This is a genomic window from Acuticoccus sp. I52.16.1 (genome assembly GCF_022865125.1).
In the GTDB taxonomy this organism is placed as follows: domain Bacteria; phylum Pseudomonadota; class Alphaproteobacteria; order Rhizobiales; family Amorphaceae; genus Acuticoccus.
The window spans coordinates 4,962,583-5,075,456 of the sequence record NZ_CP094828.1 but is presented as its reverse complement, the minus strand read 5'-3'; the positions used below and the strand labels follow the sequence as shown (position 1 = coordinate 5,075,456).

Sequence of the window (112,874 nt, the reverse complement as noted above, 5' to 3'; positions counted from 1 at the left end):
TCGGCGCGCCTACGAGGACATGCTCCTCATCCGCCGGTTCGAGGAAAAGGCCGGCCAGCTCTACGGCATGGGTCTGATCGGCGGATTCTGCCACCTCTACATCGGCCAGGAAGCCGTCGTGGTCGGTGCGCAGATGGCGATGAAGGAGGGTGATCAGGTCATCACCGGCTATCGCGATCACGGCCACATGCTCGCCACCGGGATGGATCCGAAGGGCGTCATGGCCGAGCTGACCGGCCGCGCCTCGGGCTACTCCAAGGGCAAGGGCGGCTCGATGCACATGTTCTCCGTGGAAAAGAATTTCTACGGCGGCCACGGCATCGTCGGCGCGCAGGTCTCGCTCGGCACCGGTATCGGGTTCGCCAACCGCTACCGCGAGAACGGCGCCGTCTGCCTCACCTACTTTGGTGACGGCGCGGCCAACCAGGGCCAGGTCTACGAGAGCTTCAACATGGCCAAGCTCTGGTCGATCCCGGTCGTCTACATGATCGAGAACAACAAGTACGGCATGGGCACCTCGATCGAGCGCGCCTCGTCGACCACCGACCTCTCCCAGCGCGGCCGTTCGTTCGACATTCCCGGCGAGCAGGTCGACGGCATGCATGTCGAAACCGTTCGCGCCGCCGTCGCCAAGGCGCTCGACCATGCGCGCACCGGCAAAGGCCCCTACATTCTCGAGATGCTCACCTACCGCTACCGCGGCCACTCGATGTCGGACCCCGCGAAGTACCGGTCGCGCGACGAGGTCAACGAGTACCGCCAGAAGCGCGACCCGATCGAGCACGTGCGCGACATCCTCATCAAGGACAACGGCGTCCCCGAGGAGGACATCAAGGCGATCGACAAGCGTGTGCGCGACGAGGTCAACACGGCCGCCGAGTTCGCCCAGAGCGAGCCCGAGCCCGACGTCTCCGAGCTCTGGACGGACATCGTCCGGTGACGCACCTGACGCTGGATCGCCTTTCGCCCAACGACAACCACGATACGCATCACGCGCGGCGAGCGCGCCGGGGCTGCGAGATCGTAGAGAAACCGCGCGGACACTGAGAAATGCCCACCGAAATCCTGATGCCCGCCCTCAGCCCCACGATGGAGGAGGGCAAGCTCGCCAAATGGCTGAAGTCGGTAGGCGACACCGTATCCGCCGGCGACGTCATCGCCGAGATCGAGACCGACAAGGCGACCATGGAGGTCGAGGCGGTCGACGAAGGCACGCTCGGCAAGATCCTCGTCGAGGAGGGGACCGAGAACGTGCCGGTGAACGCGCCGATCGCCGTGCTCCTCGCCGAGGGTGAGAGCGAGAGCGACATCGGCGAGACCTCGTCCGCCGGCGCCGCCGCCAGCCCCGAGCCCGCCGCCGCGGAGGCATCCGCCGCCGCCGCGGGATCGGGCGACGTCGCCCCCACCGCGCTCGCCCGGAAGGGCCCCGGCCCGACGGGCAGCCTCGATGCCGACGCCGCCCGTCCGCCGGCCGCGCCGCGCTCCGGCCCCGGTCCGGCCGAGATGCCGGACGACCAACCGGAAGAGCCGGACGTGCCCCCCGGCACCGAGATGCGCCAGATCACCGTCCGCGAAGCGCTGCGCGACGCGATGGCCGAAGAGATGCGCAACGACGGTGACGTCTTCCTGATGGGCGAGGAGGTCGCCGAATATCAGGGCGCCTACAAGATCAGCCAGGGCCTGCTCGACGAGTTCGGCGCCCGGCGCGTGATCGACACGCCGATCACCGAGCACGGCTTCACCGGCCTCGGCGTGGGTGCGGCGATGGCCGGGCTGAAGCCGATCGTCGAGTTCATGACGTTCAACTTCGCCATGCAGGCGATCGATCAGATCATCAACTCCGCCGCCAAGACGCACTACATGTCCGGCGGGTTCATCAAGTCGCAGATCGTCTTCCGCGGGCCCAACGGGGCGGCCGCCCGCGTCGCCGCCCAGCACAGCCAGGACTATGCCGCCTGGTACGCGCACGTCCCCGGCCACCGCGTGATCCAGCCCTATTCGGCGATGGACGCCAAGGGCCTCCTGAAGGCGGCGATCCGCGATCCCAACCCGGTGATCTTCCTGGAGAACGAGATCCTCTACGGTCAGACCTTCGAGGTCCCGGCCGACATGGATTTCGTGCTGCCGATCGGCAAGGCGAAGGTCGAGAAGAAGGGCAAGGACGTCACCATCGTCTCCTTCGGCATCGGCATGACCTACGCCATGAAGGCCGCCGCCGAGCTCGCCGGCATGGGGATCGACGCGGAGGTCATCAACCTGCGCACGATCCGCCCGCTCGACATCGAGACGGTCATCAAGTCGGTGCAGAAGACCAACCGCTGCGTCACGGTCGAAGAGGCGTTCCCGACCTGCTCGATCTCCTCGGAAATCGGCTACCAGCTGATGGAGAAGGCGTTCGACTTCCTCGACGCGCCGGTCCTGCGCGTCACCGGCAAGGACGTGCCCATGCCCTACGCGGCCAATCTGGAGAAGCTGGCGCTGCCGTCGGTCGCCGAGGTGATCGACGCGGTGAAGGCGGTGACGTACACGAACTGATCCCGCACCCGCACCCTTGCGAGACGCGAAGACGCCCGCCTCACCGGCGGGCGTTTTTGTGTCCGCCGCCTGCCGGTGGAGAGGGGCGGCGGGTCGCCCCGATCAGGTGGAGTGCGAGGCCGGCAGCAGCGTGGGGGCGGACTTCGGCAGGAGCAGCGGCAGCATCGAGACGAGTTGCACGGCGATGAGCGCGATGAAGGCGACCGCGAAGCCTTCCGCGGTCGGGGCGCCGGTGGCGTCGCGCCAACCGTCCAGGATCAGGCCGAACCCCCACTGCGCCAGGAACGCCACCAGGAAGACCACGAAGTTGAGCGCCGTATTGACCCGACCGGCCATCTCCACCGGGAACTGAGCGGAGATGATGTTGTAGCTGTGGACGGCGACCGAACCGATGGTCGCGTAGAGGATCCACATCGGCGGCGTGGCCGCGGGCGGCATGAAGATGAAGGCCAGCGGCATCAGCATCACCACCACCGTGCCGGCGATGAAGAGGTGCATCGTCAGGCCGAGCCGCTCCGCCCGCGCGAAGAGGACGCCGTAGCCGAGGAAGCCGGCGATCAGGCCGATGGAATTGGCCGACAGCCAGAACGCCGCCTCGCTCGCCGGCAGGTCGACCACCTGGCGCAGCCAGGGGCCCGCCCACAGGCTCACCACCGAGAGCATGCCGATCTGGATCGCCGCCGACATCGGCGCGATGCGCCACAGCGTGCGGCTGGAAAGGACGACCAGAAGCTCGCGCACGAGGACCCGTGTCTCGGTCGGCCGGCGCGGCTCGTGTCGCCGCGGGACCACGAAGAGGATGGCGAGCGCCGCGCCGATGGCCGCCACCGCGAGGACGCCGAACACCGGGCGCCACCCGATCGCGGCGATGGCCAGCTCGGTCGGCCCGCCGCCCAGCGCGCTGCCGATGCCGCCGAACGCCATGTGGAGGCCCACCACCAGTGCCCGCCGCTCGGGACTGAACCAGTGACGATAGGCGGTCATCGGCCCCATCAGCGCCATCGACGCGCCGATGCCGATGAGGAGGCGGCCGAGGAAGAGCTGCTCGGTCGTCATCCCGGTGGCAAAGACCACGCATCCGACCGCTCCGGCGATCCACGCCGCAGCCTCCACCCGGCGCGGACCATAGCGGTCCATCAGGATGCCGAGGGGGAACTGCGTCACCGCGAAGCCCATGAAATAGAGGCTCGTCATGAGGCCCAGATCGGCCGGCGACAGGCCGAACTCGGCCGTCACGGGCTCCCCCGCGACCGCGTTTACGACCCGCAGGAGGTACGAGAGCAGATAGGCGAGCGCGAAGGGGACGAAGACACGAAGGGCGAGTGACATGAGGTTCGCTCTAGCGCTCCGCACCGCCTATGGATAGTGCAATTGTGATCACGCATGAGGCAGGTCGCGCAGCCGCTCGACGAACGCTCGGTCGAGCCGGTCCTTCAGCCACCACACCCAGCGCCCCTGGAGCGTCACCCCGTTGCGGGTGCCGATCGCGCGGCGTTCGCCGGTCGCCAGCAGCACCAGCGCGCGGCGTTGCAGGTGCACCGGCGCCGGCTCCGCCCCCGCCGCGATCCGCCGGAGCGCCTCGGCGAGCGGCGGCCCTGCGCGCACCGAGAAGACGCCCGCCTTGGGGCGCGGGTCGTCCAGCCGGGTCGCCGCGTCGCCCACCGCGAGGACATGCGGGTGGCTGATCGAGCGCATCGCCGCATCGACGGCGAGGAACCCGTCGACGGTCCGCCGGAACGGTGTCGCGGCGAGCCACGCGGGCGGCGCGGGACCGGTAACGGCGACCACCGTCGCTGCCGCGATCCGCTCCGCGCCCACCTTCACCGCGCTCACCCCGAGCGCGCCCGCCTCGAGCGCGCTCACCGAGACGCCGAGGCGCAGCACGACGCCCCGCCCGGCGAGGGCGCGGCGGACGGCGCTGGCAAAGCTCGGCGGATGTCCCGCGAGGAGCTGCGGCGCCCGCTCGATCAGCGTCACGGCAGCGTCTGGACGGCGCGCGGCGACGGCGAGCGCGATCTCGCAGCCCGCGACCCCGCCACCGACGACGGCGAACGACGGGGCCACGGCGAGCTGCGCCTCGAGGCCCGCCATCAGCGCCTCGAACGGCTTGGCGGGGACCACGGCGGGGTGGTCGAGCGGGGGCGGCAGGCGCGTCTCGGATCCGGCGTTGACGACGAGCGTGTCGTAGGCGATCGCGCGGCCGTCCGCCAGAAAGAGGGCGCCTGCGTCGGCCCCCGTGATCTCGCCGGAAACGAGCTGAACACCGCGCGATGCGGCGAAGGGGGCGAGGGGGATGCTCATCGCCCCGGTGGGGTAGATCCCCTCGATCCATCCCGGCACCATGCCCGAATAATGGGCACTGTCGCCGCGCGAAACGAGCGTGACCGTCGTGCCCCGCGGCGATGTGCCGAGCGCGGTGAGGGCCACCATGGTGGCGTGACCGGCGCCGGCGAGGACGATCCGGCGGGGCTCGGGCTGCGGCAAATGGCGCTCCAATTCGGTGGACGAGCAGCGCGCGGCCGCCCGCGCGGTTGACCCATATCCGAGGGCGTCACATACGTCAGAACCTTAATTTGTGAAGCGTGATCGATAGTGGCCATGGCCCAAGCCGCCATCCCATACCGTCCGCCGTTCGACTCGCCGGTCAGAAGCTTCGGCGTCGTCGTGATCCCGCTCGCCCTCATCGCGGTCGCCGGCACGTTCCTGACGCTCACCGGCATGACGCCGATCGAGCCGACGACGACGGTCATCGTCGTGGCGCTGGTGATCAACGCGGTGCTCGTCGGCCTCTTGATGGGCGGCGTGGTCTACGAGGCGGGCAAGTTGTGGCGCGCCCGCTCGGCCCAGCGCGCCGGTGCGCGGCTTCACGTGCGCATCGTGGCGCTCTTCTCGGTGATGGCGGTGCTGCCGGCGATGCTGGTGGCGCTGGTGGCGACCTTCACCCTGGCGCGCGGGCTCGACCGCTGGTTCGAGGAACGCATCCAGGTGATGGTCGTCAACTCGGTCAAGGTCGCCGACGCCTATGTCGGCGAGCACGCCCGCGGGATGACCTCGGACCTCCTGGCGATGGCGCGCGACGTGGACCGGGCGAAGAACCTCTACGATCTCGAGCCCAGCCGGTTCGACCAGTTCTTTCAGGCGCAGACGGCGCTGCGCAACCTGCCGTCCGCCTTCCTGCTGAACGGCGCCGGCGAGGTCATCACCCGCGCCGTGGTCGACCCCGACGTCGACCTCAGGATGCCGCCGCCGGACGCCATGCGCGAGGCGCTCAAGGGGCGCCCGGTGCAGATCTCGCCCGGCGATGCCGACCAGGTCGGCGGCATCATGAAGCTCGATTCCTATCACGACACCTACCTCTACATCGCCCGGCTGATGGACCCGGACGTGAACGGCTTCCTGCGCCTGACACGCGCCAATGCGGACGAATATATCCGCCTGGAGCGCTCGCGGCTCGGCGTCTCGGTGGCGTTCGGGCTGGTCTATGCGGGCGTGTGCCTGGTGCTTCTGGTGTGCGCGATCTACATCGGCTTCGGCTTCGCCAACAGCCTCGTGGCGCCGATCCGCGAGCTGATCGGCGCGTCCGACAGAGTGCGCAAGGGCGACCTCGAGACCGAGGTGCCGGTCCGCTTCTTCGACGGCGACATCGCCCACCTGGGCGAAACCTTCAACGCCATGACCGCGACGCTGAAGAGCCAGCGGGACGATCTCGTCGCCGCCAACGACCAGATGGACCGCCGGCGGCGGTTCACCGAGGCGGTGCTGGGCGGTGTCTCGGCCGGGGTCATCGGCATCGATTCGGACGGCAGGGTGACGCTCGCCAACACCTCCGCGCTGGCGATGCTGGACCTCTTCGAGAGCGACATCGTCGGCAAGGGGCTGACCGAGGTGGTGCCGGAGCTGGCGCCGATCCAGGAAGGCGAGGGCGGCCTGGCGCACCTGCGCATCAAGCCCGAGCAGATCAACCTGCAGCGCCGCGGCCGCGACCGTACCATCAGCGTGCGCGCCACCACCGACCGTGCCGATGTCACCCGGCCCGGCTACGTGCTGACCTTGGACGACATCACCGATCTCGTCACCGCGCAGCGCACCTCGGCCTGGGCGGACGTCGCCCGGCGCATCGCGCACGAGATCAAGAACCCGCTGACGCCGATCCAGCTTTCGGCCGAGCGGATCAAGCGGCGCTACGGCAAGCAGATCAAGGAAGACGACCACGAGGTGTTCGACCAGTGCGTCGACACCATCGTGCGGCAGGTCGACAGTATCGGTCACATGGTCAACGAGTTCTCCAACTTCGCGCGGATGCCCGCGCCGGCGATGGAGCGGATGGACCTGCGTAACGCGGTGCGCGAGGCGGTCTTCGTCCAGGGTATCGGCCATGATCGGGTGGAGAAGCGCACGTCGATCCCGGAGGAGGGGGTCGTCGCCAACTTCGACCACCGGCTAGTGAGCCAGGCGCTGTCCAACCTCGTCAAGAACGCGGCCGAATCGATCGAGCAGACCACCGACGCCGACCGCGGCGGCGAGCCCGGCCACATCGACGTGCGGCTCTACGTCAACGAGGCGGGAGAGCGCGTGGTGGACATCGTCGACAACGGCATCGGCTTTCCGGCGACGGGGCGGGAGCGGCTGCTGGAGCCCTACATGACCACGCGCGAGAAGGGCACCGGGCTCGGTCTCGCCATCGTGAAGAAGATCGCCGAGGAACAGGGCGGGCGGATCGAGCTGCTCGACGCGTCGGCGGTGTCGAGCAACACACGAGGTGCCTGCGTGCGCTTCGTGCTGCCGGATCCGGCCGAATGAGGGGGCGGGCGACGCGGTTGCGACCGAAGGATGCGGGGTCGTTCATCGCCGCGGTGCTTGACGATTCGGTCAAGTCGCGCGACGTAGGCCCATCCCCCCGGTCACAGGTTCGGCCCGGTTTGGGGCGAAGGGTGGAGCGCTGATGGCATCGGACATTCTTGTCGTCGACGACGAGATCGACATCCGCAACCTGATCGGCGGCATTCTGGAAGACGAGGGCTACGAGGTCCGCACCGCTGCCGACTCCGACGAGGCGCTCGCCGCGATCGGTGCACGCCGGCCGCAGCTCATCTTCCTGGATATCTGGCTGCAGGGTTCGAAGATGGACGGTCTGCAGCTCCTGGACGCGATCCGGGAGCAGCACTCGTCGATGCCGATCGTGATGATCTCGGGCCACGGCAACATCGAGACCGCGGTCTCGGCGATCAAGCGCGGCGCGTACGACTATATCGAGAAGCCGCTGAAGGCGGACCGGCTGATTCTGGCCGCCGAGCGGGCGCTGGAGAACTCGCGCCTGCGACGCGAGGTGGACCAGCTGCGCACCAAGTCGGGCGAGTTCCAGGACCTGATCGGCAACTCGGCCGTGATGAACCAGCTGCGCTCGACCATCGAGAAGGCGGCGCCGACCAACTCACGCATCATGATCATGGGTCCGTCCGGCTCCGGCAAGGAGCTGGTCGCCCGGACGATCCACAAGAAGAGCCTGCGTTCCGACGGGCGCTTCGTGGTCGTCTCGTCCGCGTCGATCACGCCGGACCGCATGGACGAGGCGCTGTTCGGCGCCGAGGCCAAGCCGGGTCAGGATCCGTCCGTCGGCGCGCTGGAAGAGGCGCACGGCGGCACGCTCTACCTCGACGAGATCGGCGACATGCCGATGGAGACGCAGGCCCGTATCCTGCGGGTGCTGGTGGCGCAGGAATTCACCCGCGTCGGCGGCACGCAGAAGGTGAGGGTCAACGTCCGCATCATCTCGTCCTCCGCCCGCGACCTGCAGGAGGAGGTGACCGAGGGCCGCGTGCGCGAGGATCTCTTCCACCGCCTGTCGGTGGTGCCGATCCGCGTGCCGGCGCTGGCGCAGCGGCGCGAGGACGTGCCGATGCTGATCGACTATTTTCTGCGTCAGACGGCCGAGAACCAGGGTCTGCCGCGCCGCATCGTCGGCGAGGACGCGATGGCGGTGCTGCAGGCGCACGATTGGCCCGGAAACGTGCGCCAGCTGAAGAACAACGTCGAGCGCCTGCTGATCCTGACGCGCGATGGCGACCCGAACGACCCGATCTCGGCCGATCTGCTGCCCAACGAGATCGGCGCCATCGTGCCGCCGCTCTCATCCCAGACGGGGGGCGAGCACATCATGGCGCTGCCGCTGCGCGACGCACGCGAGATCTTCGAGCGCGACTACCTTCGCGCGCAGATCAACCGCTTCTCAGGCAACGTGTCGCGCACCGCCGAGTTCGTCGGGATGGAGCGCTCGGCGTTGCATCGCAAGCTGAAGACGCTGGGGATCGCGTGACCGCGGCCGGCCCGGCGGGGGTCGCGTGACGGCCCCGAGGCTGCGCGCGGTCGGCGGCGACCGGGTGTTCGTGCGCGATCTGGTGCGCACCATCGGCGTCGGCATCCTCGCCAGCGAGCGAGGCGTCACCCAGCGCGTGCGCTTCACCGTGACGCTCGATCTTGGCGAGGGCATCGCCCCGGAGGGGGACGAGCCGGCCGTGAGCTACGTCGACATCGTCGAGGCGATCGACGCCGAGACCGCCGGGCACTCGCCGCTGCTGGAGCAACTCGCAGAACGTGTCGCCGGCCGGCTCCTGGCCAATTCGCGGGTGGCGCGCGCCGACGTGGTGATCGAGAAGCTCGACATCCTGAAGGGCGAGGGGATCCTCGGCGTCCACATGGTCCGCGAGCGCGCGGCGTGAAGACGATCGGCCTCATCGGCGGGCTCTCCTGGGAGTCCACCGCGCTCTACTACCAGCACCTCAATCGTCTGACGCGCGAGCGCCTCGGCGGCCTGCATTCGGCGCCGATCCTCCTGTGGTCGTTCGACTTCGCCCAGATCGAGGCGTTGCAGGCCGAGGGGGACTGGGCCGGCGCCACCGCACGCATGGTCGAGGCGGGCGAAACGCTGGCGCGCGCGGGTGCCGAGGTCCTGGTGATCTGCTCCAACACCATGCACCGGATGGCCGGCGCGGTGGAGGCGGCGGCGGGCGTGCCGCTCGTCCACATCGCCGACGCGACGGCCGAGGCGGTGCGCGCCGAGGGCTGCATGGCCCCGCTGCTGCTGGCCACGAAGTTCACCATGGAGGGCGCCTTCTACCGCGGCCACATGCGCGAGCGGCATGCGCTCGACGTGCGCGTGCCCGATGACGCGGGGCGCGCCGCGGTGCACCGCATCATCTACGAGGAGCTGTGCCGGGGCATCGTCGACGCGGGCTCCAAGGCGCGCTATCTCGAACTCGTCGACAGCGCGATCGAGGCCGGTGCGGACAGCGTCATCCTCGGCTGCACCGAGGTGACGATGCTGATCGGCCAGGACGACATCGGCGCGCCGGTCTTCGATTCGACCGCCATCCATGCCGAGGCGGCACTCGCCGCGGCACTGAAAGAGGGCTAGGATGGGCCAAGCCATGCCGGATCGCCTATATAGAGGGGGGTGGACGTCGCCTGTGAACGTCCGTTGGGAGCTGGGAGATCGTCGCGTGACCAAGGTCATGATCGCGAGCGTGGACGATGCCGTTCGCACGGCCGACGTGCCGGGCGAAACAACGCGCGCCGCATCCGCGGATAATGCCGGCTCCGCGTGCTCTTTCCTTGCGTGACGCGCGCTTGCGTCCCACTCAGCCGCTGAACGTGGCGCACAACTAGCCTATGCGCATTGTCATTTGCGGTGCAGGTCAGGTCGGATTCGGTATCGCCGAGCGGCTGGCCCACGAGGGCCACGACGTCTCCGTCATCGACCTTTCGCCCCAGCTCATCGCCAACGTCCGCGACCAGCTCGACGTGCGCGGGGTCATCGGCCATGGCGCCCACCCGCCGACGCTGGCGGCCGCCGGCGCGGAGAACGCCGATCTGCTGATCGCCGTCACCCAGTCGGACGAGGTGAACATGGTGGCGACGCAGGTCGCGCACACCATCTTCCAGGTGCCGACCAAGATCGCCCGCGTGCGCGCCCAATCCTACCTCAACCCAGTCTACTCGGTGCTCTTCGCGCGCGACAACATGCCGATCGACGTGGTGATCTCACCCGAGATCGAGGTCGGCGAGATGGTCATGCGGCGCCTGTCGCTGCCCGGCGCGGTCGAGACGGTGCGCTTCGCGGACGACAAGATCATCGTCGTCGGCATCCTGTGCCAGGAGGATTGCCCGGTCGTCGACACGCCGCTGCGGCAATTGACCGACCTCTTCCCCAACCTCGGCGCCGTGGTCACGGGGGTCTACCGCCAGGGCACGCTGATCGTGCCCAAGTCGGACGAGATGCTGCGGGTGGACGACCTCGTCTACGTCGTCGCCCCGCGCGAGCAGGTGCGCCGCACCCTGGTGATCTTCGGCCACGACGAGCCCAAGGCGAGCCGCGTGGTGATCGCCGGCGGCGGCAACATCGGCTTCTACGTCGCCCAGCAGCTCGAAAAACGCGAGCCGTCGACCAAGGTGAAGATCGTCGAGGCGAGCCGCCAGCGCGCGCTCTACATCGCCGACCAGCTGCACAAGACGGTGATCCTCAACGGCTCCGCACTCGACCAGGACGTCCTGCGCGAGGCCGACGTCGAGGATGCCGACACCATGGTCGCCCTCACCAACGACGATCAGGCCAACATCATCGCCTGCGTGATGGCCAAGACGCTGGGCTGCGCGCGCAACCTGTCGCTCATCAACAACGTCTCGTATCCCGCGCTCGCCAACGCGCTGGGGATCGACGCGTACGTCAACCCGCGTGCGGTCACCATCAGCCGCGTGCTGCGCCATGTGCGTCGCGGTCGCATCGAGAGCGTGCATTCGCTGCAGAACGGGTCGGCCGAGGTGATCGAGGCGGAGGCGCTGGAGACCTCGCTGCTGGTCGGTCGGCCGCTTCGGGCATTGGAATTGCCTGAGGGGGTGCGTGTCGGCGCCATCGTGCGGCGCGGCAAGGCGATCGAGGTCAACGGCGACACGCAGATCATGGCCCGCGACCGCGTCGTCATGTTCGCGTTGAGCGAAAAAGTGCACCAAGTGGAGCAGATGTTCCGGGTGAGCCTGGAATTCTTCTGAACGGAGAGACGATGAGCCGGATTGCCTACGTCAACGGTCGCTACCTGCCGCACGCCCAGGCGCACGTGCATGTCGAGGACCGCGGCTTCCAGTTTGCCGACGGCGTCTACGAAGTGTGCGAGATCTGGAACGGCCACATCGTCGACATGACGCGCCACCTCGACCGCCTGGGCCGCTCGCTCACCGAGTTGCAGATGGACTGGCCGCTCGAGCGCCGCGCCATGGAGACGGTGCTGCGCGAGACCGCGCGGCGCAATCGCGTGAAGAACGGTCTGGTCTACCTGCAGGTGACCCGCGGCCAGGCGCGGCGGGACTTCGCCTTTCCCAAGCTTCCCATCCCCACGACCCTGGTCGTGACGGCCCGCTCCACCAGCCCGTCCGTCGCGGTGAAGAACTCCGAGGACGGCATCGCCGTCGTCACCACCCCGGACATCCGCTGGGAGCGGGTCGACATCAAGACCGTCTCTCTGCTGCCCCAGGTGCTGGCCAAGCAGAAGGCGGTCCGTGCGGGCGCCAAGGAAGCCTGGATGTACGACAAGGAGGGCTACGTGACCGAGGGCGCGTCCTCCAATGCCTGGATCGTCGCGCAGGACGGTACGCTGATCACGCGCCCGGCCGAGAAGGGCATCCTGCGGGGCATCACCCGCGCCGCGATCATGGACTATGCGGCCACCAACGGAATCAAGGTCGAGGAGCGTCATTTCACCCTCGAGGAGGCGAAGGCCGCGCGCGAGGCGTTCATCACGTCGGCGACAATGCTGGCGACGGCGGTCGTGAAGATCGACGACGCGGTTATAGGCAACGGCCAACCCGGCTCGATCGTGTCTGCCATGCGGGCGCGCTTCCACGAAGGCGTGGAAAAACTCCCTCTGAGCGTGTATTAAGACAGCGGCGCGAAGGTCCCGCTTGAGAGGCCGCCGCGGCGAACTACCTACAGAGCTGGTGTTCGGGGTCTGGTGCCGCTCGATTGTGTGTGTCGGTAACCGCGCGAGCACCGTGTTTATCGTGATCGGGATATAACCAGTGGCTGAAAAAGCTCAAAACCTACAGGACACGTTCCTCAACCACGTCCGTAAAAGTAAAACTCCGTTAACCATCTTTTTGGTCAATGGGGTGAAGCTCCAGGGCGTGCTGACGTGGTTCGACAACTTCTGCGTTCTTTTGCGGCGCGATGGCCATTCGCAGCTTGTCTACAAGCACGCCATCTCGACCATCATGCCGAACCAGCCGGTCCAGTTGTTCGACCCCAACGACGAGAGCGGATCACGATAGCGTGAAATCGGGCGACAGCGGCACACGCGCCGACATCGGCGCGCCAACGGTTCGGGGCAGCGCGACCGCCAAGGAGGCGACCCGCGCGATCGTCCTCCTACCGGTCGTTCGCCCCACCGAAGACGAGAAGCGCGAGCCCGAAGGGCGCCTCGCCGAAGCCGTGGGCCTCGCCGACGCCATCGCGCTCGACGTCGTCGACGCGCGCGTGGTGCCGGTGCGCAATCCGCGCCCCGCGACGCTCTTCAGCACCGGACTGATGGACGACATCACCGCCGTCGCACGCGCCAGCGAGGCGGAGCTGATCGTCATCGACCATCCGCTCACCCCGGTGCAGCAGCGCAACCTCGAAAAAGCCTGGGGCGCCAAGGTGCTCGACCGCACGGCCCTGATCCTGGAGATCTTCGGCGAGCGGGCGCAGACGGCGGAGGGCGCGCTGCAGGTCGAGCATGCGCATCTGACCTACCAGCGCTCGCGCCTGGTGCGCTCCTGGACCCACCTCGAGCGCCAGCGCGGCGGCTTCGGCTTCCTCGGCGGACCGGGCGAGACCCAGATCGAGGCCGACCGCCGGCAGATCGCCGACCGGATTGCCCGCGTCGAGAGGGCCCTGGAGGACGTGCGGCGCACCCGTTCGCTCGCCCGCGAGCAGCGGCGGCGCAACAACCAGCCCGTCGTCGCCCTCGTCGGCTACACCAACGCCGGCAAGTCGACCCTCTTCAACCGCCTCGCCGGCGACCATGTCGAGAGCCGCGACCTCCTGTTCGCGACGCTCGATCCCACCTTGCGCAAGCTGGATCTGCCGCACGGCCGCACCGCGATCCTGTCCGACACGGTGGGCTTCATCTCCCACTTGCCGACCTCGCTCGTGGCCGCCTTTCGCGCCACGCTGGAGGAGGTGACGCTGGCCGATCTCATCGTCCACGTGCGCGACATCTCGCACGAAGAGACCGAGGCGCAGGCCGCCGACGTGATGGCGACCCTGGGCGAAATCGGCGTCGAGCCGGGACAGCGCGAGGTGCTGGAGGTCTGGAACAAGGCCGACCGGCTGGAGCCGGCGGTGCGCGAGCAGCGTGAGGCCGCGGCAGCCGGGCAGGGCGCCGTTCTGGTCTCGGCCGAGACCGGGGAGGGGATCGCGACGCTCCTCACCGCCATCGAGGATCGCCTCGCCCGCCGCGCCAGCGTGCGCGAGGTGACGATCGGTGCCAGTGACGGCGCGTTGCTCGCCTGGCTCTACCGCAACACCGAGGTGCTCGCCCGCACCGACGACGGCGAGGCGGTGCATCTGACGCTGCGCATCCCGGAGGCGCGCCTGGACGACACCCTCGCCAAGCTCGGCGAGCCCGTCGCCGAACCCGTCGTCAGCCACGAGCCCTACGTTCCCTGATTGCGGCGACCGGACCGCTGCGAGAACGGCGGGAGAAATCGCGGTAAGGCGCGGGTTATTTGGACGCTTCGCGTGCCGTCGGCCCGCGTTCGGCTCTATGGTGGGGGCAAAATCGGACGCTGGAGGATGCCATGAACGACGCAATCGCCGAGGGGGAAGGGACCGTCGCCCTCGACATCGAGCCGCGTGAGGGCGGGGCGGTCGCGAGGGTCGTCATCGACAACCCGGCGAAGCTGAACATCATGACGCCGGCGATGTGCGAACACTTCGTCACGCGCATGCACGAGGCGGCGACGGCCCGGGATGTCCGCGCCATCGTCCTCACCGGCGCCGGCGAGCGCGCGTTCATCGGCGGTGCCGACATCAGCGCGATGGCCGAATTCGACTGTGCCAGCGCGCGCACCTTCATCACCGCCCTGCACGCGGTCTGCGCCAGCATCCGCGAGGTGGAGGTGCCGGTGATCGCCCGGATCGACGGGTTCTGCCTGGGGGGCGGCATGGAGATCGCCGCCGCGTGCGACATGCGCGCGGCCACCGAGCGCTCGCTCTTCGGCATGCCGGAGGTGCGGGTCGGCATCCCGTCGGTGATCGAGGCGGCGTTGCTGCCGGGTCTGATCGGCTGGGGCAAGACGTGCGAGCTGCTGTTTACCGGCGCCACCGTCAAAGCCCCGGAGGCGCGCGCCATGGGCTACCTGCAGTCGCTGAGCCCGGACGTGGGCGAACTGGACGGCGCGGTAGACCGCTGGCTCTCCGGGATCATCGCGTCAGGCCCGCGCGCCGTCGCCTTGCAGAAGCAGCTCATGCGCCGCTGGGAGAAGTCGACGATGGACCAGGCCATCGCCGCCGGCATCGATTCGTTCGTTTCCGCCTACGAGACCGACGAACCCAACCGCATGATGCACGCCTTCCAGCAACGCCAGTTGGCGCGCCGCCCGAGGTAGGCCGTCGCTCCTCGCGCAGGCCCCGGCTTGGGGTGGCGCCGGTGCGAGGGGAGTTCCCCCCTCGCGCTCCCTCCGCCGCGCACCTCGAGGCCGGGGGTGGGGTGTGCTCGGCTTATGAAGTAGGGGGGGCGGCGCTGGCTTTGGCTTCGCGCCAGCGGGCCTCCAGCGCGTCGAGGTCGAGCTCGGACAGCGTGTGCCCCTCGGCGCGGACGGCGGCATCCATGTGGCGCACGCGGGCGGCGAAGCGGGCGTTGGCGCCGCGCAGCGCCGCGTCGGCGTCGATGTCGAGGTGGCGCGCGTAGTTGACCAGCGTGAAGAGGAGGTCGCCGAATTCGGCCTCCATTTCGCCCTCGTCACCCGCGCGCACGGCCGAGGCGAACTCCTCCAGCTCCTCCGACACCTTGTCGACCACGCCGTTGGCGTCCGGCCAGTCGAAGCCGACCTTCGCCATCCGCTTCTGCAGCTTCTGCGCCCGGGCGAGCGGCGGGAAGTTCACCGGCACGTCGTCCAGGATGCCGCTCGGCTTGCCGGCGCGCTCCTCGGCCTTGATGATGTCCCACATCGCCTTGATCTCGTCCGGCGTCCTGGCCGGTCCGTCGGCGAAGATATGCGGGTGGCGGCGGATCAATTTCTCGCTGATGGCGTCGCAAACGTCGTCGAAAGCGAAGTCGCCCCGCTCGGCCGCCATCTGCGCGTAGAAGACGACCTGCAAGAGGAGGTCGCCCAGCTCGTCCTTCAGGTCGTCGAGGCTGCCGCGCTCGATCGCGTCGGCCACCTCGTAGGCCTCCTCGATCGTGTACGGCGCGATCGTCTCGTAGGTCTGCGCCAGGTCCCAGGCACAGCCGCTGTCGGGGTCTCTGAGCCGCGCCATGATCCCGCGCAGCCGATCGATGGGTGCCGTCACGCTCTGCCTCCGGCGGTTTAGCGTTGAGATACGACGTCCTGGGGGGCGCCGCGAGTCCTTATCGGCGCGGTGTCCGGCGCCACGACGGCCGCCACGACGGCGCGGTCAGGAACGGCGCGGGCACCGGGTGCGTTCCCGCGTCTCCATCGGTCGTATAAGGCGGATTATGGAACGGCGATGGGGAGCGGTCACGAGGCGGGGGTGAGTTCCAGCACCATCATGTCGTAGGCCGGCTCGGCCCAGTCGGGGATCGATCGGTTCAGCATCTCGTAATCGAGGTCGTGGTGCAGGTTCGTCAGCACCGCGCGGCGGGTGCCGATGCGTTCGGACCACTCGAGCGCCTCTTCCACCGTGAAGTGGCTGGAGTGCGCGGTATGGCGCAGCGCGTCGACGATCCAGACTTCGAGGCCGCGCAGCAGCGGCAGCGATTCGGCCGGAAGGTCGTGCAGGTCGCTGGAATATGCGAGGTCGCCGATGCGAAAGCCCAGCGAGGTGATCCGCCCGTGATGCTGGGCGAACGGTGTCAGCCTCAGCGTGCCGCCCGCACCCTCGACGTCCAGCGGCTCGCCCGGCACGATGACGTGCGCGTCGAGGATCGGCGGATAGCCCTTGGCGCCGTTGAAGCAGTAGCCGAACGCCTCGCGCGCGCGTTCCAGCGTGCTTTCGTCCATGTAGACGTCGACCCGCTTGTGATGTGCCAGTGCCAGGCCGCGCAGGTCGTCGATCCCGTGCAGGTGGTCGGCGTGCGCGTGGGTATAGGCGACCGCGTCGAGATCGCCCACGTCGGCCGACAGGAGCTGCTCGCGCATGTCGGGTCCGGTGTCGATCAGGACGCGGGTGGTGCCGGCGGCGCTGATACGCTCGACCAGCAGCGCGCAGCGGCGGCGGCGGTTCTTGGGGTTGGCCGGGTCGCATGCGCCCCATTCGCCGCCGACGCGCGGCACGCCGCCGGACGAGCCGCAGCCCAGGATCGTGACGCGGATCGTCATCAGCCGGTCACCGGCGCCGGAACCTTGGTGAACAGGCGGTAGAAATTCTCCGTGGTGCGCGCGCCCAGCTCCTCGGCGGACAGGCCCAGAGTCTCGGCGAGGTGGGCCGCGGTGTCGGCCACGAAGGCCGGCTCGTTGCGCTTGCCGCGGTGCGGCGGCGGCGCGAGATACGGCGCGTCGGTCTCCACCAGCATGCGCTCGGGCGGGACCATCCGGGCGACGTCGCGGATCGTCTCGGCGGTCTTGAACGTCGCGATGCCGGAAAACGAGAGGTAGCCGCCGAGCGCCAGCCCGCGCTCGGCCAGCTCCATGCCGGACGAGAAGCAATGCAGGACGAACGGGAAGCCGCCCTTCCCCGTCTCCTCCTCCAGGATGGCGGCGATGTCCGCGTCGGCCTCGCGCGCGTGGATCACCATCGGCAGCCCGGTCTCGCGGCTGGCGGCGATGTGACGGCGGAAGCCGACCTCCTGAATGTCGCGCGTCTCGATCGTGTAGTGGTAGTCGAGGCCCGCCTCGCCGATCGCGACGACCTTCGGCTCCCGCGCGGCGGCGATGAGCGCCTCGGTCGTCACGTCCGGCTCCTCGTGGGCGTTGAGGCAGTGGACACCGACCGAGCAGTAGACGTCCTCGTGCGCGGCCACGATGCGCCGCAGCCCGTCGAACGTCTTCATGCGGGTGGAGATGGTGACGAACCGCTCGACACCGCGCGCGCGCGCCCGCTCTAGGAACGGCGGGAGGTCTTCGAAGTCGGGGAAGTCGAGGTGGCAGTGGCTGTCGACGAGCCTCACGCGGCCGGCTCTTCCAATTTGGGGACGATGGGTGTGGGCGCCGGCAGCGGCGTCCCGGCGGGGACCGCGCGCGGCAGCCACTCGATCGTGCGGGCACCCTCGGGGACGGCGAGAAGATCGAGGAGCGCGCTCGCCGTCGTCGGGACGAACGGCAGGAGCAGGATCGCGAACCAGCGCAGCGCTTCGGCCGTGACGGCGAGGACGACGGCCATGCGCGCCGGGTCGGTCTTGCGCAGCGCCCAGGGCGCCTCGCCGGCGAAGTAGCGATTCGCCTCGGACACGACCTCGAAGATCGCCGCCAGCGCCTGGTGCAGCGCCTGCTGGTCCACCGCCTTGCGGCAGATGTCGGGGAGCGCCCTCACCCGCTCGAGCAGCGCTTCGTCCTGCGGCGCCAGCGGTTCGAACGCCGGCATCGCGCCGTCGCAGTGCTTGGCGATCATCGACAGCGACCGCTGCGCCAGGTTGCCGATGTCGTTGGCGAGGTCGGCGTTGACGCGGTTGATGAAGCCCTCGACCGAGTAGTTGCCGTCCTGGCCGAACGGCACCTCGCGCAGGAGATAGTGGCGCAGCGGGTCGAGCCCGAACGCCTCGACGAGGTCGAACGGATCGAGCACGTTGCCGATCGACTTACTCATCTTCTCGCCGGCATTGTAGAGGAAGCCGTGGCCGAAGACCCGTTTGGGGAGCGCCAGCCCCGCGCTCATCAGGAAGGCCGGCCAGTAGATGGTGTGGAAGCGGATGATGTCCTTGCCGATGACGTGGAGGTCCGCCGGCCACTGGGCCGCGAAGCGCTCCGGTTCGGCGGGGAAGCCGCAGGAGGTGATGTAGTTGGTCAGCGCGTCGACCCACACGTACATCACGTGGTCCGGGTCGCCCGGCACCGGAACGCCCCAGTCCATCGTCGTGCGCGAGATGGAGAGGTCCTTGAGGCCGGATTTGACGAACGCCACCACCTCGTTGCGCCGCGTCGCGGGGGCGATGAAGTCCAGGTTCTCGTCGTAGAGCGCCAGCAGGCGGTCCTGGAAGGCGGACAGGCGGAAGAAGTAGGACGGCTCTTCCATCCATGCGACCGGAGCGCCGGTGGGGGCGAACTTCTGCCCGTCCTTCTCCGTCAGCTCGTTTTCGCCGAAGAACGCTTCGTCGCGGACCGAGTACCAGCCGCCGTAGTTGCCGAGGTAGATGTCGCCCGCGGCGACCATCTTCTCCCAGATCGCCTGGCTCGCCTCGATGTGGCGCGGCTCGCGGGTGGAGATGAAGTCGTCGTGGCTGGAGCCCAGCACCTCGGCCATCTTGCGGAAGAGGCCGGTGTTGCGGTCGGCGAGTTCGGCGACCGGGATCCCTTCCTTGGCCGCGGTCTCCACCATCTTCTGGCCGTGCTCGTCGGTGCCGGTCGAGAAATGGACGGTGTAGCCGTCGAGACGCTTGAACCGGGCGATCGCGTCGGTAGCGATCAGCTCGTAGGCGTGGCCGATGTGGGGCGCCCCGTTCGGGTACGAGATCGCCGTCGTGATGGTGAACTGCTGGCTCATGGCGCGATGCTTCTGCCCCCGTGGGCGGCAATGTCAAGTCAGACCAGCCGCCTTGTCCGCGGCCGAGAGGCGCGACAGCACGGCCAGCACCATTTCCTTGCGGTCGAGGTTGAAGACCTCGATGCGCCGGCGGTCGTCCGTCACGGAGAGGTAGAGCGCGGCGTAGGTGTCCAGCGCGGGGAGGGGCAAGCGCCCTGCCCCGTGTTTGGCGCGCCCGGCAATGGCGTCGAGCACCAGCTCCAGGACCGTCGCGAACGCGTCGTCGCGGCGCTGGGCGGCCATCTCGGCGAGCTGGTGTTGCGCCCGGATGTCCCGCACCATCGACGGCGCGAGCAGCCGCTGCGCCGAGCGCACCACGTCCGCCCCCGCGTTGGCGAGGCCGAGCGCGCGGCGAACCGAGCCCTCGCCCAGCTTGGCGGTCGACGGGTCGGCTCTGAGCGCGTTGAGGGCCCCCCTCACCTCGTCCTCGCTGAGCGGACGCATGCGGATGGCGCGGCAGCGCGAGCGGATGGTCGCCATGACCCGGCCGGAGACGTGGGCGACGAGGATGAAGAGCGTGCGCCGCGGCGGCTCCTCCAGCGCCTTGAGGAGCGCGTTGGAGGCGTTGATGTTCATGTCGTCCACCGCGTCGACGATGACGACGCGCCAGCCGCCGTCCGCCGCGGTCGATCCCAGGAACGGGACGATGCGGCGCACCTCGTCGACGGTCAGCTCGCTCTTGAATTTCTTGCCCTTCTCGTCCCAGGGCCGCGTCAGGTGGACGAGGCCGGGGTGCGTTCCGGCGGCGACCTGATGCGCCGTGCGGCTCTGCGGATCGTCCCACAGGTCGTCGGGCAGCGGCTGGCCGGGGAGCGTACTCAGGAGCGCCCGCGCCAGACGGAAGGCGAGCGTCGCCTTGCCGATCCCGCGCGGCCCTTCCAGCAGGATCGCCTGCGGCGGGGTGCCGGCGGCGAACGCCTCCATCAGCCGGCCCACCGCCTCACCGTGGCCGACGAGGGTCTGCGCCTCACGCGGTGGCGGGGCATTGTCCAGCATGTCCGGTTCGGCGGGCGCGCCTTCCATGGGCTTGGGCGCGCGGGGGGCTCTGGCCATCAGCGGGCGCGGCTCACGCGGCCTGAAGCAGGGCGAGCCGCTCGCTGGCGATGCGCCAGATGCGGTCGGCGACGATATCGGCCGGCTGCGTGGCGTCTACCACGGCGCAGCGCCCTGGTTCGCGCGCCGCGATCGCGAGGAAAGCCTGCCGGCGTCTCTCCCGGATCTGCGTCTCGGCACGGTCGAACGGGTCGGCGCCGCCGCGGCGCGCGGTGCGCACATGGCCGATGTCGGCCGGGCAGTCGAGCACGATCGTCAGGTCGGGCACGGTGTCGCCAACGACCAGCGCGCCGAGGGTGGCGAGGCGTGCCGCGGAGACCCCGGCGGCGCCCTGGTAGGCCTCGGTCGAATCGGCGAAGCGGTCGCAGATGACGACGTGGCCGGCGGCGAGCGCGGGGGCGATCAAGGTGTCCACGTGGTCGGCTCGGGCGGCGGCGAACAACAGCGCCTGCTCCGCCGGGCTCAGCTCCGCGCCATGCTCGGACAGGAGCGCCGCGCGCAGCCGCTCGGCCCACGGGGAGCCGCCGGGCTCTCGCGTCAGCGTCACGGTGCGGCCCTTGGCGCGCAGCGTGACGGCCAGACGGCGCGCCTGGGTCGACTTGCCGGCACCGTCACCGCCTTCGAAGGTTACGAACGCGCCCTTCACCAAATCCCGCCCCGAGCTCGACCGCCCGGACGTTACTCCGAGGTGCCGGCGCCCTGCAATGCGGCCGTGGTTTCGCCGCCGGCCGTGGCGGCGGCGTCACTGGGTGCGGCGCCGAACATGTCGAAGGCGCCGGTCACGCGGGACTGGCTGGCGGCGACCGTCTCCTCCGACACGGTGGCGACAGCGGCCGTGCTGGGGACGATCTCTTCCTCTTCGAGCGAGCCGACGGGCTCGTTCATGGCGATCACCGCCTCCACCGCGCCGCCGCCGCCGCTCTCCTTGCGGATCTCGGCCTGGTAGGCCTGCACGGCGCTGGGCTGGACCGAGGCGGTCAGCATCGCCGGCTTGTAGGAGCGCAGGTTCACGCCCGGCAGGTTCGAATCGTTGCTGCGCTCCGGCTGCGCGCGCAGAGGATTGTTGCGCGCGTCCTGCTCGTCCTTACCGGCGGGCTTGGCGGACGCGAGGCGAACCTCGACCTTGCCCTCTTCCTCGTCGTCGTCATCGCTGCCGAACAGGTAGTTCGCCAGGGATTTCGACGACGATTTGCCGAACTTCGATTCGGCGACCAGCGTCTCCTTGTCACCGCCGCCGACGGGCGCCTCGCCGAGATACTCGACCCGCACCTTCGCCGAGCCGGCGGCGCGGAAGCCGAGCTTCGTCGCCGCGCCCTTCGACACGTCGATGATGCGGCCGCGATGGAAGGGGCCGCGGTCGTTGACGCGCAGGACGGCGGATTTGCCGGTCTTCAGCACGGTGACGCGGACATAAGAGGGAAGCGGCAGCGTGGGGTGCGCTGCGGTCAGCGAGTCCTGGTCGAAGACCTCGCCGTTGGCGGTCGACTTGCCGTGGAACTGGGGGCCGTACCAGGAGGCCTTGCCGGTCTTGTCGTAGTCTTCGTCGTGCTTGGGCGTGTACCAGCGGCCGCCCACTTTGTAGGGCTTGCCGATCTTCTTGAAGCCGGTGACGTCCTCGTCGGAAGCGCCGTCCGCGGAGGCCGACAGGACGTCCAGCGATTCGATCCCGCCTCCGCATCCGGCCAACATCAGCGTTGCTGCACACAAGAAGGCCATCGTCGCAGCGCGACAAAACTCAGACAAGGCCATTTGTCTTTACTCCGCTCGCGAGGGCCGAGTCACCGGGCCCACCACGGCACACTACTTCCAGAGGGCTGAGGCGCCCATACCATTGGCGGCGAGACGCTAACGCTTTGCTAAGGAGTTGGCATTTTTGCCACACAATTCGTTAGGGCTTCAGTAACGATTCAGGCCCCGGATCGGGCCGGTCCGGCCCCGATCACCGCGATCGACTGGATCTCCACAGCGATGCCCGGCCAGGGAAAATTCACCACCAGTGCGGTGTTCGTCGGCCTGATGTGACCGAACGTGTCGCCCATCAGCGGACCGATCACCTCGGTGAAGGTCGTGCCGGATGCGACATAAGTCGTTAACTGTACGATATCGTCGATGCTCGACCCGGCCTCCTCCAACGCCCGCGAAATGATGCCGATGGCGTTGCGGTATTGTGCGGCGGGGTCCTCGGGCAGCGTCCCGGTGTCGGGGTCGCGGCCGATGGTGCCGGCGACGTAGACGGTGTCGCCCACCTTCACGGCGCGCGCGTAGCCGAAGGCGGTTTCGAACGGGGATCCGGAAGCGAAGGTCTGACGCATGGGGCGCTCCTGCTGTGGTCGCCCCGGATTAGCCGCTCGGCGCGGCCGGCGCCACTCGCCGGCCGCTTCGCGCACACCGGCGATCGGCCGCCGCCTACGGAGCGGCCGAGCCCGCATCCGCGACGCGTGATTCGCGGCCCTTCCCGCTCAGCGCGACAGCATTTCCTCGAGCGTCGCCGCGACGGCGGCGGTCGCCTTGCCGAGGTCGTCGATGGAGACGCTCTCGTCGCCGGTGAAGTCGACCCCCTCGCCCACGATCGGTGGGCCGACGCCGTAGAGCACCGTCGCGATGCCGGCCAGCGCATAGTGCCGTGCGCCGCTGACGACGGGCGCCGAGACGACCGGAACCTGCTGCCCCATCGCCGCGCCGGCATGCCGGGCGAGCGTCTCGGCCAGCGCCTGGGAGGGCGCGGTGGGGGCGACGGGTTCGGCCAGCAGCAGGCGCCGGCATTCCAACTCGACGCCGTGGACGGTATGCGCCGCCTCGATCGCCGCGATCAGCTCGGCCTCGACCGCATCGGCCTCCTCGTGGCTGCCGATGCGCCGGTCTACCGTGAAGCGGACCCGGTCGGGCACGACGTTGATGCCGCGCCCACCCTCGATGAGACCCACCGTCAGCGGATGCGGCAGCGACGCACGGGTGCGCATGAGCATGGAGAGGATCGGCACCGCGGCCTGCAGCGCGTCGTGCCCGTCATGGGGCCGCGAGGCGTGCGCCTGGACCCCGCGCAGCAGCACCTCGAGGTGGAGGACGCCCTCCTGTCCGGTGATCACTTGATACCCGGTCCCCGCGGCGATGACCGCGTCGGGCTTGGTGAGGTCCTGGCCCAGCAGGAAAGCGGGGCCGAGGAACCCGCCGGTCTCCTCGTCGCAGGTAATATGCAGCTCGACCGTGCCGGAGAGCCCCTCTCGCCCGTCCAGCGCGGCCAGGGCGAAGACGTATGCGGCGAGGTCGGCCTTCGAATCGCGGGCGCCGCGGCCGTGCACGAGCCCGTCTTTGATCTCGGCGCCGAAGGGGTCGCGGTGCCAGCCGGTGCCGACGGGGAGCGTGTCGAGCGGAGCGGCGAGCGCGATCGTCGGCCCCGCGCCGGAACCGAAGGTGCGGCGCACGACGACGTTGGTGATCTCGCTGCGGCCGTAGTGCCGGGCGAACGGGTTGGGGACCGGGTGGCGCTCCACTTCCCAGCCCCGCATCTCCAGCGTCGCGGCGACCCACTCCATCGCCTCGGCGGTCTCGCCCGGCGGGTTCTCGGTGGGGCGTTGGATGAGCGCTTGCAGGAAGGCGACCGCCTCGCCCTGCGCGGCGGCGACGGTGGCCTCGATACTCTGATCGGACGTGGCGGTGCTACTCACGGGATCAGCACGCTCGAGCCGGTGGTGCGCCGCCCTTCCAGCGCCCGGTGCGCCTCCGCCGCGTCCTCGAGCGCGAAGGTCTGCTCCACGGGGATCGTCACCTTGCCGCCGCGCACCATCTCGAAGACGTCCGCGGCGTTGGCGACCAGCCGCTCGCGGGTGCCGACATAGACCGCCAGCCCCGGCCGTGTCGCGAACAGCGACTTGCCGGCGAGGTCGGCGAGCTTGAAGTCGTCGACCGGGCCGGAGGATTGGCCGAAGAGGGCGTAGAGGCCCAGCGGGCGCAGGCATTTGAGCGAGCCGGGGAAGGTGTCGCGGCCGACCGAATCGTAGACCACGTCGCAGCCCTTGCCGCCGGTGATCTCCTTGACGCGGGCGACAAAGTCTTCCTCGGCGTAGTTGATGACGTGGGTGTAGCCGTGCGCCTTGGCGAGCTCGGCCTTGGCCGCCGAGCCGACGGTGCCGATCGACGTCGCGCCGATCGCCTTGGCCCATTGCCCCGCGATCGACCCGACGCCGCCGGCCGCCGCGTGGAAGAGAAGCGTCGTCGACGGGTCGACCTTGTAGGTCTCGGTCAGCAGGTAGCGCGCGGTCATGCCCTTCAGCATCATCGCCGCGGCGACCTCGTCGGTCACACCGTCGGGGATTTTGAGCGCGGAGGCGGCGGGGAGCGTGCGTCGCTCGGCATAGGCGCCGAGGGCGAAGCCGTAGGCGATCCGGTCCCCGACGGCGAAGTCGTCGACCCCCGGACCGACCGCCTCGACGACGCCGGCGGCCTCGCTGCCGACGATCAGCGGATAACCCTGTGGCGCCTTGTAGAGGCCCGTGCGAAAATAGGTGTCGAGAAAGTTGAGGCCGATGGCGGTGTGCCGCACGACGAGCTCGCCCTCCCCCGCGACGGGATCGGCGATCTGGCGCCATTGGAGAACCTCCGGCCCGCCGGGTTCGTCCAACAATATGGCGTGCGTCATCTTTCCTCTCCGAAGTCGTGCCAGGGACGTTAGATACAGCGATGCCGACGATCAAGGACATCACGTGATGGACAGCGCCCACCCCGCTCCCCAAGTCTCCGCCAGCCGAACGGTCGACGTCGCGGTCGTCGGCGCCGGGCCGGTCGGGGCACTGGCGGCGCTCGTGGTCGCCGACGCGGGGTTCTCCGTCGCGCTCGTCGCCCCCGCGCGCGGCCACGACCCGCGGACCTCGGCATTGATGATGCCCTCCGTGGCCCTGCTCGACGAGCACGGCGTGTGGGAAGGCGTCGCCGCGGAGGCCGCCCCGCTCAACACCATCCGCATGATCGACCAGACCGGCTACCTGCCCCGCGCGCCCGAGGTGGCCTTCGACGCGCACGAGCTGGGCCCGGATCCGTTCGGCTACAACATCACCAACGACGCGCTGAACGGCGCCCTCGCCGCGCGTCTGGCGGTGCGCGGCATCCGGCGCATCGACGCGCTGGCGGACCATATCGAGGGGACCGGCGGCGCCGGCGCGACGATCCACGCCGGCGGCGAGGTGGTGCGCGCGGCCCTCGTCGTCGCGGCGGACGGCGCCGATTCGTTCGTGCGCGAGGCGGCCGGCATGAGCGTGCGCCGCTGGTCCTACCGCCAGAGCGCGTTCGTCACCACCCTCGCCCACGAGCGCCCGCACGGCGACGTCTCGGTCGAGTTCCATACCCCCGCCGGTCCGTTCACGCTGGTCCCCCTGAAGGGCGAGCGCTCCTCGCTGGTATGGGTGGCGCGTCCGGAAGAGGCGGAGCGCCGGGCGGCGATGGACCCCGGCCCCCTCGCCCGCGAGATCGAGAAGCGCTGCCACGCGATCCTCGGCCGCATGGCGATCGACGGTCCGCGCGGCGTCATCGCGATGGAGGGGCACGTGGCGCCGACGATGGGGGCCGGGCGCGTCGTCCTGGTCGGCGAGGCCGGGCACCGTTTCCCGCCGATCGGCGCGCAGGGTCTCAACCTCGGCTTCCGCGATCTCGCGACGCTGCAGGCGCTGTTGCGCCAGGCGTCGGCCGACCGCGACCTCGCCGCCGTCCCCGAGCGCTACAACGCCCGCCGGCGCGGCGACGTCACGTTGCGCACCGCGAGCGTCGACCTCCTCAACCGTTCGCTGCTGACCGGCGCGTTCGTCCCCAGCACGGCGCGCGCGGTGACGCTCTCGGCCGCGCGCGGCATCGCACCGCTGCGCCGGGCGATGATGCGCTTCGGCCTCGGCACGTCCTGACCGCTCAGAGGATCCCGGAGCGGATCACGTAGAGGACGCCCGTCACCGTCAGCGCCGCCAGCGTGGTGCCGACGAGGATCGCGTTCGACGCCTCCTCCTTGCCGACCCCGTATTGGGTCGCCAGGATGAAGACGTTGGTGGCGGTCGGGAGCGCGGCCAGCAGCACCGCGCTCATCAGCCAGAGCGAGGGCGCGCCCATCGCGCTCAGCACGAGATAGGCCGCCAGCGGGTGGACGATCAGCTTGATGGCGACGAAGACCGAGATGTCCGCCACCGAGCGGCCGGACGGCATCGGCTGCAACGCCACCGTCACTCCCATGGCAAAGAGCGCGCACGGGGCGGCGGAGTTGGTGAGCATCGTCAGCAGGCGATCGATGCTGTCGGGCGGCTCGAAGCGGAAGATCGCCGCGGTCACCCCCGCGATGACCGCCAGGATGAACGGGTGGGTGAAGATCCGCGTCAGGATGCGCCCGATCTGCTGTAGCACCGTCCCCTGGGTGGATCCGGCGATCGCCATCATCACCGGCGTCATGACGAAGAACATCGTACTCTCGAACGAGAAGATGAGCGCCACCGGCACCGTCGCCGCCGCCCCGATGGCGACCAGCGCCAGGCCCGGCCCCAGGTAGCCGTTGTTGGAGTAGCCGCCGATCAACGCGAGGACGGTGGAATAGGCGAGGTCGCCGCGGGTGCGGATCATCGCCAGGGTGAAGCAGAAGATCAGCACCAGCCAGGTCGCCCCCGCCGCGGCCATGACGTAGACGACGTCCCCCAATTCATCCACCGGCATGCGCGACAGGTACTGGAAGAACAGCGACGGCAACGCGACGTAGACGATGAAGATGTTCATCCACACCAGGCCGCCGGAGGGCTTCTTGGCGATCCGTCCGACGAGGAAGCCGAGAAAGATCAGCCCGAAGAACGGGGTGGTGAGGGAGAGGACCTCGCTCAAGCGGGACTCCGGCCGGTTGGGGTGTCGTGGCAGTGGCACTTAACCGCTTGCGCGCTGCGCGACCATCCCGCCGCGCCCTATGCCGCCGTTGCGCCCTGCGCATGGCCGCCGCCCGGTGCGCCCGCGCCGGCGCCTCGGTTGTGGACAATTGCGGCGCGGGCGGGCATCCCCTTGCCAAACGGGGCGCGCTGCCCGCCGGTGTTCGGCATGTCGGCGCCCCCTCTCCGGCCCCGCCGGGATCAACGAAGGACCCAACCCGTGACCCGCGCCCTGTGATCCGCGACCATGGCGAATAAACGCGTCAAGCCGCAGCATGTGGCCGAATATGCGCTCCTGCGCGTCCTGGGCGGGATCCTGCGCAACGTGCCGGTGGACGCCGCCTCCTGGACGATGGGGCGGGTCATGGGCGCGCTGATGCCCTTGATGAGCCGCCACGAGCGGGCCAAGGAGCACATGGCGCTGGCGATGCCGGAGCTGTCCGAGCCCGAGCGCGACCGCATCGCGCGGGGCATGTGGCGCCAGCTGGGACGCGTCGCCGGCGAGGCATTTCAGATAGACACGATCCTGGCCGACGACAGCCGGATCACCCTGCCGGACGGGTTCGACGAATTGGTCGACCGTTGCCGTGACGGGTGCGTGGTGGCGACCGCGCACCTCGGCAATTGGGAGGTCGCGGGGGCGGTCGCGCATCGGGGCGGCAAGTCGCTGGCGGGGGTCTATCAGGCGCTCCACAACCCCCTTGCCGACGGGTACCTGCGACGCCTGCGCGAGCCGGTCTACCCTGCCGGCCTCTTCGGCAAAGGCGGCGATCTGGGGACCCGGCTGGTGGGCCTCGTGCGGCAGGGCGCTGCGGTCGGCATCGTCGCCGATCTGCGCGAAAAGCGCGGGATCGAAGTGGAATTCTTCGGCCAGCCAGCCTTCGCGACGCCGCTGCCGGCGATGCTGGCGCGCCTCTCCGGGAGGCCGCTGGTCGCCGGCGCGGTGGTTCGCGAAGGGGGGGTGCACTTTCGCACCGTGTGCCAGATCATCGACGTGCCGCACACCGAGGACCGCAACCGCGACGTCCAGGTGGCGACGCAGCGGCTGCACGACGCGTTCGAGACTTGGATCCGGGCAAATCCGGAGCAGTGGATGTGGACGCACCGCAAGTGGGCCCGTTCCAAGGCGCGGCCGTTGGGCGTTAAAACGCTGCTCGATGCGGATGCATCCAGTTAACCGTTTGTCCCAGCGTGCGGGGATGGCGTGACGAAACGTGAGGGAGGCGCACTTGCACGCCCCTGCCCCACCGTTTACCGGTAGTTTTCTTCGCAGCGGCGCCCTTGTCGGGTCGTGCGGAGGAATGAACGGTTAGTCGGTACGAACGTTGTTGTTTGCAACGTGTGGCGTGCTCATATCGCTTGGACGGGGATGGGGTCGACGAAACGCACCGCCGCGTGCGCTCGCACCCCGCTTCAGCGCGGCGGCCGAGCCGGCGGCTACCGGCGACGGTCCATTCGCGCTGAGGCCACTTCACCCGCATCGGGGCGACACGGGCAGCCTAGCTTGTGGACCTTACGTGGAGCTGGAACCCGCCCGCACGCGGACGGCCGAAGTGCCTGAATTAACCGCAGATTGTAGTGATGTGAGCTTGGCGATGGATAAAGTTCGGACGGCAAAGTTTCAGCTGGGTCAGGTCGTTCGCCACCGGGTGTTCTCGTTCCGGGGCGTGATCTTCGATGTCGATCCCACCTTCTCCAATACCGAGGAGTGGTGGGAGGCGATCCCCGAGGATATCCGCCCCCGTCGCGATCAGCCGTTCTACCACCTCTTCGCCGAGAACGACGACACCGAATATATCGCCTACGTCTCCGAGCAGAACCTGCTGGCCGACGACACCGGCGAGCCCGTCCGCCACCCCCAGGTGAGCGACATGTTCGACCGTCGCGACGGCAACTACTGCGCCCGCCTCGACCAGTTCCACTGACCGCCCGCGGAACCGCCGGCCCTCCGGGGCCCCGGCGGGCGCGCACCGCCCATCGAAACGACGAGAGCCGCCCGCGTCAGCGCAGGCGGCTCTCGTCGTTTTTGTGCCGCGCCTGGGCGCACGAGCGCGGGCGTCCCGGCACCGGCTGGGCGGCACTACGCGCCGCGCGCGCGAGGCGCAAGCGCCCCGCGGCGATGTGGTCCTAGTTGCCGGTGCCCGTGCCGGACAGCGCCTCACGCTGAGCGGCACGCAGGCGGGCGGCGAAATCTTCCTGGCTCTGCTCCAGCTTCTCCTGGCGCTGCTTGGTGATGTCGGCGATCTTGTCCGGTGACAGAGCCTCGCCGTCGTAGGCGGTGGTGAAGCCGGCGAGGCTCATGTCGAACGGGACCTGCTTGCCCTCGCGATTGTAGGCGGTGAGGCGCATGGTCGAGCCGTTCTTCATGCTGTCGATGAAGGCGTCGCTCACCGCCCGCTCGGCCCAGCACGCGGTCTCCAGGCAGACCTGATATTCCGCCTTCTGCGCGTCCCCACCGTCGACCTGGATCTGGACGCCCGGCTCGATCACCATGCCGGTCGGCACCGCGATCAGCAGGCTGCGGCGCTGTTCGCCGCGGAAACCGCGCACGGCGGCCGAGGCGAGCACCTGCCCGCCCCCGGTGCGCAGCTCCTGCGTGACCAGGCAGATGTCCTTCTTCACCCGGGGGTCCTGGGTGCAGACCTTCATCCAGTTCGGGTCCTCGGACGACTGCGCCTGAGCCGCGCCGGCGGGCAGCAGCGCCGCGGTCGCGAGAGCCGACACAGCGGCAAGTATAGCAAAACGCATCAAGCGATCCCCTCTCGATTGGGATTCATGCCTCAATTGTCCCGTGTCCCGCAACCGCGCCCTCGCGACCCGATTGCAGGGGCGAAACGCCGCCGGCCGGCCGGTTGCTTCACCGTCCGCCCGCCGAGCCGACCTTCGCCCGTACCGACCCGTCGTCGGGGCCGGCCATCGTCTCCATCACCATCGGGCCGGACCGCCGGTCTCACGCCGGCCGCCCGCACGCCACCGGCAATCAGTCCGCCTTCTCGACGGCGTCCTGCTGGGCCGCGAGAAGCCGGTCACGGGCCTCCTGCGCCTTCTTCTCCAGCGCGGACTGCAGGTCCGTCTGCTTCTGTTGCAGCGCCTGCGGGTCGATGCCGGCGCCGTCGTAGGCGGCGGTGAAGCCGATCAGCGTCATGTCGAAGCGGACCTGCTTGCCCTGACGGTTGATCGTGTTGACCGCCATCTTGCCGCCGCGCTTCAGCCGCGAGATGAAACCGTCGTCGATGGTCTTCTCGGCATAACAGGCGTTCGGGAAGCAGATCTGATAGGGCGCCTGTTCCGGCTGCGACCCGTCGATCTGAATCTGGACGCCGGGCTGGATCAGCATGCCCACCGGCACCGACAGCAGCAGGCTGCGGCGCGATTCGCCGTCGAACTCGCGAATCGCGGCGGAGGCGAGGAACTGGCCGTTCTGCGTGCGCAGCTCCTGCGTGATCAGGCACAGCTCCTTGTTGGCCTGCGTGTCCTTGTTGCAGATCTTGACCCAGGCATTTTCGTCCTGAGCGTCCTGTGCGCTTGCCGGAATCGCGGGGACGGCCAGCCCGATCGACAGACCCAGCGCCGCCACCAATTTTGTCAAACGCATGAAGTTTTCCCCCGTACTCAGCATGGGTCGGCCGCGGCTTTCAGCCCATTGGCCGTGAAGCGCTTTCGTGGGAAGGCTTAGACCGAGAGCATTAAAATGGCTAGAACGTGTGGCCAATCGCCCAATAAAATTGTTGCGTCTTTCTGAACCAGGGCCCCGCGCCTCGACTGTCTCACCGCAAATGCTCAAGGAAACGGCGATGGAACGACGGATTGTGCGCGCCCTCGGCCTGGTGGCCTTCGCCGCCGCGCTGGCCGCGACGCCCGCCGCCGCGGACTACGGCCTCGCCATGCACGGCGATGTGGCGCTGGAGCGGGGCGAGCCGCTCCCCTACGCCGATCCGGACGCGCCGCGCGGCGGCCGTGCGATCTTCTCCGTGCTCGGCACGTTCGACAATCTGAACGTCCTGATCCCGCGCGGGGCCTACGCGCCCGGCCTGCGGGACGCGACCTTCGGCAACCTCGTCTACGAGAGCCTGCTGGAGCGCAACGCCAGCGAGCCCTTCTCGCTCTATGGTTTCCTCGCGTCGGACGTCTCCGTCCCGCCGGACCGCAGCTCGGTCACCTTCACGATCGACGAACGCGCCGCCTTCTCGGACGGGCACCCGCTGAGCGCCGAGGACGTCGTCTTCACCTACGAGCTCCTGCGCGCCGAGGGCCGGCCCTACATGCGCCAGTACTACGGCAAGGTGGAAGCGGTGGAGACGCCGGACGCGCGGACCGTGACCTTCCACTTCCCCGCCGCGAACGACCGCGAACTGCCGCTGATCCTGGGCCTGATGCCGATCCTGCCGAAACACGCGACCGACGTTGCGGCGTTCGGCAAGACGACCTTCACCCCGCCCATCGGCACCGGGCCCTACGTGGTGGGCGCCGTCAATCCCGGCCGCGACCTGACGTTCGTGCGCGACCCGGATTATTGGGGCGAGACCCACGCGTTGAACGCCGGGCGCTACAATTTCGACGAGATCGTGTTCCGCTTCTTCCGCGACGAGACGGCGATGTTCGAGGCCTTCAAGGCCGGCGACACCGACTTCCACCAGGAAGGCGACGCCGGGCGCTGGACGACGGGCTATACCTTCCCCGCCATGAGCGACGGACGGGCGGTGCGCGAGGTGATCCCGCTCGGTATCCCGCGCGGCATGTACGCCTTCGTCTTCAACACCCGCCGCCCGCCGTTTGACGACATCGACGTGCGCGCGGCGATGAACCTCCTGTTCGACTTCCCCTGGATCAACGCCAATCTCTTCTCCGGCCAGCTCGCCCGGACCGACAGCTACTTCACCGCCTCCGAGCTCGCCGCCCCCGGCCACCCCGCCAGCCCCGGCGAACAGGCCCTCCTCGCCCCCTACCCCGGCGCCGTGCTGCCGGGCTTGATGGACGGCGGCTGGGCACCGCCGACGCTCGACGGCTCGGGCAGAGACCGCACCGCCGTGCGCGAGGCGCTGCGCTACTTCGCCGCCGCCGGCTGGGAGATCCGCGACCGGCGCCTCGTCGACGAGGCCGGCGAGCCGTTCACGTTCGAGGTGCTGGTGGCCACGCGCGACGACGAGCGTCTGGCCCTCGCCTTCCAGCGGCTGGTGCGCCCGATCGGCATCGACATGCAGGTCCGCTATGTCGATTCCACGCAGTACAACGCCCGTCTCCTGTCGTTCGATTTCGACATGATCCGCTTCTACTGGCCGGCGTCCCTCTCACCCGGCAACGAGCAGGTGAACCGCTGGTCCCGGGAGGCGGCGGGACTGGAAGGTTCGTTCAACTTCGCCGGCGCCCGGTCGGCGGCGATCGACGCGATGATCGAGGCGATGCTGGCCGCACAATCGCGTGAGGCCTTCGTCGACGCGGTGCGCGCGCTCGACCGCGTTCTGCTGTCGGGCCTATATGTCATTCCGCTCTATCATACGCCGGCGCAGTGGGTGGCCTACGCCTCGCGCCTGGGACATCCGGAGGTTCAGAGCCTCTACGGATTCGAACTCGAGACCTGGTGGGTCAACCCATGACGATACTCGATACCAGCGCCATCGAGCCCCTGCACATCGACGTCGTGTCCGACGTCATGTGCCCGTGGTGCTTCATCGGCAAGCGCCGCCTGGAAAAGGCGCTCGCCGAGATCGACGACATTACGGTGCGCGTGGTCTGGCGCCCCTATCAGCTCGATCCGACCCTCCCGTCCGACGGCAAGGACCGCCAGCAGTACCTGACCGAGAAGTTCGGCGGGCCGGAGCAGGCGGCGAAGATCTACGAGCGGATCCGCGCCGCGGGCGACGAGGAGGAGATCCCCTTCGCGTTCGAGAAGATCACCCGCTCGCCCAACACCTTGAACGCGCACCGTCTGATTCGCTGGGCGGCGATCGAGGGGCAGCAGGACGCGCTGGTGGAGCGCCTCTTCCAGCTCTATTTCGTCGAAGGTGCCAACCTGACCGACCCCGCCGTCCTGGTCGCCGCGGCGGCCGATGCCGGCCTCGATCCGGCGATGATCGAGCGGCTGCTGGCAAGCGACGCCGACCTTGCGGAGACCGAGGCCGAAATCGTCCACGCCCAGGCGATCGGCGTGCAGGGCGTGCCGTGCTTCATCCTCGAGAACAAGTATGCGGTGTCGGGCGCGCAACCGGCGGACGTGCTGGTGACGGCGATCCGCCAGGTCGCGGCCGAGAAGGCCGGAACCGCCACCCCGCCGCAGGCTTGAGGCACGAAAAAGGCGGCCGGCCCGTGGGCCGCCGCCTCGTGGATGCGCGCGTGACGGCCGCTCCGGCGTCAATAAAGGTCGAGCGTGAAGCGGTAGGTCAGGCCGATGCCGACGCTGAATTCCTGGTCGTTGCCGGCGTCGACGATGGGGCTGTCCAGCGCCTCGCCGATGAAGTGGGTGTATTTCAGGCGGCCGTGGACACGCCACTTCTCGGTCAGCGCGTAGGAGGCGGTGGCGGCGATGCCGACGTCCTTGAAGCCGCCGTTCGCCTCGTAGGGCTGGAGCACGACGGCGCTGTTGGGGACGGAGAAGTAGTAGTCCATGTACTCGCCGTTGGCGGCGGAGATGCGCGGACCGAAGGCCACTTCCAGGCGCTCCATCGGTTGCAGGATGACGTCCACCCCCGCCTCGCCGACGATGCCGTTGTGGCCCGTCACGCCGTAGCGCACGGCGCCGAAGGCCCGCAGGAAGCCGTAGCGGAAGGCCGCACCCGCACCGAGTTCGAACGCGAAGTCGGTGTCGCCGATGCCTTCGAGGTAGTTGGCGTCGTCCTCCTTGCGCTCACCGACGAAGTTGATCGACGGGAAGAGCGAGAAGGCGGCGAGCTTCTTGTCCTCCGTCACGACCTCGCCGAAATAGGGCAGGCGCAGGTACTGCAGCGCGATCAGCGGCCACCCTGTCGGCCCGTAGCGCTTGGAGGAGGGAAACACCGGCTCCATGCCGACGCCGGCGCCGATGTCGATCGTGATGTCACGATATTGGACGGAATCGGGGACCGCGACGGTTTCCGGCAGCGGATCCGCCGCCATGGCCGGGACCGCGATCAAAGCCAAAACCGCACTAATAACAGCGCGCACTCCACACCCTCCAGCTGGCATTGAGGCAACCATGACCGGCTCCCTCGCCCGATGGAAGCGTGATGCCGCCCCGCGCCATAAGCAGAGGATTGATTGGGCGGCGGCCGTGTTGAAGAGGCCACAGGGTGCGACAATCCGCACTGCCACTCGAGCCCGCCTTCGATCGTTTGGATTCACCGATGCGCAACATCTCGCCGGAGTCGCCGGCGCGCATCGCCCCTGAGTTTATGACAAAGTGAGTGGACCAATGGCTATTGATCGCGATGCGCAGGACGCGCGCCAAGGCGAGTTCGGACGGCGCACGTTCGTCGTCTTGATCGCCAGCACGACCATCGCCGCGCTGCTTGCGATCGGCGCCTACTTCTACGTCTTCGCCGAAGACGACCGTCAGCTCGACGGTCCGATGCCGTCGACCGGCTCCATCCAGGGGACTGCGGAGACGCCGCCGGCCCCGGACGCCCAGTAGCATCGCAGTCCCGGGCCCGAGCCGGGGGCGCCGTGCCGCGCCCCGCGCCTTTGGGGCCCGCGCCCGCCCCCGCGCCGGCGGCTCAGGCCGCCGGCCGGGTCACGAGAGCTGCTCGGCCGCCTCGACCAGAAGCTCACGCATCTTCAGGCGAATCTCTTCGTCCGACATCTCGACTCCGGCGGAGTTGAAGTCGCCCCGCACCTTGCGGAAGACGTCCTCGTCGCCCGGCTCGGCGAAGTCGGAGCGGACCACCTCCTTGGCATAGGCGTCGGCCGCCTCGCCGGTTCGGCCCAGCTTCTCGGCCGCCCACTTGCCCAACAGCTTGTTGCGGCGCGCCAGCGACTTGAAGCGCAGCTCCTCGTCGTGCGCGAAGCGCGCCTCGTATGCCCGTTCCCGTTCCTCGAACTGCGTCATTGTCCTCTCCTTGGCCGCGGGTCTTGGCTCTATCGGGTTAACCGCCAGTGTCAACGCCGGGATGCCATACGTCCATTGAGGCTTGGAGCGGGATGGAGTACCGTCGCGGCGCATCCGCGGTGTCGGCGTGCGCGATGCGACCACTTCGGGCGCTCGGAATGTTAACGCCTTTTCGCATAAACTTGACGTTCAGCGTACACGATGAAACCGCCCAACCCCCACCGGTACATCCCCATGAGCCGACGCCGCCGCATCTACGAAGGTAAAGCCAAAATCCTCTATGAGGGGCCGGAGCCCGGCACCCTCATCCAGCACTTCAAGGATGACGCGACCGCCTACAACGCCAAGAAACACTCCGTGATCGACGGCAAGGGGGTGCTGAACAACCGCATCTCCGAGCATATCTTCGGTCACCTCAACGACATGGGGATTCCGACGCACTTCATCCGTCGGCTCAACATGCGCGAGCAACTTATCCGCGAGGTCGAGATCATCCCGCTCGAAGTGGTGGTGCGCAACGTCGCCGCCGGCTCGCTCGCCAAGCGGCTCGGGCTGGAGGAAGGCACGCAGCTGCCCCGCTCGATCATCGAGTTCTATTACAAGAACGACGAGCTGGACGATCCGCTGGTGACCGAGGAGCACATCACCGCCTTCGGCTGGGCCACCCCCCAGGAACTCGACGATATCATGGCGCTCGCCGTGCGCGTGAACGACTTCCTCGCCGGCCTCTTCCTCGGCGTCGGCATTCGCCTGGTCGACTTCAAGATCGAGTGCGGGCGCTTGTGGGAGAACGACATGATGCGCGTCGTCGTGGCTGACGAGATCAGCCCCGATTCGTGCCGCCTGTGGGACACCAAGACCAACGAGAAGATGGACAAGGACCGCTTCCGGCGCGACCTCGGCGGCCTCCTCGAGGCCTACCAGGAAGTCGCTCAGCGTCTCGGCATCATGCCCGAGCAGGAGCGGCCGACCGTCTCGGGTCCCACACTCGTGCAGTAGACCGGGCCGGCCGTCGAGCCCCCGCGAGGGCTCGACCGCCTGCCTTGCCGGCGCCACCACCGGGTGAAAGATGGTCGAAATCGTCCCGCTCGTCAGCGTCTTCGCCGTCTTCGTCCCGGCCCTCGTCCTGCCGGGGCCGGACTTCGTCGCGGTGGTGCGCGTGGCCATGACGCGCGGCGCGCGGGCGGGGATCTTCACAGCCCTCGGCACGACGATCGGCCTCGTCACCTACGCGGCCCTGTCGATCTTCGGCCTCTCGGCGCTGCTGGCGCAGGTCGAGTGGCTGACGATCGTCGTGCGGGTGCTGGGCGGGGCCTACCTCGTCTATCTCGGCGTCAGGCTCGTCCGCACGCCACCTGACCAGCTCGACATCGGCGACGCCCCCGCCCCCGCCCCCATCGGCGCCCGCCGCGCGGTCCTCGGAGGGCTCCTGGTGAACCTCACCAATCCCAAGGCCATCGTCCTCTTCGCGTCCGTCTTTGCCACGGCGATCACGCCGCAGACTCATGCGGCGACGATGGCGCTGATGGTGGTGCTGGTCGGCGTGACGACGCTCGTCTGGTACACGCTGGTGAGCCTCTTCATGGCCTCGCCGCCGGTGATCCAGCGCTTCGCCGGCGCGCGCCACCGGATCGAGCGGATCGCCGGCGTGGCCTTCGTGGCGATCGGCGGCAAACTCATCGCCGACGCCCGCAGCCCGGTCTCCACCTGAGCGGGCCGGCTCATGTCGGCGGCGGCGCCCAGTTGCGGATCGCTCCCGGTTTTCCCAGCCCCGCGATTGAAAGCGCGGCGCGGGCGACGTAGGTGTGGCGCATAACGCCCACGCGCCCGGACACGAACACCCATGAAAGCTCGCGTCACCATCACCCTGAAGCCCGGCGTGCTCGACCCGCAGGGCAAGGCCATCGAGGGCGCGCTCTCCGGCCTCGGCTTCTCGGGCGTCCACTCCGCCCGCCAAGGCAAGGTGATCGACCTCGACCTCGCCGCGACCGACGCGACCGCCGCGCGCGAGGAGGTCGGCCGCATGTGCGAAGCTCTGCTCGCCAACACGGTGGTCGAGCGTTACGACATCGCGATCCTGTCATGAAGTCGGCGATCGTCGTCTTTCCGGGGTCCAACCGCGAGGCGGACGCCGCCCGTGCCATCCGCCTTGCCGGCGGCGAGACCCCGGTGATGGTGTGGCACGGCGACAGCGAGCTGCCCCCGGTCGACCTCGTGATGGTCCCCGGCGGCTTCGCGCATGGCGACTATCTGCGTGCCGGGGCGATCGCGGCCCGCTCGCCGGTGATGCGCGCCGTCGCCGCCCATGCCGAGCGTGGCGGCTATGTGCTGGGTGTGTGCAACGGCTTCCAGGTGCTGACCGAGGCGCGCCTCCTTCCGGGGGCGCTGATGCGCAATGCGGGCCTCACCTTCGTGTGCAGGCCGGTACGGCTGAAGGTCGAGCAGACTTGCGCCTTCACCGGCGACTACGAGCGCGGCGCGACGGTGACCTTCCCCACGGCCCACCATGACGGCAACTACCGGGCCGACGAGGAGACGATCGAGCGGCTGGAGGGCGAGGGCCGCGTCGTGCTGCGCTATGTCGACAATCCGAACGGCTCCGCCGAGGACATCGCCGGGATCCTCAACGAGCAGGGCAATGTGCTCGGCATGATGCCGCATCCGGAAAACGCGGTGGAGGCACTGCTCGGGCCGACCGACGGGCTGCCGCTCTTCACCAGCATCGTCGCCGCCGTCGCCAGCGGCGAGCCGGCGCATCCGCCGCGCCGCCCGCTACTGGACCGGCTGATTCACCGTAACGTCCCGCCGGGCGCCTGACGCCCAGCCGACCGGCCCCCGATCATGGCCGCGTTGGGAGCGCCTCGAAGTCCTGTGCGTCGGGGCCGAGGACATCCTCGATGCCCCACACGTCGCCGGCCCGCGTGAAGGCGACGACGAAGACCTCGTCCCCCGCCGCGCCGATCGGCACCATCGCCTCGCCGCCGGGCCGGTAGCGCGTGTCGCCGGTGGGGCCGGTCGCGGCGTCCACCGCCTCCGCCCGCCAGCCTGTGAAGATGTCGCGATACGTCGGATGGTCCTCGCCCCGTGCGGCGACCTTCGTCAGATACGCGCGGTTGTTGTCGTTCATCAGCGGCAAAATCGCGGCGAGGTCGCGCGCCTTGTAGGCTTCGATGAAGGCGAGCGTCATCGTTTCGGGTGTGGCGCTTCGAGTGTCCTGTGCCTGAACCATGCCGGCGAGGCCGAGCGCCAGGACGGCGCCGAGAACGAACCGCATGTCGTATCCCTCAATTCGCGATGGGAAGAGGGGTAGCGCGCGGCGCCGGCCGCGAACATCGGCCGGGCCAACACTCTTGCACACACCGGCGTGACGACGCCGCCGGCGCCGCCCGGCGACGGGGCGAGGCGATGGGGCGAGGCGCGGGGGACCGCCCTCGCCTCGCAAGGCGTCACAGGACGCCGGCGTAACCGTCCTTGCGGGTGTCGGAGCCGGCGGCGTAGAGGTCGCCGTGGCGCATGATCGCCTGTGCCCCGCCGAACCCGAACGCCACGCCCGGCGCGTCGTTCTGGATGACGTGGCCCATCGCGGCCAGCGTCTCCATCGTCGCCTCGCCGATGTGGCGCTCGATGGCGATCGAGCGGCCGGAGAGGATGCGGAAGCGCGGTGCGTCGATCGCCGCCTGCACCGGCTGGCCGAACCGCACCATGCGCGTGACGAGCTGCGCGTGCCCCTGCGCCTGGATCGGCCCGCCCATCATGCCGAACGCCATCAAGGGTCCGGCGCCCTTCGTCACGAAGCCGGGGATGATGGTGTGGAACGGCCGCTTGCCGGGCGCGACGACGTTGGGGCTCGCCGGATCCAGCGAGAAGCCCGCGCCGCGGTTCTGCATCGAGACGCCGAACTTGCCGACCACGCAGCCCGAGCCGAAGCCCATGTAGTTGGACTGGATGAAGGAGACCATCATCCCGTCCCGGTCCGCCGTCGTCAGCAAGATGGTGCCGCCGGGAAGGTGGATGCCCGGGCCGGGCTCCTGCGCCTTGTACGGGTCGATCAGCTTCACCCGCTCGTCGAGGTAGGCGGGATCGAGGAGGTCGGCGGCGCTGATCTTCATGTGCTCAAGATCGGCGACGTGGAGGGCGGTGTCGGCCATCGCCAGCTTCACCGCCTCGATCTCCAGATGCAGAGCGCGTGCGCTGTCCGGGTCGTCGCCGAGGTCCAGCCGGTCGAGCAGGCCGAGCGCGATGAGTGCGGTGATCCCCTGCCCGTTCGGCGGGATCTCCTGCGTGGTGACCCCGAAGGCGTCCATCTTGATGGGATCGACCCAGTCGGCCGTGTGGGCGGCGAGGTCGTCCATGGTCATCGCCCCGCCCTCGGCCTTGGACTGGCGGGCGATCTCCTCGGCGATGGCGCCGGTATAGAAGGCGTCGCCGCCGGTGACGGCGATCAGCTCCAGCGCGTCGGCCGCGCCGGGCATCTTGAAGAGGTCGCCGGCACGGGGCGCCGCACCGCCGGGCATGAAGGTCTCGCGCCAGGACGCGCTGTCACGGAAGCGCTCGACCTGATTCGCCCACGAGATGGCGGTGATCGGCCCGACGCCGTAGCCCTCGCGGGCGATGCGGATGGCGTCCACCAGCAGATCGCCGAACGAGAGCGCGCCGAACTTGTCCGACAGCGCCCGCCAGGCCGAGACGGCGCCCGGCACGGTGGCCGCGTTCCAGCCGTTGATGGGGACGCTGGCGGCCCCCGCGAAGTGCTGCGGCGTCCAGGCGGCGGGGGCGCGGCCGCTGGCGTTGAGGCCGTGCAGCTCGGACCCGTCCCACACCAGGGCGAAGGCGTCGGAGCCGAGGCCGTTGGATACCGGCTCGGTGACGGTGAGGACCGCGGCCGTCGCGATGGCGGCGTCGACCGCGTTGCCGCCGCGGCGCAGCACGGCGAGGCCCGCCTGGACGGCCAGCGGTTCGGAGGTCGCAACCGCCGCGTGTCCGAAGTTGGTCGAGCGTCCGGTCCGGTAGAGTTCCCGGTCTTCGAAGTTCATCGCGTATAAGCCTGCATTTTTGTTTTGATGCATTTCTGCCATGCGCGCCGAACTCGTCTCGGAGCGCAAGGGCCTGCGTATTGACATGCCATCTTTATTGTTTACCTACCATGAGCACGGCTTCCGCCGATTGACATTGGCGTCTTGTCCTGCTTTGCGCAGGCGTGACGCTCGAACCATGAGACAATTGAACCATTTCTGATCCGATGTTCAACGAACTCGGTCTCAGCCCGAAGGTGCTTTCCGCCGTCGAGGCTGCCGGGTACACCAAACCGACGCCCATCCAGGCGGCGGCGATTCCGCATGCGCTGGAGAAGAGGGACGTCCTGGGCCTGGCCCAGACCGGAACGGGCAAGACCGCCTCGTTCGTCCTTCCGATGTTGTCGCTCCTTGAAAAGGGCCGGGCCCGCGCGCGGATGCCCCGCACGCTCATCCTGGAACCAACCCGCGAGCTTGCCGCCCAGGTGGTGGAGAGCTTCGAGAAATACGGCGTCAACCACAAGCTCACCGTCGCCCTCCTCATCGGTGGTGTCTCTTTCGAAGAGCAGAACCGCAAGATCGACCGTGGCGCCGACGTCGTGATCGCCACCCCCGGCCGCCTGCTCGATCATCTGGAGCGTGGCAAGCTCCTGTTGCAGCAGGTCGAGATCCTCGTCGTCGACGAGGCGGACCGCATGCTCGACATGGGCTTCATCCCGGATATCGAGCGCGTCTGCAAGATCCTGCCGGCCAAGCGCCAGACGCTGTTCTTCTCGGCCACCATGCCGAAGGAGATCGCCAACCTGGTCGACCGCTTCCTCAATGATCCGATCCGCGTGGAGGTGTCGCCGACGTCCTCGGCCGCGGAGACCGTGACGCAGCGTTTCGTACGCTCCGGGTCGACCCCGAAGGACAAGCGCGACACGCTCCGTCGCCTCATCCGCGGCGAGAAGGAGCTGGCCAACGGCATCATCTTCTGCAACCGCAAGCGGGACATCGGCACGTTGTTCCGCTCGCTGGAGCGGCACGGCTTCTCCGTCGGCGCGCTGCATGGCGACATGGATCAGCGCACCCGCATGCTGACGCTGGAGGCCTTCAAGCAGGAGAAGATCACCCTTCTCGTCGCATCGGACGTCGCCGCCCGCGGGCTCGACATCCCGAAGGTCAGCCACGTCTTCAACTACGACGTTCCGCATAATGCGGAGGACTATGTCCACCGTATCGGCCGCACTGGCCGGGCGGGTCGCTCCGGCTCGGCCTTCACGATCTCGACGCCCGAGGACAAGAAGCTCGTCGCCGCGATCGAGTCGATGTTGAAGCGCAGCGTGGACTGGTTCGAGGACGACGCGCCCGCCAAGGCGGCCCCGACTCCTGCTCCGGCCGCTGCCGCCGCGGACGAGACGCCGCGCCCGTCCCGCGGTCGCCGTCGTGGCGAGAGACGCGCCGAGCAGGCCGCCGCCGCTCCCGCGCCGGAGACGACCGCGGCCCCGGCTTCCGCCCCTGCTTCCGCTCCCGCCCCTGCTCCCCGGGCCGAAGCGCCCGCCAGGAGCGACGGCGAGGCGACACGGTCCGAGCGCGGGTCGCGCCGCTCCAAGGGACGTCGCGGCGAAGGTCGCGAGCCGGAGGAGAACCGCGTCGTCTTCCGTGACACTCCCTACGTTCCGGCGTTCCTCTTGCGGCCGTTGACGCCGCGCAAGGTCACGCCGGCCCGCAAGTCCACCACCGAGCAGGTCGGCTGACAGCCGCCTTGTACCAGCGACCGTCGAACGGCGGTCGCGGCGCCGACCGGGGCCGCCTCTCGCCCCACCGGGTGCATGTCCAGCCCGAGATATTGCCGATTTCTTAACGTCGGGCCTGTGGATATTAGGAGTTCATTAACCACACTCCGCAATGTTTGGTGGCGACCGCACGACACGCGCGGTCCCAGAAAACATGAGGCAGAGCCGTGGTGCATGATTTCCAGGACAGCGCGTCCGACCGCCACACCAGCGCGCGCAGCGGGGCGCACTCTCTCCCATCCTACGAAGCAGAACTCGCCCGCGCCCTCGCCGACGAGCTGATCACGGCCGAGCCGGACTCCAGCGCAGCGGCGCCGGATCCGCAGGACGAGGCGCTCGGCGCGGCGGACCCGCAGGCCGATCCGCCGGCCGCAGCCGATGCGACGCCGTGCGCCGACGGCGCGCCGCCCAGCGCGCGTGCCTGTGCGGCCGAAGCGCCGTTCCGCGCCGCCCTACCCGCGCCCGAGACGCCGTCGCCCGCCGTCGCGAAGGCCGCGCCGCAGCCTGCGCCGGCGCTCGCCGACGGCGACGACGACGATGCGGCGGACGAGGTCGACGCAGCGTTCAGCCGTGTGCTCTTCACAGCCTCGCCCGCGCCCTTCCGGGCGCCCGCGGCGCCGAAAGCCGCCGCCGAGGCGGAGATGGAGAACGCGGTCACGGCGCCTGCGCCCAGCCTCGCCGCCATCGCCCTGCCCGATCTGTCCCACATCCGCCTCGATGCCGGCACCCCGTCGCGTGAACTGGTCCTCGCCGGCGCAGGGGTAGAAGCGGGGGCGGACGGGGACACGATGGTGGCCGAGCGACCTGCCGAAAGTGCCTACCGCGCCGTCGCTGTCGCCACACCGGCGACCGGTTCGGCGATCGCCCACGGTGCCGCCGGCCCCACCGCTCACCCCGCCTACGTCTCGCGCGAGCTGATGGTCTCCGGCCCGACCCTCATCGAGGAGCCGGGCCACCCGCCGGCCCGCACCGGCGGCGGTAACGGCGACACGCCCAGGCTCGACGGCACGGCGCTCCGCCCGCGCCTCGATGGTCATTCCGGCGGGCCGCCCGCGTCCGACCGCGCCGCCACCGCCGAGGCGGCGCCGTTCCAGTCGGAACGGCCGATGCTCCTGCGCGACACGCGGCGGATCTGGATGGGCGCTCCGGCGAAGCGCGCCCCGCATACGATCGCCGTCCTGTCGCTGCGCCTGCCGGAGCTCGCGCCCCGGTCGGCCGAGGCGCTGGGCGTCATGCGCCGCACCCGCCAGGCGCTGGTCGAGGCGCTCGGGGGTCTCGGAACGGTCTATGCCGTCGCCCCCTTCGCGATCGCCGTCGTCTTCCCCGACCGCGCCCTGCACCAGACCACTCGGATCGCCGAGGCGGTGAAGTCCACCGTCGACCAGCAGAACGAGAAGGCGCCCGCGACCGCGCTGATCCTGGCATGCGGCATCTCCGCCCTCCACCGCGACGACGACCCGACGAGCGCCATCTGCATCGCCGAACACTGCCTCGGCCTCGCCGAGCAGGCGCACGAATCCAAGGTCCTGAGCGAGATCTCGCCCGAGGCCCGGTTCCGCTCCAAGCAAGCCTATTGACCCCGGCGGCGCGCGCGGTCCCGCCGCGACGCGCGCTGCGGGAGCCGCGACGAGAAAAGGCCGGTCCTGGTGGGACCGGCCTTTCGCGTCGATGCTTTGCCGTGCGGGGAAGCCCGGCGTGGTGCGCTTATTCGGCCGCAGCCTTCAGCTCGACCGATTCGCCGCAACCGCAGGCGGAAACCTGGTTGGGGTTCTGGAAGGTGAAGCCGGAGCGGAACTTCGTCACCTCGTAGTCCATCCGGCAGCCGAGCAGGAAGAGCACGGCCGCCTTGTCGACGAAGACGCGGGCGCCGGACGCCTCGACGATCTCGTCCTTGGGGTCCGGGTCGGTGACCGCGTCCATGGTGTACTCCATGCCCGCGCAACCGCCTTTCTTGATCCCGACGCGTAGGCCCGCGATCGGCGGATCGGCGCGTCCCACGATTTCGCGCACGCGGTCGGCGGCATTGTCGGACATGGTCATGATGGCCGGGCGGGACATACTGGCTCCTCAACCTGACGGGTCGAATTGGAATGTAGGCATTTCGCCCGGTGGACGCCACCGGGGGCGCCCGACATTAGAACATATCGAGAGCGACGCGGGCCTCGTCCGACATCCGCGACGGGTCCCACGGCGGGTCGAACACCATGTTCACCAGCACCGCGCCGACGCCCTCCACCGTGCCGATGGCGTTCTCGACCCACCCCGGCATCTCGCCGGCGACGGGGCAGCCGGGCGCCGTCAGCGTCATGTCGACGCGGATGGAGCGGTCGTCCTCGATGTCGACGCGGTAGATGAGGCCGAGCTCGTAGATATCGACCGGGATTTCCGGGTCGTACACCGTCTTGAGCGCGGCGATGATGTCCTGCGTGATCCGGTCCAGCTCTTCCTCGGGGATCGCCGAGGTGCCGGGCTCCAAGACCTCGGTCTCGGGGAGCCCGCCGCCGACCGCCTCGGCATCGCGCGCCAGACGATCCTCGGACAGCGGGCGGTGCTCGGACGGGGCGTCCGTGGCGCGCTCCGGCGTCGTGTTGTCGGCGAACCCGGCCTTGGTGCTGTCCATCGTCACCTCCTTACACGAAGAATCTATGGGCTTTCTCGATGGCCTCGGCAAGTCGATCCACTTCGGCTCGCGTGTTGTAGAGGCCAAAAGACGCCCGGCAGGTGGCATTGATCCCGAGCGCGTCCATCAAAGGCTCGGTGCAATGCTGTCCGGCCCGCACCGCAACACCTTCGCGGTCCAGGATGGTCGACACGTCGTGGGGATGGGCCCCCTGGAGATTGAACGCGAATACGCCGCCGCGGTTCGGAGCGTCGCCGTAGAGCGAGAGCGCGTTGACGCCGCGCAGCCGCTCGCGGGCGTAGGCGGTGAGGTCGGCCTCGTGGGCGGTGATCGCGTCCCAGCCGATCGCCTCGACATACTCGACCGCGGCGCCCAGGCCGATGGCCTGCGCGATCGGCGGCGTGCCCGCCTCGAAGCGGTTGGGCAGACCCGCATAGACGACCGTGTCGCGCGAGACGGACTCGATCATCTCGCCGCCGCCCAGGAAGGGCGGCATCGCCTCCAGGAGTTCGCGGCGGCCGTAGAGGACGCCGATCCCGGTGGGGCCGTAGAGCTTGTGGCCGGTGAAGGCGAAGAAGTCACAGCCGATCGCCTGCACGTCGACGGGGCCGTGGACCGCGCTCTGCGACCCGTCGATCAGGGTCGGGATGCCCCGTTCGCGGGCGATGCGGCAGATCTCGGCAACCGGGTTCACCGTGCCCAGGACGTTCGACATGTGCACCATGGCGACCATCTTGGTTCGCTCGGTCAGCGCCGCCTCGTAGGCTTCCATGTCGAGCGAGCCGTCCTCGGTGAGGCCGATCCACTTGATGACGGCGCCCTGCCGCTCGCGCAGGAAGTGCCAGGGCACGATGTTGGAGTGATGCTCCATGACGGTGACGACGATCTCGTCGCCCTCGCCGATCCGCGTGCGCCCGAAGGTCTGTGCCACGAGGTTGATCGCCTCGGTGGAGGAGCGGGTGAAGATCACCTCCTCCGTCGACGGTGCGTTGAGGAAGCGGCGCACGGTCTCGCGCGCCCCCTCGTAGGCCTCGGTCGAGCGGTTGGCGAGCGTGTGCAGGCCGCGGTGTACGTTGGCGTAGTCGCGCGTGTAGGCCTCTATCAGCCGCTCCAGCACCGGCGTCGGCTTCTGGGCCGAGGCGGCGCTGTCGAGGTAGACCAGCGGCTTGCCGTGGATCGTCTCCTTCAGGATCGGGAAGTCCTCCCGGATCCGCGCGACGTCCAGGGTGGCGGGCGCGCTCACGACGTCCACGCCTTGCCTCCGACCGCGGAGAGCGATTCGCGGATGCGGGCCTCCAGCTTCTCCCGCAGCGCTTCGTCCGCGACGAGGTCGAACGCCTCGATGATGAACGCCTCGGTGAGGAGCCGTCGGGCCGTCGCTTCCGGAATGCCGCGGGCGCGCAGGTAGAAGATGGGTTCGTCGTCGATGTCGCCGGACGTGGCGCCGTGACCGCAGACGACGTCGTCGGCGAAGATCTCCAGCTCCGGCTTGTTCACCACCTCGCCGGTATCGTCGAGGAAGAGCGCGTTGGACATCATCTTCGAATCGGTCTTCTGCGCGTCCGGGTCGACGATGATGCGGCCCTGCACGATCGCCGTGCCACCGTCGCCGACCGCCGACTTGAAGATCTCCGAAGAGCGGGAGCCGACCGCATCGTGGCGCACCACCAGCGTGTTGTCCGCATGGCGCTTGCCGATGGCGACGGTCGCGGCGCGGAAGTTGGCCTCCGCGTCATGGCCGACGACGTGGCCGAAGATCTGGTTGCGGGCGAGGCCCTTGCCGGTCGTCACGGTCAGGTGGTCGAGCTGGGCGCGCTCGGGCACCTCGACATGATAGGAGGACAGCTCCACCGCCTCTTCCGACCGGCCCTCGACCAGGCGGATCCAGTCGACGTGGGCGCCCTCGCCGAGCGTCACCTCGGTGAGCGCGTTCTCGACCGTGCCGGCCTGGCCCAGCATCCGCTCCACCACCGACACGCGGCCCTCCGTCGCGACGGTCATCGCGACGCGGCTCATGACGAGGTTGTCGCCGGTCGCGACGTGGACGAGCTCGATCGGCCCGCCCGCCTCACCGTCGACGGACACCACCACGCCGCCCTCGAACAGGCCGACGTTGGCGAGCGTCAGCGGGTCGTCGCTGTCGGCGACCAGCGTGCCGACGCCGGACAGGTCCGCCTGCGGGTCGAGGATGGAGCGCACGGTGACGTTGGCCGGGGTCGTGGACAGCGCCTCCACGAAGCGACCGTTGGCGATGACGATGCGCGACGCGCCCTCGACCAGCGCCGGATAGCCGTCCAGCACCGCCTGGACGGCGACGGGGTCGGCCGCGGCCGGCACCGGCGGCAGGTTGCGCAGCCGGGCGCGCAGGTCGGTATATTTGTAGGCTTCGACACGGCGGTGCGGCAGGCCGCCTGCGGCGAACCGCTCGAACGCGGCGGTGCGCGCATCGGCCAGCGGGGCGTCGCGCTTGGTTTCGAAGAGAGCCGAAAGCGCCGCTTCGGCCTCGGTCGGATTGGCGTTCATGACACCCCCTTACGCGACTTCGAGGAACTCGGCGTAACCCTTCGCCTCGAGTTCCTTGGCCAGCTCCGGACCACCGGAGCGCACGATGCGCCCACCCGCCAGAACATGCACATGATCCGGCTCGATATAGTCGAGCAGCCGCTGATAGTGGGTGATGACGAGGAAGGAGCGATCCGGCGCCCGCAGCGCGTTGACGCCTTCCGAGACGATCCGCAGCGCATCGATGTCGAGGCCGGAATCGGTCTCGTCGAGGACGCAGAACTTCGGCTCCAGGAGGGCCATCTGCATGATCTCGTTGCGCTTCTTCTCACCGCCGGAGAAGCCGACATTGATCGGCCGGCGCAGCATGTCCTGGGCGATGCCGAGCTTCTCGGCCGCTCCCTTGACCGCCTTCATGAACTCCGGGGTCGAGAGGGCCTTCTCGCCGCGCGCATCGCGCTGGGCGTTCATGGCGGTCTTGAGGAAGGTCATCGTCGCCACGCCGGGCACTTCCACCGGGTACTGGAAGGCGAGGAAGATGCCGGCCGCGGCGCGCTCCTCGGGCTCCATCTCCAGGAGGTTCTCCTCCTTGTAGGTGATGGTGCCGTCGGTCACCTCGTAGCCGTCCTTGCCGGCGATGATGTGGCCCAGCGTCGACTTGCCGGCCCCGTTCGGGCCCATGATGGCGTGCACCTCGCCCGGCCAGATCTCGAGGTCGAGACCCTTCAGGATCTCGCGGCCTTCCTCGTCGTCGACCTTGGCGTGCAGATTCTCGATTGCGAGCATGTGTTGTCTTCTCAATTGGCGATGATGGCGAGCATGATCACGACGGCGGTGAACGCCACGCCCATCAGAATTCTGTCGGTCGAAGTGGCGCGCAGCCCGGTACGTTCGAGCCGGCGCCGTGCCTTCAACAGTTCGAGGCGCTTCACTTCGAGTTCGAGACGCTCGACCTCTTCGCGAAGCTGCGCGACGTCGCCGTCGCGCCCGTTGAGGGAGCGCACTACCCGACGGAACCCTCGAGGCTGACGCCGATGAGTTTCTGCGCTTCGACCGCGAACTCCATCGGGAGCTGCTGGATCACGTCGCGCACGAAGCCGTTGACGATGAGCGCCACCGCCTCCTCCTCGCCGATCCCGCGGGCGCGGCAGTAGAAGAGCTGATCGTCGGAGATCTTCGACGTGGTCGCCTCGTGCTCGAACTGGACCGAGCCGTTCTTCGATTCCACGTAAGGGATCGTGATCGCGGCGCACTTGTCGCCGATCAGCAGCGAATCGCACTGCGTGAAGTTGCGTGCGCCCTTGGCCTTGCGGTGCGCCTGAACGAGGCCGCGATAGGCGTTCAGCGATTTGCCGGCGGCGATGCCCTTGGAGATGATCCGGCTCGACGTGTTCTTGCCGAGGTGGATCATCTTCGTGCCGGAATCGATCTGCTGATAGCCGTTGGAAATGGCGATCGAGTAGAACTCGCCGCGGCTGTCGTCACCACGCAGGATGCAGCTGGGGTACTTCCAGGTGATCGCCGAGCCGGTCTCCACCTGCGTCCACGAGATCTTCGAGCGCGCGCCGCGGCAATCGCCCCGCTTGGTGACGAAGTTGTAGATGCCGCCCTTGCCCTCGGAATCGCCGGGGAACCAGTTCTGCACGGTCGAGTATTTGATCTCGGCATCATCCAGCGCCACCAGCTCGACGACCGCGGCGTGAAGCTGGTTTTCGTCGCGCTGCGGGGCGGTGCAGCCCTCCAGGTACGACACGTACGAGCCCTTGTCGGCGATGATGAGCGTGCGCTCGAACTGGCCGGTGTTCTGCTCGTTGATGCGGAAATAGGTCGACAGTTCCATCGGGCAGCGCACGCCCGGCGGAATGTAGACGAACGACCCGTCGGTGAAGACGGCCGAGTTGAGCGTCGCGTAGAAGTTGTCCGACTGCGGGACGACCGTGCCGAGGTACTTCTGGATCAGCTCCGGATGCTCGCGGATCGCCTCGGAGATCGAGCAGAAGATCACGCCCGCCTTGGCGAGTTCCTTCTTGAAGGTGGTCACCACCGAGACCGAATCGAACACCGCGTCCACGGCGACGTTGCCGCCATAGGGGTTCGCCGCGCCGCCCTCTTCCAGCTCGGACGGCTCGCCCTGCTTACGAACGCCGGCCAGAATCTCCTGCTCTTTCAGCGGGATACCCAGCTTCTCGTAGGTCCTGAGAAGCTCCGGGTCGACCTCGTCGAGCGACTTCGGCCCGTCGGTCGTCTTGGGGGCGGCGTAATAATAGAGGTCGTTGAAGTCGATCTTCGGATAGTGGACCGACGCCCAAGTCGGTTCCTCCATGGTCAGCCACCGGCGATATGCCTCAAGCCGCCACTCGAGCATCCATTTCGGCTCGTCTTTTTTGGCCGAGATGAACGCGATCACCTCTTCCGACAGGCCTTTGGGGGCTTTGTCGGACTCGATGTCGGTGATGAAACCGTACTTGTACTTGTCGACGTCGATCGCGGCGACGCGATCGATCGTCTCCTGAACTGCTGGCATCGGACCCTCCGCACGGGTTCAAAGCCCGTAGGTTGGACATTTTCTAAGAACTTAGGTCACCTTGTCATTGGCACAATGACCTCATCGAGCGCCACCAAAAAACGCTCGAACGCCCGAGCCGCCCCCATCGGACCGGCGCTGACGCGGATCGCGCACCGGGCCAGAGCGTCCGGAACGCCCATGGCGACCAGCACGTGGCTGACGGAAACCTTGCCCGACGAACAGGCCGCCCCGGATGACACGGCGACGCCGGCAAGGTCCAGCCCGATCAGCGCCAACTCGGCCGGCGCACCGAGCGCAATCAGACTGGTGTTGGGAAGACGTGGCGCCGCTCGTCCAAAGATGGTCACTTTTGGGAATTTTTCTAGAAGTGCGGTCTCAAAGTTGTCCCGCGCGGTCCGAGTTTCTTCCCAGGCGTGCGGATCGGCCGCCGGGCCGGCCAGCGCTGCGGCCAATCCGGCGATCGCCGGTACGTTTTCCGTGCCGCCGCGGGCGCCCCGCTCCTGGCCGCCGCCTTTGATGAGCGCCGGCACGCCCACACCGCGCCGTATCAGCGCACCCACTCCCGGCGGCGCGCCGAGCTTGTGACCCGACACGGTGACGAGGTCGGCCGTCAGCGTGGCGTCCTCCACCCGCCCGAAGGCCTGCACGGCGTCGGTGTGGGTCACGGCACCGGCCCCACGTGCCAGCTCGAAGAGCGCGGGATTGGTCACGACGCCCGTCTCGTTGTTGGCGGCCATCAGCGACACCAGCGCCGGGCGCGGGTCCGCGAGCGCCGCCGCCAACGCCTCCGGCGCCACGCGGCCGAGCGCGTCGACCGGGAGGATCGTCACGTCCGCGGGCGCGAATCCGCCGCCGGCGAGCACGGCGGGATGCTCCGTGGCGGCGGTGACGAGGCGTTCCACGGGTGGCCCGCCGTCCCGCGCCACGCCGGGCCGAAGCGCCATCGCGTTCGCCTCGGTGCCGCCGGACGTGAACGTCACGCCCTCGTGCGAGACCGCGAATCGGGCGCCGAGCGCACGCCGTGCCGTTTCCACGATGCCGCGGCTCGCCCGCCCCTCGGCATGGACCGAGGAGGCGTTGCCGCCGGCCAAAAGCGCGGCGATCGCGGCGTCGCGGGCCGCGGCGAGGGTCGGCGCGCTGGCGTTCCAGTCGAGATACAGTCGTTCGGCCACCGGGGCGGCATCCTATTCGCTTGATTCACGAGACCTGATTGATAGATAACCCGGCCTCACCCCAAACAACCGGGACCGTGATGCCTGAAGTCATCTTTACCGGACCCGCCGGCCGCCTCGAGGGGCGCTTGCAGGCCTCTGCGAACCGACGCGCTCCGCTCGCGATTGTTCTCCACCCCCACCCGCACTTCGGGGGGACGATGAACAACCAGATCATCTATAACCTGTTCTACATGTTCAAGGAGCGGGATTTCACCGTTCTGCGGTTCAATTTCCGCGGGGTCGGCCGCTCGCAAGGCGAGTTCGACCATGGGGCCGGCGAGCTGGCCGATGCCGCCTCGGCGCTCGACTGGCTGCAAGCCGTCCACCCCGAAGCGCAGGGCTGCTGGATCGCCGGCTTCTCCTTCGGCGCCTGGATCGGCATGCAGCTCCTGATGCGCCGGCCCGAGGTCGAAGGGTTCATGTCCATCGCCCCGCCGGCGAATCTGCACGATTTCTCGTTTCTGGCGCCGTGCCCGTCCTCCGGCCTCATCATCCACGGTGACCGCGATCGGGTGGCGATCCCCAAGGACACGCAAACCCTGGTGGACAAATTGAAGCTGCAGAAGGGGATCAAGATCACCCACTCGATCATCCCCGGCGCCAACCACTTCTTCGACGGACAGGTCGACGAGCTGGTCGGCCACTGCTCGGACTACCTCGACGTGCGCCTCGGCCGCAGGCCCGCAGAGGAGACCCCGGAAGCCCTCCCCGCCCCGACGACGGGCGAGTAGTCCACGGGCGGGCGGCTCCGGCCGCCCGGCTCGGCGCCCTCCCGGTCCCGCGTACCCGGTCTCGCGCACCCCGTCTCGCCCGCACGGTCTCGCCCACCCGTTCAGCGTTCGCCGCGCTCCGCGTCGCTGCGTGGCATCGTCAGCCGGCCGCCGGTCAGCGGCTGGGCCACGCCGGTGGTGCCGGGGAAGGTGATCGGCAGCCCCCTCAGCGATCGCACGCCGAGATAAGCGAAGGCCTCCGCCTCGATGTGGTGCGAGACGAACCGCGCGTCGTGTTCCAGCGGCACGCCGAGGGCCTGCCGCAGCCACGCCATCATCGTCACGTTGGCCGAACCGCCGCCGAACACCAGCACCGTCCTCGCCCGCTTCGGCAGGGCGTGGACGGCGCGCGCGACGCTGTCGACCGTGAAGCGGGTGAGCGTCGCGACGCGGTCCTCGTGGGCGAGGTGCGCGACCGGCGCCGCGGAGAAGGCGTTGCGATCCAGGGACTTGGGTGGCGGTCGGTCGAAGAAGGGATGCGCCGTCAGCGCCGCCAGGGCCGCCGCGTCCACGCGCCCGCGCGCGGCGGTCTCGCCGTCGGCGTCGTAGCGGGCGCCGACCTCGGCCATCGCATCGTCGATCAGCGCGCTCGCCGGGCCGGTGTCGCAGGCGATCAGCGTCTCGCCGTCGATATAGCTGATATTGGCGACTCCGCCGAGATTGAGCATCACCACCGGCTCGGCGATCCCGGTGCCGCGCACCAGCGCGCGGTGGTAGACCGGGACCAGCGGCGCCCCCTCCCCGCCGGCCAGGACGTCCGCCCGCCGAAAGTCCGACACCACCGGCACGCCGGTGCAGTCGGCGACGCGCTGCGCCAGCCCCAGCTGCATCGTCACCCGCCGCTCGGGCGCGTGCATGATCGTCTGCCCGTGCCAGGCGACGAGGTCCACCGCCTCGCCGGTCTGCTGCAACCAGTCGAGGATGGTGCCGGCGTGGAGGGTGGTCACCAGCTCTTCCGCGGCCGCGATCGCCGGTGTGCGATGGTCGATGCGGGGAGCGGCGCGCGCGTCGGGCTCGGCGGCGCGGATCACGGCGCGCGCATCCTCGCCGATCGCGCCGGAGAGCGCCGCACCCCGCTCGATGACGCCCTCGCCGTCGGTCGTCAGCAGCTTGACGTCGACCCCGTCCATCGAGGTGCCGCTCATCACACCCAGGACGCGCAGCGGGCCGGCCTCGGCGCGGGCGCGAAGGGCATTGCCTTCTGCGATTTTCGGTGTAACGGGATCGCCCATGGCACGCTCCGATTTCCTACACACGCTCCACGCCCGCGGCTTCATCCACCAGATCACGGATGAGGAGGGCCTCGATTCCCTCTGCAACGGCGCAATGGTCACCGGCTATATCGGATTCGACCTGACGGCGCCTTCCCTCCACGTCGGCCACCTGGTGCAGATCATGATGCTGCATTGGTTGCAGCAGACCGGCGGCCGGCCCATCGCCTTGATGGGCGGCGGCACCTCCAAGATCGGCGACCCCTCCGGGCGCGACACCACGCGCCAGCTGATGACCGCCGAGACGATCGCCGAGAACAAGGCCTCGATCTTCAAGGTCTTCAACCGCTTCGTGGATTTCACCGCCGATGCCATCGCCGCGGACAACGCCGAGTGGCTCGACGGGCTGGAATATGTGCCGTTCCTGCGCGACGTCGGCCGCCACTTCTCGGTCAACCGCATGCTGACGATGGATTCGGTGCGCCTGCGCCTCGATCGCGAGCAGCCGCTGACCTTCCTGGAGTTCAACTACATGGTCCTTCAGGCCTACGACTTCGTCGAGCTGAACCGCCGTTACGGCTGCGTCGTGCAGATGGGCGGGTCGGACCAGTGGGGCAACATCGTCTCGGGGATCGACCTCGGACGGCGCATCACCGGAGCGGAGCTGTACGGCGTCACCGCGCCGCTGATCACCAAGTCGGACGGCACCAAGATGGGCAAGACCGCCGGCGGCGCCGTTTGGCTCAACGCCGACATGCTGCGCCCGTACGACTACTGGCAGTTCTGGCGCAACACCGGCGACGCGGACGTGGCGCGCTTCCTCAAGCTCTTCACCACGTTGCCGCTTCATGAGATCGAGCGTCTGGCCGCGCTCCAGGGCTCGGAGATCAACGAAGCCAAGAAGGTGCTCGCCAACGAGGCGACGGCGCTGGTCCATGGCCGGGAGGCCGCCGAGGGCGCGGCCGAGACCGCCGCCACCACCTTCGAGGCCGGCGGTATCGCCGAGGGTCTGCCCACGGTGGACGTTTCGCAGGCGGAACTGGCCGAGGGCGTCGGCGTGCTGGCCGCGTTCGTGCGCAGCGGCCTGGCAGCGTCGAACTCTGAGGCGCGGCGGGCCATCCAAGGCGGCGGCGCCCGCGTCAACGACGACAAGCTGACCGACGACAAGCGGTTGCTGGGAACGGCGGACGTCGTCGACGGTGTCATCAAGCTCTCGCTGGGCAAGAAGAAGCACGCGCTGCTGCGTCCGGTCTGACGCTCCCGCCCGGCCCCCGCACTCCCATCTGCCGCCGCGACCCGAGGGCCGCGCCGGCGAGCGTCAACGGTACTCGAAGATCTTGCGGAAGATGCCCGGCGCGACCGCCGACAGCGGGTTGAGCGTGAGCTGCGGCTTCTCCAGCGGCCCGGCGAAGCGGAAGGTCACGCCGATCAGGCCGCCCTGGTCTCCGCCCCCCAGAATCTGCCCCAACACCGGAACGCGGCCGAAGAGGTTGTTTACCCCGTAGGCTGGGATCAGGGTGCCGTTGAGCCGCATCGTCTTGTTCTTCAGGTCGATCACCCCGTCCGCCGTGCCGCCGATCATCGGCCCGCGCAGCACCGCCTCGCGGATGGTGACGATGTCGCCCTCCTTCTCGAAGTCCACCGTCAGGCGGTCGAAGGTCAGCGCGTTGCCCTCCGGCACCCGCAGCGCCGCCGGCGACCCCGCGCGCCCGCCGCGATTGGCCCGCTCACGGGTGCGCTGGATGATGGATTCGAGCGTCGTCTCGTCGGTGAGGGAGAAATCGTCGATGATGAGCTGGCCGGTCATGCCGCCGCTCGGCGTCATGCGGGCGGTGAGACGCGTGCGCCCGCCGCGCATGCGCTCGTAGAGGTCGAGGCCGCCCAGCATGCGGCCGAGTTCGGTGACGTCGACCTGCAGGGTCCGCATGTCGCCGCCCGCCGGCGCCAGCCGCGCCGCGAAGGTACCCGCGTTGACCCCGTCGAGCCGCCCCGACACCGAAAGACGCTGCATCAGCCGCCCGGTGTGCTCGGCCGAAAGGGAGATGTCCGTGGCGTAGGTGTCCTCCGACAGGCGGACCCGCTCGGCCGTCGCCCTTGCCGCGACCGGGGTGGCGGATGGTTTCTTCTTCGGATCGGCCGGGTCGCCCTTGTCCGCCAGCGCGGAGTGGATCAGGGCGCGCGCGTCGAACAGCGAGGCGACGACCTCGACCGCGTAGCCCGCCCCCTCGCGGCGCACGTCGACCTTGGCCTTGTCGCCCCGGCTGAGGGCGACGTCGGTCAGCGCCGCCCGCGTCAACGCGCCGTCCGCGATCGTCAGCGAGCCTGCCAGCGAGGCGCCCGATCCGTCCATCCGCAGGTCGGTGACGGCGACGTCCGCGCCGCCGCCGGTGAGCTTGCCGCTCGCCTTCAGCCCGTCCCCCTTGGCCTTGGTGAAGCCCGGCAGATCGATCGCCGCATTGGTGAGGTCGATTGAAAACGGCTTGGCGTCCTCCTCCCCCGCTTCGACCGTGACGACCACCGGCCCGGTCAGCATGGTGCCGGTGTCGAAGCCGCGGCTGCGGCGGTCCTTGTCGGTCAGCACGAAGCGCGCGGCGCCGGACTTTCCGCCGCTGAACACCTCGGTATAGTTCACGTCGATCCGGATGCCGTCGATCGTCGCCTTGCCGCGCGCCGCGAGACGCCGCGAGTTCACCAGCACCTCCACATCGCCGTCCGTGAAGGTCTGCCCGCCGATCGGCACCGCCGTCCCCGCGTCCGTCAGCGACGCGTCGACCGACCACTGCCGGTCGTCCATGGTGACGTTGTCCTCCAGCGGGGTGCGCATCGCGAGGCGCGCGCGGACCGTGCCGTTGACGTCACCGGGCGACAGCTCCGTCCCCTGGATCTCGTTGACGCCGAGGCGCTTGGCGAGCGCCGCCACGGCCGACAGCGGCCCCTCGACGGTGGCGGTGATGCTCGCCATCGCCGGCCGCGCGGCGAGTTCCGGGATGGTGAACGCCCCCTCCAGCACCTTCAGCGAGCCGAACTCGCCGGCGCTGATCTCGCCGCCGTCGAGCCGCACCGAGAGGATCCGGTCGCGCATCCGCAGCGCGCCGTGCCCGCGCGTGATCGCGATCGGCATCTCGGGGATCGTCAGCGTCGTGTCGAGGAACTCGAGGTCGACGGAGAGCGTGCCTTCGAGCTCGGAATAGGTCAGCGGGTCGGGGTCCATCTCCAGCGGGGTGAAGGCGATGGTGATGTCGCCCCGGCGCACGACGCCGCCCTTGACCACGTCCGAGATGGCCTTGCGCGGCTTATAGGCGGCGACCGCCGGCCATGCACCCAGCAGCGCGTCGATGGACGATTGGCCAATCCGCGCCGCCAGCGAGAGCCAGGGCTTGCCCTCGAAGACGTCGAGCGAGAACACCGCGTCGGCGCTGGCGCGTGGCGACTGGGCGTGGAATGCGTCGGCGATGATCATCCCGCGCGCGAAGTCGAGCCGGCCCTGCACCGTCGCCGAGGTCAGCTCCACCGGGGTCTTGTCGATATCGTCGGAGTGGAGCTGCGCGTAAGGGGCGGTGAGATCGAAGGTCCAGGGATCGGCCGGGTTATCGCCCGCGGTCAGCGTGCCGGCGATGGTTACCGTGGCGAGCCCGGCGTTGAACCGCGACGGGAGCACCTCGATGCTGCGTCCCCCCGGCGCCAGCGCGAGGTCGATCCGCCCGCCGCCGAATTTGCGCGGCGGGTCGGTGCGGATGACCAGCGTGCCGCCCGAGATCCCGACCGTCGCGCGGGCCTGCGGCGGCCCGTCCCGCGGCAGCGCGGCGGAAAGGTTGAGCGCCAGCACGAAACCGTCCTGCACCGGCTTGATGCGCGCCAGATCCCGCGGCACCAGCCCGTCGACGACGAGGTCGATGGTGCGCCCGTCTTCGGTTCGGCCGTAGTCGAGCGACAGCGTCAGCGGGCCGCCGGCCCCGATCGCCGCCGCCTCCACCACCAGCGGACCGTCGGTCGAGACCGTCGCCGAGACGTCCTGGAAGACGCGCGCCTCGTTGATGGGGCGGCCCGGCGTGACGAGGTCGAGCCGGCTGTCGTGCACCGAGACACGCCGCACTCCCTGCTCGTCCAGCGCCCCGCGCAACCCCGCGAGCGCGTCGTCCAGCAACGCCAGCGCCGCACCGGGCGCGGGCACAGTGGCGGGGGCCGTCCCGCCCGACGGGTCGATCCGCAGCGCGCCGCCGGTGACGTCCACCGTGCGGCTGTTGAAGCCTTGCCGCATCTCGATCCGGTCGACATTGGCCGAGGCCCCGTCCGGCGTGCGCAGCCGCACGTCCTGCGCCACGATCTCCAGGTGGCCCGGCCCCAGGCGTACGCCGATTTCGCCGAGCGTGAGATCGGCGCCCATCCGCTCGCGCGCCGCGCGCTCCAGCATGCCCGTCACCGGCAGCGCGATGGGCGCCACCGTGACGCGCACCACCGCCAGCACCACCACCGCGAGGAGGACGGCGGCGATCAGCCGACCGCGAGGCATGCGTCGGCCGCGACCCCCGATCATCATCGATCGCGGGTGAATAGCGGGGACCTCGCCGGGCAACTCGGGTAGCTGCATCTACCTTTACTCGGATGGAACACTAAGACGACAGCAGGAGCGAACTGACTGGATGCCCATGACCGCGATCGACGAAGGCGCCCCCGCGCCCAATTTCACCCTTCCTGGCGATAACGGAAGCGAAATTTCGCTGACGGCTTATCGTGGCCGGCCGGTGGTCGTCTACTTCTACCCCAAGGACAATACGTCCGGGTGTACGAAGGAAGCGATCGAGTTCAACGCGCTGTCCGGGGCCTTCGAGGCCGCGGGCGTGGGCCTGATCGGCATCTCGCCGGACCCGGTCGCCAGCCACGACAAGTTCAAGGCCAAGCACGAGCTGACCTTTCCGCTCGCCGCGGACGTGGACAAGACCGTCGCCGAGGCGTTCGGCGTGTGGGTCGAAAAGTCGATGTACGGGCGGAAATATATGGGCGTCGACCGCTCGACCTTCCTGATCGACAAGGACGGCAGCGTGGCCAAGGCCTGGCGCAAGGTGAAGGTGCCGGGCCATGCCGAGGCGGTGCTGAAGGCGGCGCAGGCGCTCTGACACCGCGCCCGCTGCGGCCCGCGGCAGGCCCCGGCCGAGAGGATCGGGGCCCGCGCGGACGGGTCGCGGCCCGCCGCCGGCTCAGGTCGCCGACGCGGCCTCCGCGGCCTCTCGCTTGGCGCGGTTCTTCTCGATCCGCCGCACGCACAGGATCGAGATCTCGTAGAGCAGCAGCCCCGGCACCGCGAGGCCGATCTGGCTGACCGGGTCCGGCGGCGTCAGCACCGCGGCGAGGATGAACACCACGACGATGGCGTACTTGCGCTTCTTGCGCAGGTCGTGAGCGGAGACGAGCCCGGCCCGGCCCAGCAGCGTCAGGATCACCGGCGTCTGGAAGACGATGCCGAACGCGAAGATCAGGAGCATGATGAGCCCGAGATAGCGCGAGGTCTGCGGCAGCATCTCGATCGAGGCGGTGCCCGCCCCGCCACCGGGCTGCTCCATCGACAGGAAGAAGCTCATCGCCAGCGGCATGATGACGAAGTAGACCAGCGCCGCCCCCGCCGCGAACAGGATCGGCGTCGCGACCAGGAAGGGCCGGAAGGCGCCGCGCTCGTTGTGGTAGAGGCCGGGCGCGACGAACATGTAGATCTGCGAGGCGACCACCGGGAACGCCAGGAACAGCGCGCCGAAGAGGGCGAGCTGAAGCTGGGTGAAGAAGTACTCCTGCGGCGCGGTGTAGATCAGACGGATCTGGCGCTCGGCCCCGGCCGCCCGCTCGAACGGCCACACGAGGATGTTGAAGATGTCGTTCGCGAAGTAGAAGCAGACGACGAAGGCGATGCCGATGGCGATCACCGATTTGATAAGCCGCGAGCGCAGCTCGATCAGGTGGTCGATCAGAGGAGCCTTCGACGCCTCGATGTCATCGTGGCTCAACGCTCGCTCCCTGCTGCGGCGGCGCGGCGGGTCTCGCCCTCGCCCGCACCCTCGGACACACTGTCGCCGGCGGCCGGCGTCTCGGCCTCGGCCGCCGGGGGGACGGCCGGCGGCGGCGCGGTGGCCTCGCCGGATGCGGCGGCCCCCGATTCGGTCTTCAACGGCACGACGTCGGGCTTGGGCGGTGCGGCATCGTCGATCTTCCCCGAGAGCTGGCGCTTGGTCTCGTCGAGACCTTTGCGCAGCGACTTGGTGGGGTCCATCGAGCGCACGCTGTCGATGTCCTTGCGGACCTCGTCCAGATTGGCCTGACGCTCGGCTTCACGCAGCGCGTCGTTGAAGGTGGATTGGAATTCGCGGGCGGTTCGACGGACCTGGCCGAAGGTCTTGCCGAATGCCCGCAACATCGCCGGCAGTTCCTTCGGACCCACGACGATGATCGCGATCACCGCGACAACGAGGATCTCAGTCCAGGCAACATCAAACACGGTTCAACTGATGCTCAGGCGTTGTGCCGCTCTTGCTCTTTGGCATTCACGGTCGACGACGGGGAATGATCGATGGTGCGAGCATCGTCCTCATCCTCGGCCATGCCCTTCTTGAAGCTCTTGATCCCCTTGGCAACATCGCCCATCAGGTCGGAAATCTTGCCGCGCCCAAACAGCAGGATGAGCACGATGCCGATGATGAGAACCTGCCAAACACTGATACCCATGGGTCATTTCCCTTGTGTTCGCCGCGCCGCGGTCGCGGACTGACGCACCGTCACCAAAACGTAGGGCTTGTCGGCCATCGGCGCACCGCGGCAGGTCACCACCCCTCGATGGCCAACGATCCGCGCACCGGCGACTTCGCCGAACGGCACCTATAGCGCGCCGTGAAGGACCTTGCCACCATTCATTGATGACCTTCAAGCACAATGGCTTGCCGCAGATCCGGCACCAGGCGCACCGTGTCGGCGTGCGGTACCTGGTAGGGATCGGACTGGAGCGCCAGGGCGACGCCGCCCACCCGCGCCGTCAGCTCGACGTGCGTTCCGAAGAAGCGCCGCCGCTCGACCGCGACCTCCACCCCCGCCTCGCGGTCGGTCGGGAACACCCGGATCGCCTCGGGGCGGAAGGCGATGGTCAGCGCCTCGCCATCGGCCCGCTGGCCCACGGGAACGCGGCCGACGGGCGTCTCGGCGAGGCCGCCGGCGACGCGGGCGTGGAAGGCGTTGACGGTGGAGAAGACACGCGCCGCCTCGAGGTCGATCGGCCAGCGCCAGACCTCCTCCGGCGAGCCGATCTGCACGATCCTGCCGGCGCGCATCAAGGCGATACGGTCGGCCATCGCCAGCGCCTCCTCCGGGTCGTGCGTCACGATGACCGCGGTCGCCTCGCGCTGGCGCAGCACCGCGAGGACGTCCTCGCGCACCGTATCGCGCAGGCCGCGGTCGAGCCCGGAGAACGGCTCGTCGAACAGCACCACCTTGGGTGCCGGCAGGAGCGCCCGCGCCAGCGCCACGCGCTGCTGCTGGCCGCCGGAGAGCTGGTGCGGATAGGCCCGGTCGTAGCCCGCGAGGCCGACCTGCTCCAGCGCCCCGCCGGCGCGTCGCAGTGCCTCCGCACGGCGCATCCCGCCCAGCCCATAAGCCACGTTGTCGGCGACGCGCATGTGCGGAAAGAGGGCCAGGTCCTGGAAGACGAACCCCAGCCGCCGCGCTTCGGGCGGGTGGTAGACGCCATCGTCCGCCACCACGCGGCCGTCCACCGTCACGCGCCCGCGCATCTGTCGCTCGATCCCGGCCGCCACCCGAAGCAGCGTCGTCTTGCCACAGCCGGACTGGCCGAGCAGGCATACGATCTCGCGCGGGCGGACCTGGAGCGATACGTCCCGCAGGATCGTCCGCCCGGCGATCGCGAATTCGATGGAGTCGAGGCTGAGCGGGTGGCTCGCGGGCGTATTCGCGGGATCGACGGCGATGGCGGCGCCGACGTCAGGCATCGTGCGGCGTCTTCGGTGCGTCCCCGGTCGTTGTCGCATCCGCCGGCGCGTCGGCCGAGCCGGCCCCGCCCGTATCGTCGAACGGCTCCTGGGCAAACGTCTCCCGGGCGAACGGCTCCTGGGCGAACGGCTCCTGGGCGAACGGATCGTCGGCATCATCCTCCAGGGGGTCCTCGGTCTCCTCGAGCGTGTCGTCGTCACGCGGGACGGGGACGCTGAAGCCGGCCGGCGGCGTTCCCTCGAGAAGGCCGGCGCCTTTCAGGTCGTCGAGGCCCGGCAGGTCGGTGACGGCGGCGAGCGAGAACGCGTCGAGGAAGGCGGGCGTGGTGCCGAAGGTCGCCGGCCGGCCGGGAACGCGGCGGCGTCCGCGCAGGCGCACCCAGCCCGATTCCAGCAGAATATCGAGCGTGCCCTTGGCGACGGCGACCCCGCGCACCTCCTCGATCTCGGCGCGCGTGACTGGCTGGTGATAGGCGATGATCGCCAGCGTCTCCATCGCCGCGCGCGACAGCCGGCGCTCGGTGGTGCGCTCGGCGGCGAGCAGGTGCGACAGGTCCGGCGCGGTGCGAAAGGCCCATCCGTCCGCCACCTCGACGAGGTTGACGCCCCGGTTGGCGTAGACCGTCTGCAACTGGCGCAGCGCGGGGCGGATGTCGGCCTCCTCCGGCAGGCGCTCCAGGAGCGCGGCCTCGGACAACGGCGTCGCGGCGGCGAACAGGATCGCTTCCAGAGCCCGGATCGTCTCGGACTGGCCAGCGCCGGCGAAAAGGCGGACTGGTTCAGCCATCGGGGTTCCCTCTCACATATAGCGGCGCGAACGGTTCGCTCTGGCGCACCGAGATGCGTCCCTCGCGCGCCATCTCCAGCGCCGCGCCGAATGTCGACGCGATCAGCGCCCGGCGGCTCTCGTGCCCCGGCATCGCCGCCACCAGCGCGCTGAGAGGCAACCACTCGGCATTGTGGCCGACCATCCGCTCGACGATCCGGCGTGCGTCCACCAGCGAGAACACGGGGCGCTTCTCCATCGTCATGGTGCGCACGATCTCGTCCTGCCGCACCGCGCCGTAGGCCGCAAGCAGATCGTACAGCGCCCCCTTGAAGACGCGCTCGGTGGTGACGACCGGCGCCTCCGGCATGCCGCGCGCAAAGAGGTCGCGCCCGAGACGTGGGCGGGCGAAGAGCCGGTCGGCCGCCTCACGCATCGCGTCGAGCCGGCGCAGGCGGAAGGCGAGGTCCTCGGCGAGTTCCTCCCCGTCGGCGCCGTCGTCGTCCGGGTCCGGCGCGATCAGGCGGCTCTTGAGGTAGGTGAGCCACGCGGCCATCACGAGATAGTCGGCCGCCAGCTCGATCCGCAGGTCCTTGGCGCGCTGGATGAAAGCCAGATATTGCTCGGCGAGCGGCAGGATCTTCAGCCGCGTCAGGTCGACCTGGTTGCGCCGGGCGAGGTCGAGCAGCATGTCGAGCGGCCCCTCGTAGCCGTCGATGTCGACATGGAAGAGGTCGAGCTGCTCCGGCTTCTTGTGGAGCGGCACCGGATCCTCGAAAGGATCCCCGCTCATCCCGCCTCGGTCCCGGCGCGGGCTCCCATCAGCGCCTGAAACTCCTCGCGCAGGGCCGCGAGGTCACCGCGGCCGGGGCCAAGGCAAGCGTGCGCCGCGGCGAGGCGGCGGGCCGCGTCCGGGGCGATCGGCGGCAGTGCCGCGGCGACGGCGCGCATCTCGTCCAAGTCGCCATTGCAGTGCAGCACGCAGTCGCATCCGGCGGCGAGCGACGCGGCGGCGTTGGCGCCGATGTCTCCCGTCAGCGCGCCCATCGATATGTCGTCCGTCATCAAGAGGCCGGCAAAGCCGATGTCGCGGCGGATGACGTCGACGACGACCGGCGAGAGAGTCGCCGGCCGCGCCGCGTCCAACGCCTCGTAGACGACGTGCGCGGTCATCCCGACGGGGAGCCCGGCGAGCGCGCGGAAAGGGGCGAAGTCCGCCTCCAGGGCCGCGCGCGGGGCGTCGACGGTGGGGAGGCTGACGTGGCTGTCCACCGCGGCGCGGCCGTGGCCCGGGACATGCTTGACCACCGGGAGCGCGCCGGCAGCGAGAACCCCGGCGGCCGCTTCGCCGGCGAGGTGGGCGACGCGCGCCGCATCCTCGGCATAGGCGCGGTCGCCGATGACGTCGTGCGCGCCCGGCACGGGGACGTCGGCCACCGGCAGGCAGGGCGTGTTGATGCCCAGCGGTGCGAGGTCGGCGGCGATGAGATGGCCGGCGAGCCATGCGGCGCGGGCGCCGGCGGCCGGATCGCGCACATAGAGGTCACCGATGGCCCGTGCCGGCGGGTAGCGCCCGGCGAGCGGCGGGCCGATCCGCTGCACGCGCCCGCCTTCCTGGTCGATCAGCACGAGCCGCGCTCCGGAGGCGGCGGTGGCGTCCTCCACCAGGCGGGCGATCTCGTCGGCCCCGGCGATGTTGCGCTTGAAGAGGATGATGCCGAGCGGTTCGGCCGCGGCCAGGTAGTCCGCCTCCGCGGCGCCGAGGCGCGTGCCGGCGAGGCCGACGATCAGGGGTGACGTCATCGGCTCAATTGCGCCCCACGAAGCAGTCCGCGCCGGCCCGTTTCAGCCGCTCGCACAGCTGGTTGGCCTCGCCGAAGGACGATGCCCCCACCCGCAGGCGGTAGAAGGTCCCCCGGTCGCCGACGTTGGCGGCGACGATGAGCGGCGTCGCGTTGCCGAGCAGCGAGGGATACCGCTGTTGCAGCGCCTGGAACGAGGCGACCGCCGAAGCCCGCTCCCGCCGCGAGGCGAGCTGCACGCCCCACGGCATCGACGGCGCGGGCGCCGCGGCGGGCGAATTGGAGGCGACGGCCGTCGGCGGGGTGGTCTGGGTCTGGGTCTGGGTCGGGGCGGGAGTGCTGCGTGCGGTGTGCGGCGGCGTCGGCCGGGGAACCGGCACCGTGCCGGCGGGCGCGCTCGCTCCGCTGCCAGCGTCCGTCCCCAGCGCGGCGAGGTCCTGTGTGTCGACCTCCTCGAAGCTGTCGTCCTCGGTGATCTCGGTCACCGGCTCGCCAGCCGTCGGGGTGGTACCGACATAACCCGGCGCGCTGCTGCCGGCGGTCTCGCTGGGTGCGGCATCGCCCGTGCCGGGCCGGCCGGTCGCGGCACCGTTCGTCGCGGCCGTGCCCGGCGCGGCGTACTCGGGGGCGCCGTATTCGGGCGCGTCGCTCTGCACGTCGGGGTCGGCGGCGGCGACATCGTAGGACGACGGCGCCGCCTCGCTGGGCCGGCTGGTCGACGCGGCGGCGCTACGGGTCGGCATGATGGTACCGTCCGGGCGCACGGTGACGGTGCGCACGCTGCGGGCCTCGGTCTCGTAGTCGGGCGCGGGCGGGGCCTGCTGCGGGCTGATGCGCACCGGGTCCGGCACGACCAGGCGGTCGTTGTCGCCCAGGGCGGCACGCTCGTCGATCTCGGGCCGCGCGGTCGGCCCCTCGTCCTCGGGCCGGGTCTTCACGTCGCGGGCGTCGGCACGGATGATCGGCGGTGCGCCCGCCGTCCCGTCCGAGCCGGCGAAGAGGTTGAGGCCCAGCACCCCGGCCGCCGCGACGCCGCCCAGGCAGACCGCGGCGAGGGCGACGCGACGGCCCACACGGCGACGCCGCCCGGCGTGCGTCGGCCGCGATGCCCGTCGCAGCGAGGGCGGCAGGTCGTCTTCGTCGGCCTCTTCGTCCTCGAATTCGTACTCCTCGGTCTCGAACTCCTCGAAGGCGTCGTCCTCGCCATAATCGGCGTAGGCGCCGGGGCGTGTCGCGTCGAACGCGTCGCGCGCGTCGGACAGGAAGACGGAGGCGAGCGGATCGTCGAGGTCCGGGGGCGCGGCGGGGAACGGCTCGGCCGGCTCCTCGCGCCGCTGGTAGCGGAACGAGGGGATCGGCTTCACGCGCTTGCCGCTGAGGTCGACCGGCGATTTCACCGTCACGACCGGCGGCTGGAGCCCGCTGTCGCGCGAGCCGGAGGCGGTGCGGGCGGCGGCGAGCGGGATGTCGGTCGCGACCGGGGTGGCGCGGCTGCGCGGCGGCGGCGCGTTGGAGACGCTCGTCTCGAGGGCGCCGTCGTCCTCGTCGTCGCTGAAGGTTTGGATCTGCGGTGCCTCGTCGTCGTCGGGGATGGAGGCGGCCGGCGGCTCCTCGCGGGTGGGCGCCGGAACGGGGAGGCGCGCCTCGGCCGGCGGCGTGTGCGCCACTTCCGGCGCGGGCGGCACGGTGGCCGGCGGCAGCGCGGCCGGCGCGGCGGACTGGGCGCTCGCCTGCGCCGCTCGGCCTCCGGCGATGATCTTGCCGATGGCATTGCCCAGCTCCCAGTCGAGCGCGTCGGCGGGAGGCTCGGGCGCATCGGCCGGCTGAGAGCGGTCGCGCTTCCAGTCCGGCACCGGACCGGCGGCGGGCGGCATCCCGAGACCGGTCGCCACCGGTACGCCGGGTGCCGGCTCCATACCGCGCGGCGTGCGCTGCAGGCCGCGGCTCGGCGGCGCCGGCTTGGCTTCGCCGGAATGCTGATCGGCGAAACGCTGATCGGCGGGGCGTTGGTCGGCGGAAGGCGGGCGGCGGTCCTCGGGTGCCTGCGGACGCAGGGGGTCACGCGCCCTGCCCTCGCCGCGCGGCTGGGCCGGGTCGGGCGCACGGAAGATGCCGCCCTGGCGCGGGGCGTCCTCCGGACGCGCTGCGTCGGCGGCACGCGGTGCGTCGGCGGGTTTGGTGCTGGGGCGCGCCAGTTCCTCGTTCAGGCGCTGCGTGAACTTGCTGCGCCGGTCCGCCCCTTCGGAGCTGAAGACGGGCGCCGGATCGGCGTCCATCCCGCCGTGCGGACGTGAGAAACGCGGCTCACCGCGGCCCCCGAGCGCAGGCCGTTCGGCCTCGTCGCCTTGTGAGTTGTGGAAGCGTTGGTCGTCGAAGCGTGGGTCGTCGTCGCGGAAGGGATCCTCGCGGGCGTCGTAGGGGTCGGGATCGCCGTAGGAGTATTGGTCGCCGCGCAGCTCCGATTCGATGCGCGGATCAGGGTCTCGCCGAGGGTCCATCTCGCGGCGCGAGACGCTGTCCTGCGCAGCGGGGCTGGACGGGATGGAGCCGGACGTCGGTCGTTGCGCCGGCCCCCACACGGCGGGCTCGGAATCGACGAACTGGTCGAGTTCGTCATAGATGTCGGCGGATCGGTCGTTCCCGGCCCCGACGGGGCCGTGTCGCTCGAAGGCCGAAGATCGCGTCGGACCGTTCATCTCGCCGCCACTCAACTTACCATCACCGCCAGTGGGGATCCGCAGGGTCCCCTGACGGGACGGCTACCGCATTTCGACCGGCGCGCTCACACCGAGTGCGGCAAGGCCCTGTGCAAGTGCAGAGCGAACCGCTTCGACCAGGGCGAGCCTTGCCCGGGTCAACTCTCTCGACTCCGTGTTAACGAACCGTAGCGTCGGCATATCCTTGCCCCTGTTCCACTGCGCATGCAAGGCCGAGGCTAGGTCATTGAGGTAGAATGCCACGCGATGCGGCTCGGCAGCGTCCGCTGCCGTCGCCAATAGCTGCGGCCACTGCGCCAATAGTATCGCAATTGTGCGCTCACCCGAATCGTTCAGGGCAGAAAGGTCTACGCCGGACAAATCCTCCACGACCGATTCGTCAAACGCTTCAACGGCCTGGCGCTTGGCCGAGGCGCACCGCGCGTGTGCGTATTGCACGTAAAAGACAGGATTATCGCGACTCTGTTCTGTGACTTTGACAAAGTCGAAGTCGAGCGGCGCGTCCGATTTGCGATACAGCATCATGAACCGCACCGCATCCGCGCCGACTTCGTCGACCACGTCGCGCAACGTCACGAAATCGCCCGACCGCTTGGACATCTTCACCGGCTCGCCCGCCCGGTAGAGCTTCACCAGCTGGCACAAGAGGCAGTCGAGCGTCACGCGGCCGTGGCTGAGCGCGGCCACCGCCGCCGTCATCCGCCGCACATAGCCGCCATGGTCGGCGCCCAGGACGTCGATCAGGCGGTCGTAGCCGCGGTCGATCTTGTCGGCGTGGTAGGCGATGTCGGAGGCGAAATAGGTGTAGCTGCCGTCCGACTTCTTGAGCGCCCGGTCCACGTCGTCGCCATATCGGGTGGAGCGGAACAGCGTCTGCTCGCGGTCCTCCCAGTCTTCCGCCGCGCCCTTCGGCCGCGGCAGCACGCCCTCGTAGATGAGCCCGTCCCGCTCCAGCTTCGCCACCGTCTCGGCGACGATGTCGTCCGGCGTCTGCAGGCTGCGCTCGGAGAAGAACAGATCGTGCCGAATGTCGAGCACGGCGAGATCCTCGCGCACGGTCGCCATCATCGCCGCGATCGCCGCCTCGCGCACGATCGGCAGCCACTCGGCCTCGTCCATCGTGGCCAGCCGGTCGCCGTGGGCGGCCGCCAGCGCCTCCCCGACCGGGACCAGATAGTCGCCCGGATAGAGGCCGGCCGGGATCTCCACCGTCTCGCCCAGCGCTTCGCGGTAGCGCAGGTACGCCGAGCGGGCGAGAACGTCGACCTGCGCCCCGGCGTCGTTGATGTAGTACTCGCGCGTCACCTCGTGCCCGCGCAGAGCCAGGATCGAGGCGAGCGCGTCGCCCACCACCGCGCCGCGCGCGTGGCCGACATGGAGCGGCCCGGTCGGATTGGCCGAGACGTACTCCACGTTGACCCGCTGCGGGGCGGGCGTGCGGGCGAGCCCGGTGAACCGCTCGCCGTCGAGCGCGGAGAGGATGACCGCCGAGGCCGCCTGGTCGGAGATGCGGATGTTGACGAAACCCGGCCCCGCGACGCTCGTCTCAGCCACCAGCGGGTCGGCGCCCAGCTTCTCGGCGATCAGCTCGCCCAGCTGGCGCGGATTGCGCTTGGCCGCCTTGGCCAGCACCATCGCGGCGTTGGTGGAAAGGTCGCCGTGCGAAGGGTCGCGCGGGGTCTCGATGGCGATCCGGTCGAGCCCTTCGCGCAAGCCTTCCGCCTCCACGATGGCGATGACGCGAGATTTGAGCTCTTCAAAGAGGTGCATGACGGTCCGACGTGAGGTTGTTCGCGGGCCTCATAGCGCCTTCGTTCCGGCGGTGCGAGGCTCATCGTAGCCACGGAGACGTCCGCGGCGCGCTTTCGCGCCCTCAACTCGCCGCAACGCGGCCCGAACGCAACCCCTCGGCGCAGGCAATGCGCACGGCCGGGCCGCCCGACCGCGGGCGTCGCCGGCGCCTGCCATCGGCGCCTGCGCGTCGTGTCCCGCCTCTCCCGCTTGCGTCAGCCCTGGTTGGGGACGCGCATGACCTTCACCACCGTCGACGTGCGCTGGTTCTTGCTGGCCCGGTTCTGGCCCATCGTGTCGAACTGGGCGTGGATCGCGCCGAGCGGGATCCGGTCGCCCTGCCCCTCGCCGGCGAGCAAGTCCTCGATCCCGACCGCCTTGGCCTTGGCCGGCTGCGGAAGCTCGTGCGCATCCTTGTGCCCGGCGAAGGACTTGAACAACGACTTGAACATCGTGTGACCCTCCAGATGGCCCCGCACTCTGCGGCAGACCCGGCGGCAGGACTACCTCCGCATCCTCGATTGCAGCTTGTGGCCGGACGGGGGGCTTGGCCGGGCGTGGCCCCCCCGGTCGGGGTCAGTGGACCGGGGTCGCGAGGTCCGGCGTACCGCCGATCAGCCGGCGATGCTCGATCAGCGCGAAGCGGTCCGTCATGCCGGCGATATAGTCGCACGTGCGGCGCAGTCGGCGAGCCTCGCCATCGGCCGGATCGCGCCAGGACGCGGGAAGCAGCGCCGCGTCGCCGGCATAGGCCTCGAACAGTTCCTCCACCACCCGCGCCGCCTTCTGGCGGACCTCCAGCACGTCCGGATGGCGGTAGAGGTTGGCGAACAGCAGCCGTTTCAGCGCTTTTTCCGACGCCGCCATCGTCTCGGAAAAGGCCACCATCGGCCCCGCCTGCGCCGCCACGTCCGCCGCCGAGGCGATCCCCGCCCGCGCGATCCGCCGCACCGTCTCGCCGATCACGTCCTCGATCATCCGGGTCAGCAGGCGGCGCACGATCTCGTGCGTGCGGCGCATCGGCTCGATCCCCGGCGCCTCCGCGTCCACCTCTTCGAGGATGGCGGCGATCAGCGGCACCTCGGTCAGCGCCTCGAAGCTGAGGAGGCCGGAGCGCAGTCCGTCGTCGATGTCGTGGGCGTTGTAGGCGATGTCGTCGGAGATCGCCGCGGTCTGCGCCTCCAGGCCGGCCTGGGAGGTCAGATCGAGGTCGGCGCACTGCGGGTCGGTCAGGAAGAGGAGCGCGTCCGGCTCGGGCGGGCCGTTGTGCTTCACCAGCCCTTCCAGCGTCTCGTAGGTCAGGTTCAGCCCGTCATAGTGCGCGTAGCGGCGCTCCAGGCTGGTGACGATGCGATAGGCCTGGACGTTGTGATCGAACCCGCCGTGGGCGGCCATCAGGCGGTCGAGCACGTCCTCCCCCTCGTGGCCGAAGGGGGTGTGGCCGAAATCGTGCGACAGCGCCAGAGCCTCGGTCAGATCCTCGTCCAGCGACAGGACGCGGGCGATGGACGAAGCGATCTGCGCCACCTCCAGCGAGTGCGTCAGCCGGGTGCGGAAGTGGTCGCCGTCGGTGGAGATGAAGACCTGCGTCTTGTGCGTCAGCCTGCGGAAGGCGGACGAGTGGACGATCCGGTCGCGGTCGCGCTGGAAGGCGGTGCGGGTGGCGGACGAAGGCTCGGCGATGCGCCGGCCGCGGCTCGCCGTCGGCTGCGTCGCATAGGGCGCCAGCAGGCGCGGCGAGGGTCGCACGTTCTGCATGTTGCCTCCTTGGAGAAGTCCGTCGTCACCGAATCACGGCGAGGACGGTGCACCTTTCCCGCTTCCGCCCCCTTAACACGCCCGGCGAGACCACCCATCCGGGCATTTCGCGCCGACCATGTTTCGCCGGCGCCATCGACACTATATTGAGGAGGTTCATAGCATTTGGAGGATGCGCATGACCGACGCTTCCTTTTCCGTCACGCCCCGCGCCCTGACGCGCGTCGCCAAGATCCTTTCGACCGAGCCGGCCAAGGCGCTGCGCGTCTCGGTCGAGGGGGGCGGCTGCTCGGGCTTCCAGTACAGATACGATCTGGTGGAGGGGCCCGAGGGCGAGGACCTCGTCATCGAGGGCGACGCCGCGACCGTCGTCGTCGACCCCGTGTCCCTGCCCTTCCTCGCCGGCGCCCAGCTCGACTTCGTGGACGACCTCATGGGTCAGTCCTTCCAGATCAAGAACCCCAACGCCGAATCGTCCTGCGGGTGCGGCACCTCGTTCTCGCTGTTCTGACCCGATGCTGACCGTCGCGACCTGGAACATCAACGGCGTCAAGGCCCGGATCGACAGTCTGACGCGCTGGCTGGAGGAGTGCGCGCCGGACGTCGTGTGCCTGCAGGAGATCAAGAGTCAGGACGAGACGTTCCCCGGCGAAGCGATCGAGCGGCTGGGCTACAACGTCGCGACGCACGGGCAGAAGGGGTTCAACGGCGTGGCGCTCCTCTCCAAGCGCCCGCTGGAGGACGTCACCCGCCGCCTCCCCGGCGACGAGGCCGACGAGCACTCCCGCTGGATCGAGGCGACCGTCTCGACCGACACCGGCGCGGTCCGGGTGGTCAGCCTCTACCTGCCCAACGGCAACCCGGTCGAGCGCAGCCCCGAGCCGAGCGGCAAGTTCGGCTACAAACTCGGCTGGATGGACCGGATGCTGACCCACGCCGAAGCGCTCCTCGCCAACGACGAGCCGATCGTGCTGGCCGGCGACTACAACGTCATCCCCGAGCCCCACGACGCCCGCCATCCGGACCGCTGGGTCGAGGATGCGCTGTTCCAGCCCGAGAGCCGATCCAGGCACCGCGCTCTCGTCAACCTCGGCTACCTGGACGCGCAGCGCGCGGTCGACCGGTCGGACGGCATCTACACCTTCTGGGACTATCAGGCCGGCGCCTGGCAGAAGAACAACGGGATCCGCATCGACCACATCATGCTCTCCCCCTTCGCCGCCGACCGGCTTGAGGGCGTGACGGTGGAAAAGCACACCCGCGGCTGGTCGAAGCCCTCCGACCACGTGCCGGTGATGGTGACGCTGGACGTGTGACACCCGCCCCGCCCGGCGATCCCACCCTTACCGCGGCGCGCCGGGCGGGGTGACGGTTCGACGCGGCTCAGTCCGCGATCGTCACGTCCAGGACGGTGATCGGATCGGCCAAGATCTGGACCCGTGTGTCGCGAGGCAGGAACAAAAAAAGGGGTCGCTTTCGCGACCCCCCGTGAGCTTCAGCGGACGAATACGTCCGGCGCAGCCCGATCGGTCAGCGGAACGAAGAAGGCTGCTCCGTCGTCCACCGATTCGATCCAGACGTTGCCGCCCGCTTCAGAATCCCACTCGACATGGATCACCTCCTTTCGCTGTGTTGTACACGAGGGCGATGTTGTCATGATTCGCGCCTGTCGCAACCCCCGTTCGCGCAGTCCTCAAGCCCCGCTTTAGCCGGCAGGACGAAGAGCGTGCGGAACGTGGCCAACACGCCACGATCGCCCGTCACCCGCATCACGCCGTCCGCCTCCAGCGTCTCCAGCGGCACCCCGCCGTAGACCCAACCCGCGAGCGGCGGCGCGGCCGGGGTGACGATCCCGGCCGCGACCGGCCCCGGACCGTCCCGCTCCACGCGCAAGGCCCCCTGCGCCACCGCGACGCGGAAGCTCTCGCCTCCGATCGTCAGGCCGATCGCGAGCGCGACCCCGGCGGCGCGCTCCGCGTCCAGCATCGTCTCGAACGACATCAGGATCGAGTTGGCGGTGAGCGGCAGCGTCGGGTCGTGGCGCGGCGAGCGCGCACCCCAGCGACCCAGCACCATGAAGATCGGCCGCGCTTCGTAGCCCCAGGGCGTCAACTGATAGGCCCGGCCCGCCGGCGGCGGCAGCGTCACCCGCTCCACCACGCCCACCGCCTCCAACTTGGTCAGCCGCTGCGTCAACACGTTGGCGCTGATCCCCGGCAGGCTGGCGCGAAGGTCGGTGAAACGCTTCGGCCCCATCATCAGTTCGCGCATCGCCAGCAGCGTCCACCGCTCGCCCACCAGGTCGAGCGCGTGCGCCGCGCCGCACGCGTCGTTGTAGCTCCAGCCGATCGGGTCGGTGGTCTCGGACTCTCGTTCAGTTATTTTTTCTGACTCCATAGTTGCAAAAGATAACTCACTCTGCGATGTTCGCCAAATCCCAAGGGAGGTGGGCAATGATACAAATGATCTTCATCAACCTGCCCGTGACCGACCTCAACCGCGCCATCGCCTTCTACGAGGCGATCGGCGCCACGCGGAACATGTTCTGCGAGGAGGGAACGGCGATCGGCATGACGTTCAGCGACGCGATCCACGTCATGCTGCTGACACACGAAAAGTTTTCAGAATTCACGACCCGCCCCATCGCCGGCCGCGACACGGTGGAGACGCTTCTGTGCCTCTCCTGCGACAGTCGCGCCGCGGTGGACGCGATGGTGACCCGGGCGGCCGGTGCCGGCGGCGCGCCCGACCCGACGCCGACCCAGGAGTTCGGCTTCATGTACGGCCGGTCGTTCGAGGATCCGGACGGTCACATCTGGGAAGTGATGTGGATGGATCCGGCAGGCTTCAAAGCGGCGGCGTCGGGCGAGCCGGCGGTCGCGTAAGGGATAACGGATATGACGTTCGTCGATGGATTTGTCGCCGCGGTGCCGACGGCCAACCGCGAAGCCTACCTCGAGCACGCCCGGGAGGCGGCCGCGGTCTTCAAGGAATACGGCGCCCTCCAGGTCGTCGAGTGCTGGCAGAACGACGTGCCGGACGGCGAGGTGACGTCCTTCCCGCTCGCGGTGAAGCGGAAGGAGGACGAGGCGGTCGTGTTCGCCTGGGTCACCTGGCCCGACAAGGCGACGCGCGACACCGGCTGGCAGTCGGTCATGCAGGACCCGCGCATGGCCCCCGACCGTGCGCCGATGCCGTTCGACGGCAAGCGCATGATCTACGGCGGGTTCGATCAGATCCTGAACGTCTGATCGCCCGTTTCGTGCCGGCCGCAGCGCCGGCCTGCCGAGCCGGTCGGCGCTGCGGCCGGCTCGAGAGCTGCGCGCTCTACAGGCGCGCTTTGCTAGCAACAGGAAGCGCTGGAATGAGTTTATCCATCAGCACCTATCCTGATGCGATCGCTTTCCCGTTCCAACGCCCAGGCGGCAAAAATCAACCGCCACTCAGGGGGAAATTGGGACAGCAAACCGGAGGGGCAGTCACAAGAGACAATGAAGATATACTGGACGCGGCTCTCATTCGCTCCAATCAACGCTTGGTGAAACCGCCTCCTATAGAACTAGGTAATGCATCAATAAGGCGAATTGACGGGAAGTATATTTTCGGCGGCTACACGACGTCTCATTTCGGGCACTATATATTAGAGGCCTGCGCCCATCTCTGGTATGCAAAGCAGAGGCCGGACCTACCCGTGATCTGGAGTAGGCTACCAGCGCTCCTCCCTTACCAGAAGGGCATCCTCGATGTGCTCCGCATCGACAATAAATTCATAAAGGCGCGGGGACCTACTCGCGTCGATACTCTCCATGTCCCAGAGCCAGGCTGCATTATTCGGCACAAGTTTCATGAACAGTATGCGGACTTCTTAGGGCAGTACCAAGCGCCGGCACGGTGGCGGCGCCGGCGTGGGCCGAAGGTGTGGCTTTCTCGAAGCGCGCTGCCGACCAAGACGAATACATTCTCCAGCTTGATCGAAACCGAGAAGGTTCTGCGAAAGCGGGGCTGGCTGATTTATCGCCCCGAACAGCACTCGATAGCCGACCAGCTCGAGCTTCTAGAGTCCGCATCGCACATCGCCGGACTCATCGGATCGGCCTTTCACAACATCGCATTGATAAAAGAAGTCAATGCAGAAATTACGATATTCTGCCCCAGGACACCTCAGATCGAGATATTCAAAACTATCGCAAAAACAAAGTCGCTAAATCAGAAAGAGATATTCCTCGACTTCGAAGATATTCATTTACCCGAGGGGCGCTTCTACAATCTCGCTGACCCCGAGGTGGTATTGGAGCGATTGGGATGAACGGTCAGCGGTCGAGATGGCCGAGGTCGCGGTCGGCGAAGGCCAGATCGCGCACGCGCTGCTTCAACGACTTGACGTCCGGGAAGCCGCCGTCGCGCTTGCGCTCCCAGATCACCGTGCCGTCGACGGTGATCTCGAACACGCCGCCGGTGCCCGGCACCAGCGACACGGCGTCGAGGTCGGTGCCGAAGGTCGACAGGAGCTCCTGCGCCATCCAGCCCGACCGCAGCAGCCAGTTGCACTGCGTGCAGTAGGTGATGACGACCCGCGGCCCGGCCCCGCTCATGCGCCGAGCTTCGCGGCGAGATCGGAGAGGTCCTCGGCGACCACGTCCCAGTCCTCGCTCGGCTCGAGGTCGATGGTCTGGCCGGGGCCGTGCTCGGTGGGGCGCGGGATGAAGGCGGTGGCGAGGCCGCAGGCGCGCGCGGCGGCGAGGTCGCTGTTGTGGGCGGCGACCATCATCACGTCGCCGGGCGGCAGCATCAGGATCGCGGCGGCACCGCGGTAGCTCTCCGGGCGCGGCTTGTAGTAGCCGGTCGTCTCCGCGCCCAGGATCGCGTCCCAGCGCCAGCCGTTGTGGCGGGCCATGTCCAGCATCAGCCGCACGTTGCCGTTCGAGTGCGGGGCGAGGATGAAGCGCTCGCCCAGGCGCGCGAGGCCGGCCGCGCTGTCGGGCCAGCCGTCGAGCCGGTGCCACAGGAGGTTCACCCGGTCGCGGTCGGCCTCGGGGATCGTCGCCCCCGTCGCCTCGATCACGGCGTCGAGGTTTTCCCGGTGCAGCGTGTCGAGGGGGACGAACGGGCGCTGCCCGCTTCGCACCATCTCCATCGACGGTTGGTAGCGCGCGCGCCATGCGTCGGCGAACGCGAGGCGGTCGTCGACCTGCGCGATCCACGGGGCGAGGCCCCGCGCGATGGATCCGCGCCAGTCGGCCACGGTGCCGAAAACGTCAAAGATCAGCGCGGTCGGCACATTCGCTCCAGTTGTCGTTCCGTCGCCCTGTCGGGATCAGGAGACGGGCGCGGCCATCGAGTAGGAGCAGCCGGAGCCGCTCTTCTCGGCCCGCGTACGGGTCATGTTGGCGCGCGGGGTGGGCGTCGCGGTGCCCGGCTCGGTCGCGGCCGTGGTGGTTGCGGGGGCCGCGGTCGCGGCGGGTTGCGCCGCCTGGTCGGTGGTGGATTGGGCGGCGGCCGGCAAAGCGAGAAGTCCAAACGCCGCTGCCAGTACGATGGGTCGCATAGGTGGGCTCCTTTGTCGGATAAGGGGATCCTATCGGAGCCGCGCCCTTTCTCAACCCATCGCCATGTGCGCCGCGCCGGGCACGGGCCGCGACGAGCCGCCGCGCGCCGTGCCGGGCCAGGCCCCGCGACGACACGACGCGGGGCCGATCGGCACTGGAGTGCCGCTCAGACGTCGGCGTAGGAACGCACTTCGGCCTGGCCGCCGGGGTGCGTCACGGCGCCCTTCTCGGCGGGGCCGACCGTCTGCTGGTACTTCCACAGGACGCCCGACTTGAAGTCGTTCTCCCGCGGCTGCCATGCCTCGCGGCGCTTGGCCAGTTCCTCGTCCGACAGGTCCACGGTCATCGTGCCGGCGACGGCGTCGATGGTGATCATGTCACCGTCGTTGATCAGGCCGATCGGACCGCCGACCGCCGCCTCGGGACCGACGTGGCCGATGCAGAAGCCGCGCGTCGCGCCGGAGAAGCGCCCGTCGGTGATGAGGGCCACCTTGTCGCCCATGCCCTGACCGTAGAGCGCGGCGGTGGTGGCCAGCATCTCGCGCATGCCGGGGCCGCCCTTGGGGCCCTCGTAGCGGATCACCAGCACGTCGCCTTCCTCGTAGGTGCGCTTGGAGACGGCCTCGAAGCAGGCCTCCTCGCCGTCGAAGCAGCGGGCCGGACCGGTGAACTTCTGGTTCTTCAGGCCCGCCACCTTCACGATCGCGCCCTCGGGAGCGAGGTTGCCCTTGAGGCCGACGACGCCGCCGGTCCGCGTGATCGGCTTGTTGGCGGGGTAGACCACGTCCTGGTCCGGGTTCCAGCGCACCTTTTCCATGTTCTCGGCGATGGTGCGGCCGGTGACGGTGATGCAGTCGCCGTGCAGGTAGCCGTGCTCCAGGAGCGTCTTCATCAGGAGCGGGATGCCGCCGGCCTCGAACATGTCCTTGGCGACGTACTTACCGCCCGGCTTCAGGTCGGCGATGTAGGGCGTGCGACGGAAGACCTCGGCGACGTCGTGCAGGTCGAATTCGATGCCGCACTCGTGCGCGATCGCCGGCAGGTGTAGCGCCGCGTTGGTCGACCCGCCGGACGCCGCGACGACGACGGCCGCATTCTCGAGCGCCTTGCGGGTGACGATGTCGCGCGGGCGGATGTTCTTGGCGATCAGCTCCATCACCGCCTCGCCGGCGGCGTAGCAGAACTTGTCGCGGATCTCGTACGGGGCGGGCGCGCCGGCCGAGTACGGCAGCGCGAGGCCGATCGCCTCCGACACGGTCGCCATGGTGTTGGCGGTGAACTGCGCGCCGCAGGCACCGGCGGACGGACAGGCGACCTGCTCCAGCTCGTCGAGGTCCTCGTCCGACATGTCGCCGACCGAGTGCTTGCCGACCGCCTCGAAGAGGTCCTGCACGGTGACCTGCTGGCCGCGGAAATTGCCCGGCAGGATCGTCCCGCCGTAGATGAAGATCGACGGCACGTTGAGCCGCACCATCGACATCATCATCCCCGGCAGCGACTTGTCGCAGCCGGCGAGGCCGACGAGCGCGTCGTAGCAGTGGCCACGCATCGTCAGCTCGACCGAATCGGCGATCACTTCGCGCGAGGCGAGCGAGGACTTCATGCCTTCGTGGCCCATGGCGATGCCGTCGGTCACGGTGATGGTGCAGAATTCGCGCGGCGTGCCTCTGGCGGCGGCGACGCCTTTTTTCACCGACTGCGCCTGGCGCATCAGCGAGATGTTGCAGGGCGCGGCCTCGTTCCAGCAGGATGCGACGCCGACGAACGGCTGGTGGATCTCCTCCTTGGAGAGGCCCATCGCATAGAGGTAGGAGCGGTTAGGCGCGCGCGAGGGACCCTCGGTCACGTATCGAGAGGGCAACCGGTCCTTGATGATGGTGCGCGCGGTCATTGTTGCGTTCTCCGCAGTTGTTGGTGGCCGGCTGTCTCCGGCGGTATCCACAAGCCCCATCCGCTAGGACGCCGCGCCGCGTCTGGCAAGAGACCTTAGAATAGGTCGAGGTGGACTTTGCGCCCTCCCGTGCTTAACCTGCCGCTATTCATCGACATTCGCTCAAGGCCAGAGGCATGGCGCTCGCTGAAAGCCCCCGCACGATGTCCCTGCGCGATGCGCTGGACAACCGGCTCATCCGCAAGATCATCAAGGTCTGGACCCCGACGCTGCTGCTGTTTCTCGGCATCGCCGTGTTCAGCGCCGCCTCGGTCTGGACCCCGCTGATCAGCGTCCTCGTCGGCGCGCTCTATTATTCCTTCCTCGACTATGCGCTGCACCGCTGGCATTTCCACAACGGCCCCTACGAGGCGTGGGTGCGCCGGCTGACCTTCGACCTCAGCCGCATGCACCTCGATCATCACAAGGAGCCGGCCCATCCCAAGGGCGCGGTGAACCAGCAGAAGCCAGCCTTCGTGGTCACGGTGGTCTCGGCAGTGATCGCCCTCTTCCTGCCGATCCCCTACGCGGTGTCCTTCGCCTTCCTGTGCGGCACCGGGGCGGCCTACGTCTCCAACGATCTCATCCACTTCGCCGTGCATCATTTGCCGATGAACGGGCCGGTGCTCGGCTACTACAAGCGCCACCACATGCTGCACCACTACCGCGACGAGACCGCCAACTTCGCGACCGTGCTGCCGCTGTGGGACAAGCTCTTCGGCACCGAGTACAAGGGCCCGGTGCGCCCGGCCCGCTGAGCGCTACTTCCACTTGATCGAGCAGCCGATCGGGGGCTTCTGCCCGCCGGGCCCCTCGCCGGTCGCGGCGATGGTCACCATCGCCTCGACCAGCTCGCGCGGCGCACTGGCGGGCGGGGCGCTGGTCTGGCCGGCGTCCATCCGGCCGCGATACTTGATGATCCCGTCGGCGTTCAGGCCGAAGAAATCCGGCGTGACCGTCGCCCCGTAGGCGCGTGCCACGGCCTGCGCCTCGTCGTGGAGGTAGGGGAAGGTGAAGTCGTGCGTCTGGGCGAAGACCTTCATCCGCTCGAACGAATCGGCCGGGTAGCGCACCGCGTCGTTGGCGCAGATCGCCACGAAGCCGACGCCGTGGCCGGCCAGCGTCTGCGCGTCCGCCACCATGCGCCGCGCCGCCGACACGACGTATGGGCAGTGGTTGCAGATGAAGGCGACGACGGTCCCCTTCTCGCCGCGCACGTCGTTCAGCGAAACGGTGGCCCCGTCGGTCGCCGGGAGGGAGAAGTCGGGGGCGGTGCGGTGCAGGCGTTCGTCCGGCATGGTCGGTTCTCGGGGCGGCGCGCAGGGGAGCGGCGGGGTCTCACCAGCCAACTCCCGGCGCGCGCTCCTGGCAAGCTCGCCGCGGCGCGCGCGAGCCCGCCGTCCACGCTCCAGCCCCGCTCCCCGCGGGGGCGGACACGAATTGCCGCGAACCCATTGCAATCGGGGCGCCATGTCCGCGATACTCCGGCCGCCCGGACCCCCTATATATCGCCTGTGCCTATCTCTATCGCCAGTGCCCATGCGTAAGGAATGCCCATGACCGATGCTCCGGTGGTAACCGATGATCGTGGCGTGCGTCGGCCCACGGCGCCACGGACCAAGACCCTGCTCGACCTTCTACGCTACAAGACGACGCGCAAGCTGGTCCGGTTGTGGGTGCCGTTCTGGCTCGTCATCGGCGCGTGCGCCGTGTGGTATGCGGACGGGCCGGTGGAGCTGGCGCTCGGCGCGCTCTACGGCATCTTCGTCTACAGCCTGGTCGAATATCTGATGCACCGCTTCCTGTATCACTGGGAGCCGGACAACAAGGTCATCCGTTTCATCACGGCCGACGTCGGGCGCCACCACATGCGCCATCACCGCGAGCCGTCGGACTACAAGGCCGCCATCAACGCCGTCCAGGCGCCGGTGGTGATCCTCTCCTCGCTGCTCGCGGCCGTGGTCTTCGTCCTCCCCGAGCCGCTGAAGGCGGCGTGGCTGGCCTCCGTCGTCGCCGGGTCGATGAATTATATCGCCCAGGAGCTGATCCACTTCGGCACCCATCACATGCCGATGAACAGCGGTTTTCTCGCCGTGGTGAAGCGCCACCACATGCTGCACCACTACCGTGGCGAGAACGCCAACTTCGGCCTCTTCTGGACCTTCTGGGACCGCATCCTCGGCACCACCTACGATCAGGTCTCCCGCCGCGAGAAGGCCGCCGCCGCGAAGGACTGAACGCGGCGGGCGTACCGACCCGGGCCCTGGCCGGCCGCCGGGGCGCGGCGGCGCGACGGCCCTGCGCCGACGACGGCGCAAACCACCCAGGTTTCTGGGGTGAACCGGCCCACTGCCATCGCAACGTGCGATCGGCTGCGATACCGTTCGGGCGACAAGGGGGAGAGGATGGACCACGATCTTTTCGGCGGCGGCGGCGACGCCAAGCCCGAGCGCCAGAGCCCGCCGGCCGACGAGACGCCCCACAAGCCGAAGGCCAAGGCCGGCAAGGCGGCGACGCTGGCCGCCGAGGATGCCGGCTACTCCGCCGCCGACATCGAGGTCCTGGAAGGGCTGGAGCCGGTCCGCCGTCGCCCCGGCATGTACATCGGCGGCACGGACGAACGCGCCCTCCACCACCTCTTCGCCGAAGTGCTCGACAATTCGATGGACGAGGCCGTCGCCGGGCACGCCACCTGGATCGAGGTGCGCGTCGGCAAGGACATGCTGACCGTCACCGACAACGGCCGCGGCATCCCGGTCGAGCCGCATCCCCGCTTCCCGGACAAGTCCGCGCTCGAGGTCATCATGACCACGCTGCATGCGGGCGGCAAGTTCGACTCCAAGGCCTACGAGGCGTCGGGCGGCCTGCATGGTGTCGGCGTGTCCGTCGTCAACGCGCTGTCGGACCGGCTCGTCGTCGAGGTCGCGCGCGGCAAGAAGCTCTACCGCCAGTCGTTCTCGCGCGGGGTCTCGGACGGACCGTTGCAGGAAGTCGGCGCGGCGCCCAACCGGCGCGGCACGGCGACCTCGTTCCACCCGGACCCGCAGATCTTCAAGGACCTGAAGTTCTCGCCCGCGCGGCTTTTCGCGATGACGCGGGCCAAGGCCTACCTCTTCGCCAACGTCGAGCTGCGCTGGCACTGCGACCCGGAGCTCCTCACCGGCACCAACGCTCCGCCGGCCGAAGCCAAGTTCCACTTCCCCGGCGGCCTCGCCGACTATCTGGCGGACGAGCTGAAGGGCCGCCCCAAGGTGCTCGACGAGCTGTTCTCGGGCTCGGCCGGGCAGGCCGGACGCAAGGGCTCGGTGGAGTGGGCGATCGGCTTCGTCTCGGTCGACGAGTTCTCCCGCTCCTACTGCAACACCATCCCGACCCCCGAGGGCGGCACCCACGAGAACGGCCTCAAGTCCGCGCTGTTGAAGGGGTTGAAGTCACACGGCGAACGCGTCGGCAACAAGAAGATCCCCTCCGTCACCGGCGACGACGTGATGGCCTCGATCGCGGCCATGCTGTCGGTCTTCGTGCGCGAGCCGGAGTTCGTCGGCCAGACCAAGGACAAGCTCTCCACCACCGAAGCGACGCGCCAGGTCGAGAACGCCCTGCGCGAGGCGTTCGAGGAGTGGCTCGCCAAGGACCCGCAGCGTGCCGGCTTCGTGATGGACGCTGTCGTCGAGAAGGCGGACGAGCGCCTGCGCCGACGCGCCGAGAAGGACGTCGCGCGTCGGTCCGCCACCCGCCGCACGCGCCTGCCCGGCAAGCTCGCCGACTGTACGCAGCAGAAGGCCGCGGGCACCGAGATCTTCATCGTCGAGGGCGATTCGGCCGGCGGCTCGGCCAAGCAGGCGCGCCAGCGCGCCACGCAGGCCGTCCTGCCGCTGCGGGGCAAGATCCTCAACGTCGCCAACGCCGGGCGCGACAAGGTGATGGCCAACCAGCAGCTCGCCGACCTCGTGCTGGCGCTCGGCTGCGGCACCGGCAAGGAATTCACGGTGGACAAGCTGCGCTACGAGCGCGTCATCGTCATGACCGACGCGGACGTGGACGGCGCGCACATCGCCTCGCTGCTGATCACCTTCTTCTACCGCGAGATGCGGGGCCTGATCGATTCGGGCCACCTCTACCTCGCCGTGCCGCCGCTCTATAAGCTGACGCAAGGGGCCAAGACCCTCTACGCCCGCGACGACGCGCACCGCGAGCGGCTCCTCAAGACGGAGTTCAAGCCGAACCAGAAGATGGAGATCGGCCGCTTCAAAGGCCTCGGCGAGATGATGCCGGCGCAGCTCAAGGAGACGACGATGGACCCGTCGAGCCGCACCCTCCTGCGTGTCGAGATCGCCTCCGAGGGCGAGGAGACCCGCTCCACCGTCGATCGGCTGATGGGCAACAAGCCCGAGGCGCGCTTTGCCTTCATCCAGGAGCACGCCGCCTTCGCCTCCGCCGACACGCTGGATATCTGATCCCGCGTCCGGCCGGGCACGGCGCGGGCGTCGTCGGTACGGCGGGCCGGTCGGGCGGCGCGTGCGGCCGCCCGACCCCGTCGCTCAGGCGGCGCCGGTGAGAAAGGCGAGGCCGGCGACGGCGATCATGCCGCCCGCCGCCCGGACCAGCATCTGGCCGACGTTCCACTTCCACGCCAGGCCCACCACGATGCCGACGAGGTGCAACAACCCGGTGCCGATCACGAAGCCGACGCCATAGGCCATCGCGTCCGCCGCCACCGGCAGCTCCGTGCCGTGCGCATGGCCGTGGAAGACCGCGAAGACGGCGACGACCACGGCCGCCACCCACAGCGGGATCGGCCGCCCCGCCGCCACCATCAGACCCAGCACCAGCGCCGAGGCCGCAATGCCGACCTCCACGCCCGGCAGCGGCACCCCCATGACCCCCAGCGCGCCGCCGCCCGCCATCACCAGCGGGAAGACGATCGGCAGGAGGTAGATCGCCGGCGCCCCCAGAACCGCGCCGAGGAGACCAACCGCGACCATCGCCGCCACGTGGTCCCAGCCCAGGATGGGATGCATGAAGCCGGACGCGAGGCCGCCCACCGTCCCCGTCGCTTCATGGGCGGCGGCGGGCGCCACGGCGAGGGCGAGCGCGGTCGTCGCCAGGATCAGCGTCGCGCCGGGCGCACGCGGCAAGCGGAAGGTCATGGGCAGCTCCGGAGCAAGATGTCGGTCCACGGACACTAGCGCCCAACCGCCCGAGGGATAAAGAGCCGCGCCCGTGCCCGGCGATCGTCGGCATGATGGGCTATGGCGGTACGCGCACGCTCACCGCGCTCGGCAGCACCGTCAACGTCGCCAACCGCCAGGAACGCATGATCCGGACGTGCGGGGTGGAGCTCGTCGCCTCCGCGCGCGAGATCGACCTCGACGTCGACCTCGACGTCCCCGACGCGTAGCGCGGCTGATTCGCGCCGCCCCCTCTCGACAATGGCGCCGAGTTGGCGCCCGATCAGGCGCCGCAACCTGCTGGAGAAGCCCATGGCCCGCACCGTCGCCGTCCTGATCGGAAGCCTGCGCAAGGCATCGCTCAACCGCAAGCTCGCCGAGGCGCTGATGGCCCGCGCCGCGCCGGAGCTGACCTTCCAGGTCGTCGAGCTGGGCGACATGCCGCTCTACGATCCCGACCTGGAGGACGCCGGCCCGCCCGCCGCGTGGACCGCCTTCCGCCGACAGATCGCGAGCGCCGATGCGCTGCTCTTCGTCACGCCCGAGTACAATCGCTCGGTGCCGGCGGCGCTGAAGAACGCCCTCGACGTCGGCTCGCGGCCGATGGGGGCGAGCGTGTGGAACGGCAAGCCGGGGGCGATCGTCACCGGCTCGCCGGGCGCCGTCGGCGGCTTCGGCGCCAACCACCACCTGCGCCAGTCGCTCGTCTTCCTCAACGTGCCGACGATGCAGCAGCCGGAGGCCTATATCGGCGGCCTGGGCAAGCTGTTCGACGATGCCGGCAACGTCGCGACGGAGGCCACCGGCGAGTTCCTGACCAAGATCATGGCCGCCTTCGCCGCCTGGATCGAGCGGAACGCCGCGCCCTGACGCCTCAGGCCTCGTTCGCCGCCAGCGCCTCGCGCACGTAGCGGGCGGTGTTCCGATAGTGCTCGGCCAGCAGGCGGCAGGCCTTCGCGCCGTCGCGCGCCAGCGTTGCGTCGAGGATGGCGCGGTGCTCGGCGGCGACGTCGCGGTCGGGCGCCTCCAGGGTGAGCGAGAAGCGGCGATAGCGGTCCGCCCGGTCCGACAGCATGTGGCTGAACTGGAGGAGGAGCGGCGACGTACACGCCGCGATCAGCGCGCGGTGGAAGGCGATGTGATGCACTTCCCACTCCTCGTTGTGGAGGCTCGGGTCGTCCGCCTGGCGCCGCGGCAGCACCTCGATCACGTGGAGGCCGGAGACCGCCGCCGCCTCCCAATGCGCGTCCCCGAACGCGATCGCCCGTGTCAGCGCCAAGCTCTCGATCTCGACGCGGGTGCGCACCAGGTCGTCGAGCTCGGCGAGGCTGAGCGAGGCCGCGCGGTAGCCGCGATTGTGCTCCCCTTCCACCAGGCCCGCCGCCACCAGCCGCGTCATCGCCTCGCGCACCGGCGAGACGCTGACGCCGCACAGCTCCTGCAACTCGCTGTACTTCAACGGGGCGCCCGGCTCGAACCGGCCGCCGAGGATCGCCTCGCGCAGCGTCTGAAAGGCGTGTTCGCTCCGGCTCATGGGTGGCGGCAATGCATGATCCTAAATTTTCGAAACTCTTGACGATATACGAAAATCGGGTCCACTCTCGCTGTCAATGCCCGCCAGAGGCATCATCGGGAGGACCCGCATGGGTCGGTTCAATATCAGGGACATGGCGCGATCCGCCGGATCGCGGCCGAGGCGCGGTGAGCGGGGCTCGTGCCCAGCGCGCCCGAATCGGCACGCCGCCGCCCGCCCGGTCGACGCCCCCACCCAATCCCCAAGGAGACCCGCATGCTGAAGACGCTCGCCCGCGCGTCGGTCGCGGCCGCCATGTGCTGCCTCGCCGGCGCCGCGACCGCCGCCGACGTGACCATCCGCTTCCCCGTCGAATATGCGCTCGACATCACCCCCGGCCGCGCCAACCAGGAGTTCAAGAAGCTCGTCGAGGAGCGCTCGGACGGGCGCATCGAGGTGACGCTCTATCCGAGCGGCAGCCTCTACAAGGGCCTCGACCTTCTCCAGGCGGTGCTGCGCGGCGACGCGGAGATGACGACCCTCATCTCGGCCTACTGGTCGGCTCTGGCGCCCAAGTCCGCCGTTTCCGAGCTGCCCTACGCGTTCCCGACGCGCGAATCCTTCTACAACGCGATCGACGACGGCTTCTTCACCAAGGCCTACGCCGAGGCGGAGGCGAAGGGCGCCAAGCTGATCGCGGTGCTGCCGTTCGACTATCTCGTCCCCGGCACCCGCGCGACGCCGCTGCGCAAGCCGGAGGACTTCGCCGGGCTGAAGTTCCGCGGCCTGGGCAAGGTCAACCTGGAGATGCTGAAGCTCTTCGGGGCGACGCCGGTCTCGATCAACTTCGTCGAGATCTCGCCCGCCATCCAGCAAGGTCTGATCGACGCGCTGAACGTGCCGACCGACAGCTACACGATCTATGACTGGCAGGAAGACATCCGCAACGTGAACTACGCGCCCTACTACATCGCGTTCTACCCCTGGATGGTGAACGCCAAGTGGTGGGCGAGCCTCGATCCCGAGCTGCAGGAGATCATCCAGACCGCCGCCGTCGAGGTCGCCGAGAAGAACCGCGTCGCCGCCGAAGAGGCCGCCAACCAGGCGCTCGAGGACCTGCGCGGCCTGGGCGTGGACGTCCACGTCCAGACGCCGGAGGAGATCGAGGCGTGGTCGAAGGCCGCGCAGCCGGTGTGGGACCAGTTCGCCGGCCAGATCGGCGAGGAGCTGATCGACGCGCTGAAGAGCTACCAGCAGTGATGCTGCTGCGAGCCGCCGACAGGGTGCTGCGCTTTGTGGAGGACGCCCTCGCCGGGCTGATCCTCTTCGCGGTGCTCTTCATCGTCACCTGGGAGCTCGCCTTACGCGGGTTCTTCGGCGGCTCGCACCTTTGGACGGACGAGCTGTCGCGCGTGTTGCTGATCGCGCTCGTCTATGTCGCCACCATCGGCCTGACGCGCGACGGGGCCCACGTCAGCGTCGAGATCGTGCCCAGCGCCCTCGGCCCGCGCGCCCGCGCGGCGCTGGAGCGGGTCGCCGACGCGCTGTGCCTCGTCTTCGCGCTGGCGGCGACGTGGTACGGCATCGGCTACGTGGAGGAGACGCGCATGTTCGGCATCTCCTTCGCCCACTCCAACCTGCCGTTCGACGTGTGGGTGGCGCAGCTCGTCGTGCCGGTGGCGTTCGGGATGATCAGCCTGCGCCTCGCCTTGCGGCTCCTGGGTGTGCGCCCGGCTGCGCCCGTCCATGTGGCGGAAGGCTGAGCGATGGCGTTTCTCCTGCTGGGGCTGATCTTCGCCTTTCTGCTGCTGGGCGTGCCGGTCGGCTTCTCGCTGTGGCTGACGGGGCTCATCGTCGTCCTCACCACCGGCGTCACCTCGCCGACGCAGATCGCCCAGTCGATCTACACCGGGCTCGACAGCTTCGTCCTCCTCGCGATCCCCTTTTTCATCCTGGCCGGCAACATCATGCTGCGCTCGGGATTCGCGAAATACCTGTTTGACTTCATGCAGGCGATCGTCGGCAAGGTGCCGGGCGGCGCCTCCATCGGCGCCACGGGCGCGACGGCGATCTTCGGCGCGATGACGGGCTCGTCCGTCGCCTCCGCCGCGGCGCTGGGGCGGGTGATGATCCCGACCATGGAGGGCCTCGGCTACCCCAAGCGCTACACCGCCGGCCTCATCGGCGCGGGCGGCACGCTCGGCATCCTCATCCCGCCCAGCGTCACGTTCGTGATCTACGGCGAGATGGCGCAGCAGTCGGTCAAGGATCTCTTCATCGCCGGCGTGGTGCCGGGGCTGATCGCGGCGACCGCCATCGGCATCGTCGCCTTCACCATCGCGCTCAAGCGCGGCTACGGCCGGGCGACCGAGCCCTTCTCGCTGTGCGTCCTGTGGCGCACCTTCCGCATGGCGGCGCCGGCGCTGCTGATGCCTGCGATCGTGCTGGGCGGCATCTATGCCGGGTTCTTCACGCCCACCGAAGCGGCGGCGATCTCGGTCGTCTACGGTCTCTTCGTGGCGCTCGTGGTCTACCGCACCATCGGCCTCGAGGACCTGCCGCGCATCTTCGTCGAGAGCGCGCGCTCGACCGGGGCGATCCTCTTCATCCTCTCCGGCGCGCTCTTCATCGGCATGCTGGCGACGCTCGCCGGCATCCCCGCCGCCATCGTCACCGGGATCGACGCCTTCCACCTCTCCCCGCTCGGCTTCCTGTTCGTCACCTCCGCGGTGCTCCTGGTGCTCGGCTGCTTCCTCGACGGGTTCACGCTGCTCACGGTGGTGACGCCGATGCTGCTCCCCTCGGTGCACGCCCTCGGCATCGACCCGATCCACTTCGCCATCGTCCTCGTCCTCAACATCGAGATCGCGGCGATCACCCCGCCCATCGGGCTCAACCTCTTCGTCATCGCCGGCATTTCCGGCACCACGATGCGCGACGTCGTCGTCGGCGTGATCCCGTTCATGCTGGCGATGGCGGCGGTCCTGGTGCTCCTCATCCTGGTGCCGGCCCTCTCCGTGATCCTGCTCTGAGGCTCTGCCATGCTCGACCCCATCATCGACGCGCATCACCACATCTGGCGCCAAGCCGACCAGCCCTGGCTCCAGGGCCCCACCGTACCGCGCATCTTCGGCCCCTACGACCCGATCAAGCGCGACTACCCGATCGAGGAGTTTCTCGGCGACGTCGAGGGGACGGGGGTCGCCGGCTCGGTCTACGTGCAGACCAACTGGGCGCCGGAGCGCGCGGTCGAAGAGGTGGCATTCGTCACCGAGGCGGCGGAGCGCACCGGCTGGCCGCACGCCATCGTCGGCTTCTGCAACCTCTTCGCCGACGATGCGGCCGATGTGCTCGCCGCGCAGGCCGAGTTCCCGCTGATGCGCGGCGTGCGCCAGCAGCTCCACTGGCACGAGAACCCGCAATACCGCTTCGCCCCCGGCCCCAACGAGATGGCGAGCCCCAAATTCCGCGACAATCTCGCCCGCCTGAAAGACCACGGTTGGCTCTTCGAGTTGCAGGTGTTCGCGCCGCAGATGGAGGACGCCGCGGATCTGGTGGACGCGTTCCCGAACCTCACCTTCGTGCTGGAGCACGCCGGCATGCTGGAGGACGACGCGCCGGAGGCGGTGGAGCGCTGGCGCCGCGGCATGGCGCGCCTCGCCGCCTTCCCCAACGTCGCGACCAAGCTCTCCGGCCTCGGCACCTTCATCCACCGCAACGATCCGGCCCATATCGCCACCGTCACGCGCGAGACGATCGCGATCTTCGGGGCGGAGCGTTGCGTGTGGGGCTCCAACTTCCCGATCGAGAAGCTGTGGACGGATTACGGCGCGCTGGTGCGGTCCGCCCGCGATGCGGTGGCCCCGCTCGGCGACGCCGACCGCAAGGCGGTGCTGCACGACAATGCGGTGCGTCTCTACCGCCTCTGAGGGGCTGCGTCGTCGCGGAGCGTTGACGGCGGCGGGGCCGGATGTCAGCGTCGGTACACAATAATACAAATAACAATAAACTAGGGAACGGCGTGGCAAGGGCGGAAGCGTGGATCGTCGCGATCAACCGGGTGTTGGTCGCGGCCTTGTTGGCGATCGTCTTCGCCATCGTGTTCATCAATGTGGTCGGCCGCTACGGCTTCGGCTTCTCGTTCGCGTGGGGCGAGGAGGCGGCACGCCACATCATGATCCTCGCCGCCTTCTCCGGCGCGGGCCTCGCCCTGCGCGAAGGCCGGCTCGTCGCGATCACCGCCCTCCCCGACCTGCTGCCGGCTCCGCTGGGGCGCGTGGTGCGCTGGGCCATCGTCCTCGTCATGTTCGTCTTCATGGGCGTGATGGTGTGGCTCGGCATCGAATTCGTCCTGTTCGGCTGGAACAAGGAGACGATGTCGACCGGGATCTCGCGCGGGATCCCGTACCTGGCGGTGCCCGTGGGTTGTGCGCTCTTCCTGGTGCAGCTCGCCTTCTTCGCCCGCCGCTTCGTCGACCAGACGTTCGAGCTCGCCGGCATCCCCGAAGCGGACGGGCCGGTCTGATGGCGCAGACGCTCGTCATCCTCTTCTTCGGCACGCTGCTTCTGGGCGTTCCGGTCGCCTTCACCATGGGCATCGCCGGTATCACCGCCATCCTGGTGGACGGCACGTTGAACCCCATCGTCGCCGCCCAGCGCATGTTCAACGGGATCGACAGCTTCCCGCTGATGGCGGTGCCGTTCTTCATCCTGGCGTCCGAGCTGATGACGGCGTGCGGGCTCACCAACGCACTGCTGCGCTTCGCCAACGCGCTCGTCGGCCACGTGCGCGGCGGCCTCGGCCACGTCAACGTCCTCGTCTCGATGCTGTTCGCCGGGATCTCCGGCTCGGCGCTGGCGGACGCGGCCGGCCCCTCGGCCATCGTCATGCGGATGATGCGCGCGGCGGGATACGAGAAGAACTACGCCGGCGCGCTGTCGGCCGCGACGGCGACCATCGGGCCGATCATCCCGCCGTCGATTCTCGCCGTCATCTTCGCCATCTCGACCCCGCAGGTGACGGTCGCGGGGCTCTTCCTGGCCGGCATCGTGCCCGGTCTCCTCCTTGGAGCGGCGCTCGCCACGGCCAACCACATCGTCTCGGTCCGGCACGGCTACCGCGGGCGCGAGCACCGGGCGACGTTCGCCGAGCTGCGCGGCGCCACCCTCGCGGCAATGCCGGCGCTTGTGATGCCGATCATCATCCTCGGCGGCATCCTGGGCGGGATCTTCACGCCCACGGAGGCGGGCGCGGTCGCCTCCGCCTACGCGCTCGCACTCGGCCTCCTGCTGCGCCGCTTCACCCTGCGCCGGCTCTACGAGGCGTTCGCGGCCGCCGCGATCACCACCTCCTCGGTGTTCCTGATCGTCGCCATGGCCTCCATCTTCGCCTGGCTGCTGACCTACCTGCAGATCCCGCAAGGGCTCGCCGGCGCCATCACCGGGATCACCGAGGACAAGCTCGGCATCCTCTTCATCCTCGCCGCCTTCGCCCTCGTCTGCGGCTTCTTCATCGACACGCTGCCCGCCCTCATCATCCTGACGCCGATCCTCGGCCCGATCGCCTTCTCGGCCGGGATCGACCCGCTGCAATTCGGCATGATGCTGGTGCTCAATCTGACGATCGGTATGATCACGCCGCCCGTCGGGCCGGTGCTCTTCGTCATCGCAACCGTCGGGCGGTTGCGCCTCGAGGGGCTGTTCAAGGCGATCCTGCCGCTGCTGCTGGCGGAGATCGTCGTCCTGCTCCTCGTGATTCTCGTTCCCGGAGTGAGCACGTTCGTGCCGCACATCTTCGGGTTCGCAAAATAACGATGCGCCAAAACAAACGTATGGGAGGACTTATGAAAACCGCATCCAAGCTGCTGGCCGCGACAGCCGCTCTCGCGCTCACCGCCGGCGCCGCCTCGGCCAAGGACCTGAAGTACGCGCACTTCCAGTCGGCCGACCTCAGCGCCCCGAAGCACGCCGCCGCCCTTGCCTTCGAAAGCTGCGTCGAAGGCAAGACCTCCGGCTCGATCGACGTGCAGATCTTCCCCGCCTCGCAGCTCGGCGGCGGGCCGGAGATCATGGAAGGTCTGGAACTCGGCACCGTGCAGATGGCCGTCGTCCACGACGGGCCGATCTCGGCGATGTACAAGCCCTTCGCGGTGCTCGCGATCCCCTACACCTTCGACGATCAGGCGATGGCGTGGGCGGTGATGGACGGTGAGTTCGGCGACGCGCTCGCGGAGGACATGCTCGCCCAGACCGGCATCCGCATGTTCGGCGTCGCCGACAACGGCGTGCGCAACTTCACCAACAACGTGCGCCCCGTCGCCCAGCCGTCCGACATGGAGGGGCTGAAGATGCGCGTCATGACCGCGCCGGTGTGGGTCAAGCTCGTCGAGAGCCTCGGCGCCTCGGCGACGCCGGTCGCCTGGCCGGAGCTTCCGGGCGCCCTCAGCCAGGGCGTGGTTGACGGGCAGGAGAACGGCGTGACCAACATCGTCGACGCCTCCCTCTACCAGCACCAGAAGTACGTCTCCCTCGACGGGCACGTCTTCTCCTGGCACGCCTACCTGATGAACGACGCCTTCTACGAGGGCCTGACCGACGCGGAGAAGAAGGCGGTCAACCAGTGTGTCGAGATCGCCAAGACGATCCACCGCGGCATGACCGCGGCGCAGGACGCCAACGCCACCAAGATCCTGTCCGATCTCGGCATGGAGGTGGTGCCGGTGAGCCCGGAGCAGAAGCAGATGTTCCGCGAGGCGGCGCAGCCGGCGGTGCGCGAGTGGGTCGTCGGCGAGATCGGCGAGGAGTGGCCCGCCCAGCTCGAGGCCGCGGTCGAAGCCTACCGCGCCCAGTGACGACCTCGCCGGCCCGGTGACGCCGGGCCGGCCCAGAGTGAGAAGGCACGAGACATGAAGAGCGCCGTCATTATCGGTGGAACCCGCGGCATCGGCGCCGGCATCGCCGCCGCCCTCAAGGCGAAAGGCTGGGCGATCACCGCCACCGGCGTCAGCCGCGAGGAGGTCGACGCCTACGCCGCCGCCGAGCCGGAGGCCGCCACCGCCATCCTCGACGTGCGCGACACCGCCGCCGTCAACGGCTTCTTCGCCGGCCTCGACCGGGTGGACGGGCTGGTGAACTGCGCCGGCATCCTGGCGCGCGGCAAGGAATACGAGATCGACACGTTCGAGACCGTCATCGACATCAACCTGACCGGCACCATGCGAACCTGCGTCGCGGCCCATCCGCTGCTGGCCAGATCGGGCGGGGCGATCGTCAACACGGCCTCGATGCTGAGCTATTTCGGCGGGCCGTTGGTGCCGGCCTACTCCGCCTCCAAGGGCGGCGTGGCGCAGCTCACCAAGGCGCTCGCCGGGCGCTGGGCGGCGGACGGCGTGCGCGTCAACGCCGTCGCGCCCGGCTGGATCGAGACCGAGATGACGACGGCGCTGCGGGCCGATCCCGTCCGCAACGACCCCATCGTCGGCCGAACGCCGATGGGTCGCTGGGGCAAGCCCGCCGAAGTCGGCGCGCTCGCCGCCTGGCTCCTGTCCGGCGAGGCTTCGTTCGTGACGGGATGCGTCTATCCTGTCGACGGCGGTTATTCTGCGATGTGAGGAGGCGGCGATGCCCGTTCAGACCGAAGAGAAAGACAAGCGCGTTCCCTATCAGCTGCCGTTCCCCAAGGACGCGCAGACCGAGATCGTCATCCCCGACGCGGCGGCCGAGGACGAGCGCATCTGGGTGCCGCAGGCCGAGAACGTCTCGTTCCGCCCGCTGTGCCTCAACCGCTCGCAGGGCTACTGGATGAACCTCCTGCGGGTGCGCAAATCCGGCGTCCTGTCGCGCCACCGCCACCCGCAGCCGGTGCACGGCTGGGTGCTCAAGGGGAGCTGGTACTACCTCGAGCACGACTGGGTGGCGCGCGAGGGCGGCTACGTCTTCGAGCCGCCGGGCGAGACCCACACCCTGGTCGTGCCCGACGACGTCGAGGAGATGATCACCTACTTCCAGGTCAACGGCGTGATGCTCTACGTCGACCCCTTCGGCAACACGATGGGTTACGAGGACGTCTTCACCAAGATCGAGATGTGCCGCAAGCACTACACGGAAGTCGGCCTCGGCGAAGACTACGTCGACCAGTTCATCCGCTGAACCGCGCGGGCCCCGGCGGCCCGCGCCCCCTTCCCTCGTCCAGGTGACCCCGATGTCCGCGCCCACCTCCATCCGCGCCATGACGGCGCGCGTCTTCCGTATCCCGCTCGACGAGCCGCTGCAGGACGCCAAGCACGGTGTCCAGGTCGATTTCGAGCTGATCACCGTCACCGTGGTCCGCGAGGACGGGCTGGAGGGGACCGGCTATACCTACACGATCGGTGCCGGGGGACACGCCATCAAGGCGCTGATCGACCATGACCTCGCCCCGATGGTCGCCGGCCACGACGCCGACGACATCGACGGCCTGTGGGACATGATGCAGGCGGGGCTGCATTATGTCGGCCGCGGCGGGCTCGCCTCGTTCGCCATCTCCGCCATCGACATCGCGCTGTGGGACATCCGCGGTAGGGCGACCGGCCAGCCGCTGTGGCAGATGGCCGGCGGCGCGGGGCGCAAGCCCCTCACCTACCGGGGCGGCGTCGACCTCAATTTCCCCCTCCCCAAACTGGTCGAGAGCGTCGGCGACCACCTCGATCGCGGGTTCACCGCGGTCAAGATCAAGGTCGGCAAGCCCGATGTCGCCGAGGACGTCGCCCGGCTCACCGCGGTGCGCGAGCGGATCGGCGGTGCCACCCGGCTGATGGTCGACGCCAACTACGGCTACGACCTCGACCGCGCGAGCGCGGCGGCGAAGGCGTTCGAACCCTTCGACCTCGTGTGGCTGGAGGAGCCGCTGGCGCCGGACGATTTCGCCGGCCACGGCGTCCTCGCTCAGCGCACGACGGTGCCGCTGGCGGCGGGCGAGAATCTCCACACCCTGCAGGAGTTCCGCCTGGCGCTGGAGCACTCGCGCCTCGCCTTCCTGCAGCCCGATTCCGGCAACTGCGGCGGCGTCACCGGCTTCCTGCGCGTCGCCCGCATGGCGGCGGCCGCGGGCGTCCCGGTCTGCAGCCACGGCATGCAGGAACTCAACGTCAGCCTCGTGCCGGCGCAGGCGAACGCCGGCTGGCTGGAGGTGCACAGCTTTCACATCGACCGCTACACCCACCGCCCGCTGGTGTTGGAGGACGGCCGCGCCGTCGCGCCCGACGAGCCGGGCTGCGGCGTGCGCTTCGACTGGCGCAAGCTGGAACCGCTCGCCCGGTAGCCGGCCCCGGCGGTGCCCGGCCGCCGCGCCTACAGGAGGACCGCGCCGAAGTTGCGGGCCGGGTCGAACTCGGCGGCGGTCCTGCCGGTCGGCTCGGCCGCCTTCCCGCCGCCGCGAGGCAGGAATTCGCCGCTGCCGGCCCGGCCCGTCAGCGCCCCGTCCGCGACGATCACCTCGCCGCGCCGCACCACCGTCTCCGGCCAGCCCTTCACCGTGCGGCCGACATAGGGGGTGTAGCCGGTGGCGTCCGCCATCAGATCGTCGGTCAGCGTGACCTCGCGCTCGGTATCCCAGACGACGAGGTCGGCGTCCTTGCTGATGGCGATGGAGCCCTTGCGGTCGGCGAGGTTGTAGAGCTGCGCCGGGGCCGTGGCGGTGATGCGCACGAAATCCGTGACGTCCATGCGGCCTTGCGAGACGATCGCGTCGAACATCAGCGGCATGCGCGCCTGCAGGCCGGGCATCCCGTTGGGGATCTGCTTGAAGGTCGGGTTGGGGCCGTTCGCGAACTTGCCCTTCTCGTCATAGGAGAACGGGGCGTGGTCGGAGGTGACCGTCTGCAGGTCGCCGCGGGCCAGCGCCTGCCAAAGTGCCTCGATGTCGGACGCGGCGCGCGGCGGTGGACTGCAGCACCATTTCGCCCCCTCCATCCCCGGCTTGTCGAGGTCCTCGGCGGTGAGAAAGAGGTACTGCGGACACGTCTCGGCGAAGACCTTCACCCCACGGCCGCGGGCGGCGTGGATCGTCGCGGCGCCTTCGGCGGTCGACACGTGGAAGATCATGATCGGCTGGTCGATCAGCTCGGACATGGCGATGAGGCGGTTGAACGCCTCCGCCTCGGACCCGCGCGGATGACTGACGGCGTGGTATTTCGGCGCGGTATAGCCGCGATCGAGCAGGCGCTGCACCATCCACTTGATCATGCCGTGATTTTCGGCATGGGCGCACACCATGGCGCCGAGCTGACGGGCGACGAGCAGGATGTCGAGCACCTGTTCGTCGTCCACCTTCATGGCGTCGTAAGTCATGAAGATCTTGATGGAGCCGTGGCCGGCCTTCACCAGCGCGGGGAGCTGCTCGGTCAGCGTCGCGGGCGTCGGGTCGGTGACGATGAGGTGAAGGGCATAGTCGACGATGGCGCCGCGACCGGCGAGCGCGTGGTAGTCGCGCACGATCGCGGACAGATCGTCGCCCTTGTGCTGGCACGCGAACGGGATGACCGTCGTGGTGCCGCCGAGCGCGGCGGAGGCCGTCGCGGTCTCGAACGTGTCGGCGTTGGTGACCCCCATCGCCGAGAGCTGCTCGATATGACAGTGGCTGTCGACCCCGCCGGGCGTGACGAGGCGGCCGCCGGCGTCCACCACGGCGCGTGCGTCGCCGAGGTCGTGGCCGATGGCGGCCACCTTGCCGTCGGCGATGGCGATGTCCGCGCGCATGACGTCGACGGCGGTGGCGACGGAGCCGCCGCGAACGATGAGATCGAATGTTGGCATGAAAGCTGACAGGACTCTGGCTTGCAGGCGCTCTAAAGCGTCGATGGGAAGCGGGCGGGGTGTGCCCGCAACGGGTGCTGCAGGCTGCGTGCCGCGGCGTGGACGGAGGATATCAGGTGGCCGGGGCCAGACAACGCATTCTCGTGGTGAACCCCAACTCCAACGACGAGGTGACGCGCGGGATCGACGCGGCGCTGGAGCCGCTGCGCTTCGCCGAGGGGCCGCAGATCGCATGCATGACGCTGGCCGAGGGCCCGTTCGGCGTGGAAACGCAGGCGGATGTGGAGGCCGTCACCCTCCCCCTGGCGCGGCTGATGCGTGAGACGAACGACACGGACGCCTTCGTCATCGCCTGCTATTCCGACCCCGGCCTCCATGTTTGCCGCGAGGCGACCGCCCGGCCGGTGTTCGGCATCGCCGAATGCGGGGTGCTGACGGCTCTGTCGCGCGGCGAGCGGTTCGGGGTGCTGGCGATCAAGGACCGCTCGATCCCCCGCCACCTCCGGTACCTGCGGCAGATGGGGTTGATGGACCGCCTCGCCGGCGAGCGGGCGCTGGGGCTCAGCGTGGCGGAGACGGCCTCGGGCGCCTCGACGTTGGAGCGCATGACGGAGGTCGGCACCGCGCTGCGCGATACGGATGGGGCCAATACCATCGTCATGGGCTGTGCCGGGATGGCGGCGCACCGCGCGCGGCTGGAGGAGCGGCTCGGAATCCCGGTGATCGATCCCACTCAGTCGGCCGTCGCGATGGCCCTCGGCGCCGTCGCGCTGGCGCCATAGCGCGCATTGGCCGTGGATCCGGACGTCACGGGGCGCGCAAGAAGGCGGCAGCGCGCGGAGCGGTCGGCCCGGCGAAGGGTCAGTGGCGTTCGGGGGGGGGGGGGACGGATCGGGGTGTGTCCGGTGACGAGGTGCCGCCGGACCGGGCTTGCCGAGGCCTTGGAGGTCTAGTCGGTCCACGGCGTATGGGCCGGTTGCGGCGACCGCTGCGCCGCAGGTGCGAAGCGGGGCGCCGAACCGGACGGATGACGGCGGTGGGGCCGACGCGAAAAGACCGCCGCGCGGGGGGCGTGGCGGTCTGGTCCGATGCGACGGGTCGCCGGGCGCCTCGTGGCGCGCCGGGTCAGAGATCGTCGCGGTAGAAGAGATCCGGGCGCGCCGCGTTCTCGGCCAGCGCCTGGCGCAGCTCGGCCGGGGCTTGGATCGCCGGGGCGGCCGTCACGACGCGCAGCTCGGCGATGTCGTCCTTGCTGTCGCGCACGGTGATCGACGGGATCACGACGTCCTTGGCGATGATGGTGGTGTTCGCCTCCGGATCGTGGGTGAACACTTCCTCGCCGTTGGGGTCGAGAAGGACGATGCGCTGGCGCGGGCCACCGCCGACGACTTCCACGTGCGTCACCACGGAGGAGGACTCGATCCGCTCCTGGTTGCGCTTGCCGTCACGGGTTTCGGACGGGTTGGCGAGATGCGCGTCACCGGACATCATCCCGCTCGCCATTTCGACGTTGCGGCTGAGTTTGCCGACGGTCGACGTGACCCCGTTATAGAAGTCTTCATGATTGGCTGCGTAGGCTGCCGCTGCAACGGAACCAGTGAAGACCAACGCGACGATAGCGGTACGACCGAGCACTGACATCCGAGCTCTCCTTCCAGGGCCGGTTTGCCCTTGCCGCTCCAAGCGGCTTATTGCGTATGGCGCTATGCAGCGCCTGGTTGTCCACAGTTGGTTATGTTGCACCACTGCCACAAGACCGAACTGCAAACATTCTCGTTCACTTTTTGTGGAAAATTTAACTTCCCACCGACACCACACCAACGTTAAACGACAAATTCGGTTCCCATCGGGGTGATGTTCTCCATATACCCCCGAATGATTCGCGACGCAAGCGTCAGGCAAGGCTCGCCATGGATCAGCACGCCCGCCGTACGCGCGCGCTGAACAGCCGTTCGCCCCGGAGCGACACGAAATTTATCCTGTACTGGATGCAGCATAGTCAGCGGGCGGACGGCAATCCGGCGCTGGAACGCGCAGCATACTGGGCCAACACCTGCAAGTTGCCGCTGCTGGTCCTGTTCGTCGTCGACCCCGATTATCCGGACGCCAACCTGCGGCACTATACCTTCATGCTCCAGGGGCTGAAGGAAACGATGGCGGCCGTCGAACGGCGCGGCGCAGCCTTCTCGCTGCGCCTCGGCAAGCCAGCGGAGATCGCCGTCCAGGTGAGCTGCGAGGCCGCCGTCGTCGTCACGGACCGAGGATATCTGCGGCATCTGGTGGCCTGGCGGGCGCAACTCGCCGACGAGGCCCGCTGCCTCGTCGAGATGGTGGAGGGCGACGTCATCGTTCCCGTGGAGGAGGCGTCGAACCGGCAGGAAACTGCCGCGCGTACCTTCCGGCCGCGTGTCCACCGCGCCCTCCCCGCTTTTCTCGACCGTCCACAAGCCATGGCATTAAAGTGCAAGGCGGCGGGCCTCGGATCGAAGGCGGATCAGGCGCTGGACGATCCCGCCGCGTTCGCGCAAGCCCTCGGTTGCGACGCCTCGGTCGCCCCCGTGGGCGACATCGAAGGCGGCTCGAAGGCCGCCCGATCGCGCCTCGCATCGTTCTTGAAGGACGATCTTCCCAACTATGACGACGGCCGCGCCGACATGGTGCAACGTCACGTTTCCGTGATGAGCCCCTATCTGCACTTCGGTCAAATCTCGCCGCTGGAAATCTACCACGCCGTGAACGACGCCGAGGCCAAGGACGACAGCCGCGCCTCCTACGTGGAGGAAATGCTCGTCCGGCGTGAGCTCGCCGTCAATTTCGTGCATCACGAACGGAACTACGATTCCTTCGCCGCGATGCCGGCCTGGGCGCGGGAGACCCTCGAGGCGCACAAAGGCGATCCGCGCGAGCACACCTACACGCGCAAGGACCTCGAGGCCGGCAAGACGCACGATCCATATTGGAACGCTGCGATGCGCGAGATGCGGCTCACCGGCTACCTGCACAACCACATGCGGATGTACTGGGGCAAACGGCTGATCGCGATGACGAACACGCCGCGCACCGCCTACGAGACGGCGCTCGCCCTCAACAACAAATATTTCCTGGATGGTCGGGACGCCAACTCGTACGCCAACATCGGCTGGCTGTTCGGCCTGCACGACCGTGGTTGGCCCGAGCGGGACGTCTTCGGCAAGGTCCGCACGATGACCGCGAGCGGCCTGAAGCGGAAGTTCGACATCGACGCCTATGTCGCCTGGACCGAGCGCCTTTAGAGGCGCGGGCGCCTCCAAAGGTCGTCGAACACGTCGCCGGCCCCGTACGGCGGGGCCGCGAGATCAGACCGCGGAGGGCTGAACGCCGGCGCTGTCCTCTTCCGCCTCGCTCTCGCCGGACTGGAAGAAGAGCGCCTGGCTAACCACCGCCTTCACCGTGTCGGTCTCGAACGGCTTGGTGATGAGGAAGGCCGGCTCCGGCCGCTCGCCCGTCAGAAGCCGCTCCGGGTAGGCGGTGATGAAGATCACCGGCACCGTCATCGACTCGAGGATCTCGTTCACCGCGTCGAGGCCGGAGGAGCCGTCGGCGAGCTGGATGTCGGCCAGGACCAGGCCGGGACGGCGGGCGCGCACGGCCTCCACCGCTTCGGTATGGGTGCGGGCGATGCCGGCGACCTCGTGGCCCAGCCCCTCGACCAGCGCCTCGAGGTCCATCGCGATCATCGGCTCGTCTTCGATGATGAGGACGCTCGTGGCCACCTGCTCGGCGATGGACTGGCCCGCCTCGTCGATCAGGATGCGCACGCCGTTCATGTCGGTATCGAGGATCGCGGCGGCTTCCTGCAGCGAGAAGCCCTCCACCGTGGTCAACAGGAAGGCCTGCCGCGCGCGTGGGACCATCGCGTCGAGGCGCTTCTCGAAGACGGCGGTGCGGGCGGTGGTCTCGTGGTTGAGGTCGATCGAATCCCAGATCGAGATCAGGATGCGATAGAGCGCCACCCGCGCCGGGATGGTCTCATCGAACATGGAAGGATCTTCGACGAGTGCCTCGAGGGCGGCCTGGACATAGGCGTCCCCACTGGGTTGGCTGCCCGTGAGCGAACGAGCGAAGCGCCGCATATAAGGGATATGCGGCGCGATTTTCTTGGCAAGCGACATGACCATTCCTTGACGAGTTCGAACCCTGGCCCGCGTCGTCCGAACGCCTTGCGTGCACGACCCAATCACGCACCATGGCGCCGGAGGCGATTTGCGACCCAGAACCTATGGAACGAACGACGGGCCAAACCGTTCCGACAAGGTAGTCGTTCTAACGTCCGTCGCAATCGAATGTTCCAGCGCGCACTAGCCAGGAGACAGCGACGCGGTATGGAACCCAAGGATGGATGATGAATTGTGAAGGAATGCCCGACGGTGTGCAATGACTGAAGACGATAGGCCGGGCACCCCCCAGGACGAAGCCATGCAGTCGCTGATTGGAAAACAGTTGCGAAGTTTGTACGATTCCGTGTTGGTCGAGCCCATCCCCGACAAGCTGGTCGAGCTGTTGCTGAAGCTCGACGAGGTCGGCGGGGACAGCCCCTCCGGCGTCGACGACGGTGAGCACAAGGCCGCCACCGCCGGCAACGGCGAGGGTTCGAAGCCGCAATGAGCGTCAAGGAAGAGCTCATTCGTCAGATCCCCAACCTCCGCGCCTTTGCGGTCAGCCTCTGCGGCAACGCCGAGCGGGCCGACGATCTGGTGCAGGAAGCGTTGATGAAGGCCTGGGCCTCGATCGACATGTTCGAGGCCGGCACCAACATGCGCGCCTGGCTCTTCACCATCTTGCGCAACGTCTACTATTCCGACTTCCGCAAGAAGCGGCGCGAGGTGGAAGACGCGGACGGCAAGATGGCCGCCAACCTGTCGACCCATCCCGAGCAGATCGGCCATCTCGACATGGTGGACTTCCGTGAGGCGCTGGGGAAACTGGCCGCGGACCAGCGCGAAGCGTTGATCCTGGTGGGTGCCTCCGGCTTCTCCTACGACGAGGCGGCCGAGATCTGCGGCTGCGCCGTCGGCACGGTGAAGAGCCGTGTGAACCGTGCCCGCACCCGTCTCGCCGAGCTTCTGGCGCTGCAGTCCGGGGCCGACTATGGGCCCGACCACTACAGCCGCTCGGTCGTCGACGCGCGCAAGTTCTAAACCCGCCGCGCGCCCGGGCCGGCACCCTGCCGGGCCGCGCATGGCGGGAACGCGCACGACGATGCCGGGCGAACCCCGGCTCTCCCAGTCCCTGCTACGGCAATTCAGGTCGGGCGTCCCAGCTACGGCATCGCAGCTTCGGTATGGCAACGGTCGCGCGGTCGGTGGACGAGGCCCCTCGCCTCGCTCGACCGGCCGCGATTTCGTACCGGGCTACATCTTCACCTTGCAGTGGTCGCCCAGGGCCGGCTCCGGCGGCTTGGCCGTGGCGGTGAGAAGGTCGAGCGCGGCCATCAATTCCTCGCTCGCGTTGTCCCAGAACTCTGCCGTGTGCGGCCGCACCGCGATCAGCAACGCCTCCGGATCGGCCGAGCCCCCTTCGAACCACGCGTCGAACGCGGGGTTCCAATGGTCCTCGATCGTGCGCCGGTCGGTCGACAGCGTCGCTTCGCCGGAGACCGAGACGAACGTGTTCGTCGACGGATCGGCGTAGGAGAGGCACACCCGCGGATCGCGCCGCAGCTCGTCGTCCTTCTTGTCGGACCGGTTGGTGACGAACCAGATGGTCCCCGAGGCACGATCGGCGGAACCGACCATCGGCCGCGCCCGCAGGGCCGAGCCGTCATGGGTCGCCATCATGCAGGTCTCGATACGGCCGATTTCGCGCCAGACGTGTTCAACATCATCCTTTGACATGAGGTGCTCCAACATTCGAGCGGGAGCGTCGCACGCCCCAGCCGGGGCGGCACCGCGCGCTCTGTGTCAACACCAATCCAACAGAGCCCGCCCCGTTCCACATTGTTGGCCCCGCGCGACCACTTTGCCCCGACAAACCCGTCGCCTAAATCGGCGATAAATCAAATGCCGGTTTGGAGTTTTCGCCCCCGCGCGCACGGCGGTCCGCGTCCGTCGCCGGCGTTGCCTTCAGGCTAATGGGCGGCCGCGTCAGGACGCCTGCGCGAGGAGCGCGCGGTCGGGGCTGGCGAAGGGGACGATCCCCTCCAGCGGCAGCGTCATCTTGGCGATGAGGCCGTCGGGCGTGAAGGCGAGGTCGACGTCGGCCCGCAGGGCGCGGGCCAGGTTGCGCTCGATGACCGTCATGCCGAAGCCGCGCCGTGTCGGCTCGCTGACGGCCGGACCGCCGGTCTCCGTCCAGGTGAACGAGAGCACCTCCGTCTCGTCGACGGTCTCGACCGACCATGCGACGTCCAGCGTGCCGTTGGCATTGGCGAACGCACCATATTGCACCGCATTGGCGGCAAGCTCATGGATCGCCAAACCGAGGTTCTGCGACGCTTCCGGCGACAGGATCACCGGCGGTCCGCCGATCGCCACGCGCGAGGATTGCGGCGGGATGAACTGCGCCACCAGGACGCGCACGAGATCGCCGATGTCGACGCCGGCCCACTCATCCGCGACGATGAGGTCCTGCGCCGCCGACAGCGCCCGCAGCCGTGCGATCAGCGCCGGCACGAACGCCTCCACCGTGGCCGACTGGGTCGACGTCTGCCGCGCGATGGCGATCACCACGGTGAGGAGGTTCTTGGTGCGGTGCGTCAGCTCGCGCATCACGAGGCGCATCTGCTCCTCGTTGCGCTTGCGGTGGGTGATGTCGATCGAGGCGCAGGTGATGCCCAGCACCGTTCCGTCCGGCTTCAGGTTCGGCTCGATGTGGAGGTCGTACCAGCGCCGCTCCCCTGCCTCGCCGATGCCGATTTCGCCGGACAGCGGCCGCTTGGTCTCGATCACCCGGCGCTTCAGGCCCATGATCTGCCCGCGATCGGGCTCCGGGATCACCTCGTCGTCGGTCCGGCCGATGATCGAGCCGATCTGCGTCTCGTCGGAGTTGGCCCAGGTGTAGCGCAGCTCCGTGTCCTGGCTGAACACCATGATCTTCTCGGACCGCAGCGCCAGGTTGAAGCGTTGCAGCGTCTCCGCCAGACGGCGCGACAGGTCCGTGCGCATCATGTCCAGCCGTTTGGAGCGGGAGATGTCGATCGCGGTGCACACGAGGCCGGTCAGGCGGTTGTCTTCGTTGGAGATCGGCACGACGTCCATGCGGAACCAGGCCCGCTCGTCGTTGCCGGGAATCTCGATCTCGAATGTCTGCGTGGTGCCGGTCTGCAGCGCGCGCGTCTTATGGCCGACGACGAGCGCGCGCACCTGCTCGGGCAGGATCTCCTCGTCGGACTTGCCGACGATGTCTTCCGGGATGAGGAATGGGCGCGGGTTGATGACCCATTGGTAGCGCAGATCGAGGTCCTGGAAGAGGACGGTGATCTGCGAGTTGCGCGTGGCCAGCTCGAGATAGCGGTGCATCTCGCGCACGGAACGCAGCTTCTCGTGCTCGCGCTGGAGGATGCCCATGAGGCGTTTGTTGCGAGCCTCGGCGGCATGCGGCGTCTGGCCGGGGTTCTTCTCGGCGCGTCGCTCGGCCCGGAAGCCGGCGAAGCGGCGCCCGGCATAGACCAGCGCCAGGACGAGCCCGCCGCCGGCGGCCGCAGCGGTCGCCAGCGCCACGGCGAATTGCGTGCCGCTCGCCACCGCCGCGAAGTCCGTGACCCCCATCGTCGCCGGCAGCGCGACGGGAACGGTCTCGCCCCAGCCGACCAGATGCCACACCAGATCGCTCGACAGGAAGAGCACGCACGCGGCGAACGCCGAGATCAGGCGCGCGGTCGGTCCGCGGCCTACGATTGCAAAGATCGTCAGCGCGGCGATGGTGCCGAGCTGGGCGATTGCAATGGTAGTGGCGGCGTCAGCCGACCCGTTCATGCACCATGATCCCATTCATCCGGGCGTGGCGGCGCCTCACCCGGATTCCCTAGAGCCGGCATCCGCGGGCCGGAGCCCGCGAAAGTCTTAATCTGGTTATAATCCCATCTAGAGCCGGGCGATCCACGCGTCGACTGCCTCGCGCGCTTCTTCCTTGTTTTTGCCGTAGCGTTCCTGAATTTTCCCTTCCAGCCGCAGCCGATCGCCGGCCACCTGGTCGACATCGTCGTTGGTGAGTTCGCCCCACTCGGTCTGGGCGCGACCGGCGAGCTGTTTCCACTGACCCTGGATCTGGTCCCAATTCATGACTGGCTCCTCTGACGTTGATGGTCGTGGTCAGAAAACGGGCAACCTCGGTAAATGTTGCATCGAATCCTATGCTGCGTCGTCACGGCGGCCCGCCGCAGGCCGCAGACCGGCTCTCCGCGCCCCGAAACCCTCTCATTTTCCGGCAAAATGCTGTGCGGCGGCTGACCGTCGACGGTCACACCCGCGAGGCACGTCCGACCGTGTCCGCCACGTAGGCGCCCCGGCGACCGACCGGCTGGTCCGGGCCGACGGTGGTGTCCACCATCGTCTGGTGCTCCACCTCCGCGGCCAGCTCCGCCCCCAGCAGTAGGATGTAGATGGAGATGTAGAACCAGAACATCAGCGCGATCACGGTTCCGAGAGACCCGTACATCGCCGCATAGTCGGCGATGTTGGACAGGTACCACGAGAGCAAGGTGGACGCGGCGAGCCAGCCCAGCGACACCGTCACCGCTCCCACCGAGATCCACCGCCAGCGCGCCGCGCGCCGGCTCGGCCCCAGCCGGAAGATCGTCGCCGCGGCGATCGACACCATGACGAAGAGCGCCGGCGCCGTGACCCGCCGGCCGCCATAGTCGAGCCCGCCGTCGTCGCCGCCGAACACCAGCGGCACCACGACGATCGCGCCGATCATCAAGATGCCGACGAGGAGCGCCGCCAGCGTCACCCCGAAAGCCTTGAGGTAGAGGGTAATGGTGCCGCGCTTCTCCACCTCCCCGTAGGCGATGTTCATGGCACCGAAGAGCGCGATCACCGCGTTGTTCATCGACCAGAGAGAGATGCCCAGGCTGAGCAGAAAGGTCAGCGTCAACCCGTTCTCCTGCGCCTTCGACACGCGGCCGATCTCGTGCGCGATCCATTCGATCGCCTGGTCGGGCAGGTAGCCGTGCAGGAAGGAGACGTGCGTCTCCAGCGTGAGCGAGGAGGTGGTGATGCCGTAGAAGGTGACCACCGCGATCATCGCCGGGATCAGCGCCAGGAACACGTAGAAGGTCACCCCGGCGGTGATGAGCCCCAGGTTGTCGATCGAGACACGCTCGACCACCCGCACCAGGATGTCGCACCAGCCCCGCCAACCGATCTGGAACGGGTTGTGCGCCGCTCGCCCCCGCAGCCGCTCATGATAAGGCAGCTTACTCGGCGGAACGGATTTGCGCCGCCCGGGCTCCTGATTGAGAGAGGTCAGTCGCGAGGAAGCATCCACGCCGGGTCCTTTTTTTGCCGAACACGTCAGGTTGAGACGAACGTTGCTCCAGGTCGACGCGTTGTTGCTCAGGGTCGACGCGTGCCGCGTAGACCTAACCGACCCCGCGCCCGTACGGAAGGAGCCGCACGCTTGTCCGCAGACGACCAAACCCCCGCCGCCGAGGATCAGTTCATCGCCAAAATCCCGGTCCATGTGGGATCGGGCGTGAAGGCCCCGCTCGTCATTCTTGCAACTCTCGCCGTCCTGGCCGCCTTCGACTATGCCGAAAGCCTGATCCTGCCGGTGGTTCTGGCCTTCGTCATCTCGTTGACGCTGACGCCGATCAACCTGTGGCTACAGCGGCGCATCTGGCCGGGTCTGTCTGCCTTCATCCTCGTCTCGGCGGTGACGTTGGCACTCGCGATCGCCGCCCTGACGCTCGCCCAGCCGATCGCCAGCTACATCAACGACGCGCCGTCCATCGGCCGCGAGCTGAAGGCGCGGCTCGCACAGCTGCGCGAACCGGTCGCCACGATCACCGAGGCGAGCAAGGAGGTCGAGGAGATCACCAAGGCGACGTCGGACCCGATGGTGCGCGAGGTGGTGATGCGCCAGCCGGGGCTGCTCAACCGCGCCGCCTCCAACATCGGCAACATCGCCTCGACCCTCGTGGTCGCCATCGCCCTCACCTACTTCCTGCTGGTCACCAACCGGCTGATCTACGAGAAGATCGTCCACGCCTCGCCCAAGCTGTCGGACAAGAAGCGCTCTCTGATGGTGGTGAACAACATCGTCACCACGGTATCGAAATACCTGTTGACGATCACTGTCATCAACGCCGGCTTCGGTCTGTCGATCGCCTGCGTGATGTTCCTGCTGGGGATGCCGAGTCCGGCACTGTGGGGGCTGGCGGCGTTCCTGCTGAACTATCTGCCGTTCGTGGGCTCGCTCGTGGGCACCGGGTCGGGCGTCCTCATCGGGCTCCTGACCTATCAGGATCCGATCTGGGCCATCGCACCGGGGCTCGCCTACTTCGCGATCACCACCATCGAGGGCCATTTCATCACGCCGAGCGTCCTTGGACAGCGGCTGGAGTTGAACCCGGTCGCCATCTTGTTGTCGATCGCCTTGTGGGGGTTCATCTGGGGGGTGGCGGGCGTGATCCTGGCCGTTCCCATCCTCATCATCGTGAAGGTGATGAGCGACAATATCCCCGAGATGCAGCTCTTCGGCACGTTCCTGTCGGGTGCGACGAACCTCGCCGAAGAGGAAGACGCGAAACCGGAGATGGAGATCCCGCGCCTGCCTTGAGGCGGGAGATCACCGCTCCGCAAAGGTGGCGCCGCAACCGGGGCGCCCCCCGCGGCGCTGGACCGCCGGATCCCGTCGAGGATCCGGTCGGTCCGGCCACGACCTTCTCAGGTCGCAGCGTTACGCGTTGAGGGCGTCCTTCAGCGGCTTGCCCGGCTTGAATTTCGGGACCTTCGCCGCCTTGATCGTGATGGGCTCCTTCGTCTGAGGGTTGCGACCCTGCGACTCGGGGCGGTCCGTCACGCTGAACACACCGAAGTTGGTGATGCGGACTTCATCGCCAGATTTCATCGCACCGATGATGGCGTTGAACGTGGCGTCGACGGCCTTGGCGGCGGCCTTGGCGTCGATGCCGGCTTGCTCCGCCACCTCGGCGGCGAGTTCGGCTTTCTTCATTCCGTCTCTCCTTTTGCGGATGACCGGGTCACCCTGTCATCATCGTCCCCATACGACTAGACGATTCCGATGAAAAGGCCCCTGTTTCCCTGGGAATTTGAGCTTCAAACCTTACGAAAATGCCAAAAGTGATGCCCGAGGACGCGAGCCGGTCCTCCAAGCGCAACATTTTTCAAGAAATCCCGACTCGAAATGCGACCGCACCGGGGCGCGGCCGAATCGAGCCGCGCAGATTCGCTGGCGATTCGCCGAAACGGCCAGGCAGCATCCAAAACAACATTGCGGCACTTTCAAGGTCTTTCACCGGTGAATTCATGGCATTCCCCGGTTTGTCTTTCGCTGTTCCTTCAGCCCCGTCGCGGCCCCCGTGGCGGGCGGATCCGCGTCGGTCCGTCGCACGGCCATAGGCCAAGCGCGCGGGCCGAATCGAGCCGAAAAACGCAAAAGAGGCGGGGTTTCCCCCGCCTCTTTCCGTTTCGATCAGCCGTGGGGCTCAGCCGCCCCGCTTCGCGACGGCCTCAGTGGGCGCGAAAGGTGGCCTCGTCGTCCTCCGCCGTCCCCTTGCGGGGATCGTCGGCGTACTCCGGCTCGGTCCACTCGATGGGCTCGGGCATTCGCACCAGGGCACGCTGCAGCACCTCGTCTACCCGCGACACCGGCACGATCTCCAGCGCGTTCTTCACGTTGTCCGGAATGTCCGCCAGGTCCTTGGCGTTCTCTTCCGGGATCAGAACGGTGGTGATACCGCCGCGCAGAGCCGCCAGCAGCTTCTCCTTCAGACCGCCGATCGGCAGCACCCGGCCACGCAGCGTGATCTCCCCCGTCATCGCCACGTTGCGACGAATCGGGATGCCGGTCAGCACCGAGACCACCGCGGTGGCCATGGCGATACCGGCGGACGGGCCGTCCTTCGGCGTCGCACCCTCCGGCACGTGGACGTGGATGTCGCGCCGGTCGAACATCGGCGGGGCGACGCCGACGTCGAGCGCGCGGCTGCGCACGTAGCTGGCCGCGGCCGAGATCGACTCCTTCATGACGTCACGAAGGTTGCCGGTCACGGTCATCTTGCCCTTGCCGGGCATCATGAGACCCTCGATCGTGAGCAGTTCGCCGCCGACCTCGGTCCAGGCGAGACCCGTCGCGACGCCGACCTGGTCCTCCAGCTCGGCCTGGCCGTAGCGGTGCCGCGGCGGGCCGAGATAGGCCTCCACCTTGTCGACGTCGACCTCGATCGACTTCGTCTCGCCCTTGGAGGTGAGGATCTCCTTCACCGCCTTACGGGCCAGGGTGGCGATCTCGCGCTCCAGGTTGCGCACGCCCGATTCGCGCGTGTAGCGGCGGATCAGGTGGCGCAGCGCCTCGTCGTCGATGGCAAATTCACCCGCCTTCAGGCCATGGTCGGACACCGACTTGGAGATCAGGTGGCGACGCGCGATCTCCACTTTCTCGTCCTCGGTGTAGCCGGCGATGCGTATCACCTCCATCCGGTCCATCAAGGGGCCGGGGATGTTCAGCGTGTTGGCCGTCGTCACGAACATCACCGACGAGAGGTCGTACTCGACCTCCAGATAGTGGTCCATGAAGTTGGCGTTCTGCTCCGGATCCAGCACCTCGAGGAGGGCCGACGAGGGATCGCCGCGGAAGTCCATGCCCATCTTGTCGATCTCGTCGAGCAGGAAGAGCGGATTGGATTTCTTGGCCTTCTTCATCGACTGGATGATCTTGCCCGGCAGCGAGCCGATGTAGGTCCGGCGGTGTCCGCGGATCTCGGCCTCGTCCCGCACGCCGCCCAGCGAGATGCGCACGAACTCGCGTCCGGTCGCCTTGGCGATGGACTTGGCGAGCGACGTCTTGCCCACGCCCGGCGGGCCGACGAGGCACAAAATCGGCCCCTTCAGCTTGTTGGCGCGTGCCTGCACGGCCAGGTACTCGATGATCCGCTCCTTGACCTTCTCCAGGCCATGGTGGTCGACGTCGAGGATCTGCTGCGCGTTGTCGAGGTCGTTCTTGACCTTGGAGGGCTTCTTCCAGGGGATCGACAGCAGCCAGTCGAGGTAGTTGCGCACCACCGTCGCCTCGGCCGACATCGGCGACATCTGCCGCAGCTTCTTCAGCTCGGCGTCCGCCTTCTCCCGTGCTTCCTTCGAGAGCTTGGTGGCCTTGATGCGCTCTTCCAGCTCGGCCAGCTCGTCCTTGCCGTCCTCGCCGTCACCCAGCTCCTTCTGGATCGCGCGCATCTGCTCGTTGAGATAGTACTCGCGCTGCGTCTTCTCCATCTGGCGCTTGACGCGGCTGCGGATCCGCTTCTCGACCTGCAGGACCGAGATCTCGCCGTTCATGATCCCGAGCACCTTCTCGAAGCGCTCGATGACGGACGCGGTCCCCAGGATCTCCTGCTTGACCGGGATCTTCACGACCAGGTGCGAGGCGACCGTGTCGGCGAGCTTAGCGTGGTCCTCGATCTGGCCGACCGCGGAGATGACCTCGGGCGAGATCTTCTTGTTGAGCTTGACGTAGTTCTCGAACTCCGAAACCACGGAGCGCGACAGGGCCTGCGCCTCGGTCTCGTCGTAGGTGGGCTCTGCGACCTCGGCGGCCTCGGCCTCGAAGAAGTCGGCGCGGTCGGTGAACGTCTCGATCTCGGCGCGCGCAGTGCCTTCGACCAGGACCTTCACGGTCCCGTCCGGGAGCTTGAGGAGCTGCAGCACGGTCGCCAGCGTGCCGATCGTGAACAGGCGCTCGGGCTTGGGATCGTCGTCCCCCGCCTCGCGCTGGGTCACCAGCAGGATCTGATTGTCCGCACGCATGACTTCCTCAAGCGCGCGGATGGACTTCTCGCGACCCACGAAGAGCGGCACGACCATGTGCGGGAACACCACGATGTCCCGCAGCGGCAGAACCGGGTAAGTGCCCGAGGCCCCGTTCGGCCCGGTGTCGCGATTGTCGTCCGACTTTGCCATGAACTGTCCTTTCAGCTTGGCCCGAGCTCGCCACATCATGCACGAGTCGAGCCACCGTCCACCGTACACAACCGACTTTCTCGGCCCCCGCCCACGACTATCGTCGAGCGGTGCGGCAATGGACGTTGGGGATGCACCATCGCATCTCTGGCGACGAGGTGGCCCTCTGATGAGCCGACTTCAAGACTTGACCGAGGCTGGCCTCGTCCCACCACCGGCGACGGGTGGGCGTTGACCGTACCCTGGACCCCACACGTCGGGGCGCGACTCCAACCGCCTCGAAAAGCGACGGAAACGCCCCTGCCACTCGCGCCGCATCGGCGAAGGTGGGTCGGCTGCACCCGACCCCCTCCGACGCGGCGTCCCCGGTAGGCGAGAAAAGCACATCTACAGGGTGCAGACAATACCGGGTGGCGCGTTTACGTTGTTGCGTGCCAGCGTCACCCCAGCGCACGGGTGTCGGAGCCGAGGAGGGCCTGCGACGCCCCTTGAGGATGCGGGGCGCGCGATCAGGCCGACGTGCGCGAGGGCTCCGAGGCGCGATCGTCGTAGATGTAGAGCGGACGGGCGGTGCCGCCGATGACCTCGTCGGAGATGACGACTTCGCGCACACCGTCGAGGCCTGGAAGCTCGTACATGGTGTCGAGCAGGATCGCCTCGAGGATCGAGCGAAGGCCGCGGGCGCCGGTCTTGCGCTCGATCGCCTTGCGGGAGATCGCCTTCAACGCGTCGGCGTGGAAGGTCAGCTCGACGCCCTCCATCTCGAAGAGGCGCTGATACTGCTTGACCAGCGCGTTCTTCGGCTCGGACAGGATCTGCACCAGGGCCGGCTCGTCGAGGTCCTCGAGGGTCGCCAGGACCGGCAGGCGGCCGACGAACTCGGGGATGAGGCCGAACTTCAGCAGGTCCTCCGGCTCCACCTCGCGGAAGAGCTCGCCGATCTTGCGGTCTTCGGCGCCGAACACCTGGGCGTTGAAGCCGATCGACGTGCCGCGGCCACGGTCGGAGATGATCTTGTCGAGCCCGGCGAAGGCACCGCCGCAGATGAAGAGGATGTTGGTGGTGTCCACCTGCAGGAACTCCTGCTGGGGATGCTTGCGCCCGCCCTGCGGCGGGACGGAGGCCACCGTGCCCTCCATGATCTTCAGCAGGGCCTGCTGCACGCCCTCGCCCGACACGTCGCGGGTGATGGACGGGTTGTCGGACTTGCGCGAGATCTTGTCGACCTCGTCGATGTAGACGATGCCGCGCTGGGCCCGCTCGACGTTGTAGTCGGCCGACTGAAGCAGCTTGAGGATGATGTTCTCGACGTCTTCGCCGACGTAGCCGGCCTCGGTCAGCGTCGTGGCGTCGGCCATGGTGAAGGGAACGTCCAGGATGCGGGCGAGCGTCTGCGCCAGCAGCGTCTTGCCGCAACCGGTCGGGCCGATCAGCAGTATGTTCGACTTCGCCAGCTCGACGTCGTTCTGCTTGGAGGCGTGGGAGAGGCGCTTGTAGTGGTTGTGGACGGCGACGGAGAGGACCTTCTTGGCCGCCTGCTGGCCGATCACGTAGTCGTCCAGCACCTTGCGGATCTCGAGCGGGGTCGGGATGCCGTCGCGCGACTTCACCAGCGAGGACTTGTTCTCCTCCCGGATGATGTCCATGCACAGCTCGACGCACTCGTCGCAGATGAAGACGGTCGGCCCGGCGATGAGCTTGCGCACCTCATGCTGGCTCTTGCCGCAGAACGAGCAATAGAGGGTGTTCTTCCCGTCGCCGCTGGTCGCTTTGCTCATCAACTCACCCTTTCGTCGCCCGATCGACCGCACATCTCGGGAATTCGCCACCGATGGAGGGAGCCGGCTGGCGCCGATCGCCTCGCATCCATATTGGGGCGGCCTCGATCCCGATGCAAACCCCCGTCACGGGATAGTCAACCGTCCCATGCGTTACCAAACATAAAAACCGACCGCCTGTCGCGGGCGGTTTTCGTCCCGATCCGCGACGATCCGTCCCCGGCCATACCAGCTAGCCGGCAAACGATACCGCCGCAGACGGCTTGCACGTAGACGTTGTAGCAGCTTTAAACGTCGAGCGCAGCCCGGCTTTCGATCACGCGGTCGATAATCCCGAATTCCTTGGCGAGGTCCGGGGTCATGTAGTGATCGCGCTCCAGGGTCTTCTCGATCTTGTCGAGTTCCTGGCCGCTGTGCTTGCGGTAGATCTCGTTCAGCCGGCGCTTCAGAGCCAGGATTTCGTTGGCCTGGAGCTGGATGTCGGCCGCCGTGCCGCGGAAACCGCCCGAGGGCTGATGCACCATGATCCGCGCGTTCGGCAGCGAGAAGCGCATGTCCTTCTCGCCCGCGGCGAGCAGCAGCGCACCCATCGAGGCCGACTGGCCGATGCACAGGGTCGAGATCGTCGGCCGCACGAACTGCATCGTGTCGTAGATGGCCAGACCCGAGGTGACGATGCCGCCCGGCGAGTTGATGTAGAGCGAGATCTCCTTGTTCGGATTGTCGGCCTCCAGATAGAGGAGCTGGGCGCAGACCAAGGTCGCCACCGTGTCCTCGATGGGACCGGTGATGAAAATGATCCGCTCCGACAACAAGCGCGAGAAGATGTCGTACGCACGCTCGCCGCGGTTCGTCTGCTCGACGACCATCGGAACGAGCGTCGACATATAAAAGTCTACAGGGTCTTTCATGCGCGCGGCCTAATGATCGTGGTGGTGGTGATCGTGGTCATGATCATGGTGGTGATGATCATGGTCGTGATCATGCGCATGATCGTGATCGTGCTCGTCGTCCTCACCCTTCAGAAGCTCCTCCTTGGACACCGGGACGGTGTTCACGGTGGCGAGCTCCAGGATGTAGTCGACGACCTTGTCCTCGAAGATCGGCGCGCGCAGGCTGGCGATGGCCTGCGGGTTCTGGCGGTAGTAGTCCAGCACCTGACGCTCCTGGCCGGGGAACTGCTGCATGCGCTGCTGAAGCGCCTGCTGCACCTCCTCGTCGGTCACCTGCACCTCGGCCTTCGAGCCGATCTCCGACAGGAGAAGCCCCAGCCGCACGCGGCGCTCGGCGATCTTCTGGTAGTCGGCGCGGGTCTTGGCCTCCGAGCCGTCGGCATCCTCGGCGAGCGCGGCGTCGAAGGTCTCGCCCTTCTGCGCCATCTCCTGCTCGACCTGGCGCCAGATCGCGTCGAACTCGGTGTCGACCAGCTTCTGCGGCAGCGTGAAGGCGAAGCGCTCGTCCAACGCGTCGAGCAGGGCGCGCTTGACCTTGGCGCGGCTGGCCTGGTCATAGGAGGACTGCATCTGGCCCTTCATGGCCTCGCGCAGCTTCTCGAGGTTCTCCATGCCGAGCTTCTCGGCGAAGGCGTCGTCGAGGGTCGTCTCCTTCGGCGCGGCGACTTCCTGCACCGTCACGTCGAAGACGGCTTCCTTGCCGGCGAGATGGGTCGCGCCGTAGTCCTCCGGGAAGGTCACGGTGACGGTGGTCGCCTGCCCGGCCGTGGTGCCGTTCAGCTGCTCTTCGAAGCCGGGGATGAAACGGCCCTGACCGATGACGATGTCGATCCCTTCGGCCGATCCGCCCTCGAAGGGCTCGCCGTCGATCTTGCCGACGAAGTCGATCTTCAGGCGGTCGGCGTCCTGGGCGGCTCGCTCGACGGCGTCGTAGTCCTTGTAGTTCTCGGCAAGCTTGGTCAGCTCGGCGTCGAGCTCGTCGGCCGGGACCTCGTAGGTCGGCTTCTCGACGGTGATCTGGTCGAGCCCGGTGACTTCGATCTCCGGCAGGACCTCGTACTTCACGGCGAAGGACAGGTCGCTCTTGCCCTCCATCACGTCGGTCATCGCGGTCTCGTCGACGTCGACGTCCGGCTGCAGCGCGGGCTTCTCGTCGCGCTGCTCGACGGCGCCGCGGATCGATTCGGTCATCACTTCATTGATGACCTCGGCCATCGCGGAGCGGCCGTACATCTTCTTCAGGTGCGCCATGGGCACCTTGCC

The 112,874-nt window shown here is 68.6% G+C and carries 111 protein-coding genes and 1 pseudogene (2 of these 112 only partly in view); 51 read left to right on the top strand and 61 right to left on the bottom strand.

The features are described from left to right. Positions 1-940 carry the 3' portion of a pyruvate dehydrogenase (acetyl-transferring) E1 component subunit alpha gene (pdhA, locus tag MRB58_RS22725; protein WP_244779426.1) on the top strand. It extends 74 nt beyond the left edge of the window, so 940 of the gene's 1,014 nt are visible here — the last part of the coding sequence; its start codon lies beyond the left edge, outside the window; its stop codon occupies positions 938-940. A gap of 110 nt (positions 941-1,050) precedes the next feature. Further along, positions 1,051-2,535, top strand: a complete 1,485-nt coding sequence (locus MRB58_RS22720) for a pyruvate dehydrogenase complex E1 component subunit beta (RefSeq protein ID WP_244779424.1) — start codon at positions 1,051-1,053, stop codon at positions 2,533-2,535. A 102-nt stretch (positions 2,536-2,637) separates the two neighbouring features. Here MRB58_RS22720 and MRB58_RS22715 read toward each other — a convergent pair whose 3' ends face one another. Then, positions 2,638-3,864, bottom strand: a complete 1,227-nt coding sequence (locus MRB58_RS22715; RefSeq protein WP_244779422.1) for an MFS transporter — start codon at positions 3,862-3,864, stop codon at positions 2,638-2,640. A 48-nt stretch (positions 3,865-3,912) separates the two neighbouring features. Further along, positions 3,913-5,019 carry an FAD-dependent oxidoreductase gene (locus MRB58_RS22710; RefSeq protein WP_244779420.1) on the bottom strand — a complete coding sequence of 369 codons (1,107 nt, stop codon included), beginning with the start codon at positions 5,017-5,019 and terminating at the stop codon, positions 3,913-3,915. A gap of 114 nt (positions 5,020-5,133) precedes the next feature. On the opposite strand from MRB58_RS22710, the gene MRB58_RS22705 reads away from it, so the two are divergent. The 9 genes from MRB58_RS22705 to MRB58_RS22665 all read left to right on the top strand — a co-directional run bounded on the left by MRB58_RS22705 (position 5,134) and on the right by MRB58_RS22665 (position 15,171). Then, positions 5,134-7,335, top strand: a complete 2,202-nt coding sequence (locus MRB58_RS22705) for a PAS domain-containing sensor histidine kinase (RefSeq protein ID WP_244779418.1) — start codon at positions 5,134-5,136, stop codon at positions 7,333-7,335. Positions 7,336-7,477: 142 nt separating this feature from the next. After that, the gene (locus MRB58_RS22700; protein ID WP_244779416.1) at positions 7,478-8,848 is read left to right on the top strand and encodes a sigma-54 dependent transcriptional regulator; all 1,371 of its coding nucleotides are present in this window, start codon (positions 7,478-7,480) and stop codon (positions 8,846-8,848) included. Between the two features lie 25 nt (positions 8,849-8,873). Continuing rightward, entirely contained in the window at positions 8,874-9,251 is a 378-nt protein-coding gene (locus MRB58_RS22695) for a dihydroneopterin aldolase (protein ID WP_244779414.1), read from the top strand. Then, positions 9,248-9,946 (top strand): aspartate/glutamate racemase family protein, encoded by a 699-nt coding sequence (locus tag MRB58_RS22690; protein WP_244779412.1) that lies wholly within the window; start codon positions 9,248-9,250, stop codon positions 9,944-9,946. Before MRB58_RS22695 ends, MRB58_RS22690 begins: the two co-directional genes overlap by 4 nt. Before the next feature lie 254 nt (positions 9,947-10,200). Next, entirely contained in the window at positions 10,201-11,577 is a 1,377-nt protein-coding gene (gene trkA, locus MRB58_RS22685) for a Trk system potassium transporter TrkA (protein WP_244779409.1), read from the top strand. A gap of 11 nt (positions 11,578-11,588) precedes the next feature. After that, entirely contained in the window at positions 11,589-12,461 is an 873-nt protein-coding gene (locus MRB58_RS22680) for a D-amino-acid transaminase (protein ID WP_244779407.1), read from the top strand. A 139-nt stretch (positions 12,462-12,600) separates the two neighbouring features. Then, positions 12,601-12,849: an RNA chaperone Hfq gene (gene hfq, locus MRB58_RS22675; RefSeq protein ID WP_244779406.1), complete on the top strand. Its 249-nt coding sequence runs from the start codon at positions 12,601-12,603 to the stop codon at positions 12,847-12,849. A 1-nt stretch (position 12,850) separates the two neighbouring features. Continuing rightward, positions 12,851-14,230 (top strand): GTPase HflX, encoded by a 1,380-nt coding sequence (hflX, locus tag MRB58_RS22670; RefSeq protein WP_371747214.1) that lies wholly within the window; start codon positions 12,851-12,853, stop codon positions 14,228-14,230. 131 nt (positions 14,231-14,361) lie between these two features. Further along, entirely contained in the window at positions 14,362-15,171 is an 810-nt protein-coding gene (locus tag MRB58_RS22665; protein ID WP_244779404.1) for an enoyl-CoA hydratase, read from the top strand. Between the two features lie 112 nt (positions 15,172-15,283). Here MRB58_RS22665 and mazG read toward each other — a convergent pair whose 3' ends face one another. From mazG to MRB58_RS22615, 10 genes are all read right to left on the bottom strand, one after another. Then, entirely contained in the window at positions 15,284-16,075 is a 792-nt protein-coding gene (mazG, locus tag MRB58_RS22660) for a nucleoside triphosphate pyrophosphohydrolase (RefSeq protein WP_244779402.1), read from the bottom strand. A 188-nt stretch (positions 16,076-16,263) separates the two neighbouring features. Beyond that, positions 16,264-17,064 carry an MBL fold metallo-hydrolase gene (locus tag MRB58_RS22655; protein ID WP_244779400.1) on the bottom strand — a complete coding sequence of 267 codons (801 nt, stop codon included), beginning with the start codon at positions 17,062-17,064 and terminating at the stop codon, positions 16,264-16,266. Then, a complete protein-coding gene (locus tag MRB58_RS22650) occupies positions 17,064-17,852 on the bottom strand; it encodes a TatD family hydrolase (RefSeq protein WP_244779399.1) in 789 nt (262 codons plus the stop codon). The genes MRB58_RS22655 and MRB58_RS22650 overlap by 1 nt, the downstream gene beginning before the upstream one ends. Continuing rightward, positions 17,849-19,381, bottom strand: a complete 1,533-nt coding sequence (gene metG / locus MRB58_RS22645; RefSeq protein ID WP_244779398.1) for a methionine--tRNA ligase — start codon at positions 19,379-19,381, stop codon at positions 17,849-17,851. Before metG ends, MRB58_RS22650 begins: the two co-directional genes overlap by 4 nt. A 33-nt stretch (positions 19,382-19,414) precedes the next feature. Then, positions 19,415-20,473, bottom strand: a complete 1,059-nt coding sequence (locus MRB58_RS22640; protein WP_244779397.1) for a DNA polymerase III subunit delta' — start codon at positions 20,471-20,473, stop codon at positions 19,415-19,417. 13 nt (positions 20,474-20,486) lie between these two features. After that, positions 20,487-21,119 (bottom strand): dTMP kinase, encoded by a 633-nt coding sequence (tmk, locus tag MRB58_RS22635; RefSeq protein WP_244779396.1) that lies wholly within the window; start codon positions 21,117-21,119, stop codon positions 20,487-20,489. Positions 21,120-21,151: 32 nt separating this feature from the next. After that, on the bottom strand, positions 21,152-22,180 hold the full coding sequence (locus tag MRB58_RS22630) for a septal ring lytic transglycosylase RlpA family protein (protein ID WP_244779395.1): 1,029 nt from the start codon (positions 22,178-22,180) through the stop codon (positions 21,152-21,154). A 200-nt stretch (positions 22,181-22,380) separates the two neighbouring features. Continuing rightward, positions 22,381-22,785: a Rid family hydrolase gene (locus MRB58_RS22625; protein WP_244779394.1), complete on the bottom strand. Its 405-nt coding sequence runs from the start codon at positions 22,783-22,785 to the stop codon at positions 22,381-22,383. Positions 22,786-22,932: 147 nt separating this feature from the next. Further along, a complete protein-coding gene (locus tag MRB58_RS22620) occupies positions 22,933-24,138 on the bottom strand; it encodes a M20/M25/M40 family metallo-hydrolase (RefSeq protein WP_244779393.1) in 1,206 nt (401 codons plus the stop codon). Beyond that, positions 24,135-25,109 (bottom strand): quinone oxidoreductase, encoded by a 975-nt coding sequence (locus tag MRB58_RS22615; RefSeq protein WP_244779392.1) that lies wholly within the window; start codon positions 25,107-25,109, stop codon positions 24,135-24,137. Before MRB58_RS22615 ends, MRB58_RS22620 begins: the two co-directional genes overlap by 4 nt. Before the next feature lie 67 nt (positions 25,110-25,176). Here MRB58_RS22615 and MRB58_RS22610 point away from each other — a divergent pair, with 67 nt between their 5' ends. Continuing rightward, positions 25,177-26,361, top strand: coding sequence for an FAD-dependent monooxygenase (locus MRB58_RS22610; RefSeq protein WP_244779391.1), 1,185 nt, complete (start codon positions 25,177-25,179; stop codon positions 26,359-26,361). 4 nt (positions 26,362-26,365) lie between these two features. On the opposite strand, the gene MRB58_RS22605 is transcribed toward MRB58_RS22610, so the two are convergent. Then, positions 26,366-27,313, bottom strand: coding sequence for an AEC family transporter (locus MRB58_RS22605; protein WP_244779390.1), 948 nt, complete (start codon positions 27,311-27,313; stop codon positions 26,366-26,368). 285 nt (positions 27,314-27,598) lie between these two features. Between MRB58_RS22605 and MRB58_RS22600 the strand changes: the two genes are divergently transcribed. Together MRB58_RS22600 and hspQ are read left to right on the top strand one after the other, a co-directional pair. Further along, complete coding sequence (locus tag MRB58_RS22600; protein WP_244779389.1) at positions 27,599-28,528, top strand: lysophospholipid acyltransferase family protein; 930 nt, start codon at positions 27,599-27,601, stop codon at positions 28,526-28,528. A gap of 418 nt (positions 28,529-28,946) precedes the next feature. Then, on the top strand, positions 28,947-29,276 hold the full coding sequence (hspQ, locus tag MRB58_RS22595) for a heat shock protein HspQ (RefSeq protein ID WP_244779388.1): 330 nt from the start codon (positions 28,947-28,949) through the stop codon (positions 29,274-29,276). A 202-nt stretch (positions 29,277-29,478) separates the two neighbouring features. Here the strand turns inward: hspQ and MRB58_RS22590 are convergent, their stop codons facing one another. Together MRB58_RS22590 and MRB58_RS22585 are read right to left on the bottom strand one after the other, a co-directional pair. Continuing rightward, positions 29,479-30,099: an invasion associated locus B family protein gene (locus MRB58_RS22590; protein WP_244782084.1), complete on the bottom strand. Its 621-nt coding sequence runs from the start codon at positions 30,097-30,099 to the stop codon at positions 29,479-29,481. Between the two features lie 232 nt (positions 30,100-30,331). After that, a complete protein-coding gene (locus tag MRB58_RS22585; RefSeq protein WP_244779387.1) occupies positions 30,332-30,946 on the bottom strand; it encodes an invasion associated locus B family protein in 615 nt (204 codons plus the stop codon). A 199-nt stretch (positions 30,947-31,145) separates the two neighbouring features. On the opposite strand from MRB58_RS22585, the gene MRB58_RS22580 reads away from it, so the two are divergent. Together MRB58_RS22580 and MRB58_RS22575 are read left to right on the top strand one after the other, a co-directional pair. Beyond that, complete coding sequence (locus MRB58_RS22580; protein WP_244779386.1) at positions 31,146-32,945, top strand: extracellular solute-binding protein; 1,800 nt, start codon at positions 31,146-31,148, stop codon at positions 32,943-32,945. Further along, entirely contained in the window at positions 32,942-33,631 is a 690-nt protein-coding gene (locus tag MRB58_RS22575; protein ID WP_244779384.1) for a DsbA family oxidoreductase, read from the top strand. Before MRB58_RS22580 ends, MRB58_RS22575 begins: the two co-directional genes overlap by 4 nt. A gap of 68 nt (positions 33,632-33,699) precedes the next feature. On the opposite strand, the gene MRB58_RS22570 is transcribed toward MRB58_RS22575, so the two are convergent. Then, positions 33,700-34,440 (bottom strand): MipA/OmpV family protein, encoded by a 741-nt coding sequence (locus MRB58_RS22570; protein WP_244779383.1) that lies wholly within the window; start codon positions 34,438-34,440, stop codon positions 33,700-33,702. Between the two features lie 295 nt (positions 34,441-34,735). Between MRB58_RS22570 and MRB58_RS22565 the strand changes: the two genes are divergently transcribed. Then, the gene (locus MRB58_RS22565) at positions 34,736-34,954 is read left to right on the top strand and encodes a hypothetical protein (RefSeq protein ID WP_244779382.1); all 219 of its coding nucleotides are present in this window, start codon (positions 34,736-34,738) and stop codon (positions 34,952-34,954) included. A 99-nt stretch (positions 34,955-35,053) separates the two neighbouring features. Here the strand turns inward: MRB58_RS22565 and MRB58_RS22560 are convergent, their stop codons facing one another. Next, complete coding sequence (locus MRB58_RS22560) at positions 35,054-35,368, bottom strand: DUF1476 domain-containing protein (RefSeq protein ID WP_244779381.1); 315 nt, start codon at positions 35,366-35,368, stop codon at positions 35,054-35,056. A 234-nt stretch (positions 35,369-35,602) separates the two neighbouring features. On the opposite strand from MRB58_RS22560, the gene purC reads away from it, so the two are divergent. The 4 genes and pseudogenes from purC to purQ form a co-directional block, all read left to right on the top strand. Further along, a complete protein-coding gene (gene purC, locus MRB58_RS22555; RefSeq protein WP_244779380.1) occupies positions 35,603-36,367 on the top strand; it encodes a phosphoribosylaminoimidazolesuccinocarboxamide synthase in 765 nt (254 codons plus the stop codon). 70 nt (positions 36,368-36,437) lie between these two features. Then, positions 36,438-37,079 carry a LysE family translocator gene (locus MRB58_RS22550; protein ID WP_244779379.1) on the top strand — a complete coding sequence of 214 codons (642 nt, stop codon included), beginning with the start codon at positions 36,438-36,440 and terminating at the stop codon, positions 37,077-37,079. 132 nt (positions 37,080-37,211) lie between these two features. Continuing rightward, entirely contained in the window at positions 37,212-37,454 is a 243-nt protein-coding gene (gene purS, locus MRB58_RS22545; protein ID WP_244779378.1) for a phosphoribosylformylglycinamidine synthase subunit PurS, read from the top strand. Further along, positions 37,451-38,107: pseudogene (gene purQ, locus MRB58_RS22540) on the top strand (phosphoribosylformylglycinamidine synthase subunit PurQ); the annotation flags it as partial. The gene purS and the pseudogene purQ, both read left to right, overlap by 4 nt. Positions 38,108-38,207: 100 nt before the next feature. Here the strand turns inward: purQ and MRB58_RS22535 are convergent. Then, positions 38,208-38,642, bottom strand: a complete 435-nt coding sequence (locus tag MRB58_RS22535) for a hypothetical protein (RefSeq protein WP_244779376.1) — start codon at positions 38,640-38,642, stop codon at positions 38,208-38,210. Positions 38,643-38,814: 172 nt separating this feature from the next. Beyond that, on the bottom strand, positions 38,815-40,401 hold the full coding sequence (locus MRB58_RS22530; RefSeq protein ID WP_244779375.1) for a gamma-glutamyltransferase family protein: 1,587 nt from the start codon (positions 40,399-40,401) through the stop codon (positions 38,815-38,817). 206 nt (positions 40,402-40,607) lie between these two features. Here MRB58_RS22530 and MRB58_RS22525 point away from each other — a divergent pair, with 206 nt between their 5' ends. Continuing rightward, a complete protein-coding gene (locus MRB58_RS22525) occupies positions 40,608-42,119 on the top strand; it encodes a DEAD/DEAH box helicase (RefSeq protein ID WP_244779373.1) in 1,512 nt (503 codons plus the stop codon). 206 nt (positions 42,120-42,325) lie between these two features. Then, positions 42,326-43,735: a hypothetical protein gene (locus MRB58_RS22520; RefSeq protein WP_244779364.1), complete on the top strand. Its 1,410-nt coding sequence runs from the start codon at positions 42,326-42,328 to the stop codon at positions 43,733-43,735. Between the two features lie 127 nt (positions 43,736-43,862). Here MRB58_RS22520 and MRB58_RS22515 read toward each other — a convergent pair whose 3' ends face one another. The 8 genes from MRB58_RS22515 to MRB58_RS22480 form a co-directional block, all read right to left on the bottom strand. Then, on the bottom strand, positions 43,863-44,216 hold the full coding sequence (locus MRB58_RS22515) for an iron-sulfur cluster assembly accessory protein (protein ID WP_244779362.1): 354 nt from the start codon (positions 44,214-44,216) through the stop codon (positions 43,863-43,865). A 76-nt stretch (positions 44,217-44,292) separates the two neighbouring features. Beyond that, positions 44,293-44,778 carry an SUF system Fe-S cluster assembly protein gene (locus MRB58_RS22510; RefSeq protein ID WP_371747213.1) on the bottom strand — a complete coding sequence of 162 codons (486 nt, stop codon included), beginning with the start codon at positions 44,776-44,778 and terminating at the stop codon, positions 44,293-44,295. A gap of 10 nt (positions 44,779-44,788) precedes the next feature. Then, positions 44,789-46,030, bottom strand: coding sequence for a cysteine desulfurase (locus MRB58_RS22505; protein WP_305853213.1), 1,242 nt, complete (start codon positions 46,028-46,030; stop codon positions 44,789-44,791). Further along, positions 46,018-47,301: a SufD family Fe-S cluster assembly protein gene (locus MRB58_RS22500; RefSeq protein ID WP_244779360.1), complete on the bottom strand. Its 1,284-nt coding sequence runs from the start codon at positions 47,299-47,301 to the stop codon at positions 46,018-46,020. Before MRB58_RS22500 ends, MRB58_RS22505 begins: the two co-directional genes overlap by 13 nt. Positions 47,302-47,310: 9 nt before the next feature. Beyond that, the gene (sufC, locus tag MRB58_RS22495; RefSeq protein WP_244779358.1) at positions 47,311-48,066 is read right to left on the bottom strand and encodes a Fe-S cluster assembly ATPase SufC; all 756 of its coding nucleotides are present in this window, start codon (positions 48,064-48,066) and stop codon (positions 47,311-47,313) included. Between the two features lie 11 nt (positions 48,067-48,077). Beyond that, positions 48,078-48,284, bottom strand: coding sequence for a hypothetical protein (locus tag MRB58_RS22490; RefSeq protein WP_244779356.1), 207 nt, complete (start codon positions 48,282-48,284; stop codon positions 48,078-48,080). Beyond that, positions 48,284-49,804, bottom strand: a complete 1,521-nt coding sequence (gene sufB, locus MRB58_RS22485; RefSeq protein WP_244779354.1) for a Fe-S cluster assembly protein SufB — start codon at positions 49,802-49,804, stop codon at positions 48,284-48,286. Before sufB ends, MRB58_RS22490 begins: the two co-directional genes overlap by 1 nt. A gap of 56 nt (positions 49,805-49,860) precedes the next feature. Next, positions 49,861-50,979: a cysteine desulfurase family protein gene (locus MRB58_RS22480; RefSeq protein WP_244779352.1), complete on the bottom strand. Its 1,119-nt coding sequence runs from the start codon at positions 50,977-50,979 to the stop codon at positions 49,861-49,863. A gap of 80 nt (positions 50,980-51,059) precedes the next feature. Here MRB58_RS22480 and MRB58_RS22475 point away from each other — a divergent pair, with 80 nt between their 5' ends. Beyond that, positions 51,060-51,752 (top strand): alpha/beta hydrolase, encoded by a 693-nt coding sequence (locus MRB58_RS22475; protein WP_244779350.1) that lies wholly within the window; start codon positions 51,060-51,062, stop codon positions 51,750-51,752. A 101-nt stretch (positions 51,753-51,853) separates the two neighbouring features. Here MRB58_RS22475 and MRB58_RS22470 read toward each other — a convergent pair whose 3' ends face one another. Beyond that, positions 51,854-53,023 (bottom strand): anhydro-N-acetylmuramic acid kinase, encoded by a 1,170-nt coding sequence (locus tag MRB58_RS22470; RefSeq protein WP_244779348.1) that lies wholly within the window; start codon positions 53,021-53,023, stop codon positions 51,854-51,856. On the opposite strand from MRB58_RS22470, the gene tyrS reads away from it, so the two are divergent. Further along, positions 53,022-54,257, top strand: a complete 1,236-nt coding sequence (tyrS, locus tag MRB58_RS22465) for a tyrosine--tRNA ligase (RefSeq protein WP_244779346.1) — start codon at positions 53,022-53,024, stop codon at positions 54,255-54,257. The two genes, MRB58_RS22470 and tyrS, sit on opposite strands and share 2 nt — an antisense overlap. Positions 54,258-54,320: 63 nt before the next feature. Here the strand turns inward: tyrS and MRB58_RS22460 are convergent, their stop codons facing one another. Beyond that, positions 54,321-57,512, bottom strand: a complete 3,192-nt coding sequence (locus tag MRB58_RS22460) for an AsmA-like C-terminal domain-containing protein (RefSeq protein WP_244779344.1) — start codon at positions 57,510-57,512, stop codon at positions 54,321-54,323. 136 nt (positions 57,513-57,648) lie between these two features. On the opposite strand from MRB58_RS22460, the gene bcp reads away from it, so the two are divergent. Beyond that, positions 57,649-58,116: a thioredoxin-dependent thiol peroxidase gene (gene bcp / locus MRB58_RS22455; RefSeq protein WP_371747310.1), complete on the top strand. Its 468-nt coding sequence runs from the start codon at positions 57,649-57,651 to the stop codon at positions 58,114-58,116. An 81-nt stretch (positions 58,117-58,197) separates the two neighbouring features. Here bcp and tatC read toward each other — a convergent pair whose 3' ends face one another. The 11 genes from tatC to MRB58_RS22400 all read right to left on the bottom strand — a co-directional run bounded on the left by tatC (position 58,198) and on the right by MRB58_RS22400 (position 69,815). Next, a complete protein-coding gene (gene tatC, locus MRB58_RS22450) occupies positions 58,198-58,995 on the bottom strand; it encodes a twin-arginine translocase subunit TatC (RefSeq protein WP_244779340.1) in 798 nt (265 codons plus the stop codon). Further along, the gene (tatB, locus tag MRB58_RS22445; protein WP_244779338.1) at positions 58,992-59,483 is read right to left on the bottom strand and encodes a Sec-independent protein translocase protein TatB; all 492 of its coding nucleotides are present in this window, start codon (positions 59,481-59,483) and stop codon (positions 58,992-58,994) included. The genes tatC and tatB overlap by 4 nt, the downstream gene beginning before the upstream one ends. 14 nt (positions 59,484-59,497) lie before the next feature. After that, positions 59,498-59,710 carry a twin-arginine translocase TatA/TatE family subunit gene (locus tag MRB58_RS22440; RefSeq protein ID WP_244779336.1) on the bottom strand — a complete coding sequence of 71 codons (213 nt, stop codon included), beginning with the start codon at positions 59,708-59,710 and terminating at the stop codon, positions 59,498-59,500. A gap of 182 nt (positions 59,711-59,892) precedes the next feature. Further along, on the bottom strand, positions 59,893-60,981 hold the full coding sequence (locus MRB58_RS22435; protein WP_244779335.1) for an ABC transporter ATP-binding protein: 1,089 nt from the start codon (positions 60,979-60,981) through the stop codon (positions 59,893-59,895). Beyond that, positions 60,974-61,768, bottom strand: coding sequence for an SMC-Scp complex subunit ScpB (gene scpB / locus MRB58_RS22430; RefSeq protein WP_244779334.1), 795 nt, complete (start codon positions 61,766-61,768; stop codon positions 60,974-60,976). The genes MRB58_RS22435 and scpB overlap by 8 nt, the downstream gene beginning before the upstream one ends. Then, a complete protein-coding gene (locus tag MRB58_RS22425) occupies positions 61,761-62,540 on the bottom strand; it encodes a ScpA family protein (RefSeq protein WP_244779333.1) in 780 nt (259 codons plus the stop codon). Before MRB58_RS22425 ends, scpB begins: the two co-directional genes overlap by 8 nt. Further along, positions 62,537-63,550, bottom strand: coding sequence for a beta-N-acetylhexosaminidase (gene nagZ / locus MRB58_RS22420; protein ID WP_244779332.1), 1,014 nt, complete (start codon positions 63,548-63,550; stop codon positions 62,537-62,539). The genes MRB58_RS22425 and nagZ overlap by 4 nt, the downstream gene beginning before the upstream one ends. A gap of 4 nt (positions 63,551-63,554) precedes the next feature. Beyond that, positions 63,555-66,245 carry an SPOR domain-containing protein gene (locus MRB58_RS22415; protein ID WP_244779331.1) on the bottom strand — a complete coding sequence of 897 codons (2,691 nt, stop codon included), beginning with the start codon at positions 66,243-66,245 and terminating at the stop codon, positions 63,555-63,557. Between the two features lie 63 nt (positions 66,246-66,308). Then, positions 66,309-68,036, bottom strand: a complete 1,728-nt coding sequence (gene argS, locus MRB58_RS22410; protein ID WP_244779330.1) for an arginine--tRNA ligase — start codon at positions 68,034-68,036, stop codon at positions 66,309-66,311. A 236-nt stretch (positions 68,037-68,272) separates the two neighbouring features. Further along, positions 68,273-68,509 (bottom strand): hypothetical protein, encoded by a 237-nt coding sequence (locus MRB58_RS22405; RefSeq protein WP_244779328.1) that lies wholly within the window; start codon positions 68,507-68,509, stop codon positions 68,273-68,275. Positions 68,510-68,633: 124 nt separating this feature from the next. After that, positions 68,634-69,815, bottom strand: a complete 1,182-nt coding sequence (locus MRB58_RS22400) for a deoxyguanosinetriphosphate triphosphohydrolase (protein WP_244779327.1) — start codon at positions 69,813-69,815, stop codon at positions 68,634-68,636. 178 nt (positions 69,816-69,993) lie between these two features. Between MRB58_RS22400 and MRB58_RS22395 the strand changes: the two genes are divergently transcribed. Both MRB58_RS22395 and xth read left to right on the top strand, forming a co-directional pair. Beyond that, positions 69,994-70,326, top strand: a complete 333-nt coding sequence (locus MRB58_RS22395; protein ID WP_244779326.1) for an iron-sulfur cluster assembly accessory protein — start codon at positions 69,994-69,996, stop codon at positions 70,324-70,326. 4 nt (positions 70,327-70,330) lie between these two features. Continuing rightward, positions 70,331-71,131, top strand: coding sequence for an exodeoxyribonuclease III (xth, locus tag MRB58_RS22390; RefSeq protein ID WP_244779325.1), 801 nt, complete (start codon positions 70,331-70,333; stop codon positions 71,129-71,131). A gap of 179 nt (positions 71,132-71,310) precedes the next feature. Here xth and MRB58_RS24865 read toward each other — a convergent pair whose 3' ends face one another. Further along, entirely contained in the window at positions 71,311-71,433 is a 123-nt protein-coding gene (locus MRB58_RS24865; RefSeq protein ID WP_256461693.1) for a hypothetical protein, read from the bottom strand. A 35-nt stretch (positions 71,434-71,468) separates the two neighbouring features. Next, positions 71,469-72,212, bottom strand: coding sequence for a helix-turn-helix domain-containing protein (locus tag MRB58_RS22385; RefSeq protein WP_244779324.1), 744 nt, complete (start codon positions 72,210-72,212; stop codon positions 71,469-71,471). A 56-nt stretch (positions 72,213-72,268) separates the two neighbouring features. Between MRB58_RS22385 and MRB58_RS22380 the strand changes: the two genes are divergently transcribed. The 3 genes from MRB58_RS22380 to MRB58_RS22370 all read left to right on the top strand — a co-directional run bounded on the left by MRB58_RS22380 (position 72,269) and on the right by MRB58_RS22370 (position 74,121). Next, positions 72,269-72,700, top strand: coding sequence for a VOC family protein (locus MRB58_RS22380; RefSeq protein ID WP_244779323.1), 432 nt, complete (start codon positions 72,269-72,271; stop codon positions 72,698-72,700). Positions 72,701-72,712: 12 nt separating this feature from the next. Continuing rightward, positions 72,713-73,066: a DUF1428 domain-containing protein gene (locus MRB58_RS22375; protein WP_244779322.1), complete on the top strand. Its 354-nt coding sequence runs from the start codon at positions 72,713-72,715 to the stop codon at positions 73,064-73,066. A 113-nt stretch (positions 73,067-73,179) separates the two neighbouring features. Continuing rightward, positions 73,180-74,121: a glycosyltransferase 61 family protein gene (locus MRB58_RS22370; RefSeq protein ID WP_244779321.1), complete on the top strand. Its 942-nt coding sequence runs from the start codon at positions 73,180-73,182 to the stop codon at positions 74,119-74,121. Positions 74,122-74,125: 4 nt separating this feature from the next. On the opposite strand, the gene MRB58_RS22365 is transcribed toward MRB58_RS22370, so the two are convergent. The 4 genes from MRB58_RS22365 to ilvD form a co-directional block, all read right to left on the bottom strand. Then, positions 74,126-74,407 carry a SelT/SelW/SelH family protein gene (locus MRB58_RS22365; RefSeq protein ID WP_244779320.1) on the bottom strand — a complete coding sequence of 94 codons (282 nt, stop codon included), beginning with the start codon at positions 74,405-74,407 and terminating at the stop codon, positions 74,126-74,128. After that, the gene (locus MRB58_RS22360; RefSeq protein WP_244779319.1) at positions 74,404-75,093 is read right to left on the bottom strand and encodes a haloacid dehalogenase type II; all 690 of its coding nucleotides are present in this window, start codon (positions 75,091-75,093) and stop codon (positions 74,404-74,406) included. Before MRB58_RS22360 ends, MRB58_RS22365 begins: the two co-directional genes overlap by 4 nt. Before the next feature lie 36 nt (positions 75,094-75,129). Continuing rightward, a complete protein-coding gene (locus MRB58_RS22355) occupies positions 75,130-75,360 on the bottom strand; it encodes a hypothetical protein (protein ID WP_244779318.1) in 231 nt (76 codons plus the stop codon). Positions 75,361-75,527: 167 nt separating this feature from the next. Next, positions 75,528-77,252 carry a dihydroxy-acid dehydratase gene (gene ilvD / locus MRB58_RS22350; RefSeq protein WP_244779317.1) on the bottom strand — a complete coding sequence of 575 codons (1,725 nt, stop codon included), beginning with the start codon at positions 77,250-77,252 and terminating at the stop codon, positions 75,528-75,530. Between the two features lie 176 nt (positions 77,253-77,428). On the opposite strand from ilvD, the gene MRB58_RS22345 reads away from it, so the two are divergent. Continuing rightward, positions 77,429-78,049, top strand: coding sequence for a sterol desaturase family protein (locus MRB58_RS22345; protein WP_244779316.1), 621 nt, complete (start codon positions 77,429-77,431; stop codon positions 78,047-78,049). Between the two features lie 3 nt (positions 78,050-78,052). Here MRB58_RS22345 and MRB58_RS22340 read toward each other — a convergent pair whose 3' ends face one another. Then, positions 78,053-78,589 (bottom strand): thioredoxin family protein, encoded by a 537-nt coding sequence (locus MRB58_RS22340; protein WP_244779315.1) that lies wholly within the window; start codon positions 78,587-78,589, stop codon positions 78,053-78,055. A 294-nt stretch (positions 78,590-78,883) separates the two neighbouring features. On the opposite strand from MRB58_RS22340, the gene MRB58_RS22335 reads away from it, so the two are divergent. Together MRB58_RS22335 and parE are read left to right on the top strand one after the other, a co-directional pair. Beyond that, positions 78,884-79,528, top strand: coding sequence for a sterol desaturase family protein (locus tag MRB58_RS22335; RefSeq protein WP_244779314.1), 645 nt, complete (start codon positions 78,884-78,886; stop codon positions 79,526-79,528). A gap of 168 nt (positions 79,529-79,696) precedes the next feature. After that, entirely contained in the window at positions 79,697-81,748 is a 2,052-nt protein-coding gene (gene parE, locus MRB58_RS22330) for a DNA topoisomerase IV subunit B (protein WP_244779312.1), read from the top strand. Positions 81,749-81,832: 84 nt separating this feature from the next. Here the strand turns inward: parE and MRB58_RS22325 are convergent, their stop codons facing one another. Beyond that, a complete protein-coding gene (locus MRB58_RS22325) occupies positions 81,833-82,441 on the bottom strand; it encodes a HupE/UreJ family protein (protein WP_244779310.1) in 609 nt (202 codons plus the stop codon). A gap of 92 nt (positions 82,442-82,533) precedes the next feature. On the opposite strand from MRB58_RS22325, the gene MRB58_RS22320 reads away from it, so the two are divergent. Then, positions 82,534-82,692 (top strand): hypothetical protein, encoded by a 159-nt coding sequence (locus MRB58_RS22320; RefSeq protein WP_244779309.1) that lies wholly within the window; start codon positions 82,534-82,536, stop codon positions 82,690-82,692. An 82-nt stretch (positions 82,693-82,774) separates the two neighbouring features. After that, positions 82,775-83,332, top strand: a complete 558-nt coding sequence (locus tag MRB58_RS22315) for an NADPH-dependent FMN reductase (RefSeq protein ID WP_244779308.1) — start codon at positions 82,775-82,777, stop codon at positions 83,330-83,332. 4 nt (positions 83,333-83,336) lie between these two features. Here the strand turns inward: MRB58_RS22315 and MRB58_RS22310 are convergent, their stop codons facing one another. Beyond that, a complete protein-coding gene (locus MRB58_RS22310; protein WP_244779307.1) occupies positions 83,337-83,996 on the bottom strand; it encodes a GntR family transcriptional regulator in 660 nt (219 codons plus the stop codon). A 255-nt stretch (positions 83,997-84,251) separates the two neighbouring features. Here MRB58_RS22310 and MRB58_RS22305 point away from each other — a divergent pair, with 255 nt between their 5' ends. The 10 genes from MRB58_RS22305 (at position 84,252) to MRB58_RS22260 (ending at position 93,273) form a co-directional block, all read left to right on the top strand. Continuing rightward, the gene (locus MRB58_RS22305; RefSeq protein WP_244779306.1) at positions 84,252-85,235 is read left to right on the top strand and encodes a TRAP transporter substrate-binding protein; all 984 of its coding nucleotides are present in this window, start codon (positions 84,252-84,254) and stop codon (positions 85,233-85,235) included. Then, positions 85,235-85,738 carry a TRAP transporter small permease gene (locus MRB58_RS22300; protein ID WP_244782081.1) on the top strand — a complete coding sequence of 168 codons (504 nt, stop codon included), beginning with the start codon at positions 85,235-85,237 and terminating at the stop codon, positions 85,736-85,738. The genes MRB58_RS22305 and MRB58_RS22300 overlap by 1 nt, the downstream gene beginning before the upstream one ends. A gap of 3 nt (positions 85,739-85,741) precedes the next feature. Further along, positions 85,742-87,007 carry a TRAP transporter large permease gene (locus tag MRB58_RS22295; protein WP_244779305.1) on the top strand — a complete coding sequence of 422 codons (1,266 nt, stop codon included), beginning with the start codon at positions 85,742-85,744 and terminating at the stop codon, positions 87,005-87,007. A 9-nt stretch (positions 87,008-87,016) separates the two neighbouring features. After that, the gene (locus tag MRB58_RS22290; protein ID WP_244779304.1) at positions 87,017-87,904 is read left to right on the top strand and encodes an amidohydrolase; all 888 of its coding nucleotides are present in this window, start codon (positions 87,017-87,019) and stop codon (positions 87,902-87,904) included. A gap of 92 nt (positions 87,905-87,996) precedes the next feature. Next, positions 87,997-88,500 (top strand): TRAP transporter small permease, encoded by a 504-nt coding sequence (locus tag MRB58_RS22285; protein WP_244779303.1) that lies wholly within the window; start codon positions 87,997-87,999, stop codon positions 88,498-88,500. Beyond that, positions 88,500-89,786: a TRAP transporter large permease gene (locus MRB58_RS22280; RefSeq protein ID WP_244779302.1), complete on the top strand. Its 1,287-nt coding sequence runs from the start codon at positions 88,500-88,502 to the stop codon at positions 89,784-89,786. Before MRB58_RS22285 ends, MRB58_RS22280 begins: the two co-directional genes overlap by 1 nt. Before the next feature lie 32 nt (positions 89,787-89,818). Then, a complete protein-coding gene (locus MRB58_RS22275; RefSeq protein ID WP_244779301.1) occupies positions 89,819-90,826 on the top strand; it encodes a DctP family TRAP transporter solute-binding subunit in 1,008 nt (335 codons plus the stop codon). Between the two features lie 54 nt (positions 90,827-90,880). Further along, positions 90,881-91,585 carry an SDR family NAD(P)-dependent oxidoreductase gene (locus MRB58_RS22270; RefSeq protein WP_244779300.1) on the top strand — a complete coding sequence of 235 codons (705 nt, stop codon included), beginning with the start codon at positions 90,881-90,883 and terminating at the stop codon, positions 91,583-91,585. A 10-nt stretch (positions 91,586-91,595) separates the two neighbouring features. Further along, entirely contained in the window at positions 91,596-92,123 is a 528-nt protein-coding gene (locus MRB58_RS22265; protein WP_244779298.1) for a 2,4'-dihydroxyacetophenone dioxygenase family protein, read from the top strand. Between the two features lie 52 nt (positions 92,124-92,175). Further along, positions 92,176-93,273: a mandelate racemase/muconate lactonizing enzyme family protein gene (locus tag MRB58_RS22260; RefSeq protein WP_244779296.1), complete on the top strand. Its 1,098-nt coding sequence runs from the start codon at positions 92,176-92,178 to the stop codon at positions 93,271-93,273. 29 nt (positions 93,274-93,302) lie between these two features. On the opposite strand, the gene hydA is transcribed toward MRB58_RS22260, so the two are convergent. Beyond that, a complete protein-coding gene (gene hydA, locus MRB58_RS22255) occupies positions 93,303-94,766 on the bottom strand; it encodes a dihydropyrimidinase (protein ID WP_244779294.1) in 1,464 nt (487 codons plus the stop codon). Positions 94,767-94,909: 143 nt separating this feature from the next. Here hydA and MRB58_RS22250 point away from each other — a divergent pair, with 143 nt between their 5' ends. Continuing rightward, positions 94,910-95,548 (top strand): aspartate/glutamate racemase family protein, encoded by a 639-nt coding sequence (locus MRB58_RS22250; RefSeq protein ID WP_244782080.1) that lies wholly within the window; start codon positions 94,910-94,912, stop codon positions 95,546-95,548. Between the two features lie 343 nt (positions 95,549-95,891). Here MRB58_RS22250 and MRB58_RS22245 read toward each other — a convergent pair whose 3' ends face one another. Next, positions 95,892-96,407, bottom strand: coding sequence for a hypothetical protein (locus MRB58_RS22245; RefSeq protein WP_244779292.1), 516 nt, complete (start codon positions 96,405-96,407; stop codon positions 95,892-95,894). Positions 96,408-96,676: 269 nt separating this feature from the next. Here MRB58_RS22245 and MRB58_RS22240 point away from each other — a divergent pair, with 269 nt between their 5' ends. After that, the gene (locus tag MRB58_RS22240; protein ID WP_244779291.1) at positions 96,677-98,038 is read left to right on the top strand and encodes a deoxyribodipyrimidine photo-lyase; all 1,362 of its coding nucleotides are present in this window, start codon (positions 96,677-96,679) and stop codon (positions 98,036-98,038) included. A gap of 63 nt (positions 98,039-98,101) precedes the next feature. On the opposite strand, the gene MRB58_RS22235 is transcribed toward MRB58_RS22240, so the two are convergent. After that, a complete protein-coding gene (locus MRB58_RS22235; RefSeq protein WP_244779290.1) occupies positions 98,102-98,917 on the bottom strand; it encodes a response regulator in 816 nt (271 codons plus the stop codon). Positions 98,918-99,221: 304 nt separating this feature from the next. Between MRB58_RS22235 and MRB58_RS22230 the strand changes: the two genes are divergently transcribed. Together MRB58_RS22230 and MRB58_RS22225 are read left to right on the top strand one after the other, a co-directional pair. Continuing rightward, complete coding sequence (locus tag MRB58_RS22230; RefSeq protein WP_244779289.1) at positions 99,222-99,410, top strand: NepR family anti-sigma factor; 189 nt, start codon at positions 99,222-99,224, stop codon at positions 99,408-99,410. After that, positions 99,407-99,943 carry a sigma-70 family RNA polymerase sigma factor gene (locus MRB58_RS22225; protein WP_244779288.1) on the top strand — a complete coding sequence of 179 codons (537 nt, stop codon included), beginning with the start codon at positions 99,407-99,409 and terminating at the stop codon, positions 99,941-99,943. Before MRB58_RS22230 ends, MRB58_RS22225 begins: the two co-directional genes overlap by 4 nt. Before the next feature lie 213 nt (positions 99,944-100,156). Here MRB58_RS22225 and MRB58_RS22220 read toward each other — a convergent pair whose 3' ends face one another. From MRB58_RS22220 to MRB58_RS22205, 4 genes are all read right to left on the bottom strand, one after another. Then, positions 100,157-100,639: a pyridoxamine 5'-phosphate oxidase family protein gene (locus tag MRB58_RS22220; protein ID WP_256461692.1), complete on the bottom strand. Its 483-nt coding sequence runs from the start codon at positions 100,637-100,639 to the stop codon at positions 100,157-100,159. Positions 100,640-100,888: 249 nt separating this feature from the next. Then, the gene (locus MRB58_RS22215; RefSeq protein ID WP_244779286.1) at positions 100,889-102,718 is read right to left on the bottom strand and encodes a PAS domain-containing protein; all 1,830 of its coding nucleotides are present in this window, start codon (positions 102,716-102,718) and stop codon (positions 100,889-100,891) included. 108 nt (positions 102,719-102,826) lie between these two features. Beyond that, entirely contained in the window at positions 102,827-103,024 is a 198-nt protein-coding gene (locus MRB58_RS22210) for a CsbD family protein (RefSeq protein WP_244779285.1), read from the bottom strand. Between the two features lie 178 nt (positions 103,025-103,202). Then, complete coding sequence (locus MRB58_RS22205) at positions 103,203-104,231, bottom strand: YihY/virulence factor BrkB family protein (RefSeq protein WP_244779283.1); 1,029 nt, start codon at positions 104,229-104,231, stop codon at positions 103,203-103,205. Positions 104,232-104,363: 132 nt separating this feature from the next. Here MRB58_RS22205 and MRB58_RS22200 point away from each other — a divergent pair, with 132 nt between their 5' ends. Beyond that, positions 104,364-105,524, top strand: coding sequence for an AI-2E family transporter (locus MRB58_RS22200; RefSeq protein ID WP_244779281.1), 1,161 nt, complete (start codon positions 104,364-104,366; stop codon positions 105,522-105,524). Positions 105,525-105,644: 120 nt separating this feature from the next. Here the strand turns inward: MRB58_RS22200 and MRB58_RS22195 are convergent, their stop codons facing one another. The 5 genes from MRB58_RS22195 to tig form a co-directional block, all read right to left on the bottom strand. Beyond that, on the bottom strand, positions 105,645-105,920 hold the full coding sequence (locus MRB58_RS22195; protein ID WP_244779280.1) for an HU family DNA-binding protein: 276 nt from the start codon (positions 105,918-105,920) through the stop codon (positions 105,645-105,647). Between the two features lie 518 nt (positions 105,921-106,438). Then, entirely contained in the window at positions 106,439-108,880 is a 2,442-nt protein-coding gene (gene lon, locus MRB58_RS22190; protein ID WP_244779279.1) for an endopeptidase La, read from the bottom strand. Positions 108,881-109,389: 509 nt separating this feature from the next. Further along, the gene (clpX, locus tag MRB58_RS22185; RefSeq protein ID WP_244779278.1) at positions 109,390-110,658 is read right to left on the bottom strand and encodes an ATP-dependent Clp protease ATP-binding subunit ClpX; all 1,269 of its coding nucleotides are present in this window, start codon (positions 110,656-110,658) and stop codon (positions 109,390-109,392) included. A 287-nt stretch (positions 110,659-110,945) separates the two neighbouring features. Next, positions 110,946-111,569 (bottom strand): ATP-dependent Clp protease proteolytic subunit, encoded by a 624-nt coding sequence (locus MRB58_RS22180; RefSeq protein WP_244779277.1) that lies wholly within the window; start codon positions 111,567-111,569, stop codon positions 110,946-110,948. A 9-nt stretch (positions 111,570-111,578) separates the two neighbouring features. Then, positions 111,579-112,874, bottom strand: the 3' portion of a protein-coding gene (gene tig, locus MRB58_RS22175) for a trigger factor (protein ID WP_244779276.1). The gene runs 138 nt beyond the window's last position; the window shows 1,296 of its 1,434 coding nt (coding positions 139-1,434); the start codon falls outside the window, past its right edge — the gene reads right to left on this strand; it ends in the stop codon at positions 111,579-111,581.

Coding starts and splice junctions, on each gene's coding strand:
- nagZ (WP_244779332.1), bottom strand. CDS start 63,550: ATGACGTCACCCCTGATCGTCGGCCTCGCCGGCACGCGCCTCGGCGCC.
- MRB58_RS22305 (WP_244779306.1), top strand. CDS start 84,252: ATGCTGAAGACGCTCGCCCGCGCGTCGGTCGCGGCCGCCATGTGCTGC.
- sufB (WP_244779354.1), bottom strand. CDS start 49,804: ATGCCAGCAGTTCAGGAGACGATCGATCGCGTCGCCGCGATCGACGTC.
- MRB58_RS22210 (WP_244779285.1), bottom strand. CDS start 103,024: ATGAATTGGGACCAGATCCAGGGTCAGTGGAAACAGCTCGCCGGTCGC.
- MRB58_RS22500 (WP_244779360.1), bottom strand. CDS start 47,301: ATGAACGCCAATCCGACCGAGGCCGAAGCGGCGCTTTCGGCTCTCTTC.
- MRB58_RS22615 (WP_244779392.1), bottom strand. CDS start 25,109: ATGACGCACGCCATATTGTTGGACGAACCCGGCGGGCCGGAGGTTCTC.
- hydA (WP_244779294.1), bottom strand. CDS start 94,766: ATGCCAACATTCGATCTCATCGTTCGCGGCGGCTCCGTCGCCACCGCC.
- trkA (WP_244779409.1), top strand. CDS start 10,201: ATGCGCATTGTCATTTGCGGTGCAGGTCAGGTCGGATTCGGTATCGCC.
- MRB58_RS22460 (WP_244779344.1), bottom strand. CDS start 57,512: ATGCCTCGCGGTCGGCTGATCGCCGCCGTCCTCCTCGCGGTGGTGGTG.
- MRB58_RS22225 (WP_244779288.1), top strand. CDS start 99,407: ATGAGCGTCAAGGAAGAGCTCATTCGTCAGATCCCCAACCTCCGCGCC.
- scpB (WP_244779334.1), bottom strand. CDS start 61,768: ATGGCTGAACCAGTCCGCCTTTTCGCCGGCGCTGGCCAGTCCGAGACG.
- purS (WP_244779378.1), top strand. CDS start 37,212: ATGAAAGCTCGCGTCACCATCACCCTGAAGCCCGGCGTGCTCGACCCG.
- MRB58_RS22720 (WP_244779424.1), top strand. CDS start 1,051: ATGCCCACCGAAATCCTGATGCCCGCCCTCAGCCCCACGATGGAGGAG.
- MRB58_RS22570 (WP_244779383.1), bottom strand. CDS start 34,440: ATGGCGGCGGATCCGCTGCCGGAAACCGTCGCGGTCCCCGATTCCGTC.
- MRB58_RS22380 (WP_244779323.1), top strand. CDS start 72,269: ATGATACAAATGATCTTCATCAACCTGCCCGTGACCGACCTCAACCGC.
- MRB58_RS22550 (WP_244779379.1), top strand. CDS start 36,438: ATGGTCGAAATCGTCCCGCTCGTCAGCGTCTTCGCCGTCTTCGTCCCG.
- MRB58_RS22715 (WP_244779422.1), bottom strand. CDS start 3,864: ATGTCACTCGCCCTTCGTGTCTTCGTCCCCTTCGCGCTCGCCTATCTG.
- MRB58_RS22260 (WP_244779296.1), top strand. CDS start 92,176: ATGTCCGCGCCCACCTCCATCCGCGCCATGACGGCGCGCGTCTTCCGT.
- MRB58_RS22345 (WP_244779316.1), top strand. CDS start 77,429: ATGGCGCTCGCTGAAAGCCCCCGCACGATGTCCCTGCGCGATGCGCTG.
- MRB58_RS22375 (WP_244779322.1), top strand. CDS start 72,713: ATGACGTTCGTCGATGGATTTGTCGCCGCGGTGCCGACGGCCAACCGC.
- MRB58_RS22475 (WP_244779350.1), top strand. CDS start 51,060: ATGCCTGAAGTCATCTTTACCGGACCCGCCGGCCGCCTCGAGGGGCGC.
- MRB58_RS22180 (WP_244779277.1), bottom strand. CDS start 111,569: ATGAAAGACCCTGTAGACTTTTATATGTCGACGCTCGTTCCGATGGTC.
- MRB58_RS22290 (WP_244779304.1), top strand. CDS start 87,017: ATGCTCGACCCCATCATCGACGCGCATCACCACATCTGGCGCCAAGCC.
- MRB58_RS22405 (WP_244779328.1), bottom strand. CDS start 68,509: ATGTTCAAGTCGTTGTTCAAGTCCTTCGCCGGGCACAAGGATGCGCAC.
- MRB58_RS22580 (WP_244779386.1), top strand. CDS start 31,146: ATGGAACGACGGATTGTGCGCGCCCTCGGCCTGGTGGCCTTCGCCGCC.
- MRB58_RS22310 (WP_244779307.1), bottom strand. CDS start 83,996: ATGAGCCGGAGCGAACACGCCTTTCAGACGCTGCGCGAGGCGATCCTC.
- MRB58_RS22265 (WP_244779298.1), top strand. CDS start 91,596: ATGCCCGTTCAGACCGAAGAGAAAGACAAGCGCGTTCCCTATCAGCTG.
- MRB58_RS22385 (WP_244779324.1), bottom strand. CDS start 72,212: ATGGAGTCAGAAAAAATAACTGAACGAGAGTCCGAGACCACCGACCCG.
- MRB58_RS22275 (WP_244779301.1), top strand. CDS start 89,819: ATGAAAACCGCATCCAAGCTGCTGGCCGCGACAGCCGCTCTCGCGCTC.
- MRB58_RS22435 (WP_244779335.1), bottom strand. CDS start 60,981: ATGCCTGACGTCGGCGCCGCCATCGCCGTCGATCCCGCGAATACGCCC.
- MRB58_RS22625 (WP_244779394.1), bottom strand. CDS start 22,785: ATGCGTCAGACCTTCGCTTCCGGATCCCCGTTCGAAACCGCCTTCGGC.
- MRB58_RS22535 (WP_244779376.1), bottom strand. CDS start 38,642: ATGCGGTTCGTTCTCGGCGCCGTCCTGGCGCTCGGCCTCGCCGGCATG.
- MRB58_RS22560 (WP_244779381.1), bottom strand. CDS start 35,368: ATGACGCAGTTCGAGGAACGGGAACGGGCATACGAGGCGCGCTTCGCG.
- MRB58_RS22245 (WP_244779292.1), bottom strand. CDS start 96,407: ATGTCAGTGCTCGGTCGTACCGCTATCGTCGCGTTGGTCTTCACTGGT.
- MRB58_RS22370 (WP_244779321.1), top strand. CDS start 73,180: ATGAGTTTATCCATCAGCACCTATCCTGATGCGATCGCTTTCCCGTTC.
- MRB58_RS22355 (WP_244779318.1), bottom strand. CDS start 75,360: ATGCGACCCATCGTACTGGCAGCGGCGTTTGGACTTCTCGCTTTGCCG.
- MRB58_RS22235 (WP_244779290.1), bottom strand. CDS start 98,917: ATGTCGCTTGCCAAGAAAATCGCGCCGCATATCCCTTATATGCGGCGC.
- MRB58_RS22440 (WP_244779336.1), bottom strand. CDS start 59,710: ATGGGTATCAGTGTTTGGCAGGTTCTCATCATCGGCATCGTGCTCATC.
- MRB58_RS22585 (WP_244779387.1), bottom strand. CDS start 30,946: ATGCGTTTGACAAAATTGGTGGCGGCGCTGGGTCTGTCGATCGGGCTG.
- MRB58_RS22315 (WP_244779308.1), top strand. CDS start 82,775: ATGGCCCGCACCGTCGCCGTCCTGATCGGAAGCCTGCGCAAGGCATCG.
- MRB58_RS22575 (WP_244779384.1), top strand. CDS start 32,942: ATGACGATACTCGATACCAGCGCCATCGAGCCCCTGCACATCGACGTC.
- clpX (WP_244779278.1), bottom strand. CDS start 110,658: ATGAGCAAAGCGACCAGCGGCGACGGGAAGAACACCCTCTATTGCTCG.
- MRB58_RS22395 (WP_244779326.1), top strand. CDS start 69,994: ATGACCGACGCTTCCTTTTCCGTCACGCCCCGCGCCCTGACGCGCGTC.
- MRB58_RS22280 (WP_244779302.1), top strand. CDS start 88,500: ATGGCGCAGACGCTCGTCATCCTCTTCTTCGGCACGCTGCTTCTGGGC.
- MRB58_RS22270 (WP_244779300.1), top strand. CDS start 90,881: ATGAAGAGCGCCGTCATTATCGGTGGAACCCGCGGCATCGGCGCCGGC.
- lon (WP_244779279.1), bottom strand. CDS start 108,880: ATGGCAAAGTCGGACGACAATCGCGACACCGGGCCGAACGGGGCCTCG.
- MRB58_RS22470 (WP_244779348.1), bottom strand. CDS start 53,023: ATGGGCGATCCCGTTACACCGAAAATCGCAGAAGGCAATGCCCTTCGC.
- MRB58_RS22565 (WP_244779382.1), top strand. CDS start 34,736: ATGGCTATTGATCGCGATGCGCAGGACGCGCGCCAAGGCGAGTTCGGA.
- MRB58_RS22590 (WP_244782084.1), bottom strand. CDS start 30,099: ATGCGTTTTGCTATACTTGCCGCTGTGTCGGCTCTCGCGACCGCGGCG.
- parE (WP_244779312.1), top strand. CDS start 79,697: ATGGACCACGATCTTTTCGGCGGCGGCGGCGACGCCAAGCCCGAGCGC.
- MRB58_RS22230 (WP_244779289.1), top strand. CDS start 99,222: ATGCAGTCGCTGATTGGAAAACAGTTGCGAAGTTTGTACGATTCCGTG.
- MRB58_RS22240 (WP_244779291.1), top strand. CDS start 96,677: ATGGATCAGCACGCCCGCCGTACGCGCGCGCTGAACAGCCGTTCGCCC.
- MRB58_RS22365 (WP_244779320.1), bottom strand. CDS start 74,407: ATGAGCGGGGCCGGGCCGCGGGTCGTCATCACCTACTGCACGCAGTGC.
- MRB58_RS22510 (WP_371747213.1), bottom strand. CDS start 44,778: ATGGACAGCACCAAGGCCGGGTTCGCCGACAACACGACGCCGGAGCGC.
- MRB58_RS22340 (WP_244779315.1), bottom strand. CDS start 78,589: ATGCCGGACGAACGCCTGCACCGCACCGCCCCCGACTTCTCCCTCCCG.
- MRB58_RS22610 (WP_244779391.1), top strand. CDS start 25,177: ATGGACAGCGCCCACCCCGCTCCCCAAGTCTCCGCCAGCCGAACGGTC.
- metG (WP_244779398.1), bottom strand. CDS start 19,381: ATGAGCCAGCAGTTCACCATCACGACGGCGATCTCGTACCCGAACGGG.
- xth (WP_244779325.1), top strand. CDS start 70,331: ATGCTGACCGTCGCGACCTGGAACATCAACGGCGTCAAGGCCCGGATC.
- MRB58_RS22400 (WP_244779327.1), bottom strand. CDS start 69,815: ATGCAGAACGTGCGACCCTCGCCGCGCCTGCTGGCGCCCTATGCGACG.
- MRB58_RS22700 (WP_244779416.1), top strand. CDS start 7,478: ATGGCATCGGACATTCTTGTCGTCGACGACGAGATCGACATCCGCAAC.
- sufC (WP_244779358.1), bottom strand. CDS start 48,066: ATGCTCGCAATCGAGAATCTGCACGCCAAGGTCGACGACGAGGAAGGC.
- MRB58_RS22325 (WP_244779310.1), bottom strand. CDS start 82,441: ATGACCTTCCGCTTGCCGCGTGCGCCCGGCGCGACGCTGATCCTGGCG.
- tyrS (WP_244779346.1), top strand. CDS start 53,022: ATGGCACGCTCCGATTTCCTACACACGCTCCACGCCCGCGGCTTCATC.
- MRB58_RS22295 (WP_244779305.1), top strand. CDS start 85,742: ATGGCGTTTCTCCTGCTGGGGCTGATCTTCGCCTTTCTGCTGCTGGGC.
- MRB58_RS22705 (WP_244779418.1), top strand. CDS start 5,134: ATGGCCCAAGCCGCCATCCCATACCGTCCGCCGTTCGACTCGCCGGTC.
- purC (WP_244779380.1), top strand. CDS start 35,603: ATGAGCCGACGCCGCCGCATCTACGAAGGTAAAGCCAAAATCCTCTAT.
- MRB58_RS22680 (WP_244779407.1), top strand. CDS start 11,589: ATGAGCCGGATTGCCTACGTCAACGGTCGCTACCTGCCGCACGCCCAG.
- MRB58_RS22320 (WP_244779309.1), top strand. CDS start 82,534: ATGATGGGCTATGGCGGTACGCGCACGCTCACCGCGCTCGGCAGCACC.
- MRB58_RS22300 (WP_244782081.1), top strand. CDS start 85,235: ATGCTGCTGCGAGCCGCCGACAGGGTGCTGCGCTTTGTGGAGGACGCC.
- bcp (WP_371747310.1), top strand. CDS start 57,649: ATGACCGCGATCGACGAAGGCGCCCCCGCGCCCAATTTCACCCTTCCT.
- MRB58_RS22525 (WP_244779373.1), top strand. CDS start 40,608: ATGTTCAACGAACTCGGTCTCAGCCCGAAGGTGCTTTCCGCCGTCGAG.
- MRB58_RS22655 (WP_244779400.1), bottom strand. CDS start 17,064: ATGACGATCCGCGTCACGATCCTGGGCTGCGGCTCGTCCGGCGGCGTG.
- MRB58_RS22415 (WP_244779331.1), bottom strand. CDS start 66,245: ATGAACGGTCCGACGCGATCTTCGGCCTTCGAGCGACACGGCCCCGTC.
- ilvD (WP_244779317.1), bottom strand. CDS start 77,252: ATGACCGCGCGCACCATCATCAAGGACCGGTTGCCCTCTCGATACGTG.
- MRB58_RS22600 (WP_244779389.1), top strand. CDS start 27,599: ATGGCGAATAAACGCGTCAAGCCGCAGCATGTGGCCGAATATGCGCTC.
- MRB58_RS22515 (WP_244779362.1), bottom strand. CDS start 44,216: ATGTCCCGCCCGGCCATCATGACCATGTCCGACAATGCCGCCGACCGC.
- MRB58_RS22640 (WP_244779397.1), bottom strand. CDS start 20,473: ATGGCCAGAGCCCCCCGCGCGCCCAAGCCCATGGAAGGCGCGCCCGCC.
- MRB58_RS22665 (WP_244779404.1), top strand. CDS start 14,362: ATGAACGACGCAATCGCCGAGGGGGAAGGGACCGTCGCCCTCGACATC.
- hspQ (WP_244779388.1), top strand. CDS start 28,947: ATGGATAAAGTTCGGACGGCAAAGTTTCAGCTGGGTCAGGTCGTTCGC.
- MRB58_RS22195 (WP_244779280.1), bottom strand. CDS start 105,920: ATGAAGAAAGCCGAACTCGCCGCCGAGGTGGCGGAGCAAGCCGGCATC.
- MRB58_RS22530 (WP_244779375.1), bottom strand. CDS start 40,401: ATGAACTTCGAAGACCGGGAACTCTACCGGACCGGACGCTCGACCAAC.
- MRB58_RS22425 (WP_244779333.1), bottom strand. CDS start 62,540: ATGAGCGGGGATCCTTTCGAGGATCCGGTGCCGCTCCACAAGAAGCCG.
- MRB58_RS22220 (WP_256461692.1), bottom strand. CDS start 100,639: ATGTCAAAGGATGATGTTGAACACGTCTGGCGCGAAATCGGCCGTATC.
- argS (WP_244779330.1), bottom strand. CDS start 68,036: ATGCACCTCTTTGAAGAGCTCAAATCTCGCGTCATCGCCATCGTGGAG.
- MRB58_RS22215 (WP_244779286.1), bottom strand. CDS start 102,718: ATGAACGGGTCGGCTGACGCCGCCACTACCATTGCAATCGCCCAGCTC.